117 protein-coding genes (2 of these 117 running past the window's edge) are annotated in these 110428 nt (G+C 59.0%); 65 read left to right on the top strand and 52 right to left on the bottom strand.

Annotated features, from left to right (window positions below; genetic code table 11):
• From AK821_RS08865 to AK821_RS08885, 5 genes are all read left to right on the top strand, one after another.
• Positions 1-104: the 3' portion of a cupin domain-containing protein gene (locus tag AK821_RS08865; RefSeq protein WP_007950154.1), read on the top strand. It extends 445 nt beyond the left edge of the window; the window shows 104 of its 549 coding nt (coding positions 446-549); its start codon lies beyond the left edge, outside the window; its stop codon occupies positions 102-104.
• A gap of 55 nt (positions 105-159) precedes the next feature.
• A complete protein-coding gene (locus AK821_RS08870; RefSeq protein ID WP_064389319.1) occupies positions 160-711 on the top strand; it encodes a hypothetical protein in 552 nt (183 codons plus the stop codon).
• Positions 712-1377: 666 nt separating this feature from the next.
• Positions 1378-1803: a hypothetical protein gene (locus AK821_RS08875; protein WP_007919295.1), complete on the top strand. Its 426-nt coding sequence runs from the start codon at positions 1378-1380 to the stop codon at positions 1801-1803.
• 79 nt (positions 1804-1882) lie between these two features.
• Entirely contained in the window at positions 1883-2218 is a 336-nt protein-coding gene (locus tag AK821_RS08880; protein WP_064389320.1) for a hypothetical protein, read from the top strand.
• A 192-nt stretch (positions 2219-2410) separates the two neighbouring features.
• Positions 2411-2695 carry a hypothetical protein gene (locus tag AK821_RS08885; protein WP_064389321.1) on the top strand — a complete coding sequence of 95 codons (285 nt, stop codon included), beginning with the start codon at positions 2411-2413 and terminating at the stop codon, positions 2693-2695.
• 77 nt (positions 2696-2772) lie between these two features.
• On the opposite strand, the gene AK821_RS08890 is transcribed toward AK821_RS08885, so the two are convergent.
• Positions 2773-3204: a hypothetical protein gene (locus AK821_RS08890; protein ID WP_064389322.1), complete on the bottom strand. Its 432-nt coding sequence runs from the start codon at positions 3202-3204 to the stop codon at positions 2773-2775.
• 165 nt (positions 3205-3369) lie between these two features.
• Here AK821_RS08890 and AK821_RS08895 point away from each other — a divergent pair, with 165 nt between their 5' ends.
• The 3 genes from AK821_RS08895 (at position 3370) to AK821_RS08905 (ending at position 5390) form a co-directional block, all read left to right on the top strand.
• A complete protein-coding gene (locus AK821_RS08895; RefSeq protein ID WP_064389323.1) occupies positions 3370-3759 on the top strand; it encodes a hypothetical protein in 390 nt (129 codons plus the stop codon).
• Between the two features lie 15 nt (positions 3760-3774).
• Complete coding sequence (locus tag AK821_RS08900; RefSeq protein ID WP_064389324.1) at positions 3775-4197, top strand: HD domain-containing protein; 423 nt, start codon at positions 3775-3777, stop codon at positions 4195-4197.
• A 170-nt stretch (positions 4198-4367) separates the two neighbouring features.
• The gene (locus AK821_RS08905; protein WP_064389325.1) at positions 4368-5390 is read left to right on the top strand and encodes an AbrB family transcriptional regulator; all 1023 of its coding nucleotides are present in this window, start codon (positions 4368-4370) and stop codon (positions 5388-5390) included.
• A 557-nt stretch (positions 5391-5947) separates the two neighbouring features.
• Here AK821_RS08905 and AK821_RS08910 read toward each other — a convergent pair.
• Positions 5948-6724 carry an NAD(P)H-dependent oxidoreductase gene (locus AK821_RS08910; RefSeq protein ID WP_064389326.1) on the bottom strand — a complete coding sequence of 259 codons (777 nt, stop codon included), beginning with the start codon at positions 6722-6724 and terminating at the stop codon, positions 5948-5950.
• 85 nt (positions 6725-6809) lie between these two features.
• Between AK821_RS08910 and AK821_RS08915 the strand changes: the two genes are divergently transcribed.
• Both AK821_RS08915 and AK821_RS08920 read left to right on the top strand, forming a co-directional pair.
• Positions 6810-7703 carry a LysR family transcriptional regulator gene (locus tag AK821_RS08915; protein ID WP_064389327.1) on the top strand — a complete coding sequence of 298 codons (894 nt, stop codon included), beginning with the start codon at positions 6810-6812 and terminating at the stop codon, positions 7701-7703.
• A gap of 255 nt (positions 7704-7958) precedes the next feature.
• The gene (locus AK821_RS08920; RefSeq protein WP_064389453.1) at positions 7959-8744 is read left to right on the top strand and encodes a DeoR/GlpR family DNA-binding transcription regulator; all 786 of its coding nucleotides are present in this window, start codon (positions 7959-7961) and stop codon (positions 8742-8744) included.
• A gap of 174 nt (positions 8745-8918) precedes the next feature.
• On the opposite strand, the gene AK821_RS08925 is transcribed toward AK821_RS08920, so the two are convergent.
• From AK821_RS08925 to AK821_RS08960, 8 genes are all read right to left on the bottom strand, one after another.
• Positions 8919-10202 carry an NAD(P)/FAD-dependent oxidoreductase gene (locus AK821_RS08925; RefSeq protein WP_064389328.1) on the bottom strand — a complete coding sequence of 428 codons (1284 nt, stop codon included), beginning with the start codon at positions 10200-10202 and terminating at the stop codon, positions 8919-8921.
• A gap of 147 nt (positions 10203-10349) precedes the next feature.
• Positions 10350-11714 carry a glutamine synthetase family protein gene (locus tag AK821_RS08930; RefSeq protein ID WP_064389329.1) on the bottom strand — a complete coding sequence of 455 codons (1365 nt, stop codon included), beginning with the start codon at positions 11712-11714 and terminating at the stop codon, positions 10350-10352.
• Positions 11715-12122: 408 nt separating this feature from the next.
• Complete coding sequence (chrA, locus tag AK821_RS08935) at positions 12123-13466, bottom strand: chromate efflux transporter (RefSeq protein ID WP_064389330.1); 1344 nt, start codon at positions 13464-13466, stop codon at positions 12123-12125.
• Between the two features lie 355 nt (positions 13467-13821).
• A complete protein-coding gene (gene moaE / locus AK821_RS08940; protein ID WP_064389331.1) occupies positions 13822-14283 on the bottom strand; it encodes a molybdopterin synthase catalytic subunit MoaE in 462 nt (153 codons plus the stop codon).
• Positions 14284-14286: 3 nt separating this feature from the next.
• The gene (locus tag AK821_RS08945; RefSeq protein ID WP_064389332.1) at positions 14287-14538 is read right to left on the bottom strand and encodes a MoaD/ThiS family protein; all 252 of its coding nucleotides are present in this window, start codon (positions 14536-14538) and stop codon (positions 14287-14289) included.
• Positions 14535-15020 (bottom strand): cyclic pyranopterin monophosphate synthase MoaC, encoded by a 486-nt coding sequence (moaC, locus tag AK821_RS08950; protein ID WP_064389333.1) that lies wholly within the window; start codon positions 15018-15020, stop codon positions 14535-14537. Before moaC ends, AK821_RS08945 begins: the two co-directional genes overlap by 4 nt.
• A complete protein-coding gene (gene fdhD, locus AK821_RS08955; RefSeq protein ID WP_064389334.1) occupies positions 15017-15862 on the bottom strand; it encodes a formate dehydrogenase accessory sulfurtransferase FdhD in 846 nt (281 codons plus the stop codon). Before fdhD ends, moaC begins: the two co-directional genes overlap by 4 nt.
• 216 nt (positions 15863-16078) lie before the next feature.
• On the bottom strand, positions 16079-16978 hold the full coding sequence (locus AK821_RS08960; RefSeq protein WP_064389335.1) for a LysR family transcriptional regulator: 900 nt from the start codon (positions 16976-16978) through the stop codon (positions 16079-16081).
• Positions 16979-17267: 289 nt separating this feature from the next.
• On the opposite strand from AK821_RS08960, the gene moaB reads away from it, so the two are divergent.
• Together moaB and AK821_RS08970 are read left to right on the top strand one after the other, a co-directional pair.
• Positions 17268-17807 carry a molybdenum cofactor biosynthesis protein B gene (gene moaB / locus AK821_RS08965; RefSeq protein WP_064389336.1) on the top strand — a complete coding sequence of 180 codons (540 nt, stop codon included), beginning with the start codon at positions 17268-17270 and terminating at the stop codon, positions 17805-17807.
• Positions 17804-19009 carry a molybdopterin molybdotransferase MoeA gene (locus tag AK821_RS08970; RefSeq protein WP_064389337.1) on the top strand — a complete coding sequence of 402 codons (1206 nt, stop codon included), beginning with the start codon at positions 17804-17806 and terminating at the stop codon, positions 19007-19009. The genes moaB and AK821_RS08970 overlap by 4 nt, the downstream gene beginning before the upstream one ends.
• A 400-nt stretch (positions 19010-19409) precedes the next feature.
• On the opposite strand, the gene AK821_RS08975 is transcribed toward AK821_RS08970, so the two are convergent.
• Both AK821_RS08975 and moaA read right to left on the bottom strand, forming a co-directional pair.
• On the bottom strand, positions 19410-20306 hold the full coding sequence (locus tag AK821_RS08975) for a bestrophin family protein (RefSeq protein ID WP_064389338.1): 897 nt from the start codon (positions 20304-20306) through the stop codon (positions 19410-19412).
• Between the two features lie 36 nt (positions 20307-20342).
• Complete coding sequence (gene moaA / locus AK821_RS08980; protein WP_064389339.1) at positions 20343-21341, bottom strand: GTP 3',8-cyclase MoaA; 999 nt, start codon at positions 21339-21341, stop codon at positions 20343-20345.
• Positions 21342-21695: 354 nt separating this feature from the next.
• Between moaA and AK821_RS08985 the strand changes: the two genes are divergently transcribed.
• The 4 genes from AK821_RS08985 (at position 21696) to AK821_RS29410 (ending at position 26692) form a co-directional block, all read left to right on the top strand.
• Positions 21696-24020 carry an FdhF/YdeP family oxidoreductase gene (locus tag AK821_RS08985; protein WP_064389340.1) on the top strand — a complete coding sequence of 775 codons (2325 nt, stop codon included), beginning with the start codon at positions 21696-21698 and terminating at the stop codon, positions 24018-24020.
• Positions 24021-24126: 106 nt separating this feature from the next.
• Positions 24127-25530, top strand: a complete 1404-nt coding sequence (locus tag AK821_RS08990; RefSeq protein WP_064389454.1) for a cytochrome ubiquinol oxidase subunit I — start codon at positions 24127-24129, stop codon at positions 25528-25530.
• A 3-nt stretch (positions 25531-25533) separates the two neighbouring features.
• Complete coding sequence (gene cydB / locus AK821_RS08995) at positions 25534-26550, top strand: cytochrome d ubiquinol oxidase subunit II (protein ID WP_064389341.1); 1017 nt, start codon at positions 25534-25536, stop codon at positions 26548-26550.
• The gene (locus tag AK821_RS29410) at positions 26537-26692 is read left to right on the top strand and encodes a DUF2474 domain-containing protein (RefSeq protein WP_081265204.1); all 156 of its coding nucleotides are present in this window, start codon (positions 26537-26539) and stop codon (positions 26690-26692) included. Before cydB ends, AK821_RS29410 begins: the two co-directional genes overlap by 14 nt.
• Positions 26693-27280: 588 nt before the next feature.
• On the opposite strand, the gene AK821_RS09000 is transcribed toward AK821_RS29410, so the two are convergent.
• Positions 27281-28132: a CAP domain-containing protein gene (locus AK821_RS09000; RefSeq protein WP_064389455.1), complete on the bottom strand. Its 852-nt coding sequence runs from the start codon at positions 28130-28132 to the stop codon at positions 27281-27283.
• Between the two features lie 199 nt (positions 28133-28331).
• Between AK821_RS09000 and AK821_RS09005 the strand changes: the two genes are divergently transcribed.
• The gene (locus AK821_RS09005) at positions 28332-28952 is read left to right on the top strand and encodes a cell wall hydrolase (RefSeq protein WP_064389342.1); all 621 of its coding nucleotides are present in this window, start codon (positions 28332-28334) and stop codon (positions 28950-28952) included.
• Here AK821_RS09005 and AK821_RS09010 read toward each other — a convergent pair.
• Positions 28949-29836: a LysR family transcriptional regulator gene (locus AK821_RS09010; RefSeq protein WP_064389343.1), complete on the bottom strand. Its 888-nt coding sequence runs from the start codon at positions 29834-29836 to the stop codon at positions 28949-28951. The genes AK821_RS09005 and AK821_RS09010 overlap by 4 nt on opposite strands.
• 103 nt (positions 29837-29939) lie before the next feature.
• On the opposite strand from AK821_RS09010, the gene AK821_RS09015 reads away from it, so the two are divergent.
• On the top strand, positions 29940-31352 hold the full coding sequence (locus AK821_RS09015; protein WP_064389344.1) for an MFS transporter: 1413 nt from the start codon (positions 29940-29942) through the stop codon (positions 31350-31352).
• A 56-nt stretch (positions 31353-31408) separates the two neighbouring features.
• Here the strand turns inward: AK821_RS09015 and AK821_RS09020 are convergent, their stop codons facing one another.
• From AK821_RS09020 to AK821_RS09035, 4 genes are all read right to left on the bottom strand, one after another.
• On the bottom strand, positions 31409-32812 hold the full coding sequence (locus tag AK821_RS09020; protein ID WP_064389345.1) for a heavy metal sensor histidine kinase: 1404 nt from the start codon (positions 32810-32812) through the stop codon (positions 31409-31411).
• The gene (locus AK821_RS09025) at positions 32809-33480 is read right to left on the bottom strand and encodes a heavy metal response regulator transcription factor (protein WP_016985270.1); all 672 of its coding nucleotides are present in this window, start codon (positions 33478-33480) and stop codon (positions 32809-32811) included. Before AK821_RS09025 ends, AK821_RS09020 begins: the two co-directional genes overlap by 4 nt.
• Before the next feature lie 9 nt (positions 33481-33489).
• Positions 33490-33747 (bottom strand): DUF2790 domain-containing protein, encoded by a 258-nt coding sequence (locus AK821_RS09030; protein WP_064389346.1) that lies wholly within the window; start codon positions 33745-33747, stop codon positions 33490-33492.
• Positions 33748-33988: 241 nt separating this feature from the next.
• Positions 33989-34702 carry a murein L,D-transpeptidase catalytic domain family protein gene (locus tag AK821_RS09035; RefSeq protein WP_064389347.1) on the bottom strand — a complete coding sequence of 238 codons (714 nt, stop codon included), beginning with the start codon at positions 34700-34702 and terminating at the stop codon, positions 33989-33991.
• Between the two features lie 150 nt (positions 34703-34852).
• On the opposite strand from AK821_RS09035, the gene AK821_RS09040 reads away from it, so the two are divergent.
• The gene (locus tag AK821_RS09040; protein ID WP_064389348.1) at positions 34853-36469 is read left to right on the top strand and encodes a L,D-transpeptidase family protein; all 1617 of its coding nucleotides are present in this window, start codon (positions 34853-34855) and stop codon (positions 36467-36469) included.
• A 3-nt stretch (positions 36470-36472) separates the two neighbouring features.
• Here AK821_RS09040 and AK821_RS09045 read toward each other — a convergent pair whose 3' ends face one another.
• Positions 36473-36973, bottom strand: a complete 501-nt coding sequence (locus AK821_RS09045; protein WP_064389349.1) for an HvfX family Cu-binding RiPP maturation protein — start codon at positions 36971-36973, stop codon at positions 36473-36475.
• Positions 36974-37209: 236 nt separating this feature from the next.
• Here AK821_RS09045 and glsB point away from each other — a divergent pair, with 236 nt between their 5' ends.
• Together glsB and AK821_RS09055 are read left to right on the top strand one after the other, a co-directional pair.
• Entirely contained in the window at positions 37210-38118 is a 909-nt protein-coding gene (gene glsB, locus AK821_RS09050; protein ID WP_064389350.1) for a glutaminase B, read from the top strand.
• 189 nt (positions 38119-38307) lie between these two features.
• On the top strand, positions 38308-39810 hold the full coding sequence (locus AK821_RS09055) for an aldehyde dehydrogenase family protein (protein ID WP_064389351.1): 1503 nt from the start codon (positions 38308-38310) through the stop codon (positions 39808-39810).
• Positions 39811-39932: 122 nt separating this feature from the next.
• On the opposite strand, the gene AK821_RS09060 is transcribed toward AK821_RS09055, so the two are convergent.
• The 3 genes from AK821_RS09060 to cynS all read right to left on the bottom strand — a co-directional run bounded on the left by AK821_RS09060 (position 39933) and on the right by cynS (position 41390).
• Positions 39933-40592 (bottom strand): carbonic anhydrase, encoded by a 660-nt coding sequence (locus AK821_RS09060; RefSeq protein WP_064389352.1) that lies wholly within the window; start codon positions 40590-40592, stop codon positions 39933-39935.
• A 12-nt stretch (positions 40593-40604) separates the two neighbouring features.
• Complete coding sequence (locus AK821_RS09065; protein WP_064389353.1) at positions 40605-40841, bottom strand: DUF2790 domain-containing protein; 237 nt, start codon at positions 40839-40841, stop codon at positions 40605-40607.
• 81 nt (positions 40842-40922) lie between these two features.
• Positions 40923-41390, bottom strand: a complete 468-nt coding sequence (gene cynS / locus AK821_RS09070) for a cyanase (protein WP_064389354.1) — start codon at positions 41388-41390, stop codon at positions 40923-40925.
• A 120-nt stretch (positions 41391-41510) separates the two neighbouring features.
• Between cynS and cynR the strand changes: the two genes are divergently transcribed.
• The gene (cynR, locus tag AK821_RS09075) at positions 41511-42398 is read left to right on the top strand and encodes a transcriptional regulator CynR (RefSeq protein ID WP_064389355.1); all 888 of its coding nucleotides are present in this window, start codon (positions 41511-41513) and stop codon (positions 42396-42398) included.
• A 230-nt stretch (positions 42399-42628) separates the two neighbouring features.
• Here cynR and AK821_RS09080 read toward each other — a convergent pair whose 3' ends face one another.
• The 4 genes from AK821_RS09080 to AK821_RS09090 all read right to left on the bottom strand — a co-directional run bounded on the left by AK821_RS09080 (position 42629) and on the right by AK821_RS09090 (position 45967).
• Positions 42629-42958, bottom strand: a complete 330-nt coding sequence (locus tag AK821_RS09080; RefSeq protein ID WP_064389356.1) for a hypothetical protein — start codon at positions 42956-42958, stop codon at positions 42629-42631.
• 175 nt (positions 42959-43133) lie between these two features.
• A complete protein-coding gene (locus tag AK821_RS30780) occupies positions 43134-43334 on the bottom strand; it encodes a hypothetical protein (protein ID WP_158260938.1) in 201 nt (66 codons plus the stop codon).
• Positions 43335-43468: 134 nt separating this feature from the next.
• Positions 43469-43972 (bottom strand): GNAT family N-acetyltransferase, encoded by a 504-nt coding sequence (locus AK821_RS09085; RefSeq protein WP_064389357.1) that lies wholly within the window; start codon positions 43970-43972, stop codon positions 43469-43471.
• A 48-nt stretch (positions 43973-44020) separates the two neighbouring features.
• Positions 44021-45967, bottom strand: a complete 1947-nt coding sequence (locus AK821_RS09090; RefSeq protein ID WP_064389456.1) for a DNA topoisomerase III — start codon at positions 45965-45967, stop codon at positions 44021-44023.
• 276 nt (positions 45968-46243) lie between these two features.
• On the opposite strand from AK821_RS09090, the gene AK821_RS09095 reads away from it, so the two are divergent.
• Both AK821_RS09095 and AK821_RS09100 read left to right on the top strand, forming a co-directional pair.
• Positions 46244-47653: a serralysin family metalloprotease gene (locus AK821_RS09095; RefSeq protein WP_064389358.1), complete on the top strand. Its 1410-nt coding sequence runs from the start codon at positions 46244-46246 to the stop codon at positions 47651-47653.
• A 289-nt stretch (positions 47654-47942) separates the two neighbouring features.
• Positions 47943-48311 (top strand): DUF427 domain-containing protein, encoded by a 369-nt coding sequence (locus tag AK821_RS09100; RefSeq protein ID WP_064389359.1) that lies wholly within the window; start codon positions 47943-47945, stop codon positions 48309-48311.
• A 53-nt stretch (positions 48312-48364) separates the two neighbouring features.
• Here the strand turns inward: AK821_RS09100 and AK821_RS09105 are convergent, their stop codons facing one another.
• A complete protein-coding gene (locus tag AK821_RS09105) occupies positions 48365-49987 on the bottom strand; it encodes an MFS transporter (RefSeq protein ID WP_064389360.1) in 1623 nt (540 codons plus the stop codon).
• A gap of 130 nt (positions 49988-50117) precedes the next feature.
• A complete protein-coding gene (locus AK821_RS09110) occupies positions 50118-51770 on the bottom strand; it encodes a GMC family oxidoreductase (RefSeq protein WP_064389361.1) in 1653 nt (550 codons plus the stop codon).
• A gap of 133 nt (positions 51771-51903) precedes the next feature.
• On the opposite strand from AK821_RS09110, the gene AK821_RS09115 reads away from it, so the two are divergent.
• The 14 genes from AK821_RS09115 to AK821_RS09180 all read left to right on the top strand — a co-directional run bounded on the left by AK821_RS09115 (position 51904) and on the right by AK821_RS09180 (position 63288).
• Positions 51904-52791, top strand: a complete 888-nt coding sequence (locus AK821_RS09115; protein ID WP_064389362.1) for a LysR family transcriptional regulator — start codon at positions 51904-51906, stop codon at positions 52789-52791.
• 138 nt (positions 52792-52929) lie between these two features.
• Complete coding sequence (locus tag AK821_RS09120; RefSeq protein ID WP_064389363.1) at positions 52930-53277, top strand: metalloregulator ArsR/SmtB family transcription factor; 348 nt, start codon at positions 52930-52932, stop codon at positions 53275-53277.
• 13 nt (positions 53278-53290) lie between these two features.
• On the top strand, positions 53291-53761 hold the full coding sequence (locus AK821_RS09125) for an arsenate reductase ArsC (RefSeq protein WP_064389364.1): 471 nt from the start codon (positions 53291-53293) through the stop codon (positions 53759-53761).
• A 12-nt stretch (positions 53762-53773) separates the two neighbouring features.
• Positions 53774-54472, top strand: a complete 699-nt coding sequence (arsH, locus tag AK821_RS09130) for an arsenical resistance protein ArsH (RefSeq protein ID WP_064389365.1) — start codon at positions 53774-53776, stop codon at positions 54470-54472.
• 117 nt (positions 54473-54589) lie between these two features.
• Positions 54590-55846 (top strand): MFS transporter, encoded by a 1257-nt coding sequence (locus tag AK821_RS09135; RefSeq protein ID WP_064389366.1) that lies wholly within the window; start codon positions 54590-54592, stop codon positions 55844-55846.
• Positions 55847-55953: 107 nt separating this feature from the next.
• The gene (locus tag AK821_RS09140) at positions 55954-56871 is read left to right on the top strand and encodes an SEL1-like repeat protein (RefSeq protein WP_064389367.1); all 918 of its coding nucleotides are present in this window, start codon (positions 55954-55956) and stop codon (positions 56869-56871) included.
• A 109-nt stretch (positions 56872-56980) separates the two neighbouring features.
• The gene (locus AK821_RS09145; protein ID WP_064389368.1) at positions 56981-57196 is read left to right on the top strand and encodes a DUF4287 domain-containing protein; all 216 of its coding nucleotides are present in this window, start codon (positions 56981-56983) and stop codon (positions 57194-57196) included.
• A gap of 67 nt (positions 57197-57263) precedes the next feature.
• The gene (gene dapF, locus AK821_RS09150; RefSeq protein WP_064389369.1) at positions 57264-58073 is read left to right on the top strand and encodes a diaminopimelate epimerase; all 810 of its coding nucleotides are present in this window, start codon (positions 57264-57266) and stop codon (positions 58071-58073) included.
• A gap of 411 nt (positions 58074-58484) precedes the next feature.
• Complete coding sequence (locus AK821_RS09155) at positions 58485-58847, top strand: DUF6124 family protein (protein ID WP_064389370.1); 363 nt, start codon at positions 58485-58487, stop codon at positions 58845-58847.
• Positions 58848-59009: 162 nt separating this feature from the next.
• Positions 59010-59534 (top strand): hypothetical protein, encoded by a 525-nt coding sequence (locus tag AK821_RS09160; protein ID WP_064389371.1) that lies wholly within the window; start codon positions 59010-59012, stop codon positions 59532-59534.
• A gap of 392 nt (positions 59535-59926) precedes the next feature.
• Entirely contained in the window at positions 59927-60289 is a 363-nt protein-coding gene (locus AK821_RS09165; RefSeq protein ID WP_064389372.1) for a DUF6124 family protein, read from the top strand.
• Positions 60290-60425: 136 nt separating this feature from the next.
• A complete protein-coding gene (locus AK821_RS09170; protein WP_064389373.1) occupies positions 60426-61967 on the top strand; it encodes a T6SS phospholipase effector Tle1-like catalytic domain-containing protein in 1542 nt (513 codons plus the stop codon).
• Positions 61967-62620: a DUF2931 family protein gene (locus AK821_RS09175; protein ID WP_064389374.1), complete on the top strand. Its 654-nt coding sequence runs from the start codon at positions 61967-61969 to the stop codon at positions 62618-62620. The genes AK821_RS09170 and AK821_RS09175 overlap by 1 nt, the downstream gene beginning before the upstream one ends.
• Before the next feature lie 11 nt (positions 62621-62631).
• Positions 62632-63288 carry a DUF2931 family protein gene (locus AK821_RS09180; RefSeq protein WP_064389375.1) on the top strand — a complete coding sequence of 219 codons (657 nt, stop codon included), beginning with the start codon at positions 62632-62634 and terminating at the stop codon, positions 63286-63288.
• A 131-nt stretch (positions 63289-63419) separates the two neighbouring features.
• Here the strand turns inward: AK821_RS09180 and AK821_RS09185 are convergent, their stop codons facing one another.
• The 6 genes from AK821_RS09185 to AK821_RS09210 all read right to left on the bottom strand — a co-directional run bounded on the left by AK821_RS09185 (position 63420) and on the right by AK821_RS09210 (position 68462).
• Positions 63420-64454: a Shedu anti-phage system protein SduA domain-containing protein gene (locus AK821_RS09185; protein ID WP_064389376.1), complete on the bottom strand. Its 1035-nt coding sequence runs from the start codon at positions 64452-64454 to the stop codon at positions 63420-63422.
• A gap of 74 nt (positions 64455-64528) precedes the next feature.
• A complete protein-coding gene (locus AK821_RS09190; RefSeq protein WP_064389377.1) occupies positions 64529-65200 on the bottom strand; it encodes a DUF4935 domain-containing protein in 672 nt (223 codons plus the stop codon).
• 1 nt (position 65201) lies between these two features.
• A complete protein-coding gene (locus AK821_RS09195; RefSeq protein WP_064389378.1) occupies positions 65202-65657 on the bottom strand; it encodes a PIN domain-containing protein in 456 nt (151 codons plus the stop codon).
• A gap of 110 nt (positions 65658-65767) precedes the next feature.
• A complete protein-coding gene (locus AK821_RS09200) occupies positions 65768-66871 on the bottom strand; it encodes a DNA alkylation repair protein (RefSeq protein ID WP_064389379.1) in 1104 nt (367 codons plus the stop codon).
• A 2-nt stretch (positions 66872-66873) separates the two neighbouring features.
• The gene (locus AK821_RS09205) at positions 66874-67479 is read right to left on the bottom strand and encodes a glutathione S-transferase (RefSeq protein WP_064389380.1); all 606 of its coding nucleotides are present in this window, start codon (positions 67477-67479) and stop codon (positions 66874-66876) included.
• A gap of 62 nt (positions 67480-67541) precedes the next feature.
• On the bottom strand, positions 67542-68462 hold the full coding sequence (locus tag AK821_RS09210) for a MurR/RpiR family transcriptional regulator (RefSeq protein WP_064389381.1): 921 nt from the start codon (positions 68460-68462) through the stop codon (positions 67542-67544).
• Between the two features lie 310 nt (positions 68463-68772).
• Between AK821_RS09210 and AK821_RS09215 the strand changes: the two genes are divergently transcribed.
• The 16 genes from AK821_RS09215 to AK821_RS09285 all read left to right on the top strand — a co-directional run bounded on the left by AK821_RS09215 (position 68773) and on the right by AK821_RS09285 (position 87071).
• The gene (locus AK821_RS09215) at positions 68773-70710 is read left to right on the top strand and encodes a bifunctional 5-dehydro-2-deoxygluconokinase/5-dehydro-2-deoxyphosphogluconate aldolase (protein WP_064389382.1); all 1938 of its coding nucleotides are present in this window, start codon (positions 68773-68775) and stop codon (positions 70708-70710) included.
• Between the two features lie 157 nt (positions 70711-70867).
• The gene (iolE, locus tag AK821_RS09220) at positions 70868-71758 is read left to right on the top strand and encodes a myo-inosose-2 dehydratase (protein ID WP_064389383.1); all 891 of its coding nucleotides are present in this window, start codon (positions 70868-70870) and stop codon (positions 71756-71758) included.
• On the top strand, positions 71758-72567 hold the full coding sequence (iolB, locus tag AK821_RS09225) for a 5-deoxy-glucuronate isomerase (RefSeq protein WP_064389384.1): 810 nt from the start codon (positions 71758-71760) through the stop codon (positions 72565-72567). Before iolE ends, iolB begins: the two co-directional genes overlap by 1 nt.
• A gap of 30 nt (positions 72568-72597) precedes the next feature.
• Complete coding sequence (locus tag AK821_RS09230; RefSeq protein ID WP_064389385.1) at positions 72598-74100, top strand: CoA-acylating methylmalonate-semialdehyde dehydrogenase; 1503 nt, start codon at positions 72598-72600, stop codon at positions 74098-74100.
• Positions 74101-74125: 25 nt separating this feature from the next.
• Positions 74126-74947 carry a TIM barrel protein gene (locus AK821_RS09235; RefSeq protein WP_064389386.1) on the top strand — a complete coding sequence of 274 codons (822 nt, stop codon included), beginning with the start codon at positions 74126-74128 and terminating at the stop codon, positions 74945-74947.
• Positions 74948-75018: 71 nt separating this feature from the next.
• A complete protein-coding gene (gene iolD / locus AK821_RS09240; RefSeq protein WP_064389387.1) occupies positions 75019-76950 on the top strand; it encodes a 3D-(3,5/4)-trihydroxycyclohexane-1,2-dione acylhydrolase (decyclizing) in 1932 nt (643 codons plus the stop codon).
• 40 nt (positions 76951-76990) lie between these two features.
• A complete protein-coding gene (locus AK821_RS09245) occupies positions 76991-78001 on the top strand; it encodes a Gfo/Idh/MocA family protein (protein WP_064389388.1) in 1011 nt (336 codons plus the stop codon).
• Positions 78002-78126: 125 nt separating this feature from the next.
• A complete protein-coding gene (locus AK821_RS09250) occupies positions 78127-78987 on the top strand; it encodes a sugar phosphate isomerase/epimerase family protein (protein WP_064389389.1) in 861 nt (286 codons plus the stop codon).
• Between the two features lie 151 nt (positions 78988-79138).
• On the top strand, positions 79139-80191 hold the full coding sequence (locus tag AK821_RS09255) for a Gfo/Idh/MocA family protein (protein WP_064389390.1): 1053 nt from the start codon (positions 79139-79141) through the stop codon (positions 80189-80191).
• A 144-nt stretch (positions 80192-80335) separates the two neighbouring features.
• Entirely contained in the window at positions 80336-80506 is a 171-nt protein-coding gene (locus AK821_RS30895) for a hypothetical protein (protein ID WP_163024178.1), read from the top strand.
• Positions 80507-80558: 52 nt separating this feature from the next.
• Positions 80559-81485, top strand: a complete 927-nt coding sequence (locus AK821_RS09260) for a sugar ABC transporter substrate-binding protein (RefSeq protein ID WP_064389391.1) — start codon at positions 80559-80561, stop codon at positions 81483-81485.
• Positions 81486-81555: 70 nt separating this feature from the next.
• Positions 81556-83124: a sugar ABC transporter ATP-binding protein gene (locus tag AK821_RS09265; protein WP_064389457.1), complete on the top strand. Its 1569-nt coding sequence runs from the start codon at positions 81556-81558 to the stop codon at positions 83122-83124.
• 48 nt (positions 83125-83172) lie between these two features.
• On the top strand, positions 83173-84195 hold the full coding sequence (locus AK821_RS09270) for an ABC transporter permease (RefSeq protein WP_064389392.1): 1023 nt from the start codon (positions 83173-83175) through the stop codon (positions 84193-84195).
• Between the two features lie 326 nt (positions 84196-84521).
• A complete protein-coding gene (locus AK821_RS09275; RefSeq protein ID WP_008084239.1) occupies positions 84522-84926 on the top strand; it encodes a TraR/DksA family transcriptional regulator in 405 nt (134 codons plus the stop codon).
• A gap of 604 nt (positions 84927-85530) precedes the next feature.
• On the top strand, positions 85531-86754 hold the full coding sequence (locus AK821_RS09280) for a methyl-accepting chemotaxis protein (protein WP_419225194.1): 1224 nt from the start codon (positions 85531-85533) through the stop codon (positions 86752-86754).
• A gap of 113 nt (positions 86755-86867) precedes the next feature.
• Entirely contained in the window at positions 86868-87071 is a 204-nt protein-coding gene (locus tag AK821_RS09285) for a hypothetical protein (protein WP_064389394.1), read from the top strand.
• A gap of 6 nt (positions 87072-87077) precedes the next feature.
• On the opposite strand, the gene AK821_RS09290 is transcribed toward AK821_RS09285, so the two are convergent.
• Both AK821_RS09290 and AK821_RS31005 read right to left on the bottom strand, forming a co-directional pair.
• Positions 87078-87314 (bottom strand): DUF2789 family protein, encoded by a 237-nt coding sequence (locus AK821_RS09290; RefSeq protein ID WP_064389395.1) that lies wholly within the window; start codon positions 87312-87314, stop codon positions 87078-87080.
• A 46-nt stretch (positions 87315-87360) separates the two neighbouring features.
• Complete coding sequence (locus AK821_RS31005; protein WP_064389396.1) at positions 87361-87636, bottom strand: hypothetical protein; 276 nt, start codon at positions 87634-87636, stop codon at positions 87361-87363.
• A gap of 403 nt (positions 87637-88039) precedes the next feature.
• On the opposite strand from AK821_RS31005, the gene AK821_RS09300 reads away from it, so the two are divergent.
• From AK821_RS09300 to AK821_RS09310, 3 genes are all read left to right on the top strand, one after another.
• Complete coding sequence (locus AK821_RS09300) at positions 88040-88510, top strand: hypothetical protein (RefSeq protein WP_082355425.1); 471 nt, start codon at positions 88040-88042, stop codon at positions 88508-88510.
• An 8-nt stretch (positions 88511-88518) separates the two neighbouring features.
• Positions 88519-88716: a hypothetical protein gene (locus tag AK821_RS09305; RefSeq protein WP_064389398.1), complete on the top strand. Its 198-nt coding sequence runs from the start codon at positions 88519-88521 to the stop codon at positions 88714-88716.
• A gap of 127 nt (positions 88717-88843) precedes the next feature.
• Positions 88844-89860 carry an ABC transporter substrate-binding protein gene (locus AK821_RS09310; protein WP_064389399.1) on the top strand — a complete coding sequence of 339 codons (1017 nt, stop codon included), beginning with the start codon at positions 88844-88846 and terminating at the stop codon, positions 89858-89860.
• 90 nt (positions 89861-89950) lie between these two features.
• Here AK821_RS09310 and AK821_RS09315 read toward each other — a convergent pair whose 3' ends face one another.
• Both AK821_RS09315 and AK821_RS09320 read right to left on the bottom strand, forming a co-directional pair.
• The gene (locus AK821_RS09315) at positions 89951-92083 is read right to left on the bottom strand and encodes a TonB-dependent receptor (RefSeq protein ID WP_064389400.1); all 2133 of its coding nucleotides are present in this window, start codon (positions 92081-92083) and stop codon (positions 89951-89953) included.
• Between the two features lie 92 nt (positions 92084-92175).
• The gene (locus AK821_RS09320; RefSeq protein ID WP_064389401.1) at positions 92176-92565 is read right to left on the bottom strand and encodes a DUF2946 domain-containing protein; all 390 of its coding nucleotides are present in this window, start codon (positions 92563-92565) and stop codon (positions 92176-92178) included.
• 93 nt (positions 92566-92658) lie between these two features.
• Here AK821_RS09320 and AK821_RS09325 point away from each other — a divergent pair, with 93 nt between their 5' ends.
• Positions 92659-93099 carry a DUF3995 domain-containing protein gene (locus AK821_RS09325; RefSeq protein ID WP_064389402.1) on the top strand — a complete coding sequence of 147 codons (441 nt, stop codon included), beginning with the start codon at positions 92659-92661 and terminating at the stop codon, positions 93097-93099.
• A 116-nt stretch (positions 93100-93215) separates the two neighbouring features.
• Here AK821_RS09325 and AK821_RS09330 read toward each other — a convergent pair whose 3' ends face one another.
• The 7 genes from AK821_RS09330 to AK821_RS09360 form a co-directional block, all read right to left on the bottom strand.
• Positions 93216-93578: a Na+/H+ antiporter subunit G gene (locus AK821_RS09330; protein WP_064389403.1), complete on the bottom strand. Its 363-nt coding sequence runs from the start codon at positions 93576-93578 to the stop codon at positions 93216-93218.
• A complete protein-coding gene (locus AK821_RS09335; RefSeq protein ID WP_007910754.1) occupies positions 93575-93853 on the bottom strand; it encodes a K+/H+ antiporter subunit F in 279 nt (92 codons plus the stop codon). The genes AK821_RS09330 and AK821_RS09335 overlap by 4 nt, the downstream gene beginning before the upstream one ends.
• Positions 93850-94338: a Na+/H+ antiporter subunit E gene (locus AK821_RS09340; protein ID WP_064389404.1), complete on the bottom strand. Its 489-nt coding sequence runs from the start codon at positions 94336-94338 to the stop codon at positions 93850-93852. Before AK821_RS09340 ends, AK821_RS09335 begins: the two co-directional genes overlap by 4 nt.
• A complete protein-coding gene (locus AK821_RS09345; protein ID WP_064389405.1) occupies positions 94335-96014 on the bottom strand; it encodes a monovalent cation/H+ antiporter subunit D in 1680 nt (559 codons plus the stop codon). Before AK821_RS09345 ends, AK821_RS09340 begins: the two co-directional genes overlap by 4 nt.
• Complete coding sequence (locus AK821_RS09350; protein ID WP_016775082.1) at positions 96011-96355, bottom strand: Na+/H+ antiporter subunit C; 345 nt, start codon at positions 96353-96355, stop codon at positions 96011-96013. The genes AK821_RS09345 and AK821_RS09350 overlap by 4 nt, the downstream gene beginning before the upstream one ends.
• Complete coding sequence (locus AK821_RS09355) at positions 96355-99273, bottom strand: monovalent cation/H+ antiporter subunit A (RefSeq protein WP_064389406.1); 2919 nt, start codon at positions 99271-99273, stop codon at positions 96355-96357. Before AK821_RS09355 ends, AK821_RS09350 begins: the two co-directional genes overlap by 1 nt.
• Positions 99274-99520: 247 nt before the next feature.
• Positions 99521-100456 carry a DMT family transporter gene (locus AK821_RS09360; RefSeq protein ID WP_064389407.1) on the bottom strand — a complete coding sequence of 312 codons (936 nt, stop codon included), beginning with the start codon at positions 100454-100456 and terminating at the stop codon, positions 99521-99523.
• An 85-nt stretch (positions 100457-100541) separates the two neighbouring features.
• Between AK821_RS09360 and AK821_RS09365 the strand changes: the two genes are divergently transcribed.
• On the top strand, positions 100542-101105 hold the full coding sequence (locus AK821_RS09365; RefSeq protein WP_064389408.1) for a helix-turn-helix domain-containing protein: 564 nt from the start codon (positions 100542-100544) through the stop codon (positions 101103-101105).
• Complete coding sequence (locus AK821_RS09370) at positions 101106-102512, top strand: FAD/NAD(P)-binding protein (RefSeq protein ID WP_064389409.1); 1407 nt, start codon at positions 101106-101108, stop codon at positions 102510-102512.
• Positions 102513-102709: 197 nt separating this feature from the next.
• On the opposite strand, the gene ppnN is transcribed toward AK821_RS09370, so the two are convergent.
• Positions 102710-104083 carry a nucleotide 5'-monophosphate nucleosidase PpnN gene (ppnN, locus tag AK821_RS09375; RefSeq protein ID WP_064389410.1) on the bottom strand — a complete coding sequence of 458 codons (1374 nt, stop codon included), beginning with the start codon at positions 104081-104083 and terminating at the stop codon, positions 102710-102712.
• 223 nt (positions 104084-104306) lie between these two features.
• On the opposite strand from ppnN, the gene AK821_RS09380 reads away from it, so the two are divergent.
• Positions 104307-104834 (top strand): DUF3087 domain-containing protein, encoded by a 528-nt coding sequence (locus tag AK821_RS09380; protein ID WP_064389411.1) that lies wholly within the window; start codon positions 104307-104309, stop codon positions 104832-104834.
• Here the strand turns inward: AK821_RS09380 and AK821_RS09385 are convergent.
• Together AK821_RS09385 and AK821_RS09390 are read right to left on the bottom strand one after the other, a co-directional pair.
• The gene (locus AK821_RS09385; protein ID WP_064389412.1) at positions 104831-105211 is read right to left on the bottom strand and encodes a DUF2784 domain-containing protein; all 381 of its coding nucleotides are present in this window, start codon (positions 105209-105211) and stop codon (positions 104831-104833) included. The two genes, AK821_RS09380 and AK821_RS09385, sit on opposite strands and share 4 nt — an antisense overlap.
• A gap of 52 nt (positions 105212-105263) precedes the next feature.
• Positions 105264-106199 (bottom strand): GGDEF domain-containing protein, encoded by a 936-nt coding sequence (locus AK821_RS09390; protein ID WP_064389458.1) that lies wholly within the window; start codon positions 106197-106199, stop codon positions 105264-105266.
• A gap of 52 nt (positions 106200-106251) precedes the next feature.
• Between AK821_RS09390 and AK821_RS30790 the strand changes: the two genes are divergently transcribed.
• The 4 genes from AK821_RS30790 to AK821_RS30900 all read left to right on the top strand — a co-directional run bounded on the left by AK821_RS30790 (position 106252) and on the right by AK821_RS30900 (position 107616).
• Positions 106252-106404 (top strand): hypothetical protein, encoded by a 153-nt coding sequence (locus AK821_RS30790; protein WP_158260939.1) that lies wholly within the window; start codon positions 106252-106254, stop codon positions 106402-106404.
• Positions 106397-107095 carry an AzlC family ABC transporter permease gene (locus tag AK821_RS09395; RefSeq protein ID WP_064389413.1) on the top strand — a complete coding sequence of 233 codons (699 nt, stop codon included), beginning with the start codon at positions 106397-106399 and terminating at the stop codon, positions 107093-107095. The genes AK821_RS30790 and AK821_RS09395 overlap by 8 nt, the downstream gene beginning before the upstream one ends.
• Positions 107092-107406 (top strand): AzlD domain-containing protein, encoded by a 315-nt coding sequence (locus tag AK821_RS09400; protein WP_064389414.1) that lies wholly within the window; start codon positions 107092-107094, stop codon positions 107404-107406. Before AK821_RS09395 ends, AK821_RS09400 begins: the two co-directional genes overlap by 4 nt.
• Before the next feature lie 63 nt (positions 107407-107469).
• The gene (locus AK821_RS30900; protein ID WP_163024179.1) at positions 107470-107616 is read left to right on the top strand and encodes a hypothetical protein; all 147 of its coding nucleotides are present in this window, start codon (positions 107470-107472) and stop codon (positions 107614-107616) included.
• A 42-nt stretch (positions 107617-107658) separates the two neighbouring features.
• Here the strand turns inward: AK821_RS30900 and AK821_RS09405 are convergent, their stop codons facing one another.
• From AK821_RS09405 to AK821_RS09420, 4 genes are all read right to left on the bottom strand, one after another.
• A complete protein-coding gene (locus tag AK821_RS09405) occupies positions 107659-107934 on the bottom strand; it encodes a hypothetical protein (protein ID WP_064389415.1) in 276 nt (91 codons plus the stop codon).
• 332 nt (positions 107935-108266) lie between these two features.
• Positions 108267-108947, bottom strand: coding sequence for an SOS response-associated peptidase (locus AK821_RS09410; RefSeq protein ID WP_064389416.1), 681 nt, complete (start codon positions 108945-108947; stop codon positions 108267-108269).
• Between the two features lie 48 nt (positions 108948-108995).
• Positions 108996-109838: an ABC transporter permease gene (locus AK821_RS09415; protein WP_064389417.1), complete on the bottom strand. Its 843-nt coding sequence runs from the start codon at positions 109836-109838 to the stop codon at positions 108996-108998.
• A gap of 61 nt (positions 109839-109899) precedes the next feature.
• Positions 109900-110428, bottom strand: partial view of an aliphatic sulfonate ABC transporter substrate-binding protein gene (locus AK821_RS09420; protein ID WP_064389418.1) — the 3' portion only. 458 nt of this gene lie beyond the right edge of the window; the window shows 529 of its 987 coding nt (coding positions 459-987); its start codon lies off the right edge, out of view — the gene reads right to left on this strand; its stop codon occupies positions 109900-109902.

Consider the following 110428-nt stretch of genomic DNA (forward strand, 5'->3'; position numbering starts at 1 on the left):
CGGGGGATGGGTATTACTTTCCGACCACGCTGCCGCATAAGTTTCGGAATATTGGGGCGGATGAGGCTGAGATAATTAGTGCGAATACGCCGGCGAATTTTTGATTGGCAATTGAAGATAAAGCTATAGCTATTCTGGTTTTTTGTAAGGGAAAACGAAATGGAAAATGGAGCATTTTGGAAACAGCTGACGTTGCCGATTGTGGTTTTGTCTTTACTCTTGATTGTTGCAACAGTTGCGGGGATGTTGTTGTACTCTGAATCAAGAGGTGTTGTTTTTCGTGTGTGGGGGCACGACTTCGGAACGGTAAAAAACTCGCCTGATGTGTATGGCGTGCTTCAAGAAAAAATGGCGACGCTTGAGTCTCGTCTTTCGTTACTTGAAAAGGCAAAACAGTCAGTGGTCGATGAATTGCCTGGAAAAGGTGTGACAAAGCCTCTGAATAAGACTCGCGTTTTAGATGTTGGCCAACGACTGGATGAAAGCTCTCTGCCGTTCAGTGTCTATGTCAAGTCAGCCAATGGTCCTGAGGGGGCTTTGAATTTTTCGATAGACTTGCAGACGCCTGAATCTCCTGTTTACTCCGTCAGAGTGACGAAAGGCTGGAGTCGGAGTTTTGATTTGGGTTCAAGGTCGTTTAGTTTTCGTGTCGTTGATGTCGATCAGAAACTAGCCACCATCACGGTATTGCTGAAAGAAACCAGCGAGTAAAGAACGAAAAGGTGACAGATCTATTTATTAAGTGATCTGTCACCAGTGCGGATTATTTCTTTTTAGATTTACCTGCATCACTTCGCTTGTCGCGAACTTGACCGTCATTATTTCTGGAACGAGGCTGCTCACCACCGCCAGGCTTCGGTACAGTCACGTTTGGGTTAAAAGGTCTTCTGTCTGTCATTTTTTCTTCCTTACATTAATTGAAGGGGGAAATGAAAAAACACAGCCTTGATTCACTAAATAATCGGCAATTCAAGTTTCACCGAACTGCTGATGGCCAATGGCTGATCCGGACGCTATCAAAATCGCTATCGCTATTTCCATCCCCAGATTATGAAAAGAAAGATTATCGAAATTGCGTGGAGGCGGAATGCCCCGCGCTTTCCTTACCTGTTCTTTTTAAGAGGCGGCTCAAACCCTCGCTGCTCAATCATACGAAACACATCACTCACATCCTGCACTAGGATCCTGGCGATGCCCTCGACGGACGAATCCCCTCACCACACGGCGCATTTTTTCTACGCTTTTTCAGAACTCAAATCCGCACCTCGATTTGGAACTTTCCTAAAAAGCGATGTCAATTTGATGGCGTGTCGCGACGCTCATTGAACAGGATCAACCAGTGCCAGGCTGTTACCTGGCAACCCAAGGAAATGTGTGATGAGACTATTACTCGCCATGTTGTTGATGTTCAGCAGTTACACGTTCGCCAGTTGCGGCAACATCGATGACCACGATCAGCGAGCCTATTGCAATGCGCGGGAGAGTGGCAGCAGTTGCGGCAACATCGACAATCACGATTTACGCGCCTCGTGCAACGCCGAGTTGGGTGGCAGCTCCTGTGGCAACATCGATGACCACGACCAGCGCGCCTATTGCAACGCGAAGAAGAGCGGCAGCAGTTGCGGCAATATCGATAATCACGACTTGCGTGCGCGGTGCAACGCAGAGCAGGGCAACAGCTCCTGCGGCAACATCGATGACCATGATCAACGAGCCTATTGCAACGCCACGACTGGCGGCAGCAGTTGCGGGAATATCGACAACCATGACCTGCGCACTCGCTGCGAAGCCCTGAAACGTTGATCCTTGCAGATCAGGTTGAATTGATGGCATTGCGATATCAATGATAAAGTCCCGGGCCATTTTTCCAAGGAAGACCACTGTGCTACGTAATCGTCTCTTTCTCTGTGCTGCATTAGTTACTTGCAGCTTTTCCGCACAAGCCATCTCAAAAACCGAATATCTGAAAGGCTGCAAGATCTTGGAAAACGCCGCGATGGTCGTGATGCAGGCGCGTCAGGATGGCGCTCCCATGGCGACGCTTTGGGACATTTCGGAAAAAAATGAGAATAAGTTGATCACCAAGATGTACCAGAGGCTCATTCAAGATGCGTATGAAGAGCCACGGCGCGAAACCGCGGAGCAGCAAACGGCCGCGACCACTGAATTCCAGAACAAATATTTCTCTGCCTGCTTGGTCAGTACGCCCAAAGAATGAGTGCCGATTTAAAGATTCTGCGCAGCCAGTGTGAAGCACTGATATCCGGTTCCTGTCACCAATAGGGGAAACCGATGCCTGAACAGGCGCCGGTTTTTTTCGCTTAAACCATGACCATTCATCCAATACACCGCACCTTCGTGCCAGGCACTCTTCAAATGCTGTAACTCACCCAGCAAAGGAAGAGTCCCCATGCTGAACCATAAAATCGCGGTGTTTACCCTCGCGGCGTTGCTGTCCGGTAGTTCGCTGTATGCAATCGCGGCCGGCGAAACGTCCACCCCGACAGCGAACGACGGCACTAGCCAGACTCGCGACCCGGCGTCCCCCGCCACCAATGCCGATCCAGATGCTGATTCGCTACCCAAAGGTGGCGACGGCGGCAAGACTGACAACGGACCGGTGCCTTCAGCCACCAAGCCCAGTGGTGCCGGGCAAACGTCCGGTAGCAGCAGTGGCGGTAGCGGTGGCGGCTAATGAATGTCGCACACTGAAAAGCCCGGTTTTTTGAGCCGGGCTTTTCTTTGCGTATCGCCAGCGCAAATATCAAACGCTTACTTCGCCTTCCAATGCCCGCCGCCATTCTCACAATCAATCCGTGCCTGCGCCAAATGCTCCACGTCGTAGTAATACGTGGTCACTTGCGCGTTGTCGGGGATGTTCAACGCTTTGGCATTCTTGTCTTTGCTGGTGGAGTGCGGGTTGGCCAGGGATTCCTGGGTTATGGTGGCGATACACGAGGCCTGGTAGTGATCGGCGCAGTGTTCAACCTTGGTTTTAGTGCTGCTGAGCATGTCTTTGCTTTCGTTGCTGCACGACCAGTCGATTGAGTTGACCGGCATGCCTTCGTATTCATAGCAGCTGTGGGTTTCTACGGCTGGCACCGAGGCGCTGGAGGATTGGGTCTGGACGTCGCAGCCTTCGGCCATGACGCAGGTGGGGATGACGGCGAAGCTGGCGATCAGAAGCAGGAAGCGAATGTTCATCGGGGTTTCCTCTTCAGGGGCGCCGTGTCTGATCGGTGATTTTTGGCGCTTTAAAGTTTCGAGGCGGCGTAGAGGAGGGAGGTTCCATCGGGTTTTTGATTTGCTCCCGTGGCGTACACTGCGAAACAATCGGAAACATTAGCGCCCAAGGAATGGAACATCGCCATGATGGTCATCGGTAGCCGCAACAACGCTCCCACGCCGCAACATAAAACCCACGACGTCTATATTTTCAGCCTCGACCTGACCCGGCCGGCCACGCCTTTGTGTTTCGAGCAGTCAATAGGCGGCGGGCATGCCGAGCAGGGTGGTGCGCGGTGGCTGGCGCTGGATGAGCTGGACGCCTGGCCCGGCGATTGGCGTGAACATCTGAGAAAGGCTGATTGCGCCTGGGTCGCTCAGATAATCGATGCCGATCCGCAAGCAGACCAAATCACCATAGTGTCGTTGATTCTTCAGCGTCATTCCGCGCCAGCCGAACCAGTCGGGCGCCTCAAGGCTATCGGCAACTGGCTCAAGCGCAACATCCATGTCGGCGGCCGATACGGCGTTTAACCTTCGGAGAATCCCATGACGCAAACCCTCGAACGTGCAATCACCATCGCCGCCACGGCTCACGCCGGACAAGTCGACAAGGGCGGCGCGCCGTACATTCTGCATCCGCTGAAAGTCATGTTGCGCATGAGCACGCTGGAACAACGCATCGTCGCTGTGCTGCACGATGTGGTTGAGGATTGCGGGGTCAGCCTCGATGACTTGCGTGAGGAAGGTTTTAGCGAAGAGGTTTTGAGCGCTATCGAGTCCGTGACCAAAGTGCCGGGCGAATCCTATGAAGACTTCGTAGACCGCGCCGCGCAGAACCCGATCGGTCGGGTGGTGAAACTGGCGGATCTGGAGGAGAACAGCGACCTGTCGCGAATTGCCTCGCCGAGTTGGGAGGATCTGGAGCGGATCGAGAAATATCGGCGGGCGATTGGCCGCTTGCGCGGCTGAAAACGAATACATCCCCTGTAGGAGCTGCCGAAGGCTCGGGCCGCGATCGGACGATCTTTTGATCTTGATCTTCAAAAACAAAGTCAAAAGATCGTCCGATCGCGGCCCGAGCCTTCGGCAACTCCTACACGGGGTTGTGGTGTGTCAGGTAAATAGCCAGGAAGGCGACTATGAAATCCATTCTGTGTTTGTTGATTGCGGCCGGTTTCGGCGCGCTGTTGCAGTTCGAAGGTGTGCCCCACGGTTTGTTGTTGGGGTCGATTGTGGTCACCGCGTTGTTCGCCAGCAAAACCGGCATCGCCCCGGCAACCCCTTATGGACTTGGCTACATCCAGGTCACGCTGGGCATCGCCACTGGGTTGATGTTCGAAGCGTGGGATAGCGAGACGGCGTCAACGATGTTGCCGAGCCTTGGTGTGTTGTTGATTTGCCTAACGGTGCAAATCGCGTTGGCCGGATGGTGGCTGACACGCGGCGCAGGCTGGAACCGCACCGATGCACTGTTGGCGGTTTACCCCGGCGCACTGGCAGCGGTGTTTGATTTGCTTGAATCGGAGAAGGCGTCGAGCAAGGTCATCATCGTGCACTTGATGCGCCTGCTGCTGATCACTGTGCTGGTGAGTTTCCTGATTCCCGGCCAGGCCGCTGCGGTAGCCGTCGCCGACGGTGATCCACTGACCACAGGCATGGCACTGACCGCGTTTTCGGTGATCGCGTTGAGCGTACTGCTCGGGCGCTTGCTGCTGGTGATCGGCGTTCCGGCGCCGTTCATGCTTACCGCGATCATCATCACGGCAGTGTTTGTGAAATCGGGATGGCTGCACGGGTTTCACATGCCGGACTGGAGCCTGAATCTGGCCGCGCTGATACTCGGCGTGCGGATCGGCTCAAGGTTTCAGGGGCTTGGCGTCGCGGAACTGGGGCGCCATGGCCGCACGGCGTTGGTCTCGGTTGGGTTGATGATCGTGGTTGCGGCGGTATTTGCTGAAGTGGCGGCGCGCTGGTTGGGCAGTGATCCGCTGTCGCTGTGGCTGGCGTACATGCCGGGGGCGATAGAGACGATTGCGATTGTCGCGTTTGGTGGTGGGCTGAATGTGGTGTTTATCCTGACGCATCATTTGAGCCGGATGGTGTTGCTGCATTTTGCGCCGGCGTTGTTGGTGCAGCTGCGTCGGGCACGCGAAGAAGCCTGACCGGAGCTACTGATGCCTGCATGTTGCGGCGTGTCAGTTAGATCCATCCCCCTCAACCCCAGCCCTCTCCCCCAAGGGGGGCGAGGGGGAAGGGAGCCGATTGTGGGCTGTTCAAAACTTGAGTTCGGCTCGATATACCAGGTCGGCGTAGCTCGAAAAAACAACTCGGTCAGTCCCAGGGGGGGGCGAGGGGGAAAGGGCGCCAATTGTGGGCTGTTCAAAACTTGAGGTCGGCTCGATATCCCAGGTCGGCGTAGCTCGAAAAAAAACTCGGTCAGTCCCAGGGGGGCGAGGGGGAAAGGGAGCCGATTGTGGGCTGTTCAAAACTTGAGTTCGGCGCGATATCCCAGGGCGGCGTAGCTCGAAAAAACAACTCGGTCAGTCGCCTCTCTCCCTGGTGGTCGAGGGGGAAGGGAGCCGATTGTGGGCTGTTCGAAACTTGAGTTCGGCTCGATATCCCAGGTCGGCGTAGCTCGAAAAAACAACTCGGTCAGTCCCCTCTCCCTCTGGGAGAGGGTTAGGGTGAGGGGCTTTTGCTCTACGTGGTCGATGCGGCGCTAACGGATGTGTGCGTCGAAGCCTTCGCTATCCGGCGCGATATCGCTCTTCAAGGTCAAAGCAGGAATCTCATACTCCCCCGCATTCTGCTGCCGAAACCCGATCGGCCGTGCACTCCACAACTCATCCAGCCGCCGCCCCAATTCATCACAAGTCTCGGCATAGCGCGCCGCATCCATCCGGCTAGTCCGATACACCACAAACGGTGGCACCACTTCAAAACCGGGGTAGTACAGAATCCCGTGTTGAATCGGAAACAGCAAATCATCAATCGGCCCGTTGATCCCACGCGGCGCATAGTGCGATTCCCAGCCGCCGGTGGTGACCATCAACATCGCCCGTTTGCCTTTCATTTTCCCTTCGCCATAACGCTCGCCCCAACGACTGTCGGAATGCTCGCCGACGCCATAGGCAAAACCGTAGGCGTACACCCGATCGACCCAGCCTTTGAGAATCGCCGGCATGGTGAACCACCACAGCGGAAACTGCAGAATCAACGCATCCGCCCACAACAGCTTTTCCTGCTCGCGAGCGATGTCGGCAGCCTGGGTGCCTTCGGCGTAAGCGACTTTCGAGTCAAGGGAGGCGTGAAACGGTTTCGTCGCATCGCGCTGCGGGGCGTCGTCGGCGTCGAGGTTGGCTTTCCAGTTCATCGCGTAGAGGTCGGAAACCTGCACGCTGTGGCCGGCGGCTTGCAGGCGCTGGACGCTGAAGTCGCGCAACGAGCCGTTGAGGGAAGTCGGTTCCGGGTGCGCGTAAACAAGTAAGACGTTCATGTTGAAGCTCCGTTAGCTGAGTGACTGCAGGATCGGCGTTCAACCGGTATATTGGAAATGAATCTCTGATATGTCTGGTATAGCCATGAATAATTTGAGACGGCTGGATATCAATCTGCTGCTGACCCTTGATGTGTTGCTGTCGGAGCACAACGTCACCCGCGCGGCGCAGCGCCTGAACCTGTCGCAGCCTTCGGTGAGTGTGCATCTGGCCAAGTTGCGCGACATCTTCGGCGATCCGCTGCTGTTGCCCGGGCCGCGTGGTATGCGCCCGACGGCGCGCGCCGATGAATTGCGTGAGCCGTTGCGCGAAGCGTTGGAGGCGTTGGAGAGGGCGGTGGCACCGGCCAGTGCGTTCGACCCGGCGCAGGCGACGCACACCTGGAAAATCGCCGCGACCGATTACGGTGAGTCGACGGTGGTGTTGCCGGCGCTGAGCAGTTTGCGCGAACAGGCACCGGGCACGCGGCTGGCGGTGATCGATCTGACGCCGGCGCATCTGGTCAAGCAGGCCGAGCAGGGGGTGTTCGATCTGGCGCTGCACATCAGTGAAGACGCGCCACCGGAACTGCATCGGCGACCACTGTTCACCGAACGTTATGTGCTGGCCGGTCGTGTCGGGCATCCAGGTTTGATGCGTGCGCCAAGCCGTAAACAATTCTGCGCGCTGGAGCACGTGATGGTGTCGCGCGAGGGCGGTGGCTTTTTCGGGGTGACCGATCGGGCGCTGGCCGATGTCGGGCTGATGCGCAAAGTGGTGTTGTCGGTGCCGCACTTTCTGATGGCGATGTCGGTGTTGGCCAGCACCGATCTGGTGGCAATGCTGCCGTCACGCCTGGTGCGCGGCAACCCGGCATTGCAAGTGGTCGACGCGCCGCTGGAAGTACCCGGTTACGAGATGGCGATGTTCTGGGGCGAACGTTCGCACCGCGATCCGGCGCACAAATGGCTGCGTGAGCAGTTGCTGGCGTCGGTCTGAGGCGCTGTCAGGCGTGACCCAGTGCCACCGCAAACGACACAACGATCATGCACGCAAACGCAAAATTGAGATTCATGAGGTGTTCATCCTGAGCCTTTTAGAAGTGGTGCCATTGTGAACAGGCTGAAAGCAAAGAAAAAATTCGCCTTGTTGATTCCAATGATCGAAACAATTGATACCCCGCCTGTTTGTGTTTGTTGAAGGCTTTCGCTAATCTCGCAAAACCTGCAATTACAAGCATAAACAGGCATGACCATGCACGATCATTCTGCGGCTGAACTGCCGTCCCTGCGTCGACAGAAAATTCTTTTGCTCCTCGAACGCGACGGCAAAGTCATGGCGTCCGAGTTGAGCCAGCACTTTGCGGTGTCCGAGGACACCATCCGCCGCGACCTCGCCGAACTGGACAACGCCGGGCTGGTGCAACGCGTGCACGGCGGGGCGCTGCCGCGTCCGAAAGACTCCGGCAAGGATTACTTCACGCGGCTGGACGAGACGGATGAGGTGAAAATTCGCCTGGCGCAACGGGCGGCGCAGCAGATTGAAGACGGGCAGATTGTGCTGTTCGACTCCGGCTCCACCACGCTGCAGGTGGCGCGCTCGTTGCGTGCCGATATCAGCATCACGGCGGTGACTGCATCACCGATGACGGCGATTGCCTTGTCCGAATTCAAGGCAGTGAAAGTGATTCTCGCTGGCGGCCAGCTGAATCCACGGACGATGGCGGCGGGTGGGCATGAGGCGCTGCGTTTGCTCGCGGGGATCAAGGCGGATCTGGCGATTACCGGGGTGTGTGCGATTCATCCGGAAGTGGGAATTACCTCGCTGCATTTTGATGAAGTACCGGTGAAGCAGGCGATGCTCGATGGTGCCGCGCGAGTGATTGCCGTGACCACGGCGGACAAGCTCGGGGCGGTGGAGCCGTTTGTGGTGGCGCCGTGTACGCGCCTGCATACGCTGATTACCGAGCGGCATGTGGCGTCGGGGAGTGTCGAGGATTATCGGCGGTTGGGGATTGTGGTCGAGCAGTTGGCGGATTGAGGTTTTGCGGTGGTTTTGATGGCCCCTTCGCGAGCAAGCTCGCTCCCACAATGGATCTTCAGTGAATCGATGACCCTGTAGGAGCTGCCGAAGGCTGCGATCTTTTGATTTTGATTTTTAAAGACAAGATCAAAAGATCGCAGCCTTCGGCAGCTCCTACAAGTGGAGGGTGTGTCAGCGAAAGCGCTCAAGCATCTGGTAGTACCACATCCCGGCAGCCAGTAACGGATTGCCGAGCAAATCCCCCATCGGCACGCGTATGTGCTGGCACTGGGCAAACGTATCGAACTGCTCCATCTGCCCGGTGATCGCCCGGCTCATGATTTCGCCCATGATGTGCGTCGTCGCGATACCGTGCCCCGAGTAGCCCTGGCAATACCAGACGTTGTCCGAGAGCTTGCCCAGTTGCGGAATGCGGTTGATGACGATGCCCATCGCGCAGCTCCACTGATAATCGATCTGCACGCCTTTGAGCGCCGGAAAGGTTTGTTCGATGCACGGGCGCAGTTCGGCGGCGATGTCCCGTGAATCCTTGCCGCTGTAGTTGGCGCCGCCGCCGAACAGCAAGCGGCCATCGGCGGTGAGGCGGTAGTAGTCGAGGACGAAGCGGCAGTCGTACACCGCGAGGTCTTCGGGGTTGATCTGCTTGGCCAGATCGCCGAGGGGCGCGGTGGTAACGATGCCGCCCATCGCCGGGAAAATCTTGCCCTTGAGTTGCCCTGGTTCGAGCTTGTGGTAGACGTCGCCGGCGAGCATCACCTGCTTGGCGTCGATCTGGCCGTGAGCCGTGCGCACACCGGGCGTAGCGCCGTGAATAATCTCCAGCACTTCGCTGTTTTCGAAGATCAGCGCACCGAGACTTTCCGCCGCCCGCGCTTCACCGATGCACAGGTTAAGCGGGTGCAGATGCATGTTGCGGGTGTTCTTGATCGCGCCGTGGTACAGGTCGCTTTGCAGCAGATCACGCACTTGGCTGCGGTCGAGCAGGCTGACCTCATCGCCCAATCCGCGCCGTACGGCTTCCTCATAATCCTTGCGCAAGTCAGTCATGTGACTGGGCTTGTACGCTGCGTGCAAATGGCCGTGTTTCAGGTCGCATTGAATGCCGTACTTCTCGACGCGTTGCTGGATGATTTCGTGTCCGCGCCAGCGCAGGTGCCAGATGAAGTCGTCGACGTCGTCGCCGAGTTTCGGACGCATCTGTTTGCGCATCGCGCCGTCGCCGGAAAGGCTGCCGGTGACTTGGCCGCCATTGCGCCCGGTGGCGCCCCAGCCGATCTTGTGGCTTTCGACGATGGCGACTTTCAGGCCTTTTTCCGCGAGTTCGACAGCGGTGGCGACGCCAGTGAAGCCGCCGCCGATGATCACCACGTCGACGGTGTGCCGACCTTGCACGGTCGGGTAGTCGGTGTCCTGGTTGAGGGTGGCGGTGTAGTAGGAATTGCAGCGTTCGGTCATGTCAGTGTCCACACGAATTCTTAGGTTGTACGCGGTCCCCTGTAGGAGTGAGCCTGCTCGCGATGAGGCCATGTCAGACACATTATTGCTGAATGACACTCCGCTATCGCGAGCAGGCTCACTCCTACAGGGGGTAGGGGTGAGTCTTCAGGCCTCGGTGAGATACCAGCGCCAATCCTGCTCACCCACCTCGGCCATGAACTGCCGATACTCGGCACGTTTCACCGCCAGATACACCCCGAGAAATTCCTGCCCCAAGGCATCCCGCGCCCACACCGAATTCTCCAGCGCCTGCAGCGACGTCAGCCAATCGGTCGGCAACAATTCCTTCGCCTGCGCATAACCATTGCCCTCGACCGGCGCACCCGGATCGAGGTCTTCACGAATGCCACGATGAATCCCGGCAAGGATCGCTGCCGCTGCCAGATACGGGGTGGCGTCGGCGCCGCAGATGCGGTGTTCGATGTGCCGAGTGTTGGCCGGGCCGCCCGGAACGCGCAGGCTCACGGTACGGTTGTCGACACCCCAGGTCGGCGCCAACGGTGCATAGCTGTTGGCCTGAAAGCGCCGGTACGAGTTGGCGTTCGGGCAGAACAGCAGCAGCGAATCGAGCAAGGACGCGAGCATGCCGCCAATCGCTGTGCGCAGCAGCGGAGTGCCGGCCGGGTCTTCCGAGGCGAACAGATTGTGCCCCGCGCCATCGGCCAGACTCACGTGCATGTGCATGCCGGTGCCGGCCAGATCATCGAACGGCTTGGCCATGAACGTCGCCTGCATGCCGTGCTTGTGGGCGATGGCTTTGACCAGACGTTTGTAGCGCACGGCCTGATCCATCGCCTCTAGTGCGTCGCCATGTTCAAGGGTAATTTCCACCTGACCCGGCGCGTATTCGGAGATCGCCGTGCGCGCCGGAATACCGTGCAGTTTGCAGGCGCTGTAGAGGTCGGCGAGGAACGGTTCGATCTGTTCCAGCTCACGCAAGCCGTAAACCTGAGTATGTCGCGGTCGACCGCCGTCCGCGTCCAGTGCCGGTTGCGGGCGGCCGTTGTGATCGCGTTTGGCGTCGAGCAGATAGAACTCCAGTTCACACGCCATCACCGGGTGATAACCCTCGGCTTTGAGGCCGTCGATGATCTTGATCAGCAGGTGGCGTGGGTCAGCGATGCTGGCGGGCATACCCTCGGTCGGGTGCATGCTGACCTGCACGGCGGCGGTCGGAATCTGCCGCCACGGCAGGCGCACCAGACTGCCCTCAAGCGGATAGGCGCGGCAGTCGATATCGCCGACGTCCCAGACCAGACCGGAGTTCTCGACGTCTTCACCCTGCACGGTCAGACCGAGGATGGTGCTGGGTAGCGGTCGCCCGCTTTGGTACACGGCAAGCAGTTCTTCGCGATGCAACAGCTTGCCGCGTGGCACGCCGTTGGCGTCGAGGATGAACAGTTCGATCATGTCGATATCGGGGTTCTGTTCAAGGAACAGGCGTGCGTCTTCGATGGCTGCGAATTTCATAATCAATCACTCACGATGGCGCCGCACAGGCGCGCAGATTCGGGCCGGACACGACGCAGCAATAGGCGTGGCTGTCCTGGCAGGGATATCAAGGAATAGAAGGCTGTCGCGGTTCTTTAACGGACGCGATCAGACAGACCGGGCGATATCCGGCGGGCGTGCGGAGTGACGCAGCTTGGAACGGCGCAGGGCCATGGGGAGATTGACGATACGATTCATACGCCGCCCCTGTGAGAGAGGGCGCGCAGGGTAGAGACGTTCAACGATTCTGCTTGTTGTAGTGACGTACTCATAACGCGTGTTTCCGTTGGCGGAAAACGTCGGTGGCGGGCTGACCCGCCGACCGGTGTGCCCGGATAGTAAGGGGGAATTCCCGGGCGTGTAAACGGGAGATTCGCAGGCCAGGGTTCAGCGCATCAGGTGAAAGCCCAGCCCGGCGAGGGCGCAAACGATCAACACACTGATCACGCCGCGTTTGAAAACGAACAAGGCCAATGCTGCTGCAACCGCCAGCATCAGCGAAAACACATCAAGCGCCCCGGCAAAACCGTTTGGCCACAACACGTGATAGGCGAAGAAACACGCCAGATTCACAATCACCCCGACCACGGCAGCGGTGATCGCCGTCAGCGGTGCGGTGAACTTCAGTTCGTTGTGGGTCGATTCCACCAACGGCCCGCCGGCCAAAATGAACAGAAACGAGGGCAGGAAGGTGAACCAGGTCACCAGCGTTGCGGCCAGTGCGCCGGCGGCAAACGCATGTTCGGCGCCGAACGTCGGTTGCACGTAGGCACCGACGAAACCGACAAACGCCACCACCATGATCAGCGGGCCCGGCGTGGTTTCGCCCAGCGCGAGGCCGTCGATCATCTGTGTCGGCGTCAACCAGCCGTAATGTCCGACGGCGCCCTGATAGACGTAAGGCAGTACCGCGTAGGCGCCACCAAAGGTAAGCAGCGCAGCTTTGGTGAAGAACCAGGCCATTTGTGTGAACGTGCCATCCCAGCCGAATAACGCCGTCAACAACGCCATGGGCAAACACCAGAGCACTGCGCCGATCAACGCCAGACGCAGCAGCTTCGGCGGGCTGAAACGGGCATGTTCGGGGGCCGGCGTATCGTCGTCGATCAACGCCGGGCCGAAGGATTTATCGCTGTTGCGCGCACCCGCGTTGCTGAACCGCTGCGGCGCGAATCGTCCGCCCAGATAGCCGATCAACGCAGCCCCGAGGACGATCAAGGGGAAGGGCAGATTGAAGGCGAAAATCGCCACGAACGAGGCTCCGGCAATCGCCCACAGCCACGCGTTTTTCAACGCACGCGAGCCGATGCGATGCGCGGCGTGCAGGACAATCGCCGTGATTGCCGGTTTGATTCCGTAAAATACCCCTGCCACTGCTGGCACATCACCGAAGGCGATGTACAGCCAGGACAAGGCGATCAGAATGAACAACGATGGCAGCACAAACAGCGCACCGGCTATCACGCCACCCCATGTGCGATGCAGCAGCCAGCCGATATACGTTGCCAATTGCTGAGCCTCGGGGCCGGGCAGCAACATGCAGTAGTTGAGTGCGTGCAGGAAACGTTTTTCGGAGATCCAGCGCCGACGCTCGACCAGTTCCTGATGCATGATCGCGATCTGCCCGGCCGGCCCGCCGAAACCGATGCAGCCGAGTTTCAGCCAGAAACGCCAGGCCTGGCGCAGGGTCACGGGATCGGGGCGGGGCAGGTGGTTCGGCGCTGTGCTCAAGCGAGACTCCGGAGTTGGGTCCTGGCGGAGCGGCTATCTAATCAGACTTTCAACCCTCACCCCAGCCCTCTCCCAGAGGGAGAGGGGGCTGACCGAGGTGTCTGGCGTTATCCATCGACCTGAAAGACCGAGTCGATTATGGATTGGTCATCAGCCAAATGCTCGAGGAAGAGGGGCCGGCCAGCTACGCAGGGAGAGATAGCGGACCGGGGTTATGTGCGTTTCACATCGAGCTGAAAGGGTTTGATCAATTATGGATTCACCACAACTCCTTCACGTCGGCGTACTTCTGCAATATCCCCCAATCAGTACCCTCTCCCTCGGGGAGAGGGCTAGGGTGAGGGGCTTTTGCTTTTCAGGCATGCGCCAGACTCCAGCGCAACGCCGCATCCCGATCGCTCTCACGGCCCTCGACCCAATGCGCACCCTGCGCCGTAGTCTCACGCTTCCAGAACGGCGCGCGGGTCTTGAGCACGTCCATGATGAATGCGCAGGCTTCGAACGCCATATGCCGATGCTTGCTGCTGACTCCGACAAACACGATCGGCTCACTCACTGACAGCGCGCCGACCCGATGCACAATCTCCACCCCCAACAGCGGCCAGCGCTCGCGGGCTTCTTCGGCGATCTGCTCAAGGGCCTTTTCGGTCATACCCGGATAGTGCTCAAGAAACAGTTCACTCACGCTCTGACCAATATTCAGATCACGCACATAACCAATGAAATTCACCACCGCGCCCACCCGTGGATTGCGCGCGTGCAGGTCGGCAGTCAACTGGCCGACATCGAAACTTTTATGCTGGACTCGAATAGCCATTGATCAACCCCCGGTCACAGGCGGAAAAAACGCGATTTCATCGAAATCCTCAATCGCCTGACCGGGCTGACACAACTCTTGATTCACCGCGCACATCAGGTTGCCGGCGCCGAGCACTTCACGCCACAGATCTCCGCGCTGCATAAGCATTTGCCGCACATCTTCAACGCTGCCCAAAGCCTCAGTCAGCGGGATCTTTTCACCACCCAGATTCAACCGATCACGGTAGCTGGCGAAGTAGTTGATCAGAATCATTGCGCGCCCTCCCATTGAAAGTGACCGGAGCGCCCGCCCTGTTTGCTGAGCAGGCGGATATCGCCGATGACCATCGCCCGGTCCACCGCTTTGCACATGTCGTAGATGGTCAGCGCGGCAACGCTGGCGGCGGTCAACGCTTCGAGTTCGACACCGGTCTGGCCGGTGAGGCGGCAGGTGCTGGTGATCTGCACACGATCCGGTTCGCAGGCCTTGAGTTCGACGTGAATCGAACTGAGCAACAGCGCATGGCACAGCGGGATCAGTTCATGTGTGCGTTTGGCTGCCTGAATCCCGGCGATCCGCGCCACCGCGAAGACATCGCCTTTCGGGTGGCCGTTGGCCTGAATCATCTGCAGGGTTTGCGGGCGCATCTGCACCCAGGCTTGCGCCGTGGCTTCTCGGCGGGTCGCGGCTTTGTCGCTGACGTCGACCATGTTGGCGCGGCCCTGATCGTCGAGGTGGGTGAGGGTGTGGCTCATGCGGCAAACTCCTGGAGCGGGCTGTAAATTCGCGGGGCGTTGCGGTGTGGCACATGGATCAGATTGAGTCGGTGCTTGAGCGCCCAGCGCACGGTCAACGCGGTAGGTGCCGAAAGACTGACGAGGGTGCCGAGGCGGGCGCGCACGGCTTTGTGGATCAGTTCGAGACTGCAACGGCTGGTGACCACGACGAAGCCTGCACGCGGGTCGATGGCGTCGCTCTGCATCGCGCCGATCAGCTTGTCGAGGGCGTTGTGGCGGCCGATATCTTCGCGGCACAGCAAGGCTTCACCGTCAGCGTCGAAGTACAGCGCGGCGTGCAGGGCGCCGCTGCTGCGCGCCAGTTGTTGAGCGGCTTCGATGCGTTGGCGGATGCCGTCGAAATGCTCGGCTGGCGGTAGTGGTGAAGGTTGCAGAATCTGCAGTTGTGGCAGCGCCTGCTCCAGCGCTTCAACGCCACAGATGCCGCAACCGCTGGTGCCGGTCATTTGCCGACGGTGATCCTTCAAGGCCCAGAACGCGCGGCTGGAAATCTGCACATCGGCCTGACAGGCCTGGTCGAAATGCGTGAGGCGGACGTCGTAGATCTCGTCGACGCTGTCGATGATCGCGTTGCTCAAACTGAAGCCACGGATGAAGTCTTCGAGGTTGCCGGGCGAGACCATCATCACTGCTTGGCTCAGGCCGTTGTAGCTGATGGCCAGGGCGATTTCGGAGGCCAGCGCGGCGTGGGAGATGGCGGCGTCGGGCAGGTATTCGCGAAACGCCACCTGCGCCGGTTGCGGGGCGGGGGCGTTGGGTTCGCTGGTGGATTCTGTGATGGTTTCGAGGTGGCAGAGCATCTTGAAAGTCCCGAAGCGCTGAAGAGTGTTCAGGCTACGGGGGCGTTAAAAATGCGTCCAATCGCTTGTTCTGATGTGGTGATTGCTTTGGTCGATCAACCGAGATGTGTATTGACTGGTCCGGCCTCATCGCGAGCAGGCTCACTCCTACATTTGGAATGCGTTCCCCTGTAGGAGTGAGCCTGCTCGCGATGAGGGCCTGACATCCAACATCAATTACTGAGCAGACACTTCTACCCCAAACAACTTCCGCGCCTCGGCAAAACACTTCTCGGCAATCGCCGAACGCGGCTCGGTCTTGCGCATCACCAGGCCCAGCGGCGCAAGCACACTGGCATCCGGCAGTTGCATGAACGACAGGTGTTCGATCGGCTCTTCCAGGCCACTGTCCAGCGGCATGATCGCGCAGCAGAAGCCTTGGTGAATCGCCTGCAACAGCTGATAGGTCGAATCGCTTTCCATGATCGGCTGCGGGCTGAGGCCACGGCTGCGGAAGCTCAAGTCAATGGATTTTCGGTAATGCATGCCGGCGGTGATCATCCCCAGCGGTAACTCGGCGGCGTCTTCCCAGCTCATCTGCGAGCCTTCGAACTGGAAGTGGCGGGTGTCGTAGAGCAGGCCGACACGGGTTTCGCCGATCTCGAAAAACTCGAAATAGTTCGGGTTGACGTGGTCCAGATAGCACACGCCGAGATCAAGCTGATTATTGCCCAGCCCGGCGATGATCTCGTCGGAACTGAGCGACGACAGACTGAACTTCAACTCCGGATACGTCCCCGACAACCCCTGAATGTAATTGACCGGGTTGAAGCTGCTCAGCGGCACCAGACCCAGACGCAGACTACCCACCAGTTGCCCGCGACACGCCGCCGCTTCGGCGAACAAACCGTCATGCGCTGCGAGCAAGGTACGCGCCCAGGCCAGCACACGCTCGCCGGCCTGGGTGAAGCCTTCAAAGCGCTGGCCACGGTTGACCAGCACCAGATCCAGTTCGTCTTCCAGATTGCGCAGGCGCATCGACAACGTCGGTTGGGTGATGTGGCAGCGTGCGGCGGCCTGGCCGAAGTGGCGGGTTTCGTCCAGCGCGATCAGGAACTTGAGTTGTTTGATGTCCACGATGGCACCTGCTCGATGAGGATTTTTTGATTGAGTATTGACGCAGATGCGCGAGGCGCACGAAAAGCGCAGGGTGCGACGATCTCATCTGAACGATTGTTCGTCCAATCGGAAGTATTTAAGGCACTATCGATAAGCTCTATCAGGGCCGGTTTTACGGGCCCTGAACAACGTGAAAGGCACCGATAGAGCCGGTCGATAATGTGGTTGGCCAGAGTGATTAGACAGTACTCATAAGTGGCACTTAGGCTGCTCGGCAATGTTGATTGACTGCTGCCGGAGAACTGCCATGAGCGCCAAAGCCGATGCCCTGTTTGTCCCCCTGAATATTGCCGTGCTGACGGTCAGCGATACCCGCGACTACGCCAGCGATACTTCGGGCCAGTTGCTGGTCAGTCGGTTGCTCGAGGCCGGTCATACGCTGAGCGAGCGCAACCTGCTCAAGGACGATCTGTACAAGATCCGCGCACAGGTGGCGAACTGGATTGCCGACGACACCGTTCAAGTGGTGCTGATCACTGGCGGCACGGGTTTCACCGGTCGCGACAGCACGCCGGAAGCGGTGGCCTGCTTGTTTGATAAGCAGATTGACGGCTTCGGCGAACTGTTCCGGGCGATTTCGATTCTGGATATCGGCACCTCCACCGTGCAAAGCCGCGCGCTGGCCGGGCTGTCGAACGGCACGCTGGTGTGCTGCCTGCCGGGCTCAACCGGTGCTTGCCGTACGGCGTGGGAAGGCATTCTTGCCGAGCAACTGGATAATCGTCATCGCCCATGCAATTTCGTCCCGCACCTGAAAGCCGCGCAAGCCTGCGGGCCACGCGGATGAGCAAGGCGCCGCTGATGCCGGTCGAAGACGCCCTCGACCAATTGCTCGGCATGGCCAATGAGCAACGTCTGGCCGACAGCGAACTATTGGCGCTCGACGATGCGCGTGGGCGGGTGCTGGCCAGTGATCTGGTGGCGACACTCGACTTGCCGCCGTGGCCGAACAGCGCCATGGACGGTTACGCGCTCAATCTCGCCGATTTGCACCGACAGCCGTTGAAGGTCTCGCAGAAGGTTTACGCCGGGCTGGCGCCGGACACGTTGCTGCCCGGCACCTGCGCACGGATTTTTACCGGCGCGCCACTGCCGCCCGGCGCTACCTGCGTCGAAATGCAGGAGAACGTCGAAGTGCTGGAGGACGGCCGCGTGCGCTTCTTGCAGCCGCTGAAAGCGGGGCAGAACATCCGCGCGCAAGGTCAGGAAAATCGCGTCGGCGACATCCTGCTGCGGGCCGGTAAACGCCTTGGACCGTTCGAACTGGCGGTCGCCGCCGGGCAAGGGCTGGCGCAACTGCACGTGGTGCGTCGCCCGCGTGTGGCGCTGCTGTCGACGGGTGACGAACTGGTCGAACCGGGTCAGCCGTTGCGGCCCGGCAGCATCTACAACAGCAACCGTGTGTTGCTCGGCCACTGGTTGTGTGAGCTGGGCTGCGAGGTAATCGACGCCGGCATCCTTCCGGATCGCCCGGCGCAGACGCGGCTCAAGCTTGAGCAACTGCAGGTGAGTGCGGATCTGATTCTGACTACGGGCGGCGTGTCGGCCGGGGATGCCGATTGCCTCGGGCAGGTGCTACGCGACAACGGCAAACCGCTGGTGTGGAAACTGGCGATCAAGCCTGGCAAACCGCTGACGGTCGGGCATTTTGGTGCGGTGCCGGTGATTGGGTTGCCGGGTAATCCGACGTCGGCACTGGTGACGTTTGGCTTGTTGGCGCGGCCGTATCTGTTGCGCATTCAAGGTGTGGATGACGTCATGCCGCTGAGTTTTACGGTCAATGCAGGTTTCGACTGGCACAAGGCTGGCGGCCGCCGTGAATACCTGCGGGTGAGGCTGGAGGCGGGGCGTGCGGAGCTCTATCCGAATCAAAGCTCCGGCGTCCTGCTCGGCGCCACCTGGGCCGATGGCCTGGTGGAAATCCCCGAGAACAGCACGCACAACCTCGGCGACCCGCTGCGCTTCATCCCCTTCAACGAACTCTTCTGACCTCACCACCAATCAAAACTGTGGGAGCTGGCTTGCCAGCGATGGTGGCATGTCAGTCACATTGACGTTGGCTGACACAGCCTCATCGCTGGCAAGCCAGCTCCCACAATGATTTGTGGTGATGCTTGATGTTGAGGATGTACACAGAACGTGTGGGAGCTGGCTTGCCAGCGATGGCGGCATGTCAGTCACATTGACGTTGGCTGACACAGCCTCATCGCTGGCAAGCCAGCTCCCACAATGATTTGTGGTGATGCTTGATGTTGAGGATGTACACAGAAAGTGTGGGAGCTGGCTTGCCAGCGATGGCGGCATGTCAGTCAACATTGATTTTGGCTGATAGGGCCCCTTCGCGAGCAGGCTCGCTCCCACAGGGTTTCGGGGTGTCTGGAGAGAAGGATCAGCTCAGCACATAGTCCACAGGCTTCAACGCCGGCGGTACGTCTGCGCCAAGTTCGGCGAGGATGTCACGTTCGATGGTGCGCACCAGCGCATCGGTCGGCAGGTCGTTTTCGTCGCGGCCAAACGGGTCTTCCAGCTCATCGGCAATCGCATCCAGGCCAAAAAATGTGTAGCTGACAATCGCCGTGAACAGCGGTGTCAGCCAGCCCAGCGGTTCGGCCATGGCGAACGGCAGCAGGATGCAGAACAGATAAATCGTCCGGTGCAGCAATAGGGTGTAAGGAAACGGCAGCGGCGTGGTTTTGATCCGTTCGCACACCGCTTGCGCCTGGGTCAGGCTGGTCAGGTGATTGGCCAGCAACATGTAGCGCCACTCAGTCAGTTCACCGTTCTGATGCAAATCGGAACACTGCTGGCCGACCGTTTGCAGAATGCGGCCACTGTAATCCGGTGTCTGTGGATCAGGTTTGGGCATGATCCATCGATTGCTCGCATCGGCCTCGCTTTCCTTGCGCAACCGCGCGTTCAACGCATGGGCAAACCCGCACAAATTGAGCAGCAACGGCTTGCGCTCAGCCGACTCACGTATGACATGGGTTTCGCGAATCACCGAACGAATATGCACGATCACTTCGCCCCAGGCTTTACGCGCTTCATACCAGCGGTCATAGCAAGCGTTGTTGCGAAAATTCATGAAAATCGACAGCGACAAACCGAGCAAGGTAAACGGCGTCGCATTGACCTTGGTGAAGTTGCTCGGATGGAGGATTTCCACCAGCACAATGGCCGAAGCCAGCAGGGTAACCATCAACGTGCGCAGGGCGATGCGCTTGGCGATCGAACCCTTGAGGGTGAAGAGAATGGCGAATTGATTGACCTTGGGTCTGATGATCATGCTGAGCGGTTCCGATAACCGATGAAACTGGCGGGATCAGCCGCCGGTCATGTTCATGAAGCGCACAACCTGAACACCGTCGTTCACTTCGAAATTATGTCGATATGGCTTGAGTTTCATCGCCTCGACGATGGCCTTCTCCAGCCGTTGCGGTTGCCCCGGATGGGCACGCAGCACCGCTTTCAGATCCACCGAATGCTCGTTACCCAGACACAGTAGCAGGCGCCCTTCAACGGTGAGCCGCACGCGGTTGCAGGTGCCGCAAAAATTGTGGCTGTGCGGCGAGATAAAGCCCAGACGAATCTCCGGCGCCTCGGCCAGCCGCCAGTAGCGCGACGGGCCTTGCGTCGACTCCGCCGAGTCGATCAGGGTGTAGCGTTCGGCAATCTTTTCCCGCACCTGCGCGCTGGAGAAAAACGACTCGGCGCGGCTGTGTTCGCTGATGATCCCCAGCGGCATCTCTTCGATGAAAGAGACGTCGAGCTGCCGATCAATGGCGAAACTGACCAGATCGTTGATCTCCTCATCGTTACGGCCCTGCATCACTACGACATTGAGTTTAGTGCGGGTAAAACCGGCCTTGCGCGCGGCATCGATGCCGTTGATCACCTGCGCCAGATCGCCCGTGCGGGTCATCTGTTTGAAGCGCTGCGGATCGAGGCTGTCGAGGCTGATGTTCAGGCGTTTGACCCCGGCATCGAACAGCGGCGCGGCGAGTTTGCCCAGTTGTGAGCCGTTGGTGGTCATGCACAGTTCACGCAGGCCGGGCAGGGCGGCGATCTGCTCACACAACTTGACCACGCCCGGACGGATCAGCGGTTCGCCGCCGGTGAGACGAATCTTGCGCGTGCCGAGGGCGACGAAGCTCTGCGCCAGTTGATAGATCTCCTCCAGCGTCAGCACTTGCTGGCGTGGCAAAAACTGCATGTCTTCCGCCATGCAATAGACGCAGCGGAAGTCGCAGCGGTCGGTCACCGACATGCGCAGATAGTCGACGCGGCGGTTGTAACCATCGATCAAGACACGCTCTGACATGACAGCCTCACAGGAATGAAAACCCCGGTTGAAGGAGTTTGGTTAGCGCAGGTTATGGCTAACGTTAAGTGCCGTCCAATCACTGTTGATGAACAATTGATTGATGCCGTCGATGATGAATTATTTTTCGCCGAAAGTTGCTCCGTTAGTTCCGCAAGGCCCCGTAAATAAAGGGTTTTTACTGTTGATAGATGCTTTCGATAAGGCGGTCATTAATAGCGATTAGACAACGTTTTGTAACGGTTCATATCCTTGCCCCGGCAAAACCAACGACCACTTTTCAACCTTGAAAGTCGGCCGTCGCTGTTTAACCGAATCAGGTTCATGCCTGTGTGCATCGTCATGGAGAGTCCCATGTCACAAGTCGACCGTTACAAACCCTACAAAGGCGCCGCTGCCGGTTGGGGCGCTGTCATCAGCCTGACCAAAAGCTGGCTGGGCAGTGAAAACGCCCTGAAAAACATCCGCGCCATGCTCAAGACCAACCAGAACGGCGGCTTCGACTGCCCGGGTTGTGCCTGGGGTGAAGCGCCGGGCGCGAGCATGTTGAAGTTCTGCGAGAACGGCGCGAAAGCGGTGAACTGGGAAGCGACCGGGCGTTTGGTCGACCCGGCGTTCTTCAACAAGTACACGGTGTCGAGCCTGGCCGAGCAGAGCGACTACTGGCTGGAATATCAGGGCCGTCTGACCCACCCGATGCGCTACGACGCGCGGGTCGACCGCTATGTGGAAATCAGCTGGGCAGACGCTTTTGCGCTGATCGCTGATCACCTGAAAAACCTTGATTCGCCGCATGAGGCCGAGTTCTACACCTCCGGACGTGCGAGCAATGAAGCGGCGTTTCTCTATCAATTGTTCGTCCGCGCCTTCGGCACCAACAACTTCCCCGACTGCTCGAACATGTGCCACGAAGCCAGTGCAGTGAGCATGAACGAGACCCTTGGCGTCGGCAAGGGCACCGTGGTTTACGAGGACCTGCACCACGCCGACGCTATTTTCGTCATCGGCCAGAACCCCGGCACCAACCATCCGCGCATGCTCGAACCGTTGCGTGAAGCGGTGAAACGCGGTGCGCAAGTGGTCTGCATTAACCCGCTGAAAGAGCGTGGCCTGGAGCGTTTCCAGAACCCGCAGAACCCACTCGAAATGCTCAGCAACGGCTGGGAAGCGACCAACACCGCGTACTTCCGCCCGGCCCTTGGTGGCGACATGGCGATGATTCGTGGCATGGTCAAATTCCTCCTGCAGTGGGAGCGCGAAGCGCAAGCGACTGGCGGCGAAGCGGTGTTCGATCACGCCTTCATCGCCGAGCACACTACGGGTCTGGACAGCTATCTGGCTGAAGTCGAGGCAACCAGCTGGGAGCATATTCTCGAGCAGTCCGGCGTGCCGCTGCATGACATCGAACTGGCCGCGCGCATGTATGGCCGCGCCAAAAGCGTGATCATGTGCTGGGCCATGGGCCTGACCCAACACGTGCATTCGGTGGCGACCCTGCAGGAAGTGATTAACCTGCAGCTGCTGCGCGGCAACGTCGGCCGTCCGGGCGCAGGTCTGTCGCCGGTTCGCGGCCACAGCAACGTGCAGGGCGACCGCACGATGGGCATCAACGAACTGGCGCCGAAAGACCTGATGGACGCGCTGGAAAAACGCTTCAACTTCGACGTGCCGCGCATGCACGGGCACAACACGGTGATGGCGATCGGCGCCATGGAGCGTGGCGAAGCCAAGGTGTTCATCGGTCTGGGCGGCAACTTCGCCCAGGCCACGCCGGACACCCCGCGCACCCACGCGGCGATGCGCAAACTCGACCTGACCGTGCACATCGCGACCAAGCTCAACCGCAGCCATTTGGTCACCGGTCGCGATGCGCTGATCCTGCCGTGCCTCGGGCGCACTGACATCGATATCCAGGCTGAAGGCCCGCAAGGCGTGACCGTCGAAGACACGTTCAGCATGGTGCATTTGTCGTTCGGCCAGTTGAAGCCGAAGTCGGCGCAGTTGAAATCCGAGCCGGCGATCATTGCCGGAATTGCTGCTGCAACTCTGGGTAAGCATCCGATCGATTGGGAATGGGTGGTGGGCGACTACGGACGCATCCGCAACCTGATTGCCGACGTGATTCCGGGCTTCGAGAACTTCAATGAAAAACTGTTGATCCCGGGTGGCTTTCACCTCGGCAACGACGCTTCGGATCGGGTCTGGAACACCGAGAGTGGCAAGGCGCAGTTCACCCCGTGCGTGCTGCCCGAGCACTTGATCAGCGAGGGCGTGCGCAACCTGCCGGTCAAGCCGCATCTGATTCTGCAAACCATGCGCTCCCACGATCAGTACAACACCACGCTGTACGGCCTCGATGACCGTTATCGCGGGGTTTACGGCATGCGTGATGTGATCTTCGCCAACGAGCAGGACATCCAGCGCCTGGGTTTCGAGCCGGGGCAGAAGGTTGATCTGGTGGCGCTGTGGGATGACGAACGTGAGCGTCGGGTCAGCGGTTTTACCTTGATCGCCTACGACATTCCCGCAGGGCAAGCGGCGGCGTATTACCCGGAGACTAACCCTCTGGTACCGCTGGAAAGCTACGGCGACCGGACGTATACGCCGACCTCCAAGTTCGTGGCGATCCGCCTCGAAGCCGCGAAGGTCAGCAACCTGATCCCGTCGTCGGTGGCGTAACCCGCGACTCATAAAAACACTGGCAATTTGACTGGCTGCAGGCGTTCGCGCCTGGCGGTGGCCCGGGTTCGTGCTGCCGCTTTTCAGCCTTGATGAGGACATCATCATGTTCAATCTGGAGGCGCTGGACCTGGCGCGGATTCAATTCGCGTTCACGGTTTCGTTCCACATTATTTTCCCGGCGATCACCATTGGCCTGGCGAGTTTCCTCGCGGTACTCGAAGGTCTGTGGCTGAAAACCCATAACGACACGTACCGCGATCTTTACCATTTCTGGTCGAAGATTTTCGCCGTCAACTTCGGCATGGGCGTGGTTTCGGGCCTGGTCATGGCTTACCAGTTCGGCACCAACTGGAGCGGTTTCTCGGACTTTGCCGGGAGCATCACCGGGCCGTTGCTGACCTATGAAGTGCTGACGGCGTTCTTCCTTGAGGCCGGGTTCCTCGGGGTGATGCTGTTCGGCTGGAACCGCGTCGGCCGGGGTTTGCACTTTTTCGCCACGGTGATGGTGGCCATCGGCACGTTGATTTCGACGTTCTGGATTCTTGCGTCCAATAGCTGGATGCAGACGCCGCAGGGCTTCGAAATCGTTGACGGGCGGGTGATGCCGCTGGACTGGCTGGCGATCGTGTTCAACCCGTCATTCCCGTTCCGTCTGGCGCACATGGCGATTGCCGCTTTTGTGGCGACGTCGTTCTTCGTTGGTGCGTCGGCTGCCTGGCATTTGCTGCGCGGCAATAACACCGCGCCGGTGCGCAAGATGTTTTCCATGGCGTTGTGGATGGCGCTGATCGTTGCGCCGATTCAGGCAGTGGTCGGTGACGCCCACGGTTTGAACACGCTGGAGCATCAACCGGCAAAAATCGCCGCCATCGAAGGTCACTGGGAAAACGCCGACAACGGTCCAACGCCGCTGGTGCTATTCGGCATCCCTGATATGGACGCAGAGAAGACCAGGTACGCATTGGAGATTCCGTATCTCGGCAGCCTGATCCTCACCCACAGCCTCGATAAGCAGATCCCGGCGCTGAAGAGCTTCCCGAAGGAAGATCGGCCGAATTCGACCGTGATTTTCTGGAGCTTTCGCGTCATGGCCGGGTTGGGGATGTTGATGATCCTCGTCGGTTTGCTCGGTCTGGCGTTGCGCCGGGGCGGCAAGCTTTATCAGCATCGCGGCTTCCAGCGTCTGGTGTTGTTGATGGGGCCGAGCGGCTTGATTGCGCTGCTGGCCGGTTGGATTACCACGGAAGTCGGGCGTCAGCCGTGGGTGGTTTATGGTTTGTTGCGTACCCATGACGCGGCGTCGCATCACTCGGTGGCGCAGATGAGCACGTCGCTGGTGCTGTTCGTGGTGATCTATTTCACCGTGTTCAGCGTGGGCATCGGCTACATGATGAATCTGGTGAAAAAAGGCCCGCAGCCGCACCACGAACCTCCGCCTGAAGGCGACGAATTGCAGACGCCGCGTCGGCCGATTTCGGCGGCTACCGCCCCTATGAAGGAGCATTGAGTCATGGCTATTCAAGGTATCGATCTCTCGTTGATCTGGGGCGTGATCATTGCCTTTGGGGTGATGATGTACGTGATCATGGACGGCTTCGATCTGGGGCTGGGAATCCTGTTTCCGCTGATCCCGGATGAGCAGGAACGCGATGTGATGATGAACACCGTGGCGCCGGTCTGGGACGGTAACGAGACCTGGCTGGTGTTGGGTGGCGCGGCGTTGTACGGGGCGTTTCCGCTGGCGTACGGGGTGATTCTCGAAGCGTTGTATCTGCCGCTGATCCTGATGCTTTGCGGGCTGATTTTCCGTGGCGTGGCGTTCGAGTTTCGCTTCAAGTCTTCGCCGCAAAAACGTCACTGGTGGGACAAGGCGTTTATCGGTGGTTCGCTGCTGGCGACGTTCTCCCAAGGCGTGGTGATTGGCGCGTACGTGTCCGGAATTCCGGTGATCGATCGACAGTTTTCCGGTGGCGGCCTGGACTGGCTGGCGCCGTTTCCGCTGGTGTGTGGCGTGGGGCTGGTGATCGCGTATGCGTTGCTCGGCAGCACGTGGTTGCTGGTCAAGACCGAAGGCATGCTTGAGTCGCGGATGCGTCTGTTCACCCGGCCGCTGGCCTTGCTGTTGATGGCGATGGTGCTGGTGATTGGCGTGTGGACCCTGCAACTGCATCCGGAGCTGGCGGCGCGTTGGTCGACGCACGGGCATCTGCAGGTGTTTGCCGGGTTGGTGGTGTTGGCGTTGCTGGCGCTGTTCGGGCTGCTGCGCACGTTGCGCCAGCGGCATACGCACTGGCCATTCGTGTTCACGCTGGTGCTGATGTTGCTCGGTTACATCGGCCTGGCGCTGAGCATCTGGCCGAACATCATCCCGCCGTCGGTGAGCATCTGGGCCGCCGCATCACCGCCGTCGAGCCAGTTGTTCGCGCTGATCGGTGCACTGTTCATCCTGCCGGTGATCCTGATGTACACCTTCTGGAGCTACTACGTATTCCGCGGCAAAGTGAGGATTGGCGATGGCTACCATTGATTCGCGCGAAGTGAAAAGCAGTCGCTGGTACAAGCGTCTGGGCTGGCTGTTGTTGATCTGGCTGGGCAGTGTGGTGTCGCTGGCCGTGGTCGCCAGTCTGCTGAAACTGGCGATGTATGCAGCGGGCATGAGGACCCACTGAGCCTGAAAAACCGCAGCCTGGCTGCGGTTTTTTATTGCCTCAATCTTCCGAGCGACTGCTGGCCCCATCGCTGGCAAGCCAGCTCCCACAGGGTTTTGGATTAGGCAGGGATAATGAGGGTTACACCGATCATTGTAGGAGTGAGCCTGCTCGCGATGGCTTCGTGTCTGCCGATACTGATGTGTCTGAAACACCGCTATCGCGAGCAGGCTCACTCCTACAGGGCGTTGGTGTTGGTCAGCGAATATGAGAACGCCGCCAGACATTGTGGGAGCTGGCAAGCCAGCTCCCACAGGGTTTTGGATTAGGCCGGGATAATGAGGGTTACACCGATCATTGTAGGAGTGAGCCTGCTCGCGATGGCTTCGTATCTGCCGATACTGATGTGTCTGAAACACCGCTATCGCGAGCAGGCTCACTCCTACAGGGCGTTGGTGTTGGTCAGCGAATATGAGAACGCCACCAGACATTGTGGGAGCTGGCTTGCCAGCGATGGCGGTGGTTCAGTCAATGGAGATGTTGACTGGACTGGCCTCATCGCTAGCAGGCTAGCTCCCACAGTGCTTTGCGGTGTGTTTGAGATTGGGCTTATTGGGCGCCGAACATCGCGGTCCAGTAAATGCCGGCGCTGCTTTTCGGGTCGGTCGCGTAGGCGGCGCCGAGTTCCTGGTATTGCGGGTTCATCAGGTTGGCGCAGTGGCCGGGGCTGGCGAGCCAGCCTTCGACGACTTTGTGTACGGTGTCTTGCCCGGCGGCGATGTTTTCGCCGACCAGCTGGCCGCTGTAACCGGCCAGTTCCGCGCGATCGCCGGGCGTACGGCCGTCGCGGTCCTTGTGGTCGAGGTAATTGTTGTTGGCCATGTCGCGGCTGTGATCCTGAGAGATCGAGCCCAGCGTCGCGTTCCAGGCCAACGGTGCAGCGGCAGCGAAAGCCTGACCACCACACTGACGCGCCTGACTGCGAGCAACGTTGAGTTCACTCAGCAACTTCTGCCCTTCACTTTGCGCATCGCCCAATTTGGCCGACAGCAGCGGCCGCGCCAGCACAATGCGCCAGTCACGGTCGTCGCGGCTGACGCCGACATCGACAAACTGCGGATCGAGCACCACCTGACAGAAACTTTCCTGAATCGCTTTCATCGCCGACGCCGCATCACGCGGGCCGTTAAGGGTGATCGCTTGCACGTTGACCATCGGGTAACTGGCGCTGGCCATGGCTTGTTGCAGGTCGACAGCACCGCTGGCCCGCAGCCGTAGCCGTGGATCAGCCGACAACGGTGGCAGTTCATTCGACGCCTGCGAACCGCACCGCTGCGGTTGGCTGCGGTAGCTGTTGATCGATTCGATCAATTGCGACTCATCGCTGGCCAGCGCCGGGATAGCAAACACAACGCTGGCGGACAACGCGGCAAGACGCAAAACGGATGGCATGAAGCGCATGGAAATCTCCCTTGAGCTGAATGCGCCCATGATGCGCGAAACGACCCCGGTGAGTGCAATGTCTTTTTTCTTCATCCGGCCGGTTTTCTGCGCAACTTTGCCGATGGATTTGCCGTCTACACTCACCGAAGACCCCGGGAACCGGGCGTCTCCCCGACGTAACATCTTGCCCGACTCGGGCGCTGCCGGAAGAACAGACATGGGATTGAAAGGCTTGGCAGGTTGTCTCGTATTGACCTTGTTGGCAGGCTCCGCATGGGCCACCGATCAGGCCCCGATCAAAGCGAAGGCCGAAGAAAAAGCTCAAGTGCTGGAAGAGAAAGCGGCGGACAAAGTCAGCGCCGCGCCGGCGCCGAAAGCCGAAGCGATCACCCCGACCGAAGTGCAAGCGGTCGACCCGGCCGGCGCTGCACCACTGGACGATCCGATTACCTGTCTGGCGCGCAGTATCTATTGGGAAGCCAAAGGCAAAGACACCCCGGAAATGGAAGCCGTGGCCAGTGTGGTGATGAATCGCCTCGGTCACGAGGGCTTTCCCGACTCCGTGTGTGCTGTCGTCAAACAAGGTTCGGAAACCAAAAGCTGCCAGTTTTCCTGGTGGTGCGACGGCAAACCGGATCAGGTCAAGGAAGATGCCGAATACACGCTGGCCAAGGATATCGCCCGCAAAGCACTGAATCGCCAACTCAAGGATCGCACCAACGGCGCGCTGTATTTCCACGATCGCAACGTGCATCCGAGCTGGGCCAAGGAGTACCGCAAGACTGCCGAAACCGGGAAATTCCTCTTCTATAAACCGGCTGGCGGGGATGCGCGCTAGGCGCAGACTTCCCGCACGCAATCGCGCAACCAGCGATGCGCCGGGTCGGCATCCATGCGCGGATGCCAGAGCATCGACACGCTGATGTCCGGCATCGCGAAGGGCAGGGCGAAACTGTGCAGGCCCGTGCGCAGTTTGCTGGTGTGGCGCTGCGGGACCGTGGCGATCAAGTCGGATTCGCGCACCAGCGTCAGCGCCGCCGAGAATCCGCCGAATGAGGTGACGATATCCCGCGTCAGGCCGAGCGCGAGTAAGGCTTCGTCGACCGGGCCGCTGCTGCGTCCGCGTCGTGAAATGAGAATGTGCTCGCCGCCGGCAAAGCGCTTGCTGGTGACCTTCCCCGAACTCAAGGAATGCCCCTCACGCACCACACCGATCCACTGATCCCGAAACAGGATGCGGCTGTGCAGGGTCGGATCGGTCGTGTCGTCGACCACGCCGGTTTCCAGATCGACGCGGCCTTCGCGCAACGGCGTACTGTCCTTGTCGGCTTTTTGCACAAAGCGCAGACGTACGCCGGGCGCCTCTTGAGCGATGCGCGCAAGCAGGGCGGCGGCAAAGGTTTCGACAAAACCGTCGGTGTTGCGCAGGGTGAAGGTGCGTTGCAAGCGGCCAGGATCGAGGACCTCGGCCGGACGCAAAACCGCCTCGGCGTCCTGCACCAGATGACTGACTCGCTCGCGCAACTCCAATGCGCGCGGCGTTGGCACCAGGCCACGACCCGCCCGCACCAGCAACGGATCGCCAGTGGTTTCGCGCAGACGGGCGAGGGCACGGCTCATCGCCGACGGGCTCAGCCGCAGGCATTTGGCGGCGCGGGCGACGCTGCCTTCGCGTAGCAAGACGTCGAGGGTGATCAACAGGTTCAGATCCGGTGCCGTCATGACATGGCGTTCCATGCAGGTATTAAGTGCAAAGCATGCGTCTTGCGCCGTGTGTTGTCGGGGCTCGGGCTATGGCGGGTCATCTTTGCATTGTGAGCCCGCCATGCCCCAGGAATCCCTTAGCACTCCCGCCCGCTGGGCGCTGACCAGTCTGGCCCTGTCGATGTTGATGCCGTCCCTGGACACCAGCATCGCCAACGCCGGGTTGCCGATTCTCGCATCGGCGTTTGCGGCGACGTTTCAACAGGTGCAGTGGATCGTTCTGGCGTATTTGCTGGCGGTCACCACGTTGATTGTCAGCGTCGGGCGTCTGGGCGATGGTGTGGGGCGACGGCGATTGCTGCTGATCGGGATCGGCATTTTCACCAGCGCTTCGTTGGCTTGCGCGCTGGCACCGGGACTGGGTTGGCTGATTGGCGCACGAGCGGTGCAAGGCGTTGGCGCGGCGATCATGTTCGCCTTGACCGTGGCACTGGTGTCAGAAGCCGTGCCCGAATCGCGGGCGGGCAGTGCGATGGGGTTGCTGGCAACGATGTCGGCGACGGGCACCAGTCTCGGGCCGTCGCTGGGCGGGCTGTTGATGACGCATGTGGGCTGGCAGGCGATATTTTTGCTCAACGTACCGTTGGGCTTGCTGAATATCTGGTTGGTGTACCGTTTTCTGCCGGCGGACCGGGCAACAGGCCCGCGTGCTGCGTTCGATTACTCTGGCAGCGCAGTGTTGGTCTTGACGCTGGCGGCCTATGCGCTGGCGATGACGCTTGAAGGTTTGCTGTTACCGCTGCTGCTGGCCAGCCTGTGCGGCGCGGGATTGTTCATCGTCGTCGAGTTGAAGGCCAAGTCGCCGCTGATTCGTTTGTCGCTGTTCAGCGACGCGCGACTGAGCAGTAGTCTGGCGCTGACCTTACTGGTGACGACGGTGATGATGACCACGCTGGTGGTCGGGCCGTTTTACCTGCACCGGGGGTTGGGCCTCAGCAGCACGATGGTCGGCGTGGCGTTGTCGGTCGGGCCGTTGTTGTCTGCGTTGAGTGGAGTGCCGGCGGGACGTCTGGTGGATCGCTTCGGTGCGCACCGGATTGTGCCGGGCGCATTACTCGGCATGGCCGGCGGTTGCAGCTTGCTGGCGCTGCTGCCCATGAGCATGGGCCTGCCTGGGTACGTGCTGCCGATCATGGTGGTTGCTGTCAGCTACGCGCTGTTCCAGGCGGCCAACAACACCGGATTGATGGCCGGTGTCAGTCAGGATCAGCGTGGGGTGGTTTCGGCGATGCTCGGGCTGGCGCGCAACCTCGGGTTGATTACCGGTGCCGCGGTGATGGGCGCGGTGTTCGCGCTGGCGGCGGGGGATCCGACGCAAGCGCCGGCAACGGCGATTGCCAGCGGATTGCACATCACTTTTGGCATAGCGGTGGCGCTGATGCTCATGGCATTGATCATCAGCCGAGCGCAGTTCAACTGTAGGAGTGAGCCTGCTCGCGAAGAGGCCGGTAAAGCCAGCATTTCTGGTGACTGATACTGCGCTTTCGCGAGCAGGCTCGCTCCCACAGGGATTAGTGGTGTTTCGGCGATTCATTTTGATTGCCGGGCGGGGAAGAACAGTTCGAAGCAGGTGATGCCATCCGCGCTGCTCGCGCTGTAGCGGCCCTGATGCAACTGCATGATGGTTGCCACGATCGACAGGCCCAGCCCATTCGATTGCGCCGAACGCTCGCGGGACTGGTCAACGCGGTAGAAGCGTTCGAACAGTCGCGCCAAGTGTTCAGGGGCAATGGTTGTGCCCTGATTGCGTACCCGCAGGTAGGCGCCATCCGGTTCGGCAATCGCCTCCACCTGCACCGTCGAATCCGCCGCGCCATACTTGATCGCATTCGCGCACAAATTGGCCAGTGCCCGGCGCAGCAGCATCGGCTCGGCCCAGATCACTCCGCTGCCGCGTGCCTCGATACACACGCCGACATCCGCCGCCAGCCCTTCAAAATAATCGGCAATGCGCTGCATCTCATCTGCCGCATCCAGCTCCTGGCGCTGGCTCAAGGCACTGGCCGGGTCGGTGCGGGCGAGAAACAGCATGTTGTCGAGCATCCGTGTCAGGCGTTCGAGCTCCTCGACGTTGGAGGCGAGCAACTGTTGATAGGCCTCGCTGCTGCGATTCTGCTGCAGCGCGACCTGGGTTTCGCCGAGCAGGTTGTTGATCGGTGTGCGCAATTCGTGGGCCATGTCGGTGGACACCTGACTCAGTTGCGCAAAACCCTTGGCGAGCCGATCGAGCATGGCATTGAACGCCTCGATCATCGGCTGTAATTCTCGCGGCGCACCGCTGCTGGCAAGGCGTTCGCCAAGGTTGCCGACACCAATGCCATGAGCGTGCTTCGCCAGTCGCCGCAACGGCAGCAAACCGCGATACACCAGCAGACAACCCACCAGCGCCAGCAACAGTGCCGCCAGCGAGGCGAGGCCATAAACGCTCAAACGGTAATTGGCGAGCATCGCCGTACGCTCGCTCATCAGGCGCCCGGTGGTGACTTGCAGGTTGCCCAGTTCGCCGGAATCGATCCGCGCCGCCACCGCCGAAAACGGCACGCCGTCGACGCTTGACAGGTGCTGTACGTCGTTGAGCGTCATCGCATGGTCGATCGGCACCGCCGGCAACGTCGGTGTCTTCAGGTTGCCCGGGTTGACCACCAGCAGCGGCGGTTGCCCTGGCGCGCCGATGGTCAGCAGCGCTTCGCGATTGCCGAGCATGTTCTGGAACAACGCCGGTTTGTTCTTGATCAGCTCCAAGGTGTTGCTGTCATTGAGAAAGGTGCGCAACTGATCGACGCGGCTGACCAGCGCGGTGTCATCACGGCGGATTAGCTGTTGCTCCAGTTCGTTGTACAGCGCGGCACCGAGACCGGCCAGCGAGGCGAACGCGAGCAGGGCGAACACCAGCGCCAGACGAAGGGTCAGCGAATGCGGGCGTTGGGCACTCATGGCTGCGTATCGAAGCGGTAGCCGATACCGCGCACGCTGTGGATCAGCTTGAGCTGGAACGGATCATCGATTTTCGCCCGCAGACGACGCACGGCGACATCGACCACGTTAGTGTCGCTGTCGAAATTCATGTCCCACACTCGCGATGCGATCAGCGAGCGCGCCAGCACTTGCCCGGTATGCGTGGCGAACAACTGCAGCAACGCGAACTCCTTGTTGGTCAGGGTGATGCGCACCCCGGCGCGGGTCACGCGGCGTTTGAGCACGTCAATCTGCAGGTCGGCCACTTGCAGTTGTTCATCTTCATGAATCGGCCCGCGCCGGGTCAGGGTACGCAGGCGCGCCACCAGTTCAGCAAAGGAGAACGGCTTGATCAGGTAATCGTCGGCGCCCAGTTCGAGGCCTTTGACGCGGTCGGCGATGTCGTCGCGGGCGGTGAGGAACAGCACCGGCGTGTCGGCTTCCTTGCGCAGCCGACGCAAGACTTCCCAACCATCCATTTTCGGCATCATCACATCCAGCACGATCACGTCGAAGCTGTGTTCCAGCGCCAGGTGCAGACCGTCGGCACCGTCGCGGGCGAGGCTGACGCTGTAACCCAGTTCCTGCAAACCGTTGAGCAGGTAATTGCCGGCCTTGGGCTCGTCTTCGACAACCAGAATATTCATCGATCAGTCTCAATGGTCATTGATGCAGCCGCTGCCTTGTACCTGATAGTCCAGCACATGTTCGCGGCCCTGATGGTCGAGATAATTCAATTGCGCCGGCACCACGCCGCACGCTTGTGAAATATCGGTGCTGGACAGGACTTTGTCGACATCCAGATTGACGTAGAAGCCGGATTTGTCATGAATCACTGCGGTGTCGGGCATGTTCGCGGCGAACGCGCTGCCGGTGGCGAGGAGGGCGGTGAAGGCGAGCAGGAGGGTTTTCATGGTCAGTCACTCAGTGGTCGGAGTTGATCGGCATTGGCGCCGGGACAACTTCAGGCTACCGAGCGATCCGCACGGCAAACCGACAGCTGAATGACAAAGTTGTAATGAAGCGTGGGGCTGACAGAGATCAATTGTAGGAGTGAGCCTGCTCGCGATAGCGGTGTATCAGCCAGCATCTGTGTTGGGTAAGACACCGCTATCGCGAGCAGGCTCACTCCTACAGGGGGTTGCGGCGTTCTTTTTAGCTTGCGTGGGTACTGAGAATGCTCGCCACCTGCTGCGGCTGGCAGTTGAGGTACGGCGACGATTTCAGCCAGCGCTGATCCGGGTACCAGGAAAACATGAACTGGCCATTCTTCAGACGATCAATCACCTGTTTGGCAATCTGTGGCCGAACCGCCGGGCAGCCCTGGCTGCGGCCGATGCGCCCCTGTTTCTTGCTCCACAGCGGATTCACGTAACTGGCGGCATGAATGACGATGGCGCGATCGCGAGCCATGTCATTGAAGCCTGGCTCCAGACCGTCCATGCGCAACGAATAGCCGTGGGCGCCGCTGTAACTTTCCTGGGTGCGGAACAAGCCGAGACTGGATTGATAACTGCCTTCACGGTTGGAGAACTGCGTGGCGAAGTTTTCCCCGGAGTTGGAACCGTGGGCGACCAGATCGCGTAGAACCAACTTCTGCTTGCTCAGGTCGAAAATCCACAAGCGGCGCTCAGTGGACGGTTGCGAGTAATCGATGATCGCCAGGTGGCGGGACGGTTTCGCACCGTTGTTGACCGCACATAGCATGGCGTTCAGGGCACCTTTCAGCGCTTGGGGATTGAGTTCTGGCGCGGCGTGCGCGAGGCTGTTGTAGAGAACCGGCGATGGCTTGCCGGTGGCAAAAGCTGGACTGGACACGGCGACGAGGGTCGCAGTGGTCAGCAGAAGTCGGCGCAAAAACGTCAACATTTATAAAGTGTCCTCACTTGCTACTTATTTGGCACTTTGGCTCCTGACTCCCAGTCGTTACCGGCAAGCCCGTTGATCGAGCCTGACTGTTCAGCGCACCTGATGTAAGGTTGACCGTCATCTGGACGGCCATGGATTGGAGTAAAGCAGTTGTTCAAAAAGTACGCATGCTACTTGAGCATTTGCCTGATCGCTGCGCCGTTTGTCGCTTGTGCCGATGAGCCGCTGCCGCCCTTGCAGACGCTGCCGACGCCACCGGCCGAAATGCCCGTCGAGCCGCAAAGTCCGTTGCAGGCGGTGTTGATCAGCCTGCCCCAGGCTTGCCCGGCGATTGGCACGCAGCTTAACGGCCCGGCGCTGACGCAGCTGCAAGCGTTCTATGAGCAGCAGGACTGGATGCCGGTGTGGGCGAGCGAAACTGCACGATTGCCGGCTTTGCACACGCAATTGCTGCTGTTGGCCGACGATGGCCTCAATCCGAAACGCTACCCGGTCGCCGCCGTCCCCCCGCAGGACGGTGAGTTGTGCGCCGACATCGAGATCAGTCGCTACTACCTTCAAGCCTTGCAGGATTTGCATTACGGCCGTCTGTTGCAATCGCACTTCGAACCGCTGTGGCATGCCGACACGAACCCCCGCGACCGTCAGGCGCAATTGTTGGCCATTGCCGTGCCGGGCATGCATGACATTGCGGCGGCGTTCGATCTGGCGCGCCCGCGTCTGGCGCAATATCAAAACCTGCGTCAGCTGTACGCCGCGCAACGCCAGAAGGCCCTTCCGCAATGGCAGTCGGTAGGCGACGGCCCGTTGCTGCGTCCCTCAATGGAAGACAAACGCGTGCCGCAACTGGCTCAGCGCTTGTTCAACGAAGGTTACCTGACCCACGCCATCGGCACGCCGGACAACGCCTACAGTGGGGTGCTGGTGGACGCGGTGAAAAGTTTTCAGGTCAATCATTCGTTGCAGGCTGATGGGGTGGTCGGGCCGGGGACGATTGCCGAACTCAATATCAGCCCGCTGATCCGCCGCGAACAGTTGCGGGTCAATCTCGAACGCTTCCGCTGGATGGCCCAGGACATGGAGCCGGACGGCTTGCTGGTCAACGTTGCCGCTGCCGAATTGAGCCTCTATCAAGGCGGTCAGGTGGTGTGGCAGACCCGCACCCAGGTCGGTCGCGCCGAGCGCCAGACACCCTTGCTCAAATCCCGCGTCACGCGCCTGACCTTGAATCCGACCTGGACCGTGCCGCCGACCATCTGGAAAGAAGACAAGCTGCCAGCGATCCGTAAGGATCAGACTTTCCTCAGTCGCCAGAACTTGCAGGTGCTCGACGCCAACGGTCAACCGATCGCGGCGGCAGACGTCGATTGGGACAACCCCGGCAACATCCTTCTGCGCCAGGACGCCGGGCCGCGAAATCCGCTGGGGCAAATGGTCATTCGCTTCCCCAATCCGTTCTCGGTGTACCTGCATGACACGCCGAGCAAGGCACTGTTCGACAAAGGCCCACGGGCGTTCAGCTCCGGTTGCGTGCGGGTCGAGCATCCGATGCAACTGCGCGACCTGCTGCTCAGTCCGGCAGAAAAGGCCCGCACTGAAACACTGTTGGCGACGGGCACCACGCATGAATTCCGCTTGTCGGCACCGGTGCCGATCCTGATGACCTACTGGACTGCGCAAGTCGGCAGCGATGGCCATGTACGCTATGCGCCCGATATCTATAGCCGCGACAGCGCGCTGCTGGCGGGACTCGCCCGGGCGCACTGAACCTCAGCGCCGGTGGCGCTGCCAGAAGCGACGGGCCAGCGCCGCATCAAGGCGGAGACGACCTGCCCCGGCGAACACCAGCGGCAACAGTGCAACCAGATAGATCGCTGGCAGCTTGAAGTTGCCGAAACCCTTGTTGGTGATGGCGTAACCCTGCGCCAGTTCACTGAGGCTCGACCAGTCTGCCGGCCAGTGCACGGCGGCGGTGGCAACAATGGTTACCACGATCAGCGAAAGGGCAAAAATGCGCGTGCTGAAACCGAGCAGAATCGCCAGCGCACCGATCAACTCCACCCACATCGCCAGCTCCCAGTTCAGCGTCGCCGGCAGGTGATCGAAGGGAAACGGAAATTTGTCCTGAATATCTTCGAACCAGTTCTGGCCATTGAGTTTTTCCAGGCCTGACTCGAAAAACTCCCAGGCGATGAACAGCCGTAGGGTCAACGGCGCGAGCCAGAGTCCGGCGCGGTCGAGGTGCAGGTGCAGGGTTTTGAGGGTAATCATATGAGTTCTCCGGTGCGAGGGGGGAAGTGCTTCGACCGGGGTATTTCAACGCTGGGGTGTATCCAGGTTGTGTCGTCGGCGGTTGGCTTTTCGGGCCCGGTGTGTCTGCGTGGACGCCATATACATTGCGATACACGCCATCCCCGCTCCCACAGTGATGTGTGATCCAGCGCGCTTGCGCAGCGTCTAGCCCCAGTGTCCCCGCGATCCCACGGGGCGAGACTTCGGAACCCGGCATGCAAGCGCTGTTGAACGAGATCCTTGACGCTGTCCGGCCCTTGATCGGGCAGGGCAAAGTGGCTGATTACATTCCTGCCCTCGGCACCGTGCCGGCCAATCAACTGGGCATCGCCGTGTACGGCAACGACGGCGAGATGTACTGCGCCGGTGACGCCGAGACGCCGTTCTCGGTGCAGAGTATTTCCAAGGTGTTCAGCCTGGTACAGGCCATCGATCATTCCGGTGAGGCGATTTGGGAGCGCCTCGGTCACGAACCATCCGGTCAGCCGTTCAACTCGCTGGTGCAGCTGGAGTTCGAGCGCGGTCGGCCGCGCAATCCATTCATCAACGCTGGCGCGCTGGTGATTTGCGATATCAACCAATCACGCTTCGCCGCGCCGACCCTGTCGATGCGCGATTTTGTGCGGCGCCTGTCGGGCAACCCGCAAATCATGATCGACGGCAAAGTCGCCGACTCCGAATACCAGCACCGCGCGCGCAACGCGGCGATGGCGTACTTGATGCAGTCATTCGGCAACTTTCACAACGACGTTGAAGCGGTGCTGCGCAGCTATTTCAGCCACTGTGCATTGCGGATGAATTGCATCGACCTGGCGCGGGCCTTCTGTTTTTTGGCCAACGACGGTTATTGCAAGCACAGCGGCGAGCAGGTTCTGGCGCGGCGTCAGACCCAGCAGGTCAACTCGATCATGGCCACCAGCGGGCTGTATGACGAGGCGGGCAACTTTGCCTACCGCGTCGGGCTGCCGGGCAAGAGCGGCGTCGGTGGCGGGATCGTTGCGGTAGTGCCGGGGCAGTTCACGGTGTGCGTGTGGTCGCCGGAGTTGAATGCGGCGGGGAATTCGCTGGCGGGGATGGCGGCGCTGGAGATGCTTAGCGCGCGGATTGGCTGGTCGGTCTTCTGACCCGATCCGCCAAACACTACAAAACCCTGTGGGAGCGAGCCTGCTCGCGAAGGCGTCAGGTCAGCCAACATTGATGCATCAGATCCACCGCTTTCGCGAGCAGGCTCGCTCCTACAGGGTTAGCGGTTGCTTTGCAGGATTGTGTTCCTATACATTTTCCGGCCGCCCTTTGCATGGTGAATCCGCTTCATGTCTCTTGCACTCGAACGTCTCGTCGCTGGCACGCCGATCCCTTTCGCCGGTAACCGCGTCACGGTGGTCAGCCCCGAACTGGCCGCGCGTTTTCAGCCCGGTGACCACCTTCTGGTGGAGCAGGTGAGTGGCGAGTTGTTGTTGATTCCCGTGGCTGATCAGCAAGCCGCGGCGGTGGCAATCGAACGTGCTGCTACTGCGTTTACCGCGTTGTCGGCGGTCTCGGATGAGGCGATCAGCCAGTTCTTCGACTTGTTTGCACAACGCCTCGAAACCCCGGATTGCTGGGCGCACATTGAAACCGCCAACCGCGCCGATATCGAGCGGGCCAAGGCGCGCGGTCGCTCGACCACCCGTCTGCTCGCCGATGAGCGCATGCGCCGTGACATGATCGCCGGCCTGCGCGCCTGGCGTGATGCCGCGCCAACCCGGGGCAAAATCATCAGCAGCGTCGAACACGATGGCTGGAAGGTCGAGCAAGTCGTCTCGCCGTTGGGCATCGTTGCTTTTGTCTTCGAAGGACGGCCGAATGTGTTTGCCGACGCTGCCGGCGTCCTGCGCACCGGCAACACGGCGGTGTTGCGCATTGGCAGCGATGCCTTGGGCACCGCGCAAGCCATCGTCACTCACGCCTTGAACCCGGCGCTGGCCAATGCCGGTTTACCGGTCGGTGCGGTGTCGTTGGTGGAAAGCGTCAATCATGCGGCCGGCTGGGCGATGTTCGCTGACCGCCGTTTGTCGTTGGCGGTGGCGCGCGGTTCGGGGCGAGCGGTCAGTCAATTGGGCAGCATTGCCCAGCAGGCCGGCACCGCTGTCAGCCTGCATGGCACGGGCGGGGCGTGGCTGATTGCTGATCGTGCTGCCGATGCAGCGCGTTTTGCCGCCGTGGTGCGCAACTCGCTGGACCGCAAGGTGTGCAACACCCTCAACGTTTGCCTGATTCAGCGTGATCGTGCTACGGAACTGGTGCCGTTGTTTCTTGATGCGCTGCAACAGGCCGGTACTGCGCGTGGCCAGAGCTGCAAATTGCACATCGTCGAGGGCAGTGAACGTTATTTGCCAACGGAGTGGCAGAACGCGACGGTCGAGGTTTATCGCGCCGAGGGTTATCAGACCGAAGCGTTGGCTGAGCCATTGGCGGAAACCGAGTTGGGTCGGGAATGGGAATGGGAAGAAACCCCGGAAGTCAGTCTGATGATCGTTGACGATCTGGATCAGGCGATTGCGCTGTTCAACCGCTACAGCCCGCAGTTCACTGTGTCGCTGATCAGTGAAGATGCAGCCGTACAAGAACGTTTCTACAACGCGGTGAATGCGCCGTTCGTGGGCAATGGCATTACCCGTTGGGTCGATGGGCAGTACGCGTTGAACAAGCCGGAGCTGGGTCTTTCGAACTGGGAGAGCGGGCGTTTGTTTGCGCGCAGTGCGATTCTTTCGGGGGACGGCGTGTTCACTGTGCGTAGCCGCATGACCCAGATCGATCTCACAGTAAAACGCTGATCTGGCGGACAGTGATCGTTCCCACGCTCCAGCGTGGGAACCCAGCCCGTGACGCTCCGCGTCACTGGACGCAGAGCGTCCCCTGAGGCATACCCACGCAGAGCGTGGGAACGATCAGTTGCTCAGGCCGCGTGGGTGGCCTGTGCGTGGATTGCGCAAGTCGCCGGTTGCTCGGCCAGCGGCACAAACGTGCGGCGGTCCGAGGACAGCGCATCGACCGAGCCGGTCTCGATGTCATACACCCAGCCGTGCAGGTTCAGCAGGCCTTTCTCCTGAGCCAGACGCACACTCGGATGGGTCTGTATATTCGCCAGTTGCGCAATCACGTTCTCGCGCACCATCGAACTCAATTTCGCCGCGTCACTGGCATGCGTTCGCGCTTCATTCACCACTTTCGCCGACTCGGCATGCTGCAGCCAACCGCTGACGGCGGGCAGATGATCCATGCATTTGCACTGGGCGATTGCGGTCATCGCGCCACAGTCCGAATGGCCGCAAATCACAATATCTGTCACGCCAAGCACCGCCACTGCGTATTCCACCGTTGCCGAAACCCCGCCCGGATGCGGGCTGTAGGACGGCACGATATTGCCGGCGTTACGGATCACGAACAGCTCGCCAGGTTCTTGTTGGGTCAGCAATTCTGGCACTACACGGCTGTCGGAACAGGTAATGAACAGCGTTCCTGGCTGTTGCGTGGTTGCCAGGTGTTTGAACAGTTCGGTGCGTTGCGGGAACGCTTCGTTCTGGAATCTCAGGAAGCCATCAATCAGGTTTTTCATGGTCTTGTCCTCTTAGTTCGAGCAACCGCTGCCGAATTCGCTGTATTGAAGAATGTGTTTGCCGCCGAGGCTGTCCAGATACGTCATCTCCACCGGCACCACGCCACACACATCGGCTACCGGGGTAATGCTCAGCACTTGGGCGATATCCAGTGGCATGCCGTAGCGGTAGGCGACGGCTTCGTCAGCGGCAAATGCCTGGACGGAAAAGCCGCCGAGCAGGGCCAGGATCAACAGAATTTTTTGCATGGGGCAGCCTCCAGATGTGTTTGGTGACGGGTAGCCATTTGGGGGGTGTTGGCCCGCACGCAGGGTGCGGGCCGGTGCGGATCAGAACGGACGCAGGGGCAGGAACTTGCCGTCGAGGGTGACCACGGCACGAGAGCCGCCTTCCGGGTCTTCGACTTTCTTGATGTCCAGTTTGAAGTTGATCGCGCTGATGATGCCGTCGCCGAACTGCTCGTGAACCAGTGCCTTGAGCGTGGTGCCGTAGATCTGGATCATCTCGTGGAAGCGATAGATGGTCGGGTCGGTCGGCACACCGCTGAGGCTGCCACGCAGGGGGATGATCTGCATTGCCGCGACATCGTCGGCGGCCAGTTCGAGCTTGTCGCCGACCACTTGGGCGGCATTTTCCGGCAGTGCGTGCTGGCCGAGCAGGGCAGCGGTGACGTACGCCAGGCTCAGGCCGGTGCCGTCGGCGAGATCCTGCCACGACAGATCTTTGCGTGCCTTGGCGTCGAGAACGCGGGTAGTCAGGGCCAGGCTGGTGTCGTTATAGGCGTGGGACTGTTGCATGGTGTCACTCCTTTCAGGGTTGGCTTGCTGTGTGGGAGCAATCTTCTGCCGATTGATCTATAGCGTCCAAGATCGATATACAATACTTCGCATAAGTTCTGCCTATAGATGGTGTGCCCCATGCTGCTGCGACATTTGCGTTATCTGCTGGCCGTTGCCGATCACGGCGGCTTCACCCGTGCCGCCGAGGCGCTGCACGTGTCGCAGCCGACCCTGTCGCAACAGATCCGCCAACTGGAAGAGTCTCTCGGTGTGAATCTGTTTGATCGCACCTCACGCACAGTCAAACCCACCGATGCCGGCGAGGCTTACATCGAGTGCGCGCGGCGGGTGCTGGTGGAGCTGGAAGCGGGTAAACGCGCGCTGCATGACGTCAAGGATCTGTCTCGCGGGACGTTGCGCCTGGCGATGACACCGACGTTCATGGCCTACCTGGTCGGGCCGTTGGTGCGCGATTTCGCGGCGCGGTATCCGGGAATCCATCTGCAGGTTTTTGAATTGTCGATGGACGACATCGAGGCGGGGCTGGCGGATGACTCGCTGGATGTTGCGATTGCGTTTACACCGGTGCGTAACCCGGAGATCGAATGCATTCCAGCGTTCACCGAACGCTTGGGGATCATGGTCGGGCGTGAGCATCCGCTGTATGACAGCCGCTCAGTACTGACGCCGGATGACATCGCGCAACTGGATTTCGCCTTGTTGGCGCCGGACTTCATTACGCGGTTATCGATTGATGAGTATTTCCGTCAGCACGGGATTACACCGCAGGTGCGGATCGAGGTGAACTCGGTGAGTACGTTGCTGGAGGTGGTACGTCATTCGCCGATGGCGACGATGTTGCCGCAGGCAATTGCCACCGAGGATCGGGCGTTGCGCCGGCTGCGGGTAGAGAGCGAGGCGCCGCAGCGAGGGGCGGCGTTGTTGCGGCGGCGCAATAATTATCACAGTGCGGCGGCGGTGGCGTTTGTGGAGTTGGTGTTGGACATGGGAAGCCCCTCACCCTAACCCTCTCCCACAGGGAGAGGGGACTGACCGAGGTGTTTGTGCGATCTACGCCGACTTGGGAAACCTGAGTCGAACTCCGGTTCTGAAAGCACCATAAATCGGCTCCCTCTCCCTCGGGAGAGGGCTGGGGTGAGGGGCTACAATTCCAGTCACGCCAAATCAATGCAAGCGAACAAAAAAAGGCCTGCTTCCGTTAAGGAAGCAGGCCTTTCAATTATTTAATGACTAACTCAGCAGAACCGATCAATCACCCGAACACCGTTGTGGTTCTGCATCGAGTCCCACGCCTGTTTCAGCGTTTGCAGAACATTACCGATGAAGTCCTTGTCGGCCGCAGCCTTCTTGCCAACATAACCGTGGCCGCGACGGTACATCTTCAGGCGGGCCAGCAAGTTCTGATGGTTGCGGTCGAATTCGTCTTCGTCAGCATGGGTCGCCAGGCAGTCGATATGCACCTGCCCCGACTTGCTGATCCACAGAATATGGCTGTCGTGGCTGTCTTTCTGCGCAGCGAACATACGAGCCAGTTCTTCGACAGTGGGTTGATTGTTCAGATTCATGATATTGCCCCTTGACCAGTCTGGTGATCTTTCAAAGTTGATTCGCTAATACAGGTAGCCCATCGGTTAGTTGATCCCTGGCACCGAAACCAGGACGTCAGCGCTCGCCCGTGGAAAGTACGGGGTCGTGCATCTGTTGCATGTAGTCGTGTTGAATAACTGCTACGCAATAGCGTCACAACGAGGAGAAGCAGCGAAAACCGGGAGGCTCCTTGACGACATTTACCGTGTCGACCACAAGCGTCTTGAGAATTTTCGCCAGCGCTTCTCGTCCTTGTACTGGACGTTCAGGCCAGGTCAGCTTCTTCAATCTGCCTTGTGGGCAGCGTGTATCCGGAAAAAACAACTCGGCGGTCAGACGAGTTTGCTCAAGCATGTTGCCAGTGTTCCCGATCGGGGAACGTCTTCATCATGCAAAAGCAAAACGACGCCGTCAACGGTTTTGTAGTGATTATTTTTGAGCACTACATATTGTCCGACAAAGCTGTTTTGGAATGAGAAAGAATCCGTTCAGATCACGGAAAAAGGCGTGCGCAGCGCGTAGAAGGTGCACGGATAACCGTCCACTTCGCGCTGCTGCAGGGTGAATTCGCCGCCGCTGATTTGCGGAATCAGCCCGGCCCAGAAGCGCTGCGCCGGCAGGTTGGCGTTGATATGAAAAATTTGCCATTGACCGGGGATGCGGCTCAAGAGGGCAGAGACGACAAACTGCGCGACGCCTTGGCCACGAAAGCGTCTTGCGAGGAAAAAGTAGCCGATGTTGTGTTCGGCACCAGGGATATGGATTTCGTTATCGACGCTCACGAAGCCGGCCAGTTCGCCGTCGACCTGAATCAGAAATGGTTGGGTGGCCGGGTGGCGCCAGTAGTCGGTTTTCGGCTGGATGGAGAAGAAGCCATGTGAAGCGAGCTTCAGCGGCAGCCATTCGCTGAAGTCGTACATGTAGAACTGCATAAGGTTTTCGATGATTTCCAGCTCATCGCGCTGAGCGGGGTGCAGTTCGATATTGGCCATGCGCCGGGTTCCTGAAAGTGCTGAGCCTTGCAGAAACAGTAGCGGGTTTTATTTGCCTGCCGCTTTCGGCGCGCGTTTGGTTGTACCCGTGGTTTTGCTGCGGGTCGATGATTTGCGCTTCTTCTTCCAGGGGGCCGCCGCTTTACCGGCCGGTGGCGGGCCGCTGATGGTGAGGCTGAGGCTGGAGCAGCGCGTCACTTGCTTGCTCATCCACGCCGCTTGTTTGGTGACGAATTCTTCCAGACTCATTTCGCCGCTTTGCACCATGTCCAGCGCCTGTTCCCAGATCGCCGTGGTGCCGGGGTCGGCGATCGCGCGTGGCACTGCGTCGATCAGGCTGAACGCGGCCGGGGTGGCGGCGAGGGCCTTGCCGTTCTTCAGCAGATAACCACGATCCAGCAACCCCTGAATGATCGACGCGCGGGTGGCCTCGGTGCCGATACCGGTGGTGTCCTTGAGTTTCTGTTTGAGCAGTGGATCCTCGACCAGTTTGGCGACGTTTTTCATCGCTTTGATCAGATCGCCCTCAGTGTAGGGTTTGGGCGGTTGCGTCCACAGATCCTTGAGCTTTACAGCGGCGATGGCGCATTCGATGCCTTGGCTAAGGGCCGGCAAGGTTTGTGGCGCGGGTGCCTCGCGGCCCTTTGCCGCCGCCAGTGCTTCGGGCAATGCGCGTTTCCAGCCCGGCTCGATGATCTGCTTGCCGACCGCGCGCAACGCTTCACCGGCGCAATCGAAATCAGCCTGGGTGCGATCGTATTCGTGATTGGGCAGAAACTGCGCCAGATAGCGTGCGCGAATCAAGGTGTAGACCGCGCGGTGTTTGCCGGTCAGGCGTTCAAGATTTTTCGCCGCTGCGGTGGGGATGATGCCGTGGTGGGCGCTGACTTTGGCGTCGTTCCAGGCTCTGGATTTTCGTTGTGGCTCCAGAAACCCGTTGAGCGCCTCAAGGCCCGGATCGGCCTGACGCAACGCGGCGAGAATCCCCGGCGCCTCACTGTGCTGGCTCAGCGGCAAGTAGCCGCAATCACTGCGCGGGTAAGTGATGACCTTGTAGGTTTCATAGAGCGCCTGGGCGATGTCGAGGGTTTCCTGCGCGCCGAGGCCGAGTTTCTTCGAGCAGACTTCCTGCAAGGTGCCGAGATCGAAGGGCAGGGGCGCCACTTCGCGCATGCGCTCGGTTTTCAGCTTGATCACTCGAGCACTGGCAGCGCCGTTGATGGCGGCGGCCGCTTGCTGGGCCAGCGCCTGATTCAGGCAGCGCTCCTGATCATCACAGACATCCGACGGCGCCCGCCACTGTGCGGTAAACGGAATGCCGTTGTGCAGCAGATCGACATCGATCGCCCAGAATGGCACCGGCACGAAATCGGCGATGCTGCGGTCGCGGTCCACCACCAGGCGCAACGTCGGCGTCTGTACGCGGCCTACCGGCAACACGCCTTGATAACCCGATTGCCGACCGAGCAGCGTGAACAGCCGACTCATGTTCATGCCGATCAGCCAGTCCGCCCGCGAGCGGCCCAGCGCCGAGTGATACAGGCTGAAGGTTTCGGCCCCCGGTTTCAGCGCGGCCAAGGCTTTGCGGATCGAGGCTTCGTCCAGCGCCGACAGCCACAAGCGGCGGATCGGCCCGCGATAACGGCAATGCTCGACCAGTTCCCGGGCAATCATCTCGCCCTCACGGTCGGCGTCGGTGGCGATGATCAGTTCGCTGGCCTCGCCGAGCAGGCGCTTCACCGCTTTGTACTGGCTGGCGGTGCGTGGCTTGACGGTCATTTTCCATTTGTCCGGAATGATCGGCAGGTCGGCCAGCACCCAGCGCTTGTAACGGACGTCGTAGGCATCCGGCGGGGCGGTTTCGAGCAAGTGGCCGATGCACCAGGTGACTGTGACATCCGTTCCCAGCCAGCAGCCGTCGCCCCGGCGCTTGGCACCGAGCACGGCCGCAATGTCTTTGGCCTGGGAGGGTTTTTCACAGAGGTACAGCCGCATATCCACCATCGTCGATCAAGGTCTGAACAGGTGCACAGAATGGCCGGAGTTGGCGCTCGGAGCAACTTTTATCTGTATGGATATACAGATAAAAAGATTGCCGCAAGTGACGGTAAAAACCGGGACGCAGCACCGCACTATCGAGAAATTGATTAGCGCCAGGGGTCTGCGCCGTGTCAGCTTCGGCGCGTTTGCAACGCGAGTGACAGGACGATCTCGCCAGTAGATCGCCGTGGTCTGTCGGACACTGACTACCCAGAAACAAGGACGTAAACCATGCTTCAAACCTCCTTCAACACCAGCACTGCCTTTACCGAAGTCGACACGTTCAGCCATCTGTACGACCGTGGCGGCGATGCGCTGGTCAACGGTAAACCATCGTTCACCGCCGACCAGGCCGCCGATGAAATCCTGCGCAAGGGCCTGTCGTGGGGCGACAAGAACGCTGACGGCAAGATCGACCTCAGCTACAACTTCCTCAGCGAGAAACCGGCGAACTACAACGTCAAACTGGGCAACTTCAGCGAATTCAGCGCGCAGCAGAAGGCACAAGCCGTGCTCGCGATGCAATCCTGGGCTGATGTTGCCAACGTCACCTTCAGTGAAGGCAAGGGCGGCGATGGCCACATGACCTTCGGCAACTACGACGTCAGCACCGGTGGCGCAGCGTTCGCGTATCTGCCGAGCGGCGGTGGCTATGACGGTCAGTCGTGGTACCTGATCAACGATCAATATCAGGTCAACAAGACCCCGGACACCAACAACTACGGGCGTCAGACCCTGACCCACGAAATCGGCCACACCCTCGGCCTGTCGCACCCGGGCGCGTACAACGCCGGTAACGGCAACCCGACCTACAACGACGCCAAGTACGCTGAAGACACGCGCGGCTACAGCCTGATGAGTTACTGGAGCGAAGCCAACACCGACCAGAACTTCAGCAAGGACGGCAGCGGTGCCTACGCTTCGGCGCCATTGCTGGACGATATCGTCGCGGTGCAAAAGCTGTATGGCGCCAACTACGCGACCCGCGCCGATGACACCACGTACGGCTTCAACTCCAATGCCGAGCGCGATTTCTACAGCGCCTCTTCGGCGTCCTCCAAAGTGGTTTTCTCGGTGTGGGATGGCGGCGGTAATGACACGCTGGATTTCTCCGGCTTCAGTCAGAACCAGAAGATCAACCTCAACGAAGGTTCGTTCTCCGATGTCGGCGGTCTGGTGGGCAACGTGTCCATTGCTTACGGTGTGACCGTGGAGAATGCGGTGGGCGGTGCGGGCAATGACCTGCTGATCGGCAACGCCGCCGTCAACGAACTGGTCGGCGGTGCCGGTAACGACATCATTTACGGGGGAGGCGGTGGCGATACCTTGTGGGGCGGTGCAGGCGCAGACACCTTCGTGTTCGGTGCCGCCAGCGATTCGACCATGACCGCGCCGGACTGGATCATGGATTTCACCAGCGGCCTGGACAAGATCGACCTGTCGGGCATTGCCGGTTTCGCCACGGGGGCGGCGTCGCTGAACTTCGTCAGCGGCTTCACCGGGCATGCGGGCGATGCGATCCTGACCTACTTCGCGCAGACCAATCAGACCAGTTTGATGGTTGACCTGACGGGGCAGGGGGCGGTGGACTTTGCCGTGGGTGTGGTGGGGCAGGCGGTGGCGACTGATATCGTTGCGTGATGCCTGAAAAGCGGCCCTCACCCTAACCCTCTCCCAGAGGTAGAGGGGACTGACCGAGTTGTCTGGCGAAATCCATCGACCTGGAAAACCGAGTCGATTATGGATTCAAAGCCAAACGCTCAAGTCGGTGAAGTTCGCCAATATCCCCCAATCGGCTCCCTCTCCCTCGGGGAGAGGGCTGGGGTGAGGGGCTTTTGACGTTGATGGGCCGTTCGGCTGTAAATCCACCCCAACCAGAACCAATGGGCTATACCTGAACCGGTCTCTTCGCCGTACCCAGGAGAACCCCATGAAAACCTCCGGCCCAAGTCCAGTCATCGCCCTCGAACAACTTGCCGGCTGTCTGCTGGTGAAATTCCACGGCATCCAGGTCGCCGCCTCTTCCCACGTCATGATTCTCAACGAAGCCAACTACCCGCCGGTCTATTACGTCCCCCGCGAAGACATCGACGAAAAGTATTTCGCCCGCACCGATCACACCAGTTACTGCCCGTACAAGGGCGACGCCAACTACTTTAGTCTGCAAGTGCCGGGGCATGAGGGCGCGAATGCGGTGTGGACTTACGAGAATCCGAAAGTGTCAGTGGCGCCGATCCGCGACTACGTGGCGTTTTATCCGGATCAGGTGAAGTTCGAGGTGATCAAGGCTGATGCCTGAGCAAAAAAATCGGCGAGGGTAAAAGCCCTCGCCGATATTTGTCTGGTTGAGTTTCAGTTCTTGTCGAGATCGATATTCTTCGTCTCACGCAAACAGATCATCCCCACCACCAGGCTCACTCCGGTAATCAGCACTGGATACCACAGCCCGTAAAAGATGTCCCCGGTGTACACCACCAGCGCAAACGACACCGTCGGCAGGAATCCGCCAAACCAGCCGTTACCAATGTGATACGGCAGCGACATCGAGGTGTAGCGAATCCGCGTCGGGAACAGCTCCACCATCAGCGCCGCAAGCGGCCCGTAACACATGGCCGAGATGATGATCAGCGCGACGATCAGCGCAACGATCATCGGCTTGTTGATCTGCTGCGCATCCGCCTGTTGCGGGTAGCCGGCGAGGGTGATTGCGCCGCGTAATGCCGCCTCATCGAAGCCGTCGAGTTTGACGTCACCGACGCTGATTTGCACCGCGCTGCCGGCAGGCGCAGCGGCGCTGGAGTAGGGCAGGCCTTGCTTGACCAGAAAGGTTTTGGCCTTGTCGCACGGGCTGTCGAATTTGGCTTTGCCGACCGGATCGAACTGGAAGGTACAGGTCGCCGGATCCGCCAGCACGGTGATCGGTGCCTGGCGGCTGGCCTGATCAATCGCCGGATTCGCATAGTGCGCCAGCGATTTGAAGATCGGGAAGTACAGCGCCGTGGCCAGCAGCAAGCCGAGCATCAGCACGGGTTTGCGCCCGACCTTGTCCGACAGCCAGCCGAAGATGATGAAGAACGGCGCACCGATCACCACGCTGATGATCAGCAAGGTGTTGGCCACCGCCGGGTCCATTTTCAGGAACTGGGTGAGGAAGAACAGCACGTAGAACTGCGCCGCGTAGAAGGTCACCGCTTGCCCGGCGTTGATGCTGAACAGGGCGATCAGCACGACTTTGAGGTTTTCCCATTTGCCGAAGGATTCGCGGATCGGCGCTTTTGAGGTTTTGCCTTCCTCTTTCATTTTCAGGTACGCCGGCGACTCGTGCAGGCTCAAGCGAATCCAGGTGGAAATGCCCAGCAGCACAATCGACAGCAGGAACGGAATGCGCCATCCCCAGACTTCAAACTGATCGCCGGTGAAGTAGCGGCAACCGAGTACCACCAGCAGCGACAGCAGCAGGCCGAGGGTGGCGGTCGACTGAATCCAGCTGGTGTGGAAGCCGCGTTTGCCAATCGGCGCGTGCTCGGCAACGTAGGTCGCAGCGCCGCCGTATTCACCGCCGAGCGCCAGCCCCTGAAGCATGCGCAGCACCACCAGAATGATTGGCGCGGCGATGCCGATGCTGGCGTAGGTCGGCAGCAGACCGACGCAGAACGTCGCCACGCCCATCAAAATGATCGTCGCGAGGAAGGTGTATTTGCGCCCGATCATGTCCCCCAACCGACCGAACACCAGCGCCCCGAACGGCCGCACGATAAAGCCTGCGGCGAAGGCCATCAGCGCAAAGATGAACGCCGTGGTGTCGTTGACTCCGGCGAAAAACTGCTTGCTGATCACTGCCGCGAGGGCGCCGTAGAGGAAGAAGTCATACCACTCGAACACCGTCCCCAGTGAGGAAGCGAAGATGACTTTGCGTGTATCCGGGCTGGTCTCCGCGCTGCGCACGGCGTCCAGCGGCTGAACGTGTTCTGACATATCGGTATCCCTCACAGTGATTGTTTTTGTTGTTCCACTGGTGCTCGATGTCCATGAATCAAACGCATATCCCCTGTAGGAGTGAGCCTGCTCGCGATGGCGGTGTATCAGTCAATACAGATGTCGAATGTTATTCCGTCATCGCGAGCAGGCTCACTCCTACAGGTACGGTGTTTACAGCTTTGGAATTGAGAATGAGTTGAGCAGCCTTTTCCGCAATCATCAGCGTAGGCGAACACGTATTGCCCGAGGTGATGCGCGGCATGATCGAGGCGTCGGCGATGCGCAAGCCGGGCACGCCGTGTACACGCAGCTGTGCGTCGACCACCGCCTCAGCGTCGTTGCCCATGCGACAGGTGCCGACCGGGTGGAAAATCGTCGTGCCGATCTTCGCCGCCGCTTGCTGCAACTCTTCTTCGCTTTGCAGGTTGGCGCCGGGCAGATACTCGACCGGTTTGAAAGCCCGCAAAGCAGGGGCGCTGACGATGCGTCGGGTCAGGCGGATTGCGTCCGCTGCCACGCGCAAATCTTCCGGATGACTGAGATAGTTGGGCTGAATCAACGGCGCCTCCTGTGGATCCGCCGAACGAATATCAATGCGTCCACGACTCTGCGGACGCAGATCGCAAACCGACGCGGTGAACGCCGGGAAACTGTGCAACGGCTCGCCAAAACGCTCCAGCGACAGCGGCTGCACGTGGTACTCAAGATTCGCCGAGGTCTGCTCCGGTCCTGAACGCGCAAACGCGCCCAGCTGACTTGGCGCCATCGACAGCGGCCCGCTGCGGTCATACAGGTAACGCAGGCCCATGCCCATCTTGCCCCACACGCTGCCAGCGATCTGGTTCAGCGTGCGCGCATTTTCCAGTTGGTAGATCAGGCGTAACTGCAGGTGATCCTGAAGATTGCCGCCGACGCCCGGCAACTCGTGAATCACACCGATACCGAGGCGTTCCAGCAGTGGCCGAGGACCGATCCCGGAGCGTTGCAAAATGCTTGGCGAACCGACCGAACCGGCGCACAAAATGATCTCCTTGCGCGCCTTGAATTGTTTGCTCTGGCCTTCATGACGCGCACTGACTTTGCACGCGCGACCGTTTTCCAGCAGAACCCGATCGACTTCAACCCCGGTCAGCACCGTCAGATTCGCCCGGTTGCGCAGCGGTTTCAAAAAGGCCTTCGCCGCATTCCAGCGCACGCCGGCCTTCTGATTGACCTGAAAGTAGCCGCAACCCTCGTTATCGCCCTGATTGAAATCATCGATGCTGGCAATACCGCTCTGCTCGGCAGCGCTGCGAAACGCGTCCAGAATCGGCCACGACAGCCGCTGCTGTTCCACCCGCCATTCACCCTTGGCGCCGTGAAATTCAGCCGCACCGGCAAAATGGTTTTCGCTCTGTTTGAACAGCGGCAGCACATCATTCCAGGCCCAGCCCGGATTGCCCTCGGCGGCCCAGCCATCATAGTCGTTGGCCTGACCACGCATGTAGATCATGCCGTTGATGGAAGAACAGCCGCCCAGCACTTTGCCGCGCGGATAACTCAGCGCGCGGCCGTTGAGGCCCGGTTGTTCTTCGGTCTTGAAGCACCAGTCGGTGCGCGGGTTACCGATGCAGAACAGGTAACCGACAGGAATGTGGATCCACGCATAGTTGTCGCGCCCGCCGGCTTCCAGCAACAGCACACGCTGCTGCGGATCCGCCGACAGCCGATTGGCCAGCAGACACCCGGCAGGGCCGGCGCCGACCACGATGTAGTCATATTCATCGAGGGAAGTCTGCATTCCCTGACCTCGCTTTTTGTTTTTATTGTCGGACACTCTAGTTGTTAGCTTTCGTCAAAAGAATGTTAGTTTTTGCGCAGCCGCTGTGCGTTTTTGAACAGCCTCACTAGACGATAGCCGACAAGGACACAGCATGTTCGACTGGAACGACCTGCGGTTTTTTCTCGAACTGCAACGCAGCGGCCGCCTGCTCACGGCCGCCCGCCGTCTGAACACCACGCACGCCACCGTCGCCCGCCACATCGAGGCCATCGAAAAAAGCCTCGGCACTGCATTGTTTGTTCAGCACGCGCAAGGCTATGAGATGACCCCGGCGGGGGAGGCGCTGCTCAAGCATGCCGAGGCGATGGAAAATGTTGCGTTGTTGGCGCAGGAGGAGATCACCCAGTCGACAGCACCGTTGGGCAAGATCCGCGTAGGGGTGACGGAAGGGCTCGGGATCAAGTTTCTCGCCAGCCGCATGATCGGCCTGTTCGAACGGTATCCGGGACTGGAAGTGGAACTGGTCGCGGTGCCGCGCTTTGTCAGCATCCTCAACCGTGAGGCGGAAATCAGCATCCATCTGGAGCGCCCGGCGGCAGACATGCTGGTGACGCGCAAACTCACGGACTATCGACTCGCGTTGTACGCCAGCCAACGCTATCTCGATAAGGCACCGCCCCTGCAAAGCCGCGAAGACCTCGGGCGACATGCGTGGATCGGTTATGTCGATGATTTGCTCTTCAGTCAGGAACTGATGTTCCTCAACAGTTTCTGTCGCAGCCCTCGGGTGGTGTTTCACAGCACCAGCGTTATTGCCCAGCAGGAAGCCGCGCGGTCGGGATTGGGGATTGCGGTGTTGCCTTGTTACATGGCTGCGGCGGATCCTGACCTTGTGCCGTTACTGCCGGATGAAAGCATCGAGCGCAGCTACTGGATCAGCACGCGGCGCGAGTTGCACAAGTCGGTGCGGCTGCGGGTGGTCTGGGATTATGTGGTGGGGTTGTGTGAGGCGGAGCAGGGGTTGTTGCTTAACCTTTGAGATCAACAGCTCGCAGCCTTCGGCAGCTCCTACAGGAGCCGGTGTAGGAGCTGCCGAAGGCTGCGATCTCTTGATCTTGTTTGACCGTATATATGGATATCCGTATATTCGAATCTCCATATGTGCCGAGCCCGTCCCATGATCACCCCCACCGACGTCTTCAAGAGCCTCGCCGACGAAACCCGCGTCCGCGCCATGCTGCTCATCGCCGATCAAGGTGAACTCTGCGTCTGCGAGCTGATGTGCGCACTCGGCGACAGCCAACCGAAAATCAGTCGCCACCTCGCGCAATTGCGCAGCAACGGCCTGCTGCTCGATCGCCGTCAGGGCCAGTGGGTCTATTACCGCCTCAACCCGGAGCTGCCAGCATGGGTGCGCGAAATCCTGCAAGTGACGTCCAAGGCCAATGCCGATTGGCTCAAGGACAACGCCGCGCGCCTGCAGAACATGGATGGCCGCCCGGTTCGCGAAACCGCCTGCTGCTAAGGGAGCAAACACCATGCGAATTCTGTTTATGTGCACGGCCAACAGCTGCCGCAGCATCCTCTCTGAAGCCATGTTCAATCATCTGGCGCGCGCCGGATTCGAGGCCGTGAGTTCAGGGAGTTTCCCCAAAGGCCAGGTGTTGCCGCGCAGCCTGTCGACGCTGCAACAGGCCGGCATTGCCATCGATGGCTTATCCAGCAAGGGCAATGACGCGTTCGAAGACAATCCGCCGGACATTGTCATCACCGTCTGCGACAAGGCCGCCGGTGAAACCTGCCCGGTGTACTTCGGCCCCGCGCTCAAAGCCCATTGGGGCCTGGCAGATCCCTCGGATGTGATCGGCGACGATGCCGCCGTGGACGCGGCGTTCGCTGCCACGCTGGCGATCATCGAGCGGCGCTGCGCGACCTTTCTCGGCCTGCCCTTTAAAGCACTCAGCCGCGCTGAGCTCCAGCGTGAGCTGGATCGTATCGGCTCTCTCTGAGCTGGAGGACATATGTCAGAACAACTGCCCAATCTTGATCATTCGCTGTTCGAAGGCTTGCAGACGTCTTCTTTGGATCAACACAAACCACGCATCCTGCTGCTCTACGGCTCGACCCGTGAACGCTCGTTCAGCCGTCTGCTGGTAGAGGAGGCCGCGCGCCTGCTCGAACACTTCGGCGCTGAAACGCGGATCTTCAACCCGTGCGGCCTGCCGCTGCCCGATGACGTCCCTGTCGATCACCCCAAAGTGCAGGAACTGCGTGATCTGGTGTTGTGGTCGGAAGGGCAGGTCTGGTGTTCGCCGGAACGTCACGGCGCCATGTCTGCGGTGTTCAAGGCGCAGATCGACTGGATCCCGCTGGAGCTCGGCGCCGTCCGCCCGACCCAAGGCAAAACCCTCGCGGTGATGCAAGTCTGTGGCGGCTCGCAGTCGTTCAACGTGGTCAACCAATTGCGCGTGTTGGGCCGCTGGATGCGCATGTTCACCATCCCCAACCAGTCCTCGGTGCCGAAGGCCTATATGGAATTCGACGAAGCCGGGCGGATGAAGCCGTCGCCGTTTTATGATCGTGTGGTGGATGTGATGGAGGAACTGGTGAAGTTCACTGTGCTGCTGCGTGGCCAACAGACTCATCTGGTTGATCGCTATTCCGAGCGCAAAGAAACCGCCGAACAACTGATGAACCGCGTCAATCAACGCTCGATCTGAGCACGTCCGGCCGGCTGATTGCATCCGGCCCATGCAACTAAGACCCCACGCCACAGGTCACTGAATCAGCGGAGGTTGATTCAATTCGCACAACCTCGAACATCGAAGACGCTGCCTGTGGCCATTCAGCTCGATCGTCGCAACAACCTGTCACTCGACAGCCTGAATTTTTTTCTCGCCGACGTGCGCGATGGGCTCGGCCCCTATCTGGCGATCTACCTGTTGGCGGTGCATCACTGGGATCCGGCGAGCATCGGTGCGGTCATGACCCTTGCCGGGATCGCCGCGCTCATCACGCAAACGCCTGCGGGGGCGCTGGTCGATAACACGCGTTACAAACGCGCGATCATCGCCATTGCCGCGCTTTTGGTCACCGGCAGTTGCCTGCTGCTGCCCTTCGTTAGTTCATTCAGTCTGGTCGCCTTGACGCAAGCGCTCAGCGCCGTCGCCGCATCGGTTTTCGCTCCGGCGATTTCGGCGATCACCTTAGGGATTACCGGACCACGAGCCTTTACCCGCCGCACCGGGCGCAACGAAACATTCAACCACGCCGGCAATGCCTGCGCGGCGCTGCTGGCAGGGTTATTCGCCTACCTGTTCGGTCCGGTGGCGGTGTTTTATCTGATGGCGGTGATGGCACTGGCCAGCGTGGCTGCGATCGCCTTTGTGTCGCCAAAAGCCATCGACCACGATGTGGCGCGAGGGCTGGACCCCGGCGGCGCGGGACATGGCACGCAACCGTCGGGTCTGGCGGTGCTGCTGACGAACAAACCGCTGTTGTTGTTCGCGGTTTGCTGCGCGCTGTTTCACCTGGCGAACGCCGCGATGTTGCCGCTGGTAAGCCAGAAACTCGCCCAGGCTAATTTACACATGGCCACGCCACTGACGTCGGCCTGCATCGTCTCCGCGCAACTGGTCATGGTGCCCGTCGCGTTACTGGTCGGGGCCAAGGCCGATCTTTGGGGACGCAAACCGTTGTTGCTCGCAGGCTTCCTGATTTTGCCGTTGCGCGGCGTGCTCTACACCTTGTCCGATGATCCTTATTGGCTGGTCGCGGTGCAGTTGCTTGATGGCGTTGGCGCGGGGATTTTCGGCGCGCTGTTTCCGGTGGTGGTTAAGGATCTGACGTTGGGGACCGGGCATTTCAATGTCAGTCTGGGTGCGCTTTCGACTGCGTTCGGGTTGGGTGCGGCGTTGAGTAATGGCCTTGCCGGGCTGGTGGTTGAGGCGGCGGGTTACCGTGCGGCGTTTTTGACGTTGGCGGCGGTGGCGGGAGTGGCATTGGTGTTGTTGTGGGTGGCGTTTCCTGAAACCTCAGTTACACCCGGCAGGAATGAACTTGCTCACGAAAGGGGGGTGTCGGCCGACATTTGATTTGCATACCTGGCGCAATCGCGAGCAGGCTCATTCCTACAGGTTGCATTCTCATCCTTTCAGCCGTTCTGCCGATGCAGTCGCAATGAACTTCAAGGATTTACTTCATGTACAAGGCTGTTGCCGTTCTTGCCTTTGCGGCTTTCATCTGCGGTTGCCATTCCGTCGGCAGCAGCAACCCGTTAGGCGATATGTATCCGATCCTGCGATGTGTTTCCCTTTACGATAAAGATGACATTACGTCAGATCAGGTCGATACCATCCGTTACCTTGCCAAGCAGGAAAACGGCTGCACAATGATCCTCGGCAAACTGTACGAACGTGGACACGGCGTACCTCAGGATTATCAGCAAGCCAAAGCCATTTATCAGGCCGCCGCCGCAGTAAATCCAGCAGCCTATTCGCGACTCGGCACCATGGCGGCAGAGGGCATCGGCGGGCCGGTGGATCTCGTGGCGGCCAGAGACTTCTATCTGCGCGCCACTGCCCATCCCGGTAATACGGAAATCGAACTCAAAGTCGCCGCCTATCTGGAGAACGGCATCGGTGGCGCGCAAGATCTGCCAGGTGCGCTGGAGCACTACTTCAATGCCGGCAAGGCGGGTGGCAGCGAATCCTGGAAAGGGGTCGAGCGACTGCGTGCCAAAGGTGTGGCGATGACCATTGAGCAGCAACAGCGCTACAACAATCTCTTTGTCGCCATGGTGCGCAGCGACCTCGAGACTTACATAGAAACGGCGGAGAAAACCCTCGAAAAAGTCACCACTGCGACGCAACCCGGGAAACCGGTTCAGGTGCAGCTCGCGTACATCCCCGGCACATTGGTACCAGTGATTTCGCTGTACGCCAGCTGCGGCGATAACGCGATTGATCAGAAGGTGATGCAGGGGTTCAAGGATTATCGCTTTCCCGGTGACCCTATCGTGCCAGCGGGCCAGAAGAATTATCAGGCAATTGCCTCGGTCAGAACGGATGGGATGACACCGATGGAGCGGTTTTATCAGGACCGCAAAACAACCCGGTGATCGCGAACGCAGGGGAGTAGTTGCCGGATCGCCACTTCCCGGCCACTCTATGCCCAGACGACAAGGAGCGTCAGCCGACCCTCCGTCGCGATCACAGGGAGCTTGCAGCATGAGCGAAGACAGCAAAGTCAAAGGTCCGGCGTCCTATTTCCCCTCCATCGAAAAGAAGTACGGCCAACCGATCGATCACTGGTTGAACCTCCTTGCCGGCCTCGGCGACAAAAAGCACATGGAACGGGTCGCCTGGCTCAAGTCCGAGCACGGCATGGGCCACGGCCACGCCAACGCACTGGTTGCGCATCATCTGGCGAGCAGTAAACAGTGAGGGCAGGGCGGCCATTGGCTGCGGCGCTCAAGCCTTTATCACAAGACCCGCAGCCAAGGCGCCACCGATGCCGCTGAGCTTCCACAAGATGCACGCCAACGGCGACGATTTCGTCCTGGTCGACACCCGCAACAGCGCCAACCCGATCACCAGCGAACTGGCCCGGCACCTGGGCGACCGTCATCTAGGTATCGGCTTCAATCAGCTCGCGGTGGTGCTCGACTGCGATGATGCCGATGCGCGCCTGCAATTCTGGAATGCCGACGGTTCAGCGCTGGATGTCTGCGGCAGCGCAACCCGTGGCGCCGCCGATCGACTGATGCGTGAGGCTAGTCGCAAATCGATCACTCTGCGCACCCAGCGTGGGCTGCTTATCTGCGAACGCACGCCGGGCGGCTTGATCGCCGTCGACATGGGCCAGCCGCTGTTCGACTGGGCAGACATTCCCCTGGCGCAGGCGTACGACACGCTCGCACTGCCGTTGCCTGGCGATCCAAGCGCCTGCAGCATGGGCAATCCGCACTGCACGTATTTCGTCGACGACCTCGGCAGTATCGACATCGCCAGCCTCGGCCCAACCCTCGAAAGCCACCCCTTGTTCCCGCGCAAGACCAACGTTCATTTCGTGCAGGTCATCGACCGCCAGCACATCCGCCTGCGCATCTGGGAACGCAACGGCGGCATCCCGCTCGGCTCTGGCTCATGCGCCTGCGGCGCCGCCGTCAATGGCATCCGCCGGGGCCTGCTTGACCACACCGTCGAAGTCGAATGCGACGGCGGCCCCGTCAGCGTGCACTGGAGCGGTACCGGCAACGTCACCCTCAGCGGCCCGGTCGAACACCTCTACTCCGGCACAATCCCCGACACACACCTGTAAAACCACTACCAACCCCGCAGGAGCAAAGCTTGCTCGCGAAAGCGTCCTTCTAAACAGCAAATCACTACTTGTTTAAACGACGCCTCCAGCAACCCGTAAAGCCTTACAACGTCTTGCGCCGTTGCCTACGACTAAGCCAGAATCCGCCGGCTTGTGCGTCTAGGTCGCGGGTTTTATCGTCTGTCGGTCACTGAAAAGCAGTGATCGGGTTTGGTAGCCCTGAGTTTTCGTAGATTGCATAAGCATCATGATTCGCAGTGTCTGTTCGACACGGCTTTTATGGTGGTCATGCACAGGGCGTCTTCGGGCGCGCCGGTTTTCTACGTCCCGGTCTACCAACCTGCGCATGGCCGCCACCCTCGTTTGGTAGCGAGAGTGATGGCTCCTTTTTTTGACGTAGGAGCTTCATCAATGATCAAACCAACACCCAACCCACCCGAAACCGACCCCACATCTCCCTACGAATCCCTCGACTCCAAGCGATTCCACGAAGCCGCCGAACGCGCCCTCGACCACTACCTCAAACCCGCTAGCCAAATCATGGCCAGCCCCCAACAACCCGAACGCATGTACCTGGCCAACCCGAAGTACGACAACGAATCCCTGCTCGCCAACGCCAGCGAAACCCTCGGCTCCGCCAGTGAAATGCTGATCAACTTCGCCGCCATGCTCGACACCTCCCACCGCAAAACCGCGCTCGGCATCGCCCAAGTCGTAATGCTCGGCGAAATCGCCGTCAATCAAGCGCTGGATAACGTCGAAATCGCCAGCTAGATGTGAACGATCTCTGTAGCGATTCCTTTGTTCTTCGCTACAGGGATCTATTACCCCACATTGTTCAGGCGTCGCTTTAAATAGACATGTGCTACATCGCTTGTAATGGCCTGACTTGACGCGATAGCGTTGGCGTCCATCTCTCGACCGAGCAGTTCTCCAATGGCGTTACACGAATGCATGCACACATTTGAAGAGTTAGCCAAAACGGTTCTGCCCGGCCATATGACCAGAATGAAAAGATCTCTTGAAACTCCGCGAGAGATGAAGGACTTTTCAGTGCCCGGTGTTGGCGTTAAATCGTTGCTGAAGCAGTTCAAACTGCCGCAAGATTTTTCGGGTTGCTACGTGCTGATCGACAACGGCGTGCCTATCTATGTTGGTATTTCAAGAAGCGTGATCAGTCGGCTTCGTCAGCACGTCTTCGGTAAAACACACTTCGACGCTAGCCTGGCTTTTCGAATTGCGATGGCAAAACATCCAGATCAAACGATTTCCAAGCTGACGCGCGCGAAGGCAATGGATGATCCTCTATTCGGTACATCATTCGCAGAGGCTCAGTCCTATCTCAAGTCACTCCAGGTGGCAGCGATAGATATTGAGAATCCGCTTGTGCTTTACGTTTTCGAACCCTACTGCGCGCTGGATCTTGATACTCACCAGTGGAATTCGTTTGAGACCCATTGATTCGGAATTCTCTGCATCTCAACTGACCTATTAAACAGATGATCTACATGTTTGTTTAATAGGTGTCTCTCGTTGCTGGCTACGCCCTACAACTCCTTGCGCCATCGCCTACGACTAAGCCAGAATCCGCCGGCTTGTGCGTCTGGCACTCCCTCCGTACCTTGATTCCCGTCACTGCTCATCAGTGATCGGGTCTGCAAGCCCGCCGAAAAACCAGACGCCCAGCCCTGCCAATGGACACTCATTCGTGCCCACTCAATGGCGGCTTTGTGCGGGAGACCTTAGGGTCTGCCGGGTGCCTGGTTTCCCGGTCTTGCAGACCCGCGCATAGCTGCCACCCATCATCTGCAAGTGATGCCGGTAGCTCCTAGTGAACAATCAGGAGTTTCACCATGATCAAACCAACACCCAACCCTCCAGAAACCGACCCAGCATCCCCCTACGAATCCCCCGATTCCAAGCGATTCCACGAAGCCGCCGAACGCGCCCTCGACCACTACCTCAAACCCGCCAGCCAAATCATGGCCAGCACCCAACAACCCGAACGCATGTACCTCGCCAACCCGAAGTACAACAGCGAGTCCCTGCTCGCCAACGCCAGCGAATCCCTCGGCTCCGCCAGCGAAATGCTCCTCAACTTCGCCGCCATGCTCGACACCTCCCACCGCAAAACTGCACTGGGCATCGCCCAAGTCGTGATGCTCGGCGAAATCGCCGTCAATCAAGCGCTGGATAACGTCGAAATCGCCAGCTAATCCCCACCCCGACGAGGGGAAACCCTCGTCGAACCCCGCGGTCACACCCCGGCTGGCACACGGCCACGGCTTGCGCCCCCCAGCCACGGCTGTCAACCTTTGGGCCGTTCTCAAGGATCAGAACCAGGAAACATGGATGAGTGGCTACGTACCCAACCCCCCGAAAAACTATCGCTACGAAGAAGCCAAACCCGTCGATATTCACGCCCAGCGTTGGGCGGAATATGAGAAGCACGGGAAAGAGCCTGCGCGCGAACCTGAGAAAATCGGGATTGCGTTGAGGATTGGGGTTTTCTTTGATGGCACTGGGAATAATGCGAACAACACGGCGGCTGGATTGCTGTGTGGGGCGCAGCATCCGATTGCTCCGGAAGATATTCCGGCTAGTTGTCAGCCGTACATGAGCGATCCTGATAGCAGCTACGCCAACGACGTCAGCAACGTGAAAAAGCTGAGCGAACTGTATGAGGCACCGCGACTCGCTGAGGGAGAGGGACCACGAAAGAAAGCTTTCGGTATGGTCTACGTCGAAGGCATAGGTACCCGTTCAGGTGAAGAAGACAGTAAATTTGGCGCCGGTACAGGACGTGGCGAAACCGGTGTTGCCGGGCGCGTCCAATCCTCTTTCACTTTGGTCGAACAGCGTATCACTGAGATATTAGATAAAAACCCCGATAGTGAAATTGCTTCGTTGACCTTCGACACGTTTGGCTTCAGTCGCGGTGCTGCCGCCGCCAGACATTTCGCCAATGAGATCGTGCGTGGCAAACAAGGCCCTTTAGGCGAGATTCTTCGTAGCAAATCAGATGTCCTCAGTCCGACCTTTGTCGATCAATACAACGGCGACATCAATGTGGGCTTCATTGGTTTGTTCGACACTGTGCCGTCGATTGCTGGATGGTCCAATTTGGGCAATATCAAAAGTGCAGTCGCAACAGGGATCAAACTCTACCTCGACCAACGTTACTTCACCGACGTTGTGCAGTTGGCGGCGCGGGATGAGTGCAGGGCTAACTTTGCTCTCAATCGCGTAGCTTTGGATCATCCGGAAATTGTCTTGCCGGGTGTGCATTCCGATGTGGGTGGAGGTTACCTTGAGGACGCTGAAGAATGTGTGCTCATTAGCCCAATGCAAACGCTAGAAGTCGGCAACTACGTGGATGTCACCACCACATCGATCTACCAGGATGCGGTCAATGTGAGAAAACAGTGGTTAGCCAACGGCTGGCCTTCCGAAATGCTGGAAGTCGTTACACCACCTCCTTTACTGATGCCGATCAGTCCTCAGGATCGACTGAGTCCTCGAGTCAAACGAGTCTACGCCGCCGTTCAACTCAAGCGTCCGGTGAGTGGGTTACTGTCGAGAGTGAGCCTGCGCGTGATGCATCAACTCGCCAAAGCCAAGGGCGTTCGCTTCGAAGACATTCCCGAGACGCCAGACTTCGCCGTTCCTGAAGAACTTCAGCCCATGTGTGATCGTTTTGTCTCCGGCGACTACAGCACCACGGCAGAGGAGGAGCAAATGCTCAAACTCAAGTACATTCACACGTCCGCCAACTGGAACCATCCGCTTGGCAGGAGAGATGGAAGTGGCATCAGAGCTGTTTACATCAACGCCCCCACGGAAGATGCAATCCGAGTAAAGCACCCACACATACCTGACTGGACGCTTTGGTAATGAAGTTATTTACAGCACTGCTGTGCACGCTCTTTGTGGCTGGCTGTAATGCCAACCCGCTGTCAGCAAAAAATGACCCTAAATCCCCATGGTGGGAGCTTGGTTTTACCGAACCCAACTACATGAAGGTTTGGGTTGAAGACACTGCAGTGGAAGACATTAAGGGCAAGACGTTTCTGCGCACGGGTGGAGGTTCCTCATCGGGCGGGTACCCAGAAGATGGTACTGAATCGGCCCGAGGCTGGGACGGAGTGGGCGCGTCCGCAAAAGCGGTAGTTGGCGCTGATCTTCCAAAACGAATTTTCGTTCGCTGGCAATCCATCGTAGAGCCTCAGACCTATCGCGCATGGGTGGACATACCCGAAGAAGCCAGACAATTGATGCTGACCTCGGTCAACCAGCGCTGTGCGAAAACCCCAGACCAAAAAGCTACCTATATATCTTCGGTCTATTTGGGGTTGGCTCCTGGTGGTGTTGTACAGGTTTGGGTCAGAGACGAGTGCCACCATCCGGTTAAAGTCGCGCGAGCACAGGCGGAGATCGAACCGCTAGGGCCTAGTCAAGGCAAGAACCAAGGGCGCTACGCTTATCCCGTCAGCGAAAAGTCCAAGCGGTATATCGAGAAATTTGGCATCCCTTACGGGAGTTGGTAACCCATCCGCCAATGAAGCAAATCATATTAATGTTGAGTGTTTTACTGGTGGCTGGATGCCAAGCTACCGACCCACTTTCAGCCGAGAACGATCCGCGATCCGATTGGTGGGGACTAGCCTTCACTGAACCGGCTTACATGAAGGTTTGGGTAGAAGACAGCACAGTTCTGGATATCAAAAACAGGACGTTTTTCAAGGCAGGCGGGAGAACCGCTGCCGGAGGTGAACCAGAAGATGGCACAGAGTCTGCCCGAGGTTGGGGTACTGTCAGTGGTTCCGGTATGCCGGTAATCGGTGCCGATCTTCCCAAACTCATCTTCGTCCGTTGGCAGTCCATATCAGAGCAGAAGACCTATAAGGGATTCATCGAAATCCCAGAATCAGCCAGGCAGTTGATAGTGGACTCAACGCACCAACGTTGCCCAGAAAAACCCGAAAGGGCCGCTCGATACATGGCGTCGCTGTACGTGGGTCTGGCCCCGGGTGGCGTATTACAAGCTTGGGTCAGAGACTCATGCCATCGCCCGGTCCAAGTCGCCCATGCCCAAGGCGAGAGTGAACCGCTAGGCCCGGAGCAGGGGAGGCACGGTGGACGCTACGCCTATCCAGTGAGTGAAAAGGCCAAGAGGTATATCGACAAGTACGGCATTCCGTACGGTAGCTGGTAGCTGGTATTTGTAGCAATTGAATAGATAGGTGCTTTAGAGGCGAGAATGCTCGTGACTCTGGTAAGCTAAAGGGGGATCTATATTCAGTGAATAAATCAAGAAAATAAATCAGCCCCATTTTTTGTTTGGCTCTATATCTGGTTGAAAGTTGAGAATTGGTGATATAGTTCGTCAAAAGTTATGACTGTTACGTGTGCCGCCACTGCTTGTCTTTGAACTTTAAAGGCCTTAAGTTTTTCTTTGTTTTTGCCTAGGTTGCTTAAAGTTCCTGCGATTACGAAGCATTTTGGTGCAAATACCTCGAAAGCAGTTTCGCTGTTGTACCTTTTTGAGTAGTAATTCATGATTAGCTCATTCCTCTGGTTGAGTACTTGGCTGATTGTTCCGGATAATTCTCTTGATAATGGAAATGTGCCTCGGTATACAGAGCCTATAAGTTTTGTGTCGGGGGTTTTGATTTCGATTAATGTCAGGTTGTCGTTTAGTTTGTCAATTAATGCGAAGTCGGAACGTTTGCTGCCTTTGCCAGCTTTGTTTGTAGTCCCGACATGGAATTCTCGTTGTAGGAATAGTGCGTGACCACCAATTAGTCTTTCTAAGATTCCTTTTCTTGCTGATAATTCATTTTGCCAAAAATCTTCGTCGGCTGCTTTTTCTAATACGTTTTTTTTCCATACTTCGATGGCGGAAGCAAGATCTTCTGAGTAAATTCCCCTTTTGATTAGAGGGACTACGTCTTGTTCCAGAAGCATCGAGTTGATATTGGTAAATGTACTGATACACAGAGAGGCAAATTCCTTTGCATCGTTATCTAGATGGTTGTCTGTGATATATTCGATTAAGTTTTCAATACTGTCTTGGGCGTTTTTTGCATCAGCAATGGTTTTTTTAAAGTCTTGGTTGTTTTCTAGTTCTTTTTTGAATTCTTCAAGTGTTGGCTTTTCTCCAATAGTTTGTTTGACGACTTTCTTGTAGTGATCGTTTATTTCCAGAATTAGATCCTCCAGCTCCTCTTGCATGTCGTCTTCTGGGTTGAAGTGGCGAGATAATTTGAAGGATAATGCATCGCTTACCGAGTTGAAGTCTACTGTTCTGGCCTTTCGAAGATCTCTCGATAAATCCAATGAGTGCATTAGATTTTCAAAAATATCGTCGTTTGAGTCCATTTTATAATTCTCTCTATAATTAGATGGAAAACAGGTGGGTGTAGTGGTCTGTAAATGGTTGCCTGCTATAAAATTCACTCAAATATTTTTCGGAAGGTGTTTCTTAATGATCTGCCTCTTTCTACTAGAGCAAAATTTTCCACAGAGAATCCATTGCACTCTTCTGTTATTTCATTGTATGTAAAGCTGGCAAGAAATCCTGGTCTTATATACATGGTTGTAGTAGTTATTCCATTTTTTTGCTCTGCCTCAAAAATAAAGTCGCTTCTCAATATTGAGTCGCGGTTGGTTTCAAACTCTCGAGATGAAATGTCAATTTTGAGCTCTACAATTCGCAGTTCAAAAACGCAGGAAATATATATGTCGTGGTTGTCCAGTCTCTCGGTTTTAACGAAGTAAAAGTCTTCTATGCCCTCAACAACTTCCGCGGTCACTGGAGAATAGTCGGAAATAATTCCAATGTTCGAAAATAAAATTCCGATCAAACTCTTGGTAGTATCGTTTTCTGCGGTCTCCAAAAATTTAATGGCATTTTCTTCCAAAAAAGACGAGAAGTCGGTTTCTGCCTTATTTCGATCTAATGCATGTTGGTCTGAGTCGACATGCATTTTCAAAAATTCTTGGAGAGATGGTATTAGATGAATGTTGCAGGAAAGGTTTTTTGACTCTATGTCTCGTAGTAGGTCATCGTGGAATTGGCCCTTTTTTCCCATGAAATCGTTAGTGTTTCCGGTAATAAAATACAAGTCATCTTTTATGTTGTTTTTTTTCTACGTGTTCTAGCAGTGACATCCAAATCAGACTGTCTCTAAAACCTTTTTCGTTTTCACGGAATGGCCTAATTTTAAGTATGGCTCTTTCAGTCATCAGTGTCTGTGAAATTTCCTCATATTCAAAAATTTCAAGGAACTCAACTTTTTTGCTTAATAATGAGCTGAAATCGTATAAGCCAATTTCATCTCGCGCGGTAGTTTTTATGTTCGCATTTGGATAAAATTTTTTGAGTTCGCCTTCAGTGATTTGAATGTTTCGATACGCTTCGTCAAGACCTCTATTGTATAAGTTTTCTACTTCTTGAATGACGAGTCGTGAGGCAAATAGGATGCCTCCTTCGTTGTTTAGATAGTGAAATAGTAGACGCAGTGGTGCTGATTTAAGATGCCAGTTGTTATGAAAGATATTTGTATCCAGAAATACGTTCATGGCAATGGTCCTGTATAGGTTTTATTGAAGAAGAGTTGATGCGGGTTTTGTTGGTGGGCACCTGGGGTATGCGGTTTTGGATTGCAAGATTTTTTAAAACTGGGCTCTTGCTAGTATGTGATGGCAAATTCTGTGTTACCAATTCGCTCGCCATTAATCATTATGCGTACCTCATGGCGGCCAGCATTATGCTTCCTCGTCGTAAAATCCCTAATCACCTGCCGCCTCCCCACAACCTCCACCCCAAACCCCGCCAACACCACCGTCTTCAACTTAAAAACCTTCCGCGAAACCCCGCCATTCGCCTTCACATAGTCAATCGCATAATCAATCACCAGCCTCTGCTCATGCGCCACCGTCGACCTCACCACAAACGACAACGTAATCGCTTCCCCCAACCTCACCACCGCCGGTTCAACCCGCACATCCAACAACTCAACCTCAGCCTTCGCCCCGGCACCAATCACCGTCAGCGCCCGCAAATCCCCCTGCTTAATCAAACTCCGCAACGCATGCTTGGCAATCCACGCCGTGTGCTTGTTATCCAACGACCAACCTTCAATCGTGTCCAACACCCACTCCGGATGCACCTTCGTCACATCATTCAAATGATTCGCCACGGACTTGCGCACGTACAAACTCTCATCCGCCTTCAACCGATCCAGTATCCCGGCGGCCAACTGCGGATCCGCCTGCACCGCTTCCAACCGAAACGACCAAGGCAGGCGAGGGCGGCTGCCTTCGCTGGCGAGTCGTCGAACATGGTGGTTTTCGTCTCGGGTCCAGTCGTGCATCCGTTCCAGCGAGCGCTCCAGGTCGCTGCGCAGAAAGTGGCGGATGGCGAACTCGGAGGAGCCGAAGGTGGTGAAGTACTTCAGCGCTTCCATCGAGGTGTCGAACGCGTGGCCGCCGTAGCTCGCGACGTAATGCGGCAGGCACATGCTGACGAATCCGCTGTTCAGCCGTGGCGCGAGTTGGAAAAGCACTTCTAGGGATTCTTGGTAATCCAGCGGCAACACGGCGTGCAGGCTTTCGCTGACACGCGCCATGCGTTGCATCACTGATAATTCAGCGAGTCCATCCTGGGCGTGTTTGAGAAATGCCTTGGCCTTGAACGCCGGGTACACGGCGCTCATTTCGCGGGCGATGTGTTGCAAGCGCTCGGCGTTGAAGATTTCCTTTAACGCCGGGGCGGCGGTGTCGGTGGTGCTCATGGTCAGGTCATCGGGGTGCTGACGAACGCTTCGAGGCTTTCCGCGTATGCAGTGTATTGGGCGATGCGCGGGTAGCGGTCGTTGTCGATCTGGTCGGGTACGACGAGGCCGGTGAAGCTCCAGGCGACCGCAAGGCTGATGCCGTCCTGAGCGAGGGTGCCGTCGGTGGGCAAGTGGTAGTTGTCGAGTTCTGTTTCCAGCGCGCTGAACGCGGCGGCGAGTTGGCCTTCGACGCGTTCGACCCACGGTTGGTACTGAATGTCGGCGGGGCGCAGGTTGCGTTCGTAGTAGAGCTGAACGGCTTTTTCGCAGGCGGCGAGGCTCAGGCCGATAAGGCGCAGGGCGCCGGCGCGTTGGCTCAACTCGGTCGGCAGCAGGCTTTTGCCTGAAGCAGACTCGAGGTAGTCGAGGATCAACGTCGAGTCCATCAACACCACGCCGTCATCGAGAATCAGCGTCGGCGCCTTGACCACCGGGTTGATCTGCTGGAATTGCTCGAAGTGGCGAAACACCGAGACCGCCTCATGTTCGAGGTCGATCCCTAAGCGTTTGGCGGAGATCGCCACGCGCCGCACGTATGGGGAATCCAGCATGCCGATCAGTTTCATGACGCGTTCCTTCAAGTCGAACCGGTGGGGAAGGCATAACCTAGCCGAGCTTGAAGGAATTGTCAGTCGTCGAAGCCGACCTGTTCGTGAATTTCGTCGACCTTGAGTTCCAGGCGATAGGCGACGGCGATGAACAGCGCCTGGCACAGGCACAACGTCGCGCTCAGCGAGCGGAAGGCGAACGAGCTGCCTTCGTTGACCAGCAACACGGTGTTCGCGCGTTTGGCCAGTGGCGAGAGGTTGCTGTCGGTGAGGATCAGGGTTTTCGCCTGATGGTGCTGGGCGATGCGCAGGCAGTGTTGGGTTTCCTTGGCGTACGGGGTGAAGCTGATCGCGATGACCAGATCGTTGGCGCGCACGCTGCGCATCTGTTCGCGGTAGCTGCCGCCGAGGCCGGAAACCAGATGGATGCGCTTGTTGGTGTGTTGCAGGTTGTAGACCAGGTAGTCGGCGACGGCGAAGGAACGGCGCACGCCAACCACGTAGATATTGTCGGCGTTGACGACGAGGTCGACGGCTTTGTCGAAGGCGGCGTCGTCGAGCTCCTGGCCCAGGCGTTCGATGCCGGAGAGGGTGGCGTCGATGCATTCACGGGCGAGGTCGCCGCCGCTGGCCTTCTGCGACTTGTTGGCGATCATGCTGCGGATGCGTTGCTGGTAGTTCTGCACCGGCGTGGCTTTGTGCGTGTAGGCCTCGCGGAACAAGGCCTGCATTTCGCTGAAACCGCTGAAGCCGAAGCGCTGCGAGAAACGCACGATGGCCGACGGGTGCACTTCGCACTCGCGGGCGATGTCGCTGATGCGATCGACCATGATCCGGTCGCTCTGCTGGCTCATGTAGCTGGCGATGCGTTTGAGCTGGCGCGGCAGGGCTTCGTATTCTTCGGTGATCAGTTGCAGCAGGCGCTCGGCATTGATCGGGGGGCTGGCGAGGTCGCGCTCGGAGGTTTGCTCGTCGGTAGCCGGCTGATCGGTGCGGGACATAAAGAATCCTTCTGGCTTGTTCTTATAGGGCTGACGAATCGGTCAGCCCCTGACAATAGGTGGGCTGTGCGCAGTCTACAGGGTAGGCCGGAATAAAATCTGCGGCATGCAATCGGCGCTCACGCTGCTGAATCGATGCACTGGGGCTGGAACGGTCGTACAAAAGTTTATTGGAAAAAATATTCCACGTAAAAATTATTTGGAATATTTATTGATTGTTCGGTTCCAGTCGTTTTAGTCTGCATCCACCAAGAGTGTTCGGCACGACCACCGTCCCGAACGCAGGCTGATAAAAATAACAGGAGCCAGCATGGGCCAGACTCGTTTTGCCAGTGGGCGTCAATTGGATCTGATTTGCCTGGGGCGCCTTGGCGTCGATCTCTATGCGCAGCAAGTCGGCGCGCGGCTGGAGGACGTTTCCAGTTTCGCCAAATACCTCGGCGGCTCCTCCGCCAATATCGCCTTCGGCACTGCGCGGCTGGGCCTCAAGTCGGCGATGTTGAGCCGGGTCGGCGACGATCACATGGGCCGTTTCCTGCTCGAATCGCTGGCCCGCGAGGGTTGCGACGTCAGCGGCATCAAGGTCGATCCGGAACGTCTGACCGCTATGGTCCTGCTCGGTCTCAAGGACCGCGAAACCTTTCCGTTGGTGTTCTACCGCGAGAACTGCGCCGACATGGCGTTGCGCACCGAAGACATCAGCGAAGCCTTTATCGCCTCTAGCAAAGCCTTGCTGATCACCGGCACGCATTTCTCCACCGATGGCATCTACAAAGCGAGCATCCAGGCCCTGGAGTACGCCGAGAAGCACGACGTCAAACGCATTCTCGACATCGACTATCGGCCGGTGCTGTGGGGTTTGGCCGGTAAGGCGGACGGCGAAACCCGTTTCGTCGCCGATCAGAACGTCAGCCAGCATGTGCAGAAAATCCTCCCGCGTTTTGACCTGATCGTCGGTACTGAAGAGGAGTTTCTGATTGCCGGTGGTTCGGAGGATTTGCTCACCGCGTTGCGCAATGTGCGGCGCGTCAGTGCGGCGACATTGGTGGTCAAACTCGGTCCGCAGGGCTGCACGGTGATTCACGGGGTGATTCCGGTGCGTCTTGAAGACGGCGCGATTTTCCCCGGCGTGCGTGTTGAAGTGCTTAACGTGTTGGGTGCTGGCGATGCGTTCATGTCGGGGTTCCTCGCCGGTTGGCTGGAGGACGCCAGCGATGAGCGCTGCTGCCAGCTCGCCAATGCCTGCGGCGGTCTGGTGGTGTCGCGGCATGCCTGTGCACCGGCAATGCCGACCCGCGCCGAACTCGATTATCTGTTCAACAGCACGGTACCGATTACCCGGCCGGATCAAGACGTCACCCTGCAGCGTTTGCATCAGGTCAGCGTGCCACGCAAACAGTGGAAGCAGCTGTTCATTTTTGCCTTCGATCATCGCGGGCAACTGGTGGAACTGGCGCACAAGGGCGGGCGCGATCTCGACGCGATCTGCCAGCTCAAACAACTGTTCATTCAGGCCGTGGAGCGCGTCGAAGCCGATTTGCGCGAGCAGGGCATCGAGGCCGACGTCGGGCTGCTGGCCGATCAGCGTTTCGGTCAGGACTCGCTGAACGCCGCCACCGGGCGTGGCTGGTGGGTGGCGCGCCCGGTGGAAGTGCAGGGTTCGCGGCCGCTGGCGTTCGAACATGGGCGCTCGGTGGGCAGCAATCTGATTGCCTGGCCACAGGAGCAGATCATCAAGTGTCTGGTGCAGTTTCACCCGGACGATGAACCGCTGCTGCGCCTGGAGCAGGAGGCGCAGATCAAGGGTTTGTATCAGGCGTCGCTGGTCAGCGGGCATGAGTTGCTGCTGGAGATTATTCCGCCGAAGGATCTGCCGTCGGCGCATCCGGAGGTTTTGTATCGCGCGCTGAAACGTCTCTACAACCTCGGGATTTATCCGGCGTGGTGGAAGATCGAGGCGCAAAGTGCCGAGGAATGGCAACAGCTCGATGAGTTGATTCAGGAGCGTGATCCGTACTGCCGTGGCGTGGTGTTGCTGGGGCTGAATGCGCCGACGGCGGAGTTGGCAACCGGGTTTCAGCAGGCGCGCCAGAGCCGGACCTGTCGCGGGTTCGCCGTGGGCCGGACGATTTTTCAGGAACCGAGCCGCGCGTGGATGGCCGGCGAGATCGACGATGAAACACTGATCAGGCAGGTGCAGGGCACGTTTGTCGAATTGATCGAGGCGTGGCGCTCATCGCGCAGCTAAGCATTCACCCCGAATCCTGTAGGAGTGAGCCTGCTCGCGATAGCTGCGTCAGGTAACCCTGAATTGAATGTGCCACCGCTATCGCGAGCAGGCTCACTTCTACAGGGGAGCGGTGGTGGTCTTAATGATTGATGTAAAAACAATAAAAGGTGCAGCCATGCCCGCTATCCGAATTGGCATCAACCCGATCTCCTGGAGCAACGACGACTTGCCGTCCCTCGGTGGCGAGACGCCGCTGAGCACCGCGCTGAGCGAAGGCAAGGAGATCGGCTACGAAGGTTTTGAGCTCAACGGCAAGTTTCCCAAGGATGCCAAAGGCGTCGCTGACGTGCTGCGGCCTTACGATCTGGCGTTGGTCTCCGGCTGGTATTCCAGTCGTCTGGCGCGGCGTTCGGTGGCCGAGGAAATCGACGCCATCGGCGGCCACGTCGAGCTGCTGGTGAAGAATGGCGCCAAGGTGCTGGTCTACGGCGAGGTCGCTGACTCGATTCAAGGCCAGCGCATTGCCTTGGTCGAACGCCCGCGTTTTCACACCGAACAAGCGTGGCAGGCCTACGCCGACAAGCTCACCGAGCTGGCGCGTTTCACCCTGTCGCAGGGTGTGCGTCTGGCGTATCACCACCACATGGGGGCCTATGTGGAATCGCCGTCGGACATCGACAAGTTGATGGCGCTGACCGGCAGCGAAGTCGGCCTGCTGTTCGACTCGGGGCACTGCTACATGGGCGGCGGCGAGCCGTTGCAGGTGCTGCGCAAACACATCGAACGCATCTGCCACGTGCATTTCAAGGACGTGCGCAAACCGGTGGTGCAACTCGCGCGCAATAACCTCTGGAGTTTCCCTGACTGCATCATCAACGGCACTTTCACCGTGCCGGGCGATGGCGATATCGATTTCGGCGCGTTGCTCGATGTGCTGCTGGCCGCCGATTACCACGGTTGGCTGGTGGTCGAGGCCGAGCAGGATCCCGCCGTGGCACCGAGTTATGTCTACGCGAAAAAAGGCTTCGACACCTTGCGTGCGCTGCTCGATGAGAGGAGCCGCTGATGAGCCTTCTGGTCAAGAGTAACGGCCGTGGCCGGACAGTGGTCGAGTTGGCCAAGGGTGAACTGGAATATGTCGGGTTCGCCGCGTATCGCTTGAGTCTCGGCGAAACCTTGCCGGTCGCTGCTGGCGATAAGGAGTTGTGTCTGGTGCTGCTCAGCGGCCGTATCAGCCTCAAGGGCGAAGCGCCGGGGCAGGGTGCGTTCGACTGGGACAACCTTGGCGATCGGCAATCGGTGTTTGAAGACAAATCTCCGTTTGCCGCGTATTTGCCGCCAGGCAGTCAGGCGCAGGTGACGGCACTCAGCGACGTGCAAATCGCCGTATGTGCCGCGCCCGGTTCGCCGGACAAGGGTTTCGGCCCACGGCTGATCAAGCCCGACAACATGAAGCGCAGTGTGCGTGGCAAAGGCGCGAACACCCGTTACGTCTGCGACATCCTGCCGGACACCGAGCCTGCGCATTCGCTGTTGGTGGTGGAGGTGCGCACGCCGTCCGGGCATTCCTCGAGCTACCCGCCGCACAAGCACGACACTGACGATCTGCCGCACCAGAGCTTTCTCGAAGAAACCTATTACCACCAGATCAATCCGCCGCAGGGCTTTGTGTTCCAGCGCGTGTACACCGACGACCGCAGCATCGATCAGGCCATGGCCGTGGAAAACAGCGACCTGGTCGTGGTGCCCAAGGGGTATCACCCGGTCAGCGTGCCGTATGGCTACGAGTCTTATTATCTGAACGTGATGGCCGGGCCGAAACGGGTCTGGCAGTTCCATAACGATCCTCAGCACAGTTGGCTGCTCGACCTCTGAATTCCAGCACTTGCACGGAGAACAACAACAATGAGCGACACCCCGGTTTTAGGCCATTACATCCACGGCCAGGTGCAGGACAGCGGCAGCGAACGCTTCAGCAATGTGTTCAACCCGGCCACCGGTGCGGTGCAGGCGCGGGTCGGGCTGGCCACTGAAAAAACCGTCGACGAGGCAGTGGCCTCGGCGCTGCAAGCGTTCCCGGCGTGGTCGGAGCAATCGTCGCTGCGCCGCTCGCGAGTAATGTTCAAGTTCAAGGAACTGCTCGACCGGCACCACAACGAACTGGCAGAAATCATCAGCCGCGAACACGGCAAGGTGCTGTCCGACGCAAAGGGTGAAGTGACCCGTGGTATCGAGATCGTCGAGTACGCCTGTGGCGCGCCGAACCTGCTGAAAACCGATTTCAGCGACAACATCGGCGGCGGCATCGACAACTGGAACCTGCGTCAGCCACTCGGTGTGTGCGCCGGGGTGACGCCGTTCAACTTCCCGGTGATGGTGCCGCTGTGGATGATCCCGCTGGCGCTGGTCACCGGTAATTGCTTCATCCTCAAACCGTCGGAGCGCGACCCGTCGGCAAGTCTGCTGATGGCGCGATTGCTCACGGAGGCCGGTTTGCCCGATGGCGTGTTCAACGTCGTGCAGGGCGACAAAGTTGCGGTGGACGCCTTGCTGCAACACCCGGATATCGAGGCGATCTCGTTTGTCGGTTCGACACCGATTGCCGAATACATCCACCAGCAAGCGACCGCGCGCGGCAAACGTGTGCAGGCGCTGGGTGGGGCGAAGAACCACATGATCGTCATGCCCGATGCCGATCTCGATCAAGCCGCAGACGCTTTGATCGGCGCGGCTTACGGCTCGGCGGGCGAGCGTTGCATGGCGATTTCGGTTGCCGTCGCGGTGGGCGATGTCGGCGATCAGTTGATCGCGAAACTGCTGCCACGCATCGATCAACTGAAAGTCGGCAACGGTATGCAGGGCGACAGCGACATGGGGCCGTTGGTGACGGCTGAGCATAAGGCCAAGGTCGAAGGTTTTATCGACGCAGGCGTGGCGCAAGGTGCGCAATTGATAGTCGATGGGCGCAACTTCAAGGTGCCGGGCGCGGAGGAGGGTTTCTTCGTCGGGGCGACGCTGTTCGATAACGTCACTACCGAGATGAGCATCTACCAGCAAGAGATTTTCGGCCCGGTGCTGGGCATTGTTCGCGTGCCCGATTTTGCCAGTGCCGTGGCGTTGATCAATGCCCATGAGTTCGGCAACGGCGTGTCCTGCTTTACCAGTGACGGCGGCATTGCCCGGGCATTTGCGCGCACGATCAAGGGCGGCATGGTCGGGATCAATGTGCCGATTCCGGTGCCGAGGGCGTGGCACTCGTTCGGCGGCTGGAAGCGCTCGCTGTTTGGCGATCATCACGCTTATGGCGAGGAAGGCATTCGTTTTTACAGCCGCTACAAAAGCGTGATGCAGCGCTGGCCCGACAGCATCGCCAAAGGCCCTGAATTCAGCATGCCCACCGCCAAATAACGTCTTTCTGCGGAGAACCACTGTCATGAGCAAACCCCTGCGTTTCGCCCTGAACCGTATGGTCGCCCCACGCCTGTCGCTGCCGGCATTCATTGAACTGGCGGTGACCCTGAAAGCCGACGCCATCGAGATTCGCAACGACCTCAAGGGTGTCGAAATCGAAGACGGCACTGCGCCGGAACAGGTGCGTGAAATGTGCGCGGCGAAAGGCATCAACGTGCTGTCGATCAATGCGCTGTATCCCTTTGATGTGTGGAACGACCAGCGTCGCGCGCAAGCCTTGAAGCTCGCCGCGTATGCCCGCGATTGCGGCGCGCAGGGCCTGGTCATGTGCCCACTGAATGATCGTGCCGACGCTCGCAGCCAGGCCGAACGCGCGGCGGGTTTGCGCACCGCGTTGTCTGAGCTGGCACCGATGCTGCGCGATCACGGCATCCTCGGTTTCATCGAACCGCTGGGTTTCGAAGAGTGCTCGCTGCGCCGTAAATACACGGCAGTGGAGGCGATCAAGGCTGTGGGCGGCCTGGATGTATTCCGCTTGGTGCATGACACCTTCCACCATCATTTGGCCAGGGAGCAGGAGTTCTTCCCCGAGCTGACCGGGCTGGTACATATCTCCGGCGTCGAAGAGGCCGACGCCCCGCTCAATAGCATTCGTGATGGTCATCGCGTGCTGGTGGGCGAGGGCGACATTCTGGGGAATGCCGCGCAGATCGAGCAACTGCTCGCCAGTGGCTACGACGGCTACCTGTCATTCGAGCCATTCGCCGACAGCGTGCATGGCCTGACGGATATCCGCCAAGCCATCGGCGCCAGCATGGCTCACCTGCAAAATTCCCTGACCTGACAAATCCCCCTGTAGGAGCAGCCTTCGGCAGCTCCTACAGGAGGGGAGGTGTACTTTTTGAAGGATCGGTTATGACCACAACAAGATTGACCATGGCTCAGGCCCTGGTGAAATTCCTCGATAACCAGTACATCGAGGTCGATGGCGTAGAAAGCAAATTCGTCGCCGGGATTTTCACTATTTTTGGTCACGGCAACGTGCTGGGCCTCGGCCAGGCACTGGAGCAGGACAGCGGTGACTTGATCGTCCATCAGGGCCGCAACGAGCAGGGCATGGCGCATGCCGCCATCGGTTTCGCCAAGCAGCACCTGCGTCGCAAGATCTACGCCTGTTCCTCTTCGGTCGGCCCCGGTGCGGCCAACATGATTACCGCTGCCGCCACGGCCACTGCCAACCGTATCCCCTTGCTGTTGTTGCCCGGCGATGTCTACGCCTGCCGACAACCCGATCCGGTGCTGCAACAGATCGAGCAGTTCCACGACTTGAGCATCAGCACCAACGATGCCTTCAAAGCCGTAAGCAAATATTGGGACCGCATCAACCGCCCCGAGCAGTTGATGACGGCGGCGATCCACGCCATGCGCGTGCTCACCGATCCTGCCGAAACCGGCGCGGTGACGCTGGCCTTGCCGCAAGACGTGCAAGCCGAAGCCTACGACTACCCGGATTATTTCCTGCAAAAACGCGTGCATCGCATCGAGCGTCGTCCGGCCACCGAAGCGATGCTCGGCGACGCGCTGGCGCTGTTCAAAGGCAAGCGCAAACCGTTGATCATCTGTGGCGGCGGAGTGCGTTACTCCGGGGCCAATACGGCGTTGCAGGCGTTTGCCGAACGCTTCGACATTCCATTTGCAGAAACCCAGGCCGGCAAGAGTGCGGTGGTCTCCAGCCATCCGCTGAACGTTGGCGGCATCGGTGAAACCGGCTGTCTGGCGGCGAATCTGCTGGCCAGAGAGGCCGATCTGATTATTGGTATCGGCACCCGTTACAGCGATTTCACCACGGCGTCGAAGTCGTTGTTTCAGCATCCGGAGGTGCAGTTTCTCAACCTCAATATCAGCCCCTGCGATGCGCTGAAACTCGACGGTGTGCAGTTGCTTGCCGACGCCAAAAACGGCATGCAGGCGTTGTCGCAAGCACTGGGTGAATACCGTTCGAGCTGGGGCGAGCAACCGCGTCAGGCCAAGGCGCAACTGGATGAGGAGGTCGAGCGGATTTATCAGGTCGACTACCAGGCCAAGGATTTCGTCCCGGAAATCAACGACCACATGGATCCGGCGGTCTTGCGTGAATTTATCGAGCTGACCGGGTCGTGCCTGACCCAAAGCCGCGTGCTCGGCGTACTCAATGAGACTCTGGCCGACGACGCCGTGATCGTTGCCGCCGCCGGCAGCCTGCCCGGCGATTTGCAGCGCAGTTGGCGCAGCAAGGGCGTCAACACCTATCACGTCGAATACGGCTATTCCTGCATGGGTTACGAAGTCAACGCCGCGCTGGGCGTGAAGCTCGCCGAACCTGAACGCGAGGTCTACGCACTGGTCGGTGACGGCTCCTACATGATGCTGCACTCGGAGCTGGCGACCTCGATTCAGGAGCGGCGCAAGATCAACGTCGTGCTGCTGGACAACATGACTTTCGGTTGCATCAACAACCTGCAAATGGAACACGGCATGGACAGCTTCGGCACCGAGTTCCGTTTCCGCAATCCCGAGACCGGCAAGCTCGACGGTGGTTTTGTGCCGGTGGATTTCGCCATGAGCGCGGCGGCTTACGGCTGCAAGACCTACAAGGTCAATAGCGTCGAAGAGCTGCAAGCGGCGCTGGCCGATGCGCGCTTGCAGACGGTGTCGACGCTGATCGATATCAAGGTGCTGCCGAAGACGATGATCCACAAATACCTGTCGTGGTGGCGGGTCGGTGTGGCGCAGGTGTCGACCAGTGCGCGCACCGATGCGGTGGCCAAGACCCTCAATGAACGACTGGCCAAGGCCCGTCAGTACTGATTGCCCCTGAATCCAGGAATAATTTCGCAGGAGAGTGTCCATGACTTTGAAGATTGGCGTTATCGGTACCGGGGCCATCGGCCAGGATCACATCCGTCGTTGCAGCCAGACTTTGCTCAACAGTCAGGTCGTCGCTGTCACCGACATCAATTTGCAGCAAGCGGCGAAAGTCGTTGCCGATCTGAAACTGACCGCCGAGGTCTATCCCGACGGCCATGCGCTGATCAGGGCGCCAGAGGTCGAGGCGATCCTCGTCACGTCCTGGGGGCCGAGTCACGAAGAGTTTGTGCTGGCAGCGATTGCCGCCGGCAAACCGGTGTTTTGCGAGAAGCCGCTGGCGGTGACTGCCGCCGGCTGCCGCAAGATCGTCGAAGCCGAGGTCGCCCACGGCAAGCGTCTGGTGCAGGTCGGTTTCATGCGGCCGTACGATGAAGGCTATCGCGCGCTCAAAGCGGTGATCGACAGCGGCCAGATCGGTGAACCACTGATGCTGCACTGCGCGCACCGTAACCCGAGCGTGGGCGAAAACTACAAGACCGACATGGCGATCACCGACACGTTGATCCACGAACTGGATGTGCTGCGCTGGTTGCTCGACGACGATTACGTGTCGGTGCAAGTGGTGTTCCCGCGCAAATCGAGTAAAGCACTGGCGCATTTGAAAGACCCGCAAATCGTCCTGCTGGAAACCGCCAAGGGCACGCGTATCGACGTCGAAGTTTTCGTTAATTGCCAGTACGGCTACGACATTCAGTGCGAGGTGGTGGGCGAAACCGGCATCGCCAGGCTGCCCGAGCCGCAACAGGTGCAAATGCGCAGCGGCGCGAAGCTGTCGAACGCAATTCTGATGGACTGGAAGGATCGCTTCATTGGCGCCTACGACGTTGAGTTGCAGGCCTTCATCGACAGCGTGCGCGCCGGGCAGGTCGGTGGCCCGTCGGCGTGGGATGGCTTCGCCGCAGCGGTCGCGGCGGATGCGTGCATCGAAGCGCAAAACAACGGGCAGATCGTCAAAGTCACCCTGCCAGAACGGCCACGTTTCTACGGATAACCCCAATCTAATCGTGGGAGCGGGCTTGCTCGCGAAAGCGGTGTGTCAGTCGGCATTAGTGTTGGATGTGCCATCGCATTCGCGAGCAAGCCCGCTCCCACAGGGATTGTGTGAAGGAGGAAGTAATGCGCATCGCACTGGATCCTTACATGTACCGCAATCTGTCCTTGGGCAAGATGGTCGACAAGGTCGCCGAGCTCGGTTACGAACACATCGAGCTGTCCCCCCGGGAAGATTTTCTGCCGTTCTACAAGGCGCCGCGTGTCGACAAGGCGCGCATCAAGGAGTTTCGCAAAGCCCTGAGCGACACCGGGGTCAAACTCTCTTCGTTATTACCGATGTACCACTGGGCTGCCGCCGACGAAGGCTTGCGCGTGGCCGCCGTGCGCAACTGGAAACGCGCGATTCAGATTGCCGTGGCGATGGATTGCGAGCTGGTCAACACGGAATTCACCGGTCAATCGGATAACCCGCTGGTGTGCGAAAACCAGTTCATGCGTTCAATGGACGAGTTGATCCCCGAGTTCGAACGCGAGGGCATCAAACTGGATATCCAGGCGCATCCGTATGACTTCTGTGAGCGTAACAACGAGTCGGTGGACATCATTCGCGGGCTGGACTGCGACTGGATCAACTACCTCTATGCCGCGCCACACACGTTTTTCTATGACGACGGCGTCGGTGACATTGCCTCGATGCTCAAGTACGCGGGTTCGAAACTCAGCCACCTGATCATCGCCGACACCTACAACCACAAGGCCTCGTCGGGATTGCGCTACATCGTCAATCCGCCGGGCGTCACCGCCACCGTGCACCAGCATCTGGACATCGGTCAGGGCGAAGTCGACTGGGCAGCTTTTTTCGGCACGTTGCGCGAGATCAAGTTCGACGGCATCGCCACAGTCTCGGTGTTCGCCTGGGAAGACCGGCCGGACGAATCCAACCGGATGATGCTGGAGCGGGTTAAAAGCGAACTTTGCCGCTGAGGCCGCACCTATCCCGGTGTAGGAGCTGCCGAAGGCTGCGATCTTTTGACGTTGATTTTTAAGAATCAAAAGCAAGATCAACAGATCGCAGCCTTCGGCAGCTCCTACACAGGGTTCGTTTCGATCCATAACAATAAGAAGGAGTCGAATCATGCGTATCGGACTTGTCGGTTACGGCCATGGCGGTCGCTTTTTTCATGCACCGCTGCTCAGCAGTCTGCCCGGTGCGACCTTTGTCGGTGTGGTCACGCGCTCTGCCGAACGCCAGCAGTTGCTCGCCACTGAGTATCCCGGCGTGCCAGCCTTCGACAGCATTGGCCAACTGGTCGAGGCGGGCGTGGATGTGCTGGTGATTTCCACGCCGCTCAAGGGCCGGCCGGCGCTGGTACTCGATGGCCTTGAGCACGGGGTGATGGTAGTCAGCGACAAACCTTTCGCCGCCGATGCGCAACAGGCGCAGACCTTGATCACCATGGCCGAGCGCCAGGGTGTGCGGCTCAGCGTTTATCAGAACCGTCGCTGGGATTCCGATTTCCTTACGGTGCGCAAACTCATCGAATCCGGTGCGTTGGGGCAGGTCACCCGCTTCGAGTCGCGGGTCGAACGCTACTCGCCGCCATCGGTGAACAACGGCAGCGGCGGAGGTTTTCTGCGCGATCTCGGCAGTCACCTGGTGGATCAGGCGCTGCTGCTGTTCGGCCCGGTCAGCCGGGTGTACGGCGAGCTGGATCACCTGGAAAAAGAGCAGGCCTACGACAGCGGTTTCTTCGTCTCGCTGACCCACGCCAGCGGGGTGATCTCGCACTTGGGCGGCAGTTGCCTGCAAAACAGCCCCGGCCCGCGCTTTCGCGTCACCGGCACGCAGGGTTGCTACAGCGTCGATGGCCTCGACGGTCAGGAGGCTCAGGCGTTGGCCGGGCTTTCGCCGAGATCGGCGGGCGAACGCTGGGGTGTCGAGGAGCATCGCCGGTGGGGCTGGTTCGAACAGGGCGAGATTCGCGAGCGAGTGCCATCGGAGCGCGGCTGCTGGAATCAGTTCTATCTGCAGCTACAAACCGCGTTACACAGCGGCGGCCCATTGCCCGTGGAGGCGCGTGATGCACTGGCAACCACCCGTGTTCTGGACGCGGCACGGCTGAGTGCCGAGCGTGGCCAAGTGGTCGATTTGCAGGCGTTCGGAGCGCCTGGAGCAAATTTAGAATAAAATTCTAAAATGAGTTGAATTGGAATTAAATTTCCAATAATGTCGTTTCCAGGTTGCCGACTATCAACGTCCAGCCTCGCTCAAGCCAGGCTTGAACGAGGGCAGGGCGAACCAAAAACAAGAAACAAAAGCCAGGTACCGTCGATGAAAACCTTTAACGCTGCTTCGCCTGTTTCACGCCTCGCGCTCCACCTCTTTCGCGATCTGCCTCGCGCCTCGTTGCATTTCTTCGTTCGCCTGCTCTGCGTCGAGCGCAACGGCGCCCTGGTCTGCTGCATCCCCGGCGCCCCGATCGTCCGTTTGCCCGTTCACTGAAATCGTCCCGCCTCATCCATAAAACCAACAAGAATGTGGAGAAAGACCTTTCATGAAGACCCCGATCCGTTTCACCGCACTGGCCCTGTCCCTGATGTTCGCCAGCGGCGTGGCATTGGCCGACATGCGCATCGGCGTAAGCATGTCGCAGTTCGATGACACCTGGCTGACGTACCTGCGCGAATCCATGGACAGCAAGGCCAAGTCCTACCCCGATGGCGTCAAGCTGCAATTCGAAGACGCGCGCAGCGACGTGGTTAAGCAGTTGAGCCAGGTCGAAAGCTTCATCAGTCAGAAAGTCGATGCCATTGTCGTCAATCCGGTGGATACCGCAGCGACCCGCAAAATCACCGAAGCCGCCGTGAAGGCAGGCATCCCGCTGGTCTACGTCAACCGCCGTCCCGATGATCTGAAGCTGCCCAAGGGCGTGGTCACGGTTGCCTCCAACGATCTTGAAGCCGGCGAAATGCAGATGCAGTACCTCGCCGACAAAATGGGCGGCAAGGGCGAAATCGTCATCCTGCTGGGTGACCTCGCCAACAACTCCACGACCAACCGCACCAAGGGCGTGAAAGAGGTCCTGGCGAAATATCCGCAGATCAAGGTTGAGCAGGAACAGACCGGTATCTGGCTGCGCGATAAAGGCATGACGCTGGTCAATGACTGGCTGACCCAGGGCCGCAAGTTCGACGCGGTGGTCTCCAACAACGACGAAATGGCCATTGGCGCCGCCATGGCCCTGCAACAGGCCGGGGTGGACAAGGGCAGCGTGCTGATCGCCGGTGTCGACGGTACGCCCGACGGTTTGAACGCCATCAAGAAAGGCAGCATGGCCGTTTCGGTGTTCCAGGACGCCAAAGGCCAGGCTGACGGTTCCATCGACACTGCCGTGAAAATGGCGAAAAACGAAGCGGTGGAGCAGAACGTCTGGGTGCCGTATCGCCTGATCACTCCGGAAAACGTCGACACCTTCAAATAGTCCGTCGGTTCAATAACAACAATAAACACGCAAGGTGGCTGCGGCGACCTTGCTGATGGAGTACCTGATCATGTTCGCTTCAGCGATTGCTTCGAGCACCCTCCCGTTGGCGGGCATCCCGCCAGCAACAACTCTCGTCGATGAGCCGTACCTGCTGGAAATCAGCGACATCAGCAAGGGTTTTCCCGGTGTGGTGGCCTTGTCCAATGTGCAACTTCGCGTGCGTCCTGGGTCGGTGCTGGCGCTGATGGGCGAGAACGGCGCAGGCAAATCGACGCTGATGAAAATCATCGCCGGCATCTACCAACCCGACGCCGGCGAACTGCGTCTGCGCGGCAAACCGGTGGTGTTCGAAACACCGCTGGCGGCGCTGCAGGCGGGGATCGCGATGATCCACCAGGAACTCAACCTGATGCCGCACATGAGCATCGCCGAGAACATCTGGATCGGTCGCGAGCAGCTCAATGGCCTGCACATGATCGATCATCGCGAGATGCATCGCTGCACCGCGCAATTGCTCGAGCGCCTGCGCATCAACCTCGATCCGGAAGAGCAGGTCGGCAACCTGAGCATCGCCGAGCGACAAATGGTCGAGATCGCCAAGGCGGTGTCCTACGACTCCGACATCCTGATCATGGATGAGCCGACCTCGGCCATCACCGACAAGGAAGTCGCGCACCTGTTTTCGATCATTGCCGACCTCAAGCGGCAGGGCAAAGGCATCATCTACATCACTCACAAAATGAACGAAGTGTTCGCTATCGCCGATGAAGTGGCGGTGTTTCGCGATGGCCAATACATCGGCCTGCAACGCGCTGACAGCATGGATGGCGATAGTCTGATTTCAATGATGGTTGGCCGTGAGCTGAGCCAGTTGTTCCCGGTGCGCGAGAAGCCGATCGGCGACCTGTTGCTGTCGGTGCGCGAGCTCAAGCTCGACGGAGTTTTCCAAGGTGTCTCGTTTGATCTGCATGCCGGCGAAATCCTTGGCATTGCCGGACTGATGGGCTCCGGGCGCACCAACGTGGCTGAAGCGGTGTTCGGGATTACCCCAAGCGACGGCGGCGAGATTCGCCTCGATGGCGAGGTGGTGCGCATCACCGATCCGCACATGGCAATCGAGAAGGGCTTCGCGCTGTTGACCGAGGATCGCAAGCTCAGCGGTTTGTTTCCGTGCCTTTCGGTCCTGGAAAACATGGAAATGGCGGTGCTGCCACATTACGCCGGCCACGGTTTTATCCAACAGAAAGCCCTGCGCGCGCTGTGCGAAGACATGTGCAAGAAGCTGCGGGTGAAGACCCCGTCACTGGAGCAATGCATCGATACCTTGTCCGGGGGCAATCAGCAGAAAGCCTTGCTCGCGCGCTGGCTGATGACCAATCCGCGCATCCTGATTCTCGATGAGCCGACCCGAGGCATCGATGTCGGCGCGAAGGCCGAAATCTACCGACTGATCTCGCTGCTGGCCAGCGAAGGCATGGCGGTGATCATGATTTCCTCGGAGTTGCCCGAAGTACTCGGCATGAGCGACCGCGTGATGGTCATGCACGAAGGCGATCTGATGGGCACCCTCGACCGCAGCGAAGCGACTCAGGAACGGGTGATGCAGTTGGCTTCGGGCATGGCGCTGCATCACTGACAGCCGTTGTGACCTGATGGCGGATTTTTATTTTGAAGGTGGATGGTTATGAACGCGATACTGGAAAACAAGCCAGCGACGGTGCCGACCAAGAGTCGTCGGCGCTTTCCGACTGAACTGAGCATTTTTTTGGTGCTGATCGGCATCGGTCTGGTTTTTGAGGTGTTCGGCTGGATCGTCCGCGACCAGAGTTTCCTGATGAACTCGCAGCGCCTGGTGCTGATGATCCTGCAGGTGTCGATCATTGGCTTGCTGGCCATTGGCGTGACGCAGGTGATCATCACCACGGGCATCGACTTGTCCTCGGGTTCAGTGTTGGCGCTGTCAGCCATGATCGCCGCCAGCCTGGCGCAGACCTCGGACTTCGCCCGGGCGGTGTTTCCGTCGCTGACGGACTTGCCGGTGTGGATTCCAGTGATCGCCGGGCTCGGTGTCGGCTTGCTGGCGGGCGCGATCAACGGCAGCATCATTGCCATCACCGGCATCCCGCCGTTCATTGCGACCCTCGGCATGATGGTCTCGGCTCGCGGGCTGGCGCGGTATTACACTGAAGGTCAGCCGGTGAGCATGTTGTCCGACTCCTACACAGCGATTGGTCATGGCGCGATGCCGGTGATCATCTTTCTGGTGGTGGCGGTGATCTTCCACATCGCCCTGCGTTACACCAAGTACGGCAAATACACTTACGCCATCGGCGGCAACATGCAGGCGGCGCGGACTTCGGGGATCAACGTCAAGCGCCATCTGGTGATCGTCTACAGTATTGCCGGGTTGCTCGCAGGCCTGGCTGGCGTGGTTGCCTCGGCGCGTGCCGCCACCGGGCAGGCGGGAATGGGCATGTCGTATGAACTGGATGCGATTGCCGCAGCGGTCATCGGCGGCACCAGTCTGGCGGGGGGCGTAGGGCGCATTACCGGCACCGTGATCGGGGCATTGATCCTCGGGGTCATGGCCAGTGGCTTTACCTTTGTCGGGGTGGATGCGTATATTCAGGACATTATCAAAGGATTGATTATTGTTGTGGCCGTGGTCATCGACCAGTACCGCAACAAGCGCAAACTCCAGCGCTGATACCGAAGCAAACCGCAAAATGCGCCACGCCTGCCCGCGTGGCGCAGCCGTTTGTCTTCTATATACAGCCGCTTGACTGAATTTCTTGCTATAAACGCACTCCGATGACCGCTGTGAAGCTTGTGTCAGAGCAGTTTCCGGGCGTTGTCGGACAAATTCCCAGTATTTACAGTTGCTGAGGCCTCAAGTCGGCCTTAGACTGCCGCCCCTCGTAAATTGAGTGCCGGGTGGCATTTGCAATAAACGATGCCTTTTCGATGACCGCACGCGGATCGCCGAAACGCTCCCTAATTCGCCTTAATGCACGTTTTTTTATAGAGATATCAATGACAAAGGACAAGTTGCTGGCCATGCCGGCAGATGACTACATGAATTCCGAGCAACACGCTTTCTTCACTGAGCTGTTGCAGAACATGAAAGTCGAAACCCACGAGCGCATTGAGCAAAACCGTATCGCCATCGAGAGCCTGGACACTCCGGCCGACCCGGCGGACGCGGCTTCGGTCGAAGAAGAGCGCACCTGGCTGGTCAACGCGATCGATCGCGACCAGCGCATGCTGCCGCAACTGGAACAAGCCCTTGAGCGCATCAAGGAAGACAGCTTTGGCTGGTGCGACGACAGCGGCGAGGCCATTGGCCTGAAGCGTCTGCTGATCAGCCCGACCACCAAATACTGCATCGAAGCTCAAGAGCGTCACGAGCAGATCGACAAGCACCAGCGTCAGGCCTGATTCTGTGAGGTGCCCCTTTAATCAGGGGCGCCTGGAAAAGATCGCAGCCTTCGGCAGCCCCTACAGAGGGTTGTCGGGGCTGCGATCTTTGCTTTTTTTCGCCTGCGATATTCCACGCGGTTCATTGACCTGCCACAGCCCCACGACTAACGGACCATGGATAATGGCGTTGTAGTGGCGTTTAATGCAGTCACAACAATGAGAACAAGCGTGGGGTGTTGATATGACGAGAGATGGATCTCTGGTTGCGGCTTTGCCTGCACCAGTGTTTTTACCGAAAAACCGCTGGCTCGCACCGACGTTGCAAAGCATCGCCCTGATGCTGTTGCTCGCCGGCATGACACTGGGTGAGTGGTCGCTTTACCTAGGCATGCCGTTGGCAATGCTGGTCATCTGGCTGCCGCGCCTGCGTTCCCATACTGTCACCGATGCCGCGCCTGTCGACACTGGCAACGCCATGTCCGAATTGACCCGTGACCTTTCCTATACCACCAGCCATAACGCGTTGTCGGCGGCCGGTGTGGCGTTTTCGGTCAAGGAACTGGCGAGCAAACTCGAATCGCAACTCGATGCGGCGGCACGGATCGTCAGCAACGCCGAGGTGATGATTGCCACTGAGCAGGCCACGTCGCAGCTCAGCCGAGAAGCGCTGGAGGCCGCCAGCGAAGCGCATCACAGCAGTGCGGCGGGGCGTACCGAACTGGCCGATTCGATCCTGCGGATGCATCAACTCAGTCAGCGCGCCAACGCCAGCCGTGAGCTGATCGAAGCCTTGAGCGTACGTAGCGATGACATTCAACGCGTGACGCTGGTGATTCAGTCGATTGCCAGCCAGACCAATCTGTTGGCGCTGAACGCGGCGATCGAAGCGGCGCGGGCCGGCGAGCATGGCCGTGGTTTCGCTGTGGTGGCGGACGAGGTGCGTGGTCTGGCGGCGCGCACGGCATCGGCGACGGGCGAGGTCGGCGAGATGGTGGCCGACATTCAGCAGCGTACGGCGCAAGTGGTCGAGCAGATTCGCCAACTGTCGAGCGATTTGCACACCGGCGTCGAGCAGGTCGAGCACACCGGCCAGCACCTGGACAACATCGCCCGACTGGCGGCCGGCGTGGAAAGCCAGGTCGGCGAAATCGCCCGAGGTGCACAAACCAACCGTGAACAGCTCGACAGCTTGTTCAAGGCCGTGGAGCAGATGCGCAGCGATCTGGCGATCAGCGATCAACAGACCCGGCGCCTCGCTGACGCAGCGGTGCAGATGGAAGGACAGGCGGAGACCATCAGCGAGCGCCTCGCCGAGGTCGGTCTCGATGACTATCACCAGCGTATCTACGACCTCGCGCGTGAAGGCGCGAACCAGATTGCGGCGCGCTTCGAAGCGGATGTCGAGCAGGGACGGGTCAGCCTGGAGGATCTGTTCGATCGTCAGTACCAGCCGATTGCGAATACCCAGCCAGCGAAGTATCAAACCCGTTTTGACCGCTATACCGACCAGGTGCTGCCGGCGATTCAGGAACCGTTGCTACCGCGCCATGAGGGCCTAGTGTTCGCGATCGCCTGCACGCAGCAGGGTTATGTACCGACGCACAATCAACTGTTCAGTCAGCCATTGACCGGTGATGCGCAGGTCGACGCAGTCAACAATCGCACCAAACGCAAGTTTGCCGACCGCACCGGCATTCGCTGCGGCAGTCATCAACAACCAGTGCTGTTGCAGACCTATACCCGCGATACCGGCGAGCTGATGCACGACCTGTCGGTACCAATCCTGGTCAAGGGGCGCCACTGGGGCGGATTGCGCTTGGGCTACAAACCGGAAAATCCGCGCTGATCGATTGTTACTGAAGGTGCAATGAATCTGTGCACGAGGGTTGCTGTTTTCTTTCGACTGAAAGCATTAATCTGCCTAGATAGTTAGGTAGCTAATGAATTCAGGAGGTCAGCATGCAATCAAGAGTCGATGTCGCGGTGATGATCGGCAGTGGCGTGCCCGCCGGTCTGCGCGCATTGGGTCAAAGTGTCTGTTGGGTCGTGCTGCTTGATGGCGAGCGGTGCGGAACCGCATTCGCCAGTCGCGACGAAGCCGAGGAGTGCAAGGCTGCCTGGCTCGCGCAACTGCAAGCCGAGCCGGGCGACAGCCTGCACTGATCCGGTTTACTTGCCGCGGTGCAGACGCACGTTCAGTTCATCGACCATCACGGCTTCCTCGCCGTCGGCGCGCAGCCACTCCTTGAGCAATTGCGCCTGTTGCGGCGTCCAGAAGTCGGCATCGATCAGTTTGGTCTCGGCAGCCAGCGGATGTGCTTCGATGAAGTCGTCGATTGCGCTGTCTTCCGAAGGCAGTCCCAGTTGATCAAACAGGGTTTTCAAGCCGTATGCAGGCAGTTCCATCGTGTGCTCCTTATTGAGCGCCCTATGGCGCAGATGATCACTCTCTTTATCTGAGGCAGTCGCTGGCGCGGAGTTCGATTTGTGATTCAAGCGAGCGAGCGAGGGCGCAGGCTTCGTTATGATCCTCGCGGAAACCTCTTACAAGTCCTGTCGATTTTTCCCTGATGTGAAAGAAGGCGTTGCCGGCAGGGATTACCTGAAAGCGTGGGGTATGGGCGTATTGCCCGACGCTGGACAGTTCGGCCATCCCGTTCACGTGCAGGACGAGGGGAGACTTTACGCGGGCGTCAGCGGGCAGGGCGAAGTGAGTCAGAGTGCACATATGAAGTCCTTTTCATGAGGCGGCCGGTATTTACAGGCCGTTTCGGGTAGTCGTAATGAGCATCGCTGCTCTAGAATCGCCAGTACCTGTTGACGACAGCGCTTATCTAAAGCAATTTTTCACGAGCGATATGTCGGAAAAGAGCTTTTTTTCGTGAGAATTTTCCCTAAAGTTCGTAGTCAGCATTCTCTGTGCACAAGTAAGGAATTTTCCTTCGAGTTTTGGCGACATCGAGGCAAGTTTCGCGGGTGACATTCCAGTAGTCTTGCGAACCTCGCGATGATTGAGCAGTCTGCTCGGTTCGAGCTTTTCATTTGAGTCACCGGCAGTTCCATCGGCCTGGCCGTTTTTTTGCCGTGCGCGTTTTCCCGCGTACGGTTTTTTCAGATGTGGGGATGTTTCTTTGGCAGTCAGTAACCTCGATATGCATGCTTTGTTCGTGCTGGGTGATTTGCGTGCAAAGCTGGTCAAGCAGTTTCAATCGCGTTTTGTTTACATCACCGAGCAAAACGCCGAAGGCATTTACGTTGCCGAAATCGATACCGAAAGCGCTTTGGTCGTAGATGACAAGCCCGGGCTCAAGCTCAAGGTCGGCGATCATTTCAGTGCCTCGGTCCTGCCCAGCCGTGAAGGCGGCAAGATGGATATCCGATTTCGCGAAATCAAACTGACGGTCTATGGCCTGGGCGACTACGCTTTTGTCTCGACGGCCGATGGTCAGGCGATTCTGTTCAAGGAAGGGCACAGTGTCGTAACGGTGTTCGCCGCCAATGAACAACTGCAGGAAGGCCTGACCAAAACGCTGAAAGCCGTCACCGCCAAAGCCGCCAAGTGGCGCAAGGGCGAACTGGTGACCTTCAAGGCCAGCGAGTGAGCGCAGCATTGAGCCGCGCCGATTTCCATTCGCAAAACCTCGATACCGCGCGTGCGCAAGCCCGGCGCCTGTTCGCGGCGAAGGCCGAAATGCAAGGCGCGTGGCTGAGTTGGGTCGCCTCGCAGATCTACACGTTGCGTCCCGCGGCATACGCCAGCATGGTCAGACGCGAGCTACAAAGCTTGCAGGAAAAATCTGAAACATAACCTCGTCACGCGCAGGCACCTGAAAAAGCAGGAACCTCGGCTACAGTCAGTTGACTGAGTATTCAGAGGCTTGCGGTCTTCTGTCAGGCCATCCTGCCATTGCTGTGAACAGCACGAGGTGCAATGCATGAACGGATTTCGACGGTTAATGGCCGCCAGCGTGGTCACACTCGGATTGCTGACGTCAGCGCAATCGGTGATGGCGGCACAAGCGCCGATTCATTTTGCCGACCTGAACTGGGAAAGCGGCAGCCTGATCACCGATGTCCTGCGGATCATCGTCGAGAAGGGCTACGGGCTGCCGACCGACACGCTGCCGGGCACTACCATCACTCTGGAAACCGCCCTGGCGAACAATGACATTCAGGTCATCGGCGAGGAATGGGCAGGGCGCAGTCCGGTGTGGGTCAAGGCCGAGGCTGAAGGCAAAGTGGTCAGCCTGGGCGATACGGTCAAGGGCGCCACCGAGGGCTGGTGGGTGCCGGAATACGTGATCAAGGGCGATCCCGCCAAGGGCATCAAGCCGCTGGCACCGGACCTGCGCAGCGTCAGTGACCTGAAAAAATACAAGGATGTGTTCAAGGATCCCGAAAATCCGAGCAAGGGGCGTTTCCTCAACAGCCCGATCGGCTGGACGTCGGAAGTGGTCAACAAGCAGAAGCTGACAGCTTACGGCTTGCAGGATGACTTCACCAATTTCCGTAGCGGTTCGGGGGCTGCGCTGGATGCCGAGATCAGCTCTTCGATCCGTCGTGGTAAACCGGTGCTGTTCTACTACTGGTCGCCGACGCCATTGCTCGGCAAATTCAAACTGGTGCAACTGCAAGAGCCGCCGTTCGATGCCGAGGCGTGGAAAACCCTGACCGACGCCGATAATCCCAATCCGAAACCGACCCGGTCGCTGGCGTCCAAGCTGTCGATTGGCGTGTCAACGCCGTTTCAGAAGCAATATCCGCAGATTGCCGAGTTCTTCAGCAAGGTGGATTTTCCGATCGAACCGTTGAACAAGGCGTTGGCGGACATGAGCGAGAAGCACTCGGCGCCACGGGAGGCGGCAGTGGCATTTATGAAGGCCCACCCGGACGTGTGGCAGGCCTGGTTGCCGAAGGATGTGGCGGAGAAGGTTTCGGCTGATTTGAAGTAAAGGGTTGAGGCTGATGGCCTCATCGCGAGCAGGCTCACTCCTACATTTGGAATGCATTCCCCTGTAGGAGTGAGCCTGCTCGCGATGCTTTTAAAACTTCATCTGCACCGCCAGTTCGAAGGTGCGCGGTGTGCCCAGGTAATACGCCGGCGAAACATGCGCAAACTCGGCATACACCTCATTGGTCAGATTGCGCACCCGCCCGGTCACGGTGGTGTGTGCGTCGACCTTGTAGCTGAGGAAACTGCCGAACAACGTGTAGGACGGCACCGTCATGGTGTTGGCAGTGTCAGCAAACACCGATGCCACATACCGCGCATCCACCCCACCTTGCCATTGCGGCGAAAAATCATAAGTCAGCCACAGATTGCCGACTCGATCCGGTACGTTGGTCGGCGTATTGCCCTTGCGTGACACCACCACGCCGGCAGCATTTTTCTCGGTGAAGTCGTCGTACTGCGCATCGACCCAAGCGAAGTTGCCTTCGGCCAATAGCTTGTCGGTGATCCGCAGCGAACTGGCGATCTCTAAGCCTTTCGATGTCTGCTGGCCGACCGGAATGCTGCTGGTCGGGTCCAGCGGATCAGTCACGGCGAAGTCCTTGCGCTCAATGGTGTACGCCGCCACGGTCGCCGAGCCGCGGCCATTCAGATAATCGAATTTGCTACCAATCTCCCATTGTTTGCCGGTCGAAACGTCGAAGTCCTGCGTGCCATTCGGTTGCTCGGCGGCGGTGCTGTATTGCACGTAGACGTTGGCCGACGGAATGAACTGGTAGGTCAGGCCGGCGCGGCCGGTGACTGGCTCCCAACTGCGCTTGAGGTGCTTGGGGTTGGCGGCGGTCACGGTGCGATGGTTGGTCACGTCGAGGTCAATGTCGTCATAGCGCAGACCGGTGAGCAGCGACAGTTTGTCGGTCAACGCCAAACGGTTTTCCACGAACAATGCCTTGGTGGTGACCTCGTTGGTTTTGTCGCTGATCAATTTGGGGTTGGTGCCTGGAATGTCGTAGAAATGCCCCGGGCGATAATTGTTTGGGTCTACCGTGCTGGCACCTTTGACGTTCAGCGGCGAGTTGGTGGTCTGGTTGACCTTGTATTCGAAGCCACCCGACCACGTCGTATCGAGACCGAACATCGTGTTGTCGTGGCGCAGTTCGAACTGGTTGCCGTTCTGTTCGCCCTGATGCCGCACCTGATACGCGGTTGAGCGGTTCACCGCGCTGTTGTCGGCGTTGTACTGATAGGTCTCGAGGTTGCGGTAGTCGCGCTGGCTGTCGAGGTGATAAAGCGTGTTGCGCAAGGTGGTGCTGTCGTTGATCCGGTAGTCGATGATCGAGCGTACCCAGATCGTCCGTTGTTCGTAACGACCGTCCTCGACGTTGTAATTGTTGAAGCGATTGTGTTTATCGATCTTCAGCTCACCTGCCTTGGGGTTGAGCACGGGTGTACCCCAATACGGGCTGTCCTCGTGTTCGTCCTGATACTCCAGCGCCAGGGTGTGCGACAAGTCCGGCGTGAGATCGCTGAGCAGCGAGAACGCCACGCTCCAGGCATCGCGTTCCTGACGGTCGATGTAACCGTTGCTGGTGTTGTGACTGACGTCGAGGCGCGCGTAGTGCTGCACATCGGCGCCCGGCTCGGTCAGGGCATGGTTGAGGCCAAACGCGGTTTCGGTGGTGTCGTAGGTGCCGTAGCTGACCCGGCCTTCAATTGCCTGCTCGTCGCGGGTGGCGAGTTTGGTTACGTAGTTCAGCGAACCGCCGACGGAGCCTGCGCCATTGATCAGCGATGACGGGCCGCCGACCAATTCCACACGGTCGTAGATCCACGAATCAACAGGACGTGCGAGGCCGCCTGAGACGTTGATGCCGTTGAACATCTGGGTGATCTGGCTGCTGGTGAAGCCGCGATAGGAAACGAAACCGCCAAAACCCGGCGGCGCACTGGCGTTGACCCCGGGCAGGGTATTGGCGGCGTCCTGGAAGTTTTGCGCGCCATGGCGTTCGATGTCGTTGCGGTCGGCGATGGCGACCGAGGCCGGTGTGTCGCGCACGCTCAGACCAAGCCGCGAGGCCATGCCGCTGGACTGGGCGAGGCTCAGACCGGGTTCTGTGCCGGACTCGCCGTTGATGGTGATGGGGGCCAGATCGACGGAGGCTTGTGCCCAGGCGTTGACGGACAGGCAGCCGCACAGGCTCGCCAGCAAAGTGAGTTGTTTCATCATTGAATCCTGAATGCTTGTCTAGGAGTCAGCGCACAGGCAAACGCCGCGCGTTGGCGCAGTGGGCTGACAAATCAAAAACGCAGAAACACTCAGGCGAGCGGCGGGGCGCGAGGGTTGGCTGTAGGCCAGGTGAAGCGGGCAGGCAGGGCGGCGCTGACAATCGTCGCCAGCGGTGGGCTGTGTTGCTCCGGCAGGATGGCCAAGGTCAGGCTGGAGTTGAATGCCGGCCCCATGCCGCCGCCAACGGAGCACAGTGGACAGCCAAACGCCTTGGACAGCGTCGGCAGTTGCTCTTCGGTGGGATTGCTGGCGAGCGGGGCCTGCGTGGCCGGGTCGACCGTACAGAACTGACCGCCGATACCGTTCAGCTGCAAACCGACCATTTGTCCGTGACCGATGCTACAGGCGAACACGTTGAACAGGACGCAGCAATAGAGCATCCAGGCCAGCAATGAGCGATCGGAACGGGAGAATTTCATGGGGCGGCACTTTACCGTACCGCTGATCGGTCGTGCACTTGAAAAAAATGCGGCTAGGATGATTTGTTCAAATCCCTTTCAAGGATTTCAACCATGACCTTTGTGTTGGCTCAATGGCTGGTGACGGTTTTTACAGTGATCAGCCTGATGCATGTGTATTGGGCGCTGGGCGGGCAATGGGCGGCGGCGGTGGTGGTGCCGCAGGTGCCGGTGCGCGGATTTGTCGCAACGGTGCGGCCGGCCTTCAAACCTTCGGGCTGGCTCACGCTGATCGTGGCGGCGGCGTTATTGGTGATTGCTGTGCTGGTGTGCATGCGGGTGGGCTGGGGAGTGCCGGCTGTGACGCACAAGGCGCTGCAATGGGTGATCAGTGCGATTGCATTGTTGTTGTTTGCCCGGGCGATCGGTGATTCGAATCTGGTCGGGTTCTTCAAGGAAGTGAAGGATTCACGGTTTGCGCGACTGGATACGTGGGTGTATTCGCCGTTGTGTGCGGTGTTGGGGGCGGGGTTGTTGGCGGTGGCTTGGGTTTGATATTTGAGGTGATCTGGAGATTGCTATCGCGAGCAGGCTCACTCCTACAGGGGAACGCATTCCAAATGTAGGAGTGAGCCTGCTCGCGATGGCGTCATTACAGACAATACAAAACTTCAGCTACCACTCTCGGTGCGTCGGCTACTGACCTCGGCCGGCACATCATCCCCGGCCATGCGCTTGCGGAACAACGCCGCCCGCGCCAGCAGCAGCGTAGTCACCGGCACGGTGATCGCCAGTAAAATCGGAATCAGCCAGGCGTGTATGACCGGCCCGGATTTCAGCGCCGAAAAACAGATAATCGACGCCAGCGCCACACACCACGCACCCAGTGTTGAAGCCAGTGCCGGCGGGTGCATGCGCTGGAAATAATCCTTCATGCGCAATAACCCGATCGCACCGAACAGCGCAAAAACGCCACTGAGCACCAGCAGGATCGCCACCGGGATTTCAATCCACAAAGACAATTCAGCATTCATTCGATCACCTCGCCACGCAGCAGGAATTTCGCCAAGGCAAACGAGCCAACGAAGCCGAACAGCGCGATCAGCAGCGCCGCCTCGAAGTAAGTGTCACTGGAATAACGGATGCCCAGCGTCAGCATCATCAGCATCGCAACGATGTACAAGTAGTCCAGCGCCAGTACCCGATCCTGCGCCGAGGGCCCTTTGAACAGACGAACCAGCGTCAACACCATCGCCAGCGAAAACAGGAACAGCGTCAGCAGAATCGCGTTCGACAATAATGGGCTCATTCGAAAATCTCCATGAGCGGCCGCTCGTAGGTGCTCTTGAAGTGCTCGATGAACTGCGCTTCGTCATCCAGATCCCAAACATGCAGCAACAGCACGCTGCGATCCAGCGCCAGTTCCGACCAGACCGTGCCGGGCACCACCGTGCAGATCATCGCCAACGTCGCCAGACCGTGAGCATCGCGCAGGTCCAACGGCACTTTGACAAAGCCTGAGCGCGGAGGGCGGCGGCCGGCATTAAGCACGCCCCACGCGACGATCAGGTTGGACAGCACCACGTCACGACCTACGATCACGAGCAGGCGCAGAATCGTCCCCGGTTGGCGAATACGCGCTTGTTTCGGGCGCAGCTTGCGCATCATCAGGGGGGCAGCAAATCCCAGTATTGCGCCGAGCAGCAGATTTCCCGGGCTGATCGACAGGTTTAGCGTCAGCCACAAGGCACAAAGTGCCAACGACAATAACGGTGCAGGAAACACGCGCCTCATGGCTGCACCTCCAGCATCGCGGCTTTCGCTTCCGGACTCGGTACGGCACGGGTGCCGAGCACCGCCATCACGTACTGTTGCGGGTTGTGCAACGCCTCGGCGGTGGCCTGGGTGTAACGCAACAGGGGTTCAGCCTTGAAGGTCAGGACGATGCTCAGCCCCAGCAACAGGAAAATCGGCGCGCATTCGAGTTTGCGCAGCAGCGGCGAAGGACGCTCTTCGGGTGTCCAGAAGCGCTGGATGCCGAGGCGCGAGAATGCCATCAGCGAGGCAAGGCCGGACAGGATCAGCAGCGCCAGCAGCGCCCAGGCTGCGTTGGAAATCGGCGCGCCAGTGCCCAGGCCCAGTGGATTGAGGAGTGCGCCGATCAAGCTGAGCTTGCCGATAAAACCGGACAGCGGTGGCATGCCGATGATCAGCAGGGCACAGGCTATGAAGCTCAGACCGAGAAACGCCATGGTCCACGGGATGACCTGACCGACCACGGCTTTCTGTTCGTCGTCGAGGTTGATGCCTTTGGGCGGTTGCAGGGATTCCTGTGGTCGCGGCAGCAGCTCGCTTTCATCCTCCAGCGGGATCTCGTTGGCCGAACGCGAGCGTTCGATCAACTCGGCCAGCAGGAACAACGCGCTCAACGCCAGAGTGGAGCTGACCACATAGAACAGCGCCGCGCCGATCAGGTTCGGCTGAGCGAAACCGATCGCCGACAGCAGGATGCCGGCCGACACCAGAATGCTCAGGCTGGCCATGCGCTCCAAGCGTTGCGCGGCGAGAATTGCCAGCGCCGCGCAGGCCATGGTTGCCATGCCGCCGTAGATCAGCCAGTCGCCGCCAAAGAACGCAGACGCTCCGGCTTGCCCGGAGAACAGCAGCGTCCACAGGCGCAACAAGGTGTAGACGCCAACCTTGGTCATGATCGCGAACATTGCCGCCACCGGCGCGCTGGCCGAAGAATAGGCAGGGACGAGCCAGAAGTTCAGCGGCCACATGCCGGCCTTGGCCAGAAACGCCACCGCGAGAATTCCCGCGCCGGCGTGCAGCAAGCCTCTGTCGGCTTCCGGCACCAGCGGAATCTTCAGCGCCAGATCGGCCATGTTCAGCGTACCGGTTACGCCATAGATCAGCGCGGCGCCAATCAGGAACAGCGACGAGGCGAGCAGGTTGATCGAGATGTAATGCAGCCCCGAAGACACTCGCGCTCGGCCGGAGCCGTGCAGCAACAGCCCATAAGACGCGGCGAGCAGCACTTCGAAAAACACGAACAGGTTGAACAGATCCGCCGTCAGGAACGCGCCATACAGACCCATCAACTGAATCTGGAACAGCGCATGGAAGCTCGAACCGGCGCCGTCCCAACGCGCCATCGCAAACAGCAGGGCGCTGACGCCGATGATCCCGGTCAGCACCAGCATCAGCGCCGACAGGCGATCGACCACCAGCACGATGCCGAACGGCGCTTGCCAGTTACCCGGCAAGTACACGCCGATGGAGCCGGGCACGCCGGTGGTTTGCGTCCATTGCAGCAGCATCACTGAAATGAACAGACCGACGAGGCTGGAGAACAGGTTGATTTTCGCCTTCAGCGGCCGGTGCCGTTCGCCGAGCATCAGCATGATGGCGGCGGTCAGCAGCGGCAGCAGGATCGGTGCGGCGATCAGGTGAGTCATCGCCATCATTCTTTAGGCTCCCGGCCGTCGACGTGGTCGGTGCCGGTCAGGCCGCGTGAAGCGAGCAGAACGACGAGAAACAGCGCGGTCATGGCGAAACTGATGACGATCGCCGTGAGTACCAGTGCCTGTGGCAGCGGATCGGTGTAATGCAGCAAGTCCTGGGTGACGCCATCCTTGATCACCGGCTCCTTGCCGATGAACAGGCTGCCCATGCTGAAGATGAACAGGTTGACCGCATACGACAGCAGACACAGGCCCATGACTACCTGAAAGGTTCGTGGCCGCAGGATCAGCCAGACGCCTGACGCGGCGAGGATGCCGATGGCGATTGCGATGACTTCTTCCATCAGACGGCTCCTTTGCTGGCGACGGACTTGGGCAGCGATGCGGTCTTGTGACCCCGCACCGATTGGTGGGCGAGGGCGGTGAGGATCAACAGCGTCGAGCCGACCACCACGCCGTACACACCAATGTCGAAGAACAGTGCGCTGGCGATATGGATGTCTCCGAGCAGCGGCAAGCTGAAATGCCAGGTATGCGTGGTCAGGAACGGATAGCCGACCAGCATCGCGCCGAGGCCGGTGGCGGTGGCGAACAGCAATCCGGTGCCCATCCAGCGCAACGGCCGCAGGCTCATTTGCGCCTCGACCCACTGTGTACCGGCGACCATGTATTGCAGGATGAACGCCACCGACATCACCAGACCGGCAACAAAACCGCCGCCCGGCTGGTTGTGCCCGCGCATGAACAGGTAGAACGACACCACCAGCGCAATAGGCAGCAGGAGGCGCACCAGCACCGCCGGCACCATCATGAAACCGAGCGCGGTGTCGCTGGCCGAACGCGGGTTGACCAGGTCGGTGACCACGTCCGGCGCGAGCAAGCGTTGCTGGGCTGGCAGTTGCAGGCTTTCTTTCGGCGGGCGGAAGCGTCGCAGCAGGGCGAACACGGTCAGTGCCACGGCAACCAGCACGGTGATCTCACCGAGGGTGTCAAAGCCACGGAAATCCACCAGCATCACGTTGACCACATTGCTGCCGCCGCCCTCGGGCAGGGCTCGGCTGAGGTAGAACGAGGAGATGTCGTTCGGTGTCTGCCGCGTGAGCATGGCGTAGGACAGCAGGGCCATGCCGGCGCCGACGGCAATCGACAGCAGCAGGTCGCGCAGACGACGAATGCGTGCCTTGCGCAGACTGCTTGGCAGGGGCGAGACTTCTTCGATACGGCGTGGCAACCAGCGCAGGCCGAGCAGGATCAGCACAGTGGTCACCACTTCAACCGCCAGTTGCGTCAGGGCAAGATCGGGCGCGGAGAACCAGACGAAGGTCACGCAGGTCATCAGGCCACAAACGCTGACCATGGTCAGAGCCGCGAGTCGGTGATACTTGGCTTGCCAGGCAGCGCCGAGGGCACAGGCAATCGCCAGCAGCCACAGGGTCACGAAGACGATCGAGCCGGGGATCTTCGGCCGGTCGCCCCAGCTCAGCGTGCTGTGCAGCATCGGGATCAGGCCGGCGAGCACCGCCGCCAATACCATCAGGAACAATTGCATTTGCAGGCGTCGGGTGCCGAGTCGCCGCTCCACGCGGCGGGCCATGCGCATCATCACCACCAGACTGCGCTCGAACAGGCGCTTGCCGTTGAAACGGCCGATCAGTGGCGGGTATTTGAAACGGCCGCGCTTGAGCTGATTGCGCAGCAGCAGATAGACGACGATACCGCCGGACATGGCGATCAGGCTCATGATCATTGGCGCGTTGAGGCCGTGCCAGATTGCCAGGCTATATTCCGGCAGTACGCCACCGACAACTGGTAGCGCTGCCGCCGCGAGCAACGGGCCGACGATCTGCGCCGGGAAAATCCCCACCAGCAAGCAGGTAAACACCAGCAGCTCGACCGGCGCACGCATCCAGCGCGGCGGTTCGTGCGGGGTGTGCGGCAGGTCGGTGGCCGGCGGGCCGAAGAACACATCGACGGTGAAGCGCAGGGAGTAGGCGACGCTGAATGTACCGGCAATGGTCGCGACAATCGGCAACGCCGCTTCGACCCACGCGGTGGCATTGATGAACACGGTTTCGGCGAAGAACATCTCTTTCGAGAGGAAACCGTTGAGCAATGGCACGCCCGCCATCGAGGCGCTGGCAACCATGGCCAGTGTCGCGGTGAACGGAATCAGCTTGATCAGGCCGCTGAGTTTGCGGATGTCACGGGTGCCGCTTTCGTGGTCGATGATGCCCGCCGCCATGAACAGCGAGGCCTTGAACGTGGCGTGGTTGAGGATGTGGAACACCGCTGCCACTGCCGCCAGCGGACTGTTCAGGCCGAGCAGCAGGGTAATCAGGCCTAGATGGCTGATGGTCGAGTAAGCGAGCAGACCTTTGAGATCGTTCTGGAACATCGCGCAGTACGCGCCGAGCAACAGCGTACACGCGCCGGCTCCGCTGACGATGTAGAACCACTCTTCACTGCCGGACAGCGACGGCCACAGACGCGCGAGCAGGAATACACCGGCCTTGACCATGGTGGCCGAGTGCAGATACGCAGAGACTGGCGTGGGCGCCGCCATGGCGTGGGGCAGCCAGAAGTGAAACGGGAATTGGGCACTTTTGCTCAGTGCGCCGATGAGGATGAGGGGTAACAGGATAGGGTAGAGGGCATGTGCGCGAATCATGTCGCCGGCGGCCAGGACCTTGTCGAGGTCATAGCTGCCGACGACATGGCCGAGAATCATGACCCCCGCCAGCAGGCATAACCCGCCCGCACCGGTGACCATCAGCGCCATGTAAGCGCCGCGACGCGCGTCGGCGCGGTGGTGCCAATAGCCGATCAGCAAGAAGGAGAAGAGGCTGGTCAGCTCCCAGAAGAACACGATCTGAATCAGGTTGCCGGAGATCACCAGGCCGAGCATGGCGCCCATGAACGCCAGGAAAAACGCGAAAAAGCGCGGCACCGGATCGTCCGGAGACATGTAATAACGCGCATATAAAGAAACGAGTGTGCCGATGCCGAGCACCAGCATCGAGAACAGCCAGGCGAAGCCGTCCATGCGCAAAACGAAGTTCAGGCCGAGGCTGGGCAGCCACATGAACTCTTCGCGGATCACGCCGCCATGGGCAATTTGCGGGTACAACAACGCAACCTGGACGGTGCCGATCAAAGCGACCAGACCTGCCAACAGGGATTCGGTATTACGCGCGTTGTGTGGCAGCACCGCTGCCAGACAGCTGCCAATGAATGGCAGAAGCAGTAGAACTATCAGGGACATAGGCTTCTAATCTGCGGAAGTTTGTGAAGCATCATACGTGCCAGCTCCCCGATCACCAAACGCCAGGATGTCTCAGAATCCTACAAAGTAGTCTGAATATTTATGTTTGGCATTGTTTCAGGTAGATCGATGTTGCTTGGATTGGCCTCATCGCGAGCAGGCGAAGGCCTACATTTGGAATGCGTTCCCCTGTAGGAGTGAGCCTGCTCGCGATAGCAATAATTCAGCCTATGAAGGCTTCGGAGCTTTACCCCTGTGCTTCCCGCTCCAGCTCAGCTTCGGCTTCTGCAACCTTACCCTTGGTCTTCAGCTCACTGACAATCACCGCCGCCACAATCATTCCGGCCCCCAGCAGCGCAATCGCCGGCAACCGCTCGCCGGCAATCCGCCCGACAATCCCGGCCCACACCGGCTCACCGGCATAGATCAACGTCGCCCGAGTCGGCGAAACGCTTTTCTGCGCCCAGTTCATTGCCACCTGAATCGCCGCACTCGCAGCGCCCAGGCCCAGCGCCGTCACCAGCAGCGTCCAGGAAAAGTCCGGTATCAGCTCGCCCGTCGGTACCACCAGCAGGAACGACAACACCGATGTTGTGGCCAGTTGCACCACGGTGACCCGGCGCACATCCACTTGGCCGGCATAGGTACTGATCAGGATGATCTCGGCGGCAATCGCGATGGCGCTGATCAACGTGGCAATTTCACCCGGGCTGAAATTCAGCGACGCCCCCGACGGCCCCGACAGCAGCATCAAACCGGTAAACGCCAGCATGATCCCGATGCTCGGCATCAACCCCGGTCGCCGTCCCAGCACCAGCCATTGCAACAATGGCACGAACGGCACGTACAACGCGGTGATGAACGCCGACTGACTGCTCGGGATCGTTTGCAGTCCGACAGTCTGCAGGCCGTAACCAAGCATGATCGCCACGCCGATGAACGCGCCGGCCTTGAGTTCAAACAGGGTCAGTTCGCGCAAATGCCGCCATGAGAACAGCGCAACGATACAAGCCGCCGCCGCAAAACGCAGGCCGACAAAAAACATCGGCCCGCTGACCGTCATCGCATGCTGAACCAGCAAAAAGGTGCCGCCCCAGATCATGGTGATCAGCACCAGCACGCACTCGGCTTTGCTGAAACGAGAGAAACGAAGGGGAGTGGGGGAGCTGTTCTGCGACGTCATGACCTTGCGCACTATAAAAAGGAGGCCGCACAATGCGCCCAACGTTGCGCAGTATACTGCCCAACCTCACCGAGTGAGCAATATAGTGCACAAAGATTCGACTCAAAGAACCTCCGTTCTCCAGCACGTCAGTCAGAACGTCCGACGCCTGCGCCACGCCGCGGACATGAGCCAGACCGCGCTGGCGGAAAAATCCGGCGTCAGCCGACGCATGCTGGTGGCGATCGAGGCGGGTGAGAAGAATGTCAGCCTGACCACCCTTGACCGCGTCGCCGAAGCGCTGGATGTGGCCTTCAGCGATCTGATCCAGGCGCCGGACGCCCGTGACCCGAGCCGGATCAATGAAGTGGCCTGGGCGGGAACGATTCCAGGCAGCAAAGCGGTGCTGCTATCGAAAGCCACGGCCACCCGCGAAGTCGAACAATGGGAGTGGTGCCTGCAACCGGGCGAGGTTTATCCCTCGCAAGCGGATGCGGAAGGCTGGAGCGAGCAGATTTTCGTCTTCGAAGGTTGCCTGACGCTCATGCTCGGCAATCAACCGCAACAAATCGGCACAGGGGAGTTCTTCATGTTTGCCAGCAACCAGCCGCACTCCTACCGCAACGATGGCGATGTTGCGGCGCGGTTCGTGCGTAATGTGGTGATTTGAATGGCTTGCGACGCGGATATCCTGATCATCGGTGGTGGGCTCAGCGGTACGATGCTGGCCGTGCAATTGCTGCGTCAGCCCGGGCGGCGAACAATCCTGATCATTGAGCCGCGTACCGAACTCGGTCGCGGCGAGGCGTACAGCGCGGTCGAGCTGGGGCATACGCTGAATGGCAATGCGGCGCGGATGAGCGTCGATCCGGATAACCCCGATGACCTCACGCAATGGCTGACTGCACATATTGCGGCTGGCGGCTGGCCAGAGTCTGCCGAACAGAATGTGCAGATCAGCGAGCTGTTTCCACCGCGCGGACTGTTTGGCGTGTATGTGCAGCAGCGCCTGGCGGAAGCCCGACAGGTGGGGGCGCAGCAGGGTTCCACCGTCGAGCACCTTTGCGCCGAAGTGCTGGACCTGCAAACCGATGCCGATACGGTGTTGCTCGGCTTGAGCGATGGCCAATCGTTGCGAGGTGCCTGTGCGGTGCTCGCCACCGGCATGTTTGCCGCCGCGCGCACTGCGCAGAAACACTCCAGTGGCCTCAACGCCGCCGCGCTGGACCCGTGGAACGTCGCGGCCATGCGCCAACTCGATCCACAGGCGAGCGTGCTGATCATCGGTTCCGGCCTGACCATGGTTGACGCCGTGGTATCGCTGGAGCAGGCCGGGCATCGCGGGCCGATTGAGGTGTTTTCCCGGCATGGTTTGTTGCCCCATGTGCGTCGCCAGCCGCCGGCGTGGCCGGACTTTCTCGACGACGACCAGAGCATTCGTACACCACGGCAGTTGTTGCGCGAGTTGCGCCGACACTGTCGCGACGCCATCGCTCAAGGCATTGACTGGCAGGCGCCGCTGGACACGGTGCGGGTGCATATCGCCCGCCTGTGGAGTCAGGCGACTGACGTGCAGCGGCGACAATTCGTACGCCATGTGCGGCCGTGGTGGGAAAGCCATCATCATCGCTCGCCACCGTTGAGCGCGGCGTTGGTCGAGCGCTTGCACGGCGAAGGGCGTCTGCGCATTCAGGCGGCTTCATTCAAAGGGCTTGAGCCGAATTCGAAAGATGGCATCAGCATTCGCATTCGACGTCGCGGTGAGTCTGAAACCTGCGTGGTGCAGGGGGCGGCGCTGATCAATTCCAGTGGCATTGAATACGACTGGCGCCGAGTGGCGCGGCCGTTGCCGCAGCAATTGCTGGCGCGCGGCTTGATACAGCCGGGGCCGTTGGCGTTGGGGATTGCGGCGGCGGTGGATGGCGCCGTGCTGGATGCCGACGGGCGTGCGTCCAGCCGGGTGTTTGCGATGGGGCCGCCACTGCGGGGAATGTGGTGGGAGAGTACGGCGGTGACGGATGTGGCGTTGCAGGCCAAGGCGTTGGCGATGCGGTTGGCGGGCAGGTCAGAAATTTGAGGTGTGCTTGGCGGCCTCTTCGCGAGCAGGCTCGCTGCCACATTTGCTTGGGCGAACGTTGACGTTGTGTCGACATTCAGACCCTGTTGGAGCGAGCCTGCTCGCGAAAGCGGTGGGGCAGTCGAGATCAACAGCGACTGATAAACCGCTATCGCGAGCAGGCTCACTCCTACAGTGTCAGGTGGTGAGCCAAAGAGTTACGCCACCACCCGATAGCAAGGCACATACGCCGCACCGCCCGGCAGTTTCATCCGGTGCTGGGCGACGAAGGCTTTGAGCAGCGCGTCGAGCGGTTGCATGATCGCCGCATCACCACGGATCTGATATGGCCCGTGTTCTTCGATCAGGCGAATACCTTTGTCCTTGACGTTGCCGGCGACTATCCCGGAGAAAGCCCGACGCAGATTCGCCGCCAGTTCGTGCGGTGGCTGGTCGCGGTGCAATTTCAGGTTGGCCATGTTTTCGTGAGTCGGATCGAACGGACGCTGGAAGCCTTCGTCGATTTTCAACAGCCAGTTGAAGTGGAACGCGTCGTTGCGCTCGCGGCGGAACTGCTTCACTGCTTTGAGCCCTTGAGTGATCTGTCGCGCGACTTCGGCCGGGTCGTCGATGATGATTTCGTAGTGCTGCTTGGCCGCCTCGCCAAGGGTCGCAGTGACGAACGCGTCGAGCTGTTCCCGATACGGTGCGGCATGTTTCGGCCCGGTGAGGATCACCGGGAACGGCAGGCCGGCGTTGTCCGGGTGCATCAGGATGCCGAGCAGATAAAGGAACTCTTCCGCCGTACCGGCACCGCCCGGAAAGATGATGATGCCGTGGCCGACACGCACGAACGCTTCCAGACGTTTTTCGATGTCCGGCAGAATCACCAGCTCATTGACGATCGGGTTCGGCGCTTCAGCCGCAATAATGCCCGGCTCGGTCAAACCGAGATAACGACCGCCATGAATACGCTGCTTGGCGTGGGCGATGGTTGCGCCTTTCATCGGGCCTTTCATCACGCCGGGGCCGCAACCGGTGCAGATGTCGAGGCTGCGCAGGCCCAGTTCGTGGCCGACTTTCTTGGTGTATTTGTATTCTTCGGTGTTGATCGAGTGGCCGCCCCAGCACACGACGATTTTTGGCTCGACGCCCGGGCGCAAGGTGCGCGCGTTGCGCAGCAGGTGGAAAACGTAGTCGCTGATGCCTTGCGAGGTGGTCAGGTCGATGCGTTGGCTGTCGAGTTCGTTTTCGGTGTAGACGATGTCGCGCAGGGCGCTGAAGAGCATTTCACGGGTGCTGGCGATCATTTCGCCGTCGACGAACGCGTCGGCCGGAGCGTTCAGCAGCTCCAGGCGTACGCCGCGATCCTGTTGGTGAATGCGGATTTCGAAGTCCTTGTAGGCTTCGAGGATGGTCTTGGCGTTATCGACATGGGCGCCGGTGTTGAGGATGGCCAGGGCGCACTGGCGGAAGAGGGTGTAGGTGCTGCCGGATCCGGCTTCGCTCAGTTGTTGGACTTCACGTTGAGAAAGGGTTTCCAGGCTGCCTTTCGGGCTGACCGAGGCATTGATTACGTGTCGTTGGGTCATGCAATGATCCTTAAAACGATGTCATCTCAAGACTAGGCGATGGCATCCGAATGATGTGTATCCATGAATGAAGATGGCACGATCTGCGCTGTACCGCCATGTCCCCGTTGGACGCTGAAAAGATGAAAAGGAGCCCCAGCATAGCTAAATCCCTCGCAGAGGCGATAATGCGCCGGCGAGTTTTTTCCGTTGCCCCTTTTGTCGCTCAAGGAAGTCATAAGTGATGTTCGAGATTCAGCCGATGGACGCCGCCACCTTTCGCCAGCAGACCCGGCGCAGCACGATCATCATCGCCGTGCTGTTCCTGGTGCTGGCGATGTTGTTTTCCAGCGTCGCAGTGGCGCTGTTCGGCGAGCCTGGCGGCGATAACCTGCGGTTCAACGTCGGTGGGGTATTTGTCGCGTTCCTGCTGACGGCGGCATTGCTGCGCGGGCGCTTCTGGCATCAGACCTGGATGGCCCCGGCGGTGTACAGCTGGCGACTCAAACGCAACCTGATGAGCATCACCAATGTGATGCATCAGGTGACGGCAGCCGTGGAGAAGAACGATCCAACAGCGATGAAGGTGCTGCGCTTCTATCATCTGGGCCTGACGCAAATGCATGAACTGGACGGTAACTCCAGCGATCATGGGCAACTGTGGCGAGAAGTCGAAGCGCATAAAGAACGGATGCAGGCGCTGGGTCTCGACACTGAACAGGCACGACTCGACCCGGCCTGGCTGGACGCGTTGAAGCAGGCGCCGCGCTAGAGCATCTGCTTGCCGCGCCATTTCGATGAACGGATCATGCGTCCGTAGACCAGCAGATTGACCGCCAGCACCACGCTGCCCAGTGCCAGTTGAATCTGCGGGGTCAGCCCGGCCGGATAGATGATCGGCCAGATGTAGTGCTCGATGAAGCCGCCTGCGTATTCGGTCTGCCCGGCGGCGTGGCGCATCAGGTTTTCCCAGTAGGTCAGCGGACAGGTCAGGTGCAACACCTCGACCGCCACGCCCCAGGCCGCAGCCGGCAAATGCAGCCACATGATTCGCGGCCATTTCAGTACCAGCAACCCGCCGAACAGTACGAACAAAATAAAGCACAAATGAAACAGCACCAGCCCGTCGGCTGCGATTCGGTACAGCATGTGGTCTCCCTGACGCGAGTGTGAATGGCGCTATGTTACGCCCGTCAGCGGACTAAACGTCAGTGCGAAAATCAGCGAATTCGGCGCGCATGCGCCCGTTGTGTTTGGCTTTGTAGAGCAGTTTGTCGACCTGTTCGACGAAATCCAGGGGATCGCTGCCGGCAGCGGCTTTCGTCGTGCCGACGCCCAGGCTCAGACTGACCTGCGACGACACCTTCGACTGCGCGTGCGCAATCTGCTGCTGACGGATCAAGTGCAGACATTTTCGCGCCACCAGACGCGCCGACTCGGCATCGGTTTCCGGCAGCAGCCAGACAAATTCTTCGCCACCGATCCGCGCGATGAAATCCCGTGGCCGGTTGGCCGCCAACGACAGCGTCCTGGCCACTTGGCGCAAGCATTCGTCACCTTTGATGTGGCCGTAATGGTCGTTGTATTGCTTGAAGTAGTCGATGTCGAGCACCAGCAGTGACAGCGGCAGGCCACTGCGTTGTGCGCTGGTCCACTCGCGTTCAAGGACCGTGTCGAACATGCGCCGGTTGGCGATGCCGGTGAGCCCGTCCTGGAACGAATACTCTTCGAGTTGCTTCTGCAAACGGATCAGATGCTCTTCGGTTTTCTTGCGTTCGCTGATATCGAACATGAAGCCGACCAGCGCTTCGACTTCGCCGTCCTTGCGCACCACGTGCACCACATCGCGGATCCACACGTAGTCGCCGCTGCTGGTGAGGGCACGATAATCGGCTTCGTGATCGACGCCGGCACGCGATTGCGAGACGCAGAATTCGACGACGTAATCGCGGTCATCCGGGTGCATGCGCTCGACCCAGTCATTGACTCCGCCCCAGCTGTCCTGCTGCCAGCCGAGCAAGGTTTCGATCTGTGGGCCGATATAGCTGAAGGTCATGCTTTTCCAGTCGATCCGCCATGGAATGGCTTTGGTCGATTCCAGCAGGGTTTTGTACACGTCATTGTCGATGGCGGTCATGGCAGGCAGGGTCTCAACGGGAATGTCTCGAGGAGGAAGATGCTGCGCCAGCATGTTGCTGGCACCTTGGCGTTGCAAGCGGCTGGCCGATGAACGGTTGCATCAGGCCGATTTCCCACAAGTGCGCAAGATTGTTCAAGCCAAAAAACCGCGTTTACTGGCAAAGTCTCTGGCCGTTTCCCTGATTGAAGAGCGTTATGTCTGATTCACTTTTGCCCCGCAGCGCGTTCCTGCGCGGCGCTGCAGCGATCATGCCGTTGTCTCTGGCGACTGCGCCGTGGGGGTTGCTTGCCGGCTCCATGGCGATTGAAGCCAATCTTACGCCGCTGCAAGGGCAGGGCTTGTCGAGCATCGTATTTGCCGGCGCTGCGCAACTGGTCGCGATTGGCATGCTCAAGGGCGGGGCGGGAATTTTCTCGATTCTGCTGACCACAGTGCTACTGACGTCACAGCATTTGTTGTACGGGATGAGCATGCGTTCGGTGATTTCGCCGCTGCCGGGGCGCTGGCGAATCGGCCTGGGCTTTTTGCTCACCGACGAGTTGTTCGCTTTGACCAGCCAGCACGACCGCCAGCAGTTCAATCGCTGGTATGCATTGGGCGTCGGCCTGACGTTCTACATCGCCTGGAACCTCTTCACGCTGGCTGGCATCATTCTCGGCAGCAGCATTCCGGGGCTTGAGCATCTGGGCCTGGACTTCTCGATTGCGGCGACCTTCATTGCCCTGATCACCCCGGTAGTGCGCAATGTGCCGACCGTGGTGTGCGTGGCGGTGTCGCTGTTCTGCTCGGTGCTGTTCAGTTATTGGCAATGGGGTTCGGCGCTGGTGTTGTCGGGGCTGGCGGGTATGACCGCCGGATTTGTCTGCAACAAGCTGTATCGGGGGCGCACATGATGGTCTGGGCAGTGATTTTCGGTATGGGGATTCTGGTGTTCCTCAACCGCTACGTGTTTCTCGAACCGCGCTTGCCGGTGCGTTTGAGCAGCAATGCCCGGCAGTTTCTCGGGTTCGCAGTGCCAGGCATGTTGACCGCGATCTGCGGCCCGATTGTATTCATGCCCGACAAACAGCTGAATCTGCAGTGGGACAACCCCTATCTGCTTAGTTCGCTGGTAGCGATCGGGCTGGTGATATACACGCGCAGCACTTTGCTCAGCATGCTATTGAGCATGGCGTTCTTCTTTGTGCTGCGCTGGTGGCTCTAAGTTGTCGAATTAAAACTGTTCTACGCTGTAAGGATGACAGGTTACTTGTGACGGGAGGCGGGCATGGCGACTGAGCAAAAACATCCGGAGCCGGATGACGACGACACAGACGAGCCGACGCAAGAGGAAATAGAACGCGAGAAACACAAAGAGCAGACCTGGAAGCACGATGATGGCAGAGAGCTATCCGATCCTGATCGCAAGTTCTGACCGACTGATATGTAAAAGCCCCGCATGAGCGGGGCTTTTTGTCTATCGAAGATCGTCCATCTGCGGGAATTCGGGGTGTGATGCCCGATATCCCAAAGTTCGATCGATCCACGCATTGAGCTCGTTGACCATCACCGGTGGGTGGCCGGGATACCCCTCGAGGGTGGTGCGCAGGATACGTTCGATGTCGGGAACGGAACGCAGGTTTCGGGTCTTGATGTAGTGGCCGATAAAACAGTCGAGTTCAAAGCGTTCTGTCATCGACAGAAAAATACACTCCAGGCCGCTGACCTGTTTGATTGCAAAATCGTCGCGCAACTTATTTCTCTGCAAGGGCTTGTAAAGTTATAGGGAATTCCTGATTTGTTGACTCTTTGGTCAACTGGTATACCAATCGGAAAGGCGGCGCGCATGCTAGCTGTAGTGCATCTAAATGTATGTATGACGATTGAAATGTCAGACCAGTGGTTAATTCATTCGAACGACTGTTTTAAGTGCTTTGATTCAAAAATGAAACACCATTTGTAAAGCCCATGCGTCATCTGCAGGAGCTGCCGAAGGCTGCTATCTAATACTGTGCTTAACAACAGCAAAAGATTGCAGCCTGCGGTAGCGCCTACAGGGGATAGACGCGAGGGGCGCAAAGATATTCAGGGTTGTTCGAGAATCAGGCTCGCGCCTTGATTGCGGGTGTTACCCACGGCTTTGCCGACTTTGTGCCATTCGAAGTTTTCGCTGCTTTCGCCTTCGAACAACAGCATCTGTTCGGCGCGCTCGACAGGCGTGGCAGGGTCGAGCCATTCGTGCACCAATTCTGCGCAGAACACCACCGGGCGACGATCATGGATATCGAGCAGACCGCCGGCGCTGTCAGCTGTGATGATCACGAATCCATCGTCATCGCGAGCATCGGCGTCCGGTGTCGGACACTGACCGATGGCCGCGCAGAAAACTGCTCCACGATCGGCCCGACGGATCAGCCAGGGCTGTCGGGTTTTGTCCTCGGCATCGACCCACTCGAACCAGTTGTCGACAGGCACGATCAGGCGCTGACGCCAGATCGCCCGGAAAAATGGGCCATGGGCAACCTTCTCCACGCGCGCATTGATCGGTGCCGCGCGATCCTTGGCCCAGTGCGGGCGCCAGCCCCAGCGCAAATTGTCGGCATACACGCGTTGTTCGTGTTGATGGAGAACCGCCAGCGCAGTGGTCGGCGCCGCGTTGTAGCGGTTCAGCGGTGCATCGCCGACGTGGTTGATCAGCGCATCGGGAATGCTCAACACGGCGACAAAGTCGTGAATGCCACGGTATTGCGAAAGTCTTCCGCACATGCGCTGAACCTCCGGCAGGACATTTTCAGCTTAGTTGCCTTTGAGCATTCAATCCTTGCCGTCCTGCCCGGTGAACGTATCGCGCCACGCCAGCCAGCGTTTTTCGAGCGCCGCGAGCAAGCCGTCGCTGAGTTTGCCCAGCAGGGCGAGGACGATGATCGCGGCCAGGACAATGTCCGGGCGTGAGGTTTCGCGACCGTCACTGAGCAAATAGCCGAGGCCTTTGGTTGCGGCGATCAGTTCGGCGGCGACCAGAAACATCCACGCCAGGCTCATGCCGCTGCGCAAACCGGTGAACAGGCCGGGCAGTGCGGCCGGCAGGAGAATCCGCCGCACCAGTTGCCAGCGACTGAAGCCGTAGATGCGGCCGACCTCCACCAGTTTGCGATCGATATTGCGGATCGCCGCGACAACGTTGACGTACACCGGAAAGAACGCGCCGATGGCGATCAAAACGATTTTCGAAGTCTCGTCGATGCCCAGCCACAGCAGCAACAGCGGCACCCAGGCCAGGCCCGGGATCGAGCGTAGCGCGGCAAAAGTCGGTTCCAGAAACGCCTCGGCCTCACGGCTCAAACCGACCCATGCGGCAAACACCAGTGCCAGGCTGGCGCCGATGGCGAACCCGAGCAAGACGCGAACCAGACTGGCGCCGATGTGTTTCCACAGGGCTCCTTCGGCGAGATCGGTCAGTGTCACGGCAATCTCGCTGGGCGCTGGCATCTGGTAGGACGGCAGCCAGCCAATGCGTACGATAAATTCCAGCACGACGACGATCAGCAGGGGCAGGGCGAGGCCTTTCAGGCGGCGCTGCCACATTGGTTTGAAAACGGCAGAAGGCCGGCGCGACAAGGCGAGCGGCGCGGGCAGGTCTTTGCTGTGACTGGTCATGATGCAGGCTCCGCTCACGACAAATCCGCGACGAGCGCGGATTTGTCGTGAGTCTGGTCAGTTACTGGCGGGCGATGGCTTGCTGCACACCGCGGTCGAGCAACTGATCGATGACTTGATCGACGTTGACACCACGGCGCACCAGTTCTTCGGAAACCAGAACAGGCGCTGCAGCTTTAGAGGCGCTGACGTCGTTGTTCGTCAATTGCGGGCTGCTCAGGTCGGTGCGCGACAATTGCAGCTTGGCTACATCCAGCGGCAGGCCGGATTCCTTGGCGAGCAGTTCGGCGAACTCTTCAGGATTTTTCAGCGACCATTCACGTGCCTGTTCGTAAGCCTTGATCACGGTGTCGATGGTTTGTGGATGTTCCTTGGCGTATTGCTCGGTCACGCTGACCACCCCGTAACTGTTGAACGCCGGGTTGCGATACAGCAATCGCGAACCGGCCTGCACCTGGCTGGCGGCCATGTGCGGATCGAGCCCGGCCCAGGCGTCGACGTCACCCTTTTCCAGCGCGGTGCGACCGTCCGGATGTTGCAGATGGACCAGCTCCACGTCGTCCTTTTTCAACCCGGCCTGTTGCAGGCTG

Source organism: Pseudomonas sp. RIT-PI-r (assembly GCF_001297015.1).
GTDB lineage: Bacteria > Pseudomonadota > Gammaproteobacteria > Pseudomonadales > Pseudomonadaceae > Aquipseudomonas.

What these genes read in the sequence shown, in the direction of transcription:
- AK821_RS08870 (WP_064389319.1), top strand. Translation starts at nt 160, where the DNA reads ATGGAAAATGGAGCATTTTGGAAACAGCTGACGTTGCCGATTGTGGTT.
- AK821_RS08875 (WP_007919295.1), top strand. Translation starts at nt 1,378, where the DNA reads ATGAGACTATTACTCGCCATGTTGTTGATGTTCAGCAGTTACACGTTC.
- AK821_RS08885 (WP_064389321.1), top strand. Translation starts at nt 2,411, where the DNA reads ATGCTGAACCATAAAATCGCGGTGTTTACCCTCGCGGCGTTGCTGTCC.
- AK821_RS08890 (WP_064389322.1), bottom strand. Translation starts at nt 3,204, where the DNA reads ATGAACATTCGCTTCCTGCTTCTGATCGCCAGCTTCGCCGTCATCCCC.
- AK821_RS08895 (WP_064389323.1), top strand. Translation starts at nt 3,370, where the DNA reads ATGATGGTCATCGGTAGCCGCAACAACGCTCCCACGCCGCAACATAAA.
- AK821_RS08900 (WP_064389324.1), top strand. Translation starts at nt 3,775, where the DNA reads ATGACGCAAACCCTCGAACGTGCAATCACCATCGCCGCCACGGCTCAC.
- AK821_RS08905 (WP_064389325.1), top strand. Translation starts at nt 4,368, where the DNA reads ATGAAATCCATTCTGTGTTTGTTGATTGCGGCCGGTTTCGGCGCGCTG.
- AK821_RS08910 (WP_064389326.1), bottom strand. Translation starts at nt 6,724, where the DNA reads ATGAACGTCTTACTTGTTTACGCGCACCCGGAACCGACTTCCCTCAAC.
- AK821_RS08915 (WP_064389327.1), top strand. Translation starts at nt 6,810, where the DNA reads ATGAATAATTTGAGACGGCTGGATATCAATCTGCTGCTGACCCTTGAT.
- AK821_RS08920 (WP_064389453.1), top strand. Translation starts at nt 7,959, where the DNA reads ATGCACGATCATTCTGCGGCTGAACTGCCGTCCCTGCGTCGACAGAAA.
- AK821_RS08925 (WP_064389328.1), bottom strand. Translation starts at nt 10,202, where the DNA reads ATGACCGAACGCTGCAATTCCTACTACACCGCCACCCTCAACCAGGAC.
- AK821_RS08930 (WP_064389329.1), bottom strand. Translation starts at nt 11,714, where the DNA reads ATGAAATTCGCAGCCATCGAAGACGCACGCCTGTTCCTTGAACAGAAC.
- moaE (WP_064389331.1), bottom strand. Translation starts at nt 14,283, where the DNA reads ATGGCTATTCGAGTCCAGCATAAAAGTTTCGATGTCGGCCAGTTGACT.
- AK821_RS08945 (WP_064389332.1), bottom strand. Translation starts at nt 14,538, where the DNA reads ATGATTCTGATCAACTACTTCGCCAGCTACCGTGATCGGTTGAATCTG.
- moaC (WP_064389333.1), bottom strand. Translation starts at nt 15,020, where the DNA reads ATGAGCCACACCCTCACCCACCTCGACGATCAGGGCCGCGCCAACATG.
- fdhD (WP_064389334.1), bottom strand. Translation starts at nt 15,862, where the DNA reads ATGCTCTGCCACCTCGAAACCATCACAGAATCCACCAGCGAACCCAAC.
- moaB (WP_064389336.1), top strand. Translation starts at nt 17,268, where the DNA reads ATGAGCGCCAAAGCCGATGCCCTGTTTGTCCCCCTGAATATTGCCGTG.
- AK821_RS08970 (WP_064389337.1), top strand. Translation starts at nt 17,804, where the DNA reads ATGAGCAAGGCGCCGCTGATGCCGGTCGAAGACGCCCTCGACCAATTG.
- AK821_RS08975 (WP_064389338.1), bottom strand. Translation starts at nt 20,306, where the DNA reads ATGATCATCAGACCCAAGGTCAATCAATTCGCCATTCTCTTCACCCTC.
- moaA (WP_064389339.1), bottom strand. Translation starts at nt 21,341, where the DNA reads ATGTCAGAGCGTGTCTTGATCGATGGTTACAACCGCCGCGTCGACTAT.
- AK821_RS08985 (WP_064389340.1), top strand. Translation starts at nt 21,696, where the DNA reads ATGTCACAAGTCGACCGTTACAAACCCTACAAAGGCGCCGCTGCCGGT.
- AK821_RS08990 (WP_064389454.1), top strand. Translation starts at nt 24,127, where the DNA reads ATGTTCAATCTGGAGGCGCTGGACCTGGCGCGGATTCAATTCGCGTTC.
- cydB (WP_064389341.1), top strand. Translation starts at nt 25,534, where the DNA reads ATGGCTATTCAAGGTATCGATCTCTCGTTGATCTGGGGCGTGATCATT.
- AK821_RS29410 (WP_081265204.1), top strand. Translation starts at nt 26,537, where the DNA reads ATGGCTACCATTGATTCGCGCGAAGTGAAAAGCAGTCGCTGGTACAAG.
- AK821_RS09000 (WP_064389455.1), bottom strand. Translation starts at nt 28,132, where the DNA reads ATGCGCTTCATGCCATCCGTTTTGCGTCTTGCCGCGTTGTCCGCCAGC.
- AK821_RS09005 (WP_064389342.1), top strand. Translation starts at nt 28,332, where the DNA reads ATGGGATTGAAAGGCTTGGCAGGTTGTCTCGTATTGACCTTGTTGGCA.
- AK821_RS09010 (WP_064389343.1), bottom strand. Translation starts at nt 29,836, where the DNA reads ATGACGGCACCGGATCTGAACCTGTTGATCACCCTCGACGTCTTGCTA.
- AK821_RS09015 (WP_064389344.1), top strand. Translation starts at nt 29,940, where the DNA reads ATGCCCCAGGAATCCCTTAGCACTCCCGCCCGCTGGGCGCTGACCAGT.
- AK821_RS09020 (WP_064389345.1), bottom strand. Translation starts at nt 32,812, where the DNA reads ATGAGTGCCCAACGCCCGCATTCGCTGACCCTTCGTCTGGCGCTGGTG.
- AK821_RS09025 (WP_016985270.1), bottom strand. Translation starts at nt 33,480, where the DNA reads ATGAATATTCTGGTTGTCGAAGACGAGCCCAAGGCCGGCAATTACCTG.
- AK821_RS09030 (WP_064389346.1), bottom strand. Translation starts at nt 33,747, where the DNA reads ATGAAAACCCTCCTGCTCGCCTTCACCGCCCTCCTCGCCACCGGCAGC.
- AK821_RS09035 (WP_064389347.1), bottom strand. Translation starts at nt 34,702, where the DNA reads ATGTTGACGTTTTTGCGCCGACTTCTGCTGACCACTGCGACCCTCGTC.
- AK821_RS09045 (WP_064389349.1), bottom strand. Translation starts at nt 36,973, where the DNA reads ATGATTACCCTCAAAACCCTGCACCTGCACCTCGACCGCGCCGGACTC.
- glsB (WP_064389350.1), top strand. Translation starts at nt 37,210, where the DNA reads ATGCAAGCGCTGTTGAACGAGATCCTTGACGCTGTCCGGCCCTTGATC.
- AK821_RS09055 (WP_064389351.1), top strand. Translation starts at nt 38,308, where the DNA reads ATGTCTCTTGCACTCGAACGTCTCGTCGCTGGCACGCCGATCCCTTTC.
- AK821_RS09060 (WP_064389352.1), bottom strand. Translation starts at nt 40,592, where the DNA reads ATGAAAAACCTGATTGATGGCTTCCTGAGATTCCAGAACGAAGCGTTC.
- AK821_RS09065 (WP_064389353.1), bottom strand. Translation starts at nt 40,841, where the DNA reads ATGCAAAAAATTCTGTTGATCCTGGCCCTGCTCGGCGGCTTTTCCGTC.
- cynS (WP_064389354.1), bottom strand. Translation starts at nt 41,390, where the DNA reads ATGCAACAGTCCCACGCCTATAACGACACCAGCCTGGCCCTGACTACC.
- cynR (WP_064389355.1), top strand. Translation starts at nt 41,511, where the DNA reads ATGCTGCTGCGACATTTGCGTTATCTGCTGGCCGTTGCCGATCACGGC.
- AK821_RS09080 (WP_064389356.1), bottom strand. Translation starts at nt 42,958, where the DNA reads ATGAATCTGAACAATCAACCCACTGTCGAAGAACTGGCTCGTATGTTC.
- AK821_RS30780 (WP_158260938.1), bottom strand. Translation starts at nt 43,334, where the DNA reads ATGCTTGAGCAAACTCGTCTGACCGCCGAGTTGTTTTTTCCGGATACA.
- AK821_RS09085 (WP_064389357.1), bottom strand. Translation starts at nt 43,972, where the DNA reads ATGGCCAATATCGAACTGCACCCCGCTCAGCGCGATGAGCTGGAAATC.
- AK821_RS09090 (WP_064389456.1), bottom strand. Translation starts at nt 45,967, where the DNA reads ATGCGGCTGTACCTCTGTGAAAAACCCTCCCAGGCCAAAGACATTGCG.
- AK821_RS09095 (WP_064389358.1), top strand. Translation starts at nt 46,244, where the DNA reads ATGCTTCAAACCTCCTTCAACACCAGCACTGCCTTTACCGAAGTCGAC.
- AK821_RS09100 (WP_064389359.1), top strand. Translation starts at nt 47,943, where the DNA reads ATGAAAACCTCCGGCCCAAGTCCAGTCATCGCCCTCGAACAACTTGCC.
- AK821_RS09105 (WP_064389360.1), bottom strand. Translation starts at nt 49,987, where the DNA reads ATGTCAGAACACGTTCAGCCGCTGGACGCCGTGCGCAGCGCGGAGACC.
- AK821_RS09110 (WP_064389361.1), bottom strand. Translation starts at nt 51,770, where the DNA reads ATGCAGACTTCCCTCGATGAATATGACTACATCGTGGTCGGCGCCGGC.
- AK821_RS09115 (WP_064389362.1), top strand. Translation starts at nt 51,904, where the DNA reads ATGTTCGACTGGAACGACCTGCGGTTTTTTCTCGAACTGCAACGCAGC.
- AK821_RS09120 (WP_064389363.1), top strand. Translation starts at nt 52,930, where the DNA reads ATGATCACCCCCACCGACGTCTTCAAGAGCCTCGCCGACGAAACCCGC.
- AK821_RS09125 (WP_064389364.1), top strand. Translation starts at nt 53,291, where the DNA reads ATGCGAATTCTGTTTATGTGCACGGCCAACAGCTGCCGCAGCATCCTC.
- arsH (WP_064389365.1), top strand. Translation starts at nt 53,774, where the DNA reads ATGTCAGAACAACTGCCCAATCTTGATCATTCGCTGTTCGAAGGCTTG.
- AK821_RS09140 (WP_064389367.1), top strand. Translation starts at nt 55,954, where the DNA reads ATGTACAAGGCTGTTGCCGTTCTTGCCTTTGCGGCTTTCATCTGCGGT.
- AK821_RS09145 (WP_064389368.1), top strand. Translation starts at nt 56,981, where the DNA reads ATGAGCGAAGACAGCAAAGTCAAAGGTCCGGCGTCCTATTTCCCCTCC.
- dapF (WP_064389369.1), top strand. Translation starts at nt 57,264, where the DNA reads ATGCCGCTGAGCTTCCACAAGATGCACGCCAACGGCGACGATTTCGTC.
- AK821_RS09155 (WP_064389370.1), top strand. Translation starts at nt 58,485, where the DNA reads ATGATCAAACCAACACCCAACCCACCCGAAACCGACCCCACATCTCCC.
- AK821_RS09160 (WP_064389371.1), top strand. Translation starts at nt 59,010, where the DNA reads ATGGCGTTACACGAATGCATGCACACATTTGAAGAGTTAGCCAAAACG.
- AK821_RS09165 (WP_064389372.1), top strand. Translation starts at nt 59,927, where the DNA reads ATGATCAAACCAACACCCAACCCTCCAGAAACCGACCCAGCATCCCCC.
- AK821_RS09170 (WP_064389373.1), top strand. Translation starts at nt 60,426, where the DNA reads ATGAGTGGCTACGTACCCAACCCCCCGAAAAACTATCGCTACGAAGAA.
- AK821_RS09175 (WP_064389374.1), top strand. Translation starts at nt 61,967, where the DNA reads ATGAAGTTATTTACAGCACTGCTGTGCACGCTCTTTGTGGCTGGCTGT.
- AK821_RS09180 (WP_064389375.1), top strand. Translation starts at nt 62,632, where the DNA reads ATGAAGCAAATCATATTAATGTTGAGTGTTTTACTGGTGGCTGGATGC.
- AK821_RS09185 (WP_064389376.1), bottom strand. Translation starts at nt 64,454, where the DNA reads ATGGACTCAAACGACGATATTTTTGAAAATCTAATGCACTCATTGGAT.
- AK821_RS09195 (WP_064389378.1), bottom strand. Translation starts at nt 65,657, where the DNA reads ATGAACGTATTTCTGGATACAAATATCTTTCATAACAACTGGCATCTT.
- AK821_RS09200 (WP_064389379.1), bottom strand. Translation starts at nt 66,871, where the DNA reads ATGAGCACCACCGACACCGCCGCCCCGGCGTTAAAGGAAATCTTCAAC.
- AK821_RS09205 (WP_064389380.1), bottom strand. Translation starts at nt 67,479, where the DNA reads ATGAAACTGATCGGCATGCTGGATTCCCCATACGTGCGGCGCGTGGCG.
- AK821_RS09210 (WP_064389381.1), bottom strand. Translation starts at nt 68,462, where the DNA reads ATGTCCCGCACCGATCAGCCGGCTACCGACGAGCAAACCTCCGAGCGC.
- AK821_RS09215 (WP_064389382.1), top strand. Translation starts at nt 68,773, where the DNA reads ATGGGCCAGACTCGTTTTGCCAGTGGGCGTCAATTGGATCTGATTTGC.
- iolE (WP_064389383.1), top strand. Translation starts at nt 70,868, where the DNA reads ATGCCCGCTATCCGAATTGGCATCAACCCGATCTCCTGGAGCAACGAC.
- iolB (WP_064389384.1), top strand. Translation starts at nt 71,758, where the DNA reads ATGAGCCTTCTGGTCAAGAGTAACGGCCGTGGCCGGACAGTGGTCGAG.
- AK821_RS09230 (WP_064389385.1), top strand. Translation starts at nt 72,598, where the DNA reads ATGAGCGACACCCCGGTTTTAGGCCATTACATCCACGGCCAGGTGCAG.
- AK821_RS09235 (WP_064389386.1), top strand. Translation starts at nt 74,126, where the DNA reads ATGAGCAAACCCCTGCGTTTCGCCCTGAACCGTATGGTCGCCCCACGC.
- iolD (WP_064389387.1), top strand. Translation starts at nt 75,019, where the DNA reads ATGACCACAACAAGATTGACCATGGCTCAGGCCCTGGTGAAATTCCTC.
- AK821_RS09245 (WP_064389388.1), top strand. Translation starts at nt 76,991, where the DNA reads ATGACTTTGAAGATTGGCGTTATCGGTACCGGGGCCATCGGCCAGGAT.
- AK821_RS09250 (WP_064389389.1), top strand. Translation starts at nt 78,127, where the DNA reads ATGCGCATCGCACTGGATCCTTACATGTACCGCAATCTGTCCTTGGGC.
- AK821_RS09255 (WP_064389390.1), top strand. Translation starts at nt 79,139, where the DNA reads ATGCGTATCGGACTTGTCGGTTACGGCCATGGCGGTCGCTTTTTTCAT.
- AK821_RS30895 (WP_163024178.1), top strand. Translation starts at nt 80,336, where the DNA reads ATGAAAACCTTTAACGCTGCTTCGCCTGTTTCACGCCTCGCGCTCCAC.
- AK821_RS09260 (WP_064389391.1), top strand. Translation starts at nt 80,559, where the DNA reads ATGAAGACCCCGATCCGTTTCACCGCACTGGCCCTGTCCCTGATGTTC.
- AK821_RS09265 (WP_064389457.1), top strand. Translation starts at nt 81,556, where the DNA reads ATGTTCGCTTCAGCGATTGCTTCGAGCACCCTCCCGTTGGCGGGCATC.
- AK821_RS09270 (WP_064389392.1), top strand. Translation starts at nt 83,173, where the DNA reads ATGAACGCGATACTGGAAAACAAGCCAGCGACGGTGCCGACCAAGAGT.
- AK821_RS09275 (WP_008084239.1), top strand. Translation starts at nt 84,522, where the DNA reads ATGACAAAGGACAAGTTGCTGGCCATGCCGGCAGATGACTACATGAAT.
- AK821_RS09280 (WP_419225194.1), top strand. Translation starts at nt 85,531, where the DNA reads ATGATTGCCACTGAGCAGGCCACGTCGCAGCTCAGCCGAGAAGCGCTG.
- AK821_RS09285 (WP_064389394.1), top strand. Translation starts at nt 86,868, where the DNA reads ATGCAATCAAGAGTCGATGTCGCGGTGATGATCGGCAGTGGCGTGCCC.
- AK821_RS09290 (WP_064389395.1), bottom strand. Translation starts at nt 87,314, where the DNA reads ATGGAACTGCCTGCATACGGCTTGAAAACCCTGTTTGATCAACTGGGA.
- AK821_RS31005 (WP_064389396.1), bottom strand. Translation starts at nt 87,636, where the DNA reads ATGTGCACTCTGACTCACTTCGCCCTGCCCGCTGACGCCCGCGTAAAG.
- AK821_RS09310 (WP_064389399.1), top strand. Translation starts at nt 88,844, where the DNA reads ATGAACGGATTTCGACGGTTAATGGCCGCCAGCGTGGTCACACTCGGA.
- AK821_RS09315 (WP_064389400.1), bottom strand. Translation starts at nt 92,083, where the DNA reads ATGAAACAACTCACTTTGCTGGCGAGCCTGTGCGGCTGCCTGTCCGTC.
- AK821_RS09320 (WP_064389401.1), bottom strand. Translation starts at nt 92,565, where the DNA reads ATGAAATTCTCCCGTTCCGATCGCTCATTGCTGGCCTGGATGCTCTAT.
- AK821_RS09325 (WP_064389402.1), top strand. Translation starts at nt 92,659, where the DNA reads ATGACCTTTGTGTTGGCTCAATGGCTGGTGACGGTTTTTACAGTGATC.
- AK821_RS09330 (WP_064389403.1), bottom strand. Translation starts at nt 93,578, where the DNA reads ATGAATGCTGAATTGTCTTTGTGGATTGAAATCCCGGTGGCGATCCTG.
- AK821_RS09335 (WP_007910754.1), bottom strand. Translation starts at nt 93,853, where the DNA reads ATGAGCCCATTATTGTCGAACGCGATTCTGCTGACGCTGTTCCTGTTT.
- AK821_RS09340 (WP_064389404.1), bottom strand. Translation starts at nt 94,338, where the DNA reads ATGAGGCGCGTGTTTCCTGCACCGTTATTGTCGTTGGCACTTTGTGCC.
- AK821_RS09345 (WP_064389405.1), bottom strand. Translation starts at nt 96,014, where the DNA reads ATGATGGCGATGACTCACCTGATCGCCGCACCGATCCTGCTGCCGCTG.
- AK821_RS09350 (WP_016775082.1), bottom strand. Translation starts at nt 96,355, where the DNA reads ATGGAAGAAGTCATCGCAATCGCCATCGGCATCCTCGCCGCGTCAGGC.
- AK821_RS09355 (WP_064389406.1), bottom strand. Translation starts at nt 99,273, where the DNA reads ATGTCCCTGATAGTTCTACTGCTTCTGCCATTCATTGGCAGCTGTCTG.
- AK821_RS09360 (WP_064389407.1), bottom strand. Translation starts at nt 100,456, where the DNA reads ATGACGTCGCAGAACAGCTCCCCCACTCCCCTTCGTTTCTCTCGTTTC.
- AK821_RS09370 (WP_064389409.1), top strand. Translation starts at nt 101,106, where the DNA reads ATGGCTTGCGACGCGGATATCCTGATCATCGGTGGTGGGCTCAGCGGT.
- ppnN (WP_064389410.1), bottom strand. Translation starts at nt 104,083, where the DNA reads ATGACCCAACGACACGTAATCAATGCCTCGGTCAGCCCGAAAGGCAGC.
- AK821_RS09380 (WP_064389411.1), top strand. Translation starts at nt 104,307, where the DNA reads ATGTTCGAGATTCAGCCGATGGACGCCGCCACCTTTCGCCAGCAGACC.
- AK821_RS09385 (WP_064389412.1), bottom strand. Translation starts at nt 105,211, where the DNA reads ATGCTGTACCGAATCGCAGCCGACGGGCTGGTGCTGTTTCATTTGTGC.
- AK821_RS09390 (WP_064389458.1), bottom strand. Translation starts at nt 106,199, where the DNA reads ATGACCGCCATCGACAATGACGTGTACAAAACCCTGCTGGAATCGACC.
- AK821_RS30790 (WP_158260939.1), top strand. Translation starts at nt 106,252, where the DNA reads ATGTTGCTGGCACCTTGGCGTTGCAAGCGGCTGGCCGATGAACGGTTG.
- AK821_RS09395 (WP_064389413.1), top strand. Translation starts at nt 106,397, where the DNA reads ATGTCTGATTCACTTTTGCCCCGCAGCGCGTTCCTGCGCGGCGCTGCA.
- AK821_RS09400 (WP_064389414.1), top strand. Translation starts at nt 107,092, where the DNA reads ATGATGGTCTGGGCAGTGATTTTCGGTATGGGGATTCTGGTGTTCCTC.
- AK821_RS30900 (WP_163024179.1), top strand. Translation starts at nt 107,470, where the DNA reads ATGGCGACTGAGCAAAAACATCCGGAGCCGGATGACGACGACACAGAC.
- AK821_RS09410 (WP_064389416.1), bottom strand. Translation starts at nt 108,947, where the DNA reads ATGTGCGGAAGACTTTCGCAATACCGTGGCATTCACGACTTTGTCGCC.
- AK821_RS09415 (WP_064389417.1), bottom strand. Translation starts at nt 109,838, where the DNA reads ATGACCAGTCACAGCAAAGACCTGCCCGCGCCGCTCGCCTTGTCGCGC.